The following is a 111,278-nucleotide window of genomic DNA, read 5'->3' on the forward strand; positions in this document are numbered from 1 at the left end:
CGGCTCGTCGCAATGGTCGGGACGCGGACCGCATTTGCACAGGTGCGCTCCGCATTGAGGGATAATCTCCCTCTGCTGACCAAGCTGCGCTGGTTGGCCGCGGCCCTGTTCGTCGGCGGAGCCGCCTGGGGGTCTACCCTGCTGCCGGTCATGGCGCATCCCACGCTTCACCCGGCCCGCCTGCTGGTCGGCGGCGGCACCCTGATCGGGATGAGCATCATCATCACCATGCTGTCGTCGGTCCCGCGCATGGCCTTGAGCTTTGCCGCCGGATTTCTCGGCGCCTTCGGGGGAGGCCTGTGGAGCGAAGGCGCCCATGACGCGCTGGAACTGACGGCGGGGATGGCGATCATCTTGCTGATCTTCATCGCCTATTCGCATGCCTCGACCTATGGCCAGACGCAATCCGCGCAACTGCTGGTCGAAAACCGCCGACTGGGCAAGGATCTCCGGGCATCGCTCGAGGGTGCCATGCACATGGCCGAACACGACGAATTGACCGGGCTTCTCAACCGCCGCGCATTCTTCTCCTACGCCGAGCTGACCGAATGGACGCCGCGCGTGGTGGCAATGATCGATATCGACCACTTCAAGGCGATCAACGACCGCTTCGGGCACGCGGTCGGCGATGCCGTGCTCGAACGCGTCGGACGCGCCATGCGCGACGTGCTTGAGCGGGACTTAGGCGATCAATCCCTCGCGGCACGGCTGGGAGGCGAGGAATTCGCCGTCATGATGCCCGATCGCTCCGACAGCGAAGCCCGCAAGACGATCGACGCGCTGCGCAAGGCGATTGCCGCGGTCGGCCCCGAACTGGAAGCCCCCGGCCTGGTCACGACTGCCTCGGCAGGGGTGGCCCGTCTCGATGCGGGGCAGACGCTCGACGAAGCGCTGCACCATGCCGATGCCGCGCTGTATCTGGCCAAGGCCAAGGGCCGCGACCGTACGGAATGGGCCGCGCCGCAAGAGCTTCCCGCGCGTCGGCCCGACAGGACCGGTTTGGTGCGGCGGAGACAACGGTAGCCCCGACGTAAATCGGATTCTCGGAGAGCCGAACTGCGCTAGGCCGCCAGCGCCGCCTTCAGGCTTTCGCGGATCGCCTTGAGCCGCGCGACGAGCTCGGCATCGACTGTCGGTACCGTGGCTTCCTGTGCCGCGGGTTGCGTATCGGGGGCGCCCTTCAGCGCCGCCTTGGCACCCTTCAGCGTATAGCCCTCGCGATTGACCAGACGGTCGATCCGCTCGATCAGCTCGATGTCTTCGGAGCGATAATAGCGCCGCCCGCCGCTGCGGGTGAGCGGCTTGAGCATCGGGAACTGCTGCTCCCAATAGCGCAGCACATGCGCCTTGATGCCGGTCGCCTTGGCGACTTCGCCAATGGTGCGCAGCGCGCCCTTGTCCTTGCCGTCGTCGAAAGTCGCCATGGCTCTCCTCAGCCGTTCGCGATGCGCTCTTTGAGCAATTGGCTCGCGCGGAAGGTCATCACGCGGCGCGGCGTGATCGGCACTTCTACCCCGGTCTTGGGATTGCGGCCGACGCGTTCCTTCTTGTCGCGCAGCACGAAGCTGCCGAAGCCCGAAATCTTGACGTTTTCGCCATCGGCCAGTGCGTCGCTCATCTTGTCGAGGATCGCCTCGACCATTTCGAGCGACTCGGCGCGCGACAGGCCCATCTTGCGATTGATTGTTTCGGCCAGGTCCGCCCTGGTCAGCGTGCCCACGGAGCGCATCATATCCATATTATCCTTCCCCCAGATACGACCCTGAGCGAATTGACGACCCGCTTGAAACCCTCACCGACAATAGAGCTATTTGCCTGATTTCGCAATGGCATGGCCCGGTTTTCGGGCAAATTCTACATCCGCGCGAGCGAGGCGCCCCAGGTGAAGCCGCCGCCCATCGCCTCGAACATGACGAGATCGCCCGGCTTGATCCGCCCGTCGCGCATGGCGGTGTCGAGCGCCAGCGGAACCGAGGCGGCGGAGGTATTGGCGTGCCGGTCGACAGTCACGACGACCTTCTCTGCCGGCAGGCCCAGCTTGCGCGCGGTGGCATCGAGGATCCGCGCATTGGCCTGGTGCGGCACCACCCAGTCGATCTCGGCGGCGCTCGTCCCGGTAGCCTCGAGCACCTCCTTCAGGACATCGGCGAGATTGACCACCGCGTGCCGGAACACCTCGCGGCCCTTCATCCGCAGATGGCCGACCGTGCCCGTGGTCGAAGGCCCGCCATCGACATAGAGCATGTCCTTGTGGCAGCCGTCGGCATGGAGCCGGCTGGCGAGGATGCCGGGGCCGTCTTCGGCGACGTCCTGCGCCTCGAGCACGACCGCCCCCGCGCCATCGCCGAACAGGACGCAGGTCGTGCGGTCGTCCCAATCGAGGATACGGCTGAAGGTTTCGGCGCCGATCACCAGCGCCTTTTGCGCCATCCCCGTACGCAGCAGTGAATCGGCGGTGGCGAGCGCGTAGAGGAAGCCCGAGCAGACCGCCTGGATATCGAAGGCGACCCCGCCGCCGCAGCCGAGCGCGGCCTGGACCTGCGTCGCGGTGGCGGGAAAGGTGTGATCGGGCGTAGCCGTGGCGAGCACGATCAGGCCGATTTCGGCCGCGTCGATCCCGGCCGCTTCAAGCGCCTTGCGCGAAGCCTCGATCGCGAGGCTCGAGGTCGTCTCGCCCTCACCTGCGATATAACGCTGGCGAATACCGGTCCGCTCGACGATCCATTCGTCGGTCGTGTCGACCCGCTGCGCCATCTCGGCATTGCTGACACAGGTCCTGGGCAGGGCCGAGCCGGTGCCGGTGATGACCGACCGGATCATTTGGCGGACAGACTCGCGGCGTCGACTTCGCCGAGGTCGCGTTTGATGCGGTTGGTAATGTCGTCCTCCAGCAGGCGGGCGGCCACTTCGACGGCATTGGCCACGCCCTTGGCATTGGCGCTGCCGTGGCTCTTCACCACGACGCCGTTGAGCCCAAGGAAGACCGCGCCATTGTGATTGTTGGGGTCGAGATGGTGCCTGAGCAGTTCGGTCGCCGGGCGCGATACGAGGAAACCGATCTTCGAACGGGTCGAACTGGTGAAGGCGCGGCGCAGCAGGTCGGTGACGAAGCGCGCCGTGCCCTCGATCGCCTTGAGCGCGATATTGCCGGAGAAGCCGTCGCACACCACCACGTCGCAATCGCCGCGGTTGATCTTGTCGGCTTCGACATAGCCTTTGAATTCCATCGCGAGGCCGGTCGTCGCACGGAGGATTTCGGCGGCCTGCTGGATGTCCTCGGTGCCCTTGGTTTCCTCGGTCCCGATGTTGAGCAGCCGTGTGCGCGGACGTTCGTTGCCCGTCACGATGCGCGAATAGGCGGCGCCCATGATGGCGAACTGGACGAGGTTGCGCGCATCGCATTCGCGGTTCGCACCGAGATCGAGCATGATCACGTCGTTGTCGCCGAGCGTCGGCAGCAGCGCGGCAAGCGCGGGCCGGTCGAGCCCGGGCATGGTCCTGAGCGCAAGCTTGCTCATTGCCATCAGCGCCCCGGTATTGCCGGCCGAAACGGCCGCGCCGGCCTCGCCCTGCTTCACCGCATTGACCGCCAGGCCCATGCTGGTGGTCTTGGCGCGGCGCAGCGCACGGCTCGGCAGTTCGTCACCGCCGACCACGTCTTCGCAATGCAGGATTTCCGAAGCCCCCGCCATGCCGGGATGGGATTCGAGCGCGGCCTTGATCCGCGTCTCGTCGCCCACCAGCAGGAACTTGAACTTGTCGTGTCGGCGCCGCGCCATCGCGGCACCGTCGATCATCACGCGCACGCCTTCATCGCCGCCCATCGCATCGACAGCGATACGCGGCAGGCTCATGCGACGACTCCGGCTTTGCTGACGGTCTTAGAGACCGACGGCGATGATTTCGCGACCGTTGTAGTGGCCGCAATGCGGGCACAGGTTGTGCGGACGCTTGAGTTCACCGCAGTTCGAGCACTCGTGATGCGCTTCGACCTTGAGCGAATCATGCGCACGGCGGTTGCCGCGACGGTGGGGCGATACTTTCCTCTTGGGGACGGCCATGGCGGCACCTGTTCCTCAAACAATTACAATCAATTTCGGTGGCCGCCCTAGGGGAAGGTCCGGCACGCCGCAAGAGCGCGTGAACCCGAATATCCCGACCGTGGCGGTGAAGGCGCGCGCTATAGCGAAATTCTCGGGGGATGCAAGCCGTGTCGCCCGCCAGGCGGGATTGCACGCCACGGGGCATCACCCTAGCACTGGAGGTGGGTTGCGATCGTGAAAAAGACAAGGGAGGGACGAGCATGGGCATTATCCTGCCGGTTACACTGACAGCGGCGGCCGCGGCGGCCATCATCAACCTGTGGCTGGCGGTCCGCGTCGGCCAGATGCGCGGCGCGACCAAGACCATCCACGGCGACGATGCCGGGGGCCCGCTGACCCGCCGCATGCGCGCGCAGCTGAACTTCGTCGAGAATACCGGCTTCGTACTCGTGTTGATCGCCGCCATCGAACTGTCGGGCAAAGGCGCGCCCTGGCTCGCCTGGGTGGCGGGCATCTACATGCTCGGGCGGGTGGCGCATGGCTTCGGCATGGACGCCGAAACCGGCACCAAGCCGCGCATGATCGGCACGCTGATCACCATGCTGACGCTGCTCGGGCTCGCGATCGTGGCGGTGCTGATCGTCCTCGGCGTGATGTAGGGAAGGTATTTGTTGCATGCGGGAAGCGCCTCCGCGCTTCCCTTGCGGCTGCACCGGCCCACTCCCCCACCCGGCCACCCATAGAATACCTTGCCGTGGGGGGCCGGGTGGGGAGTGGGATGGCCAGGCCGAGAGCTAACGACGGACGTCGTTGGCGCACGCCTCAAGACAACGCGTAGTCGCTCACGAAGGCGTTGGTCTTGCGCTCGTGCCCGAAGGTGCTGGTCGGGCCGTGGCCGGGGATGAAGGTGACGTCGTCGCCCAGCGGCCAGAGCTTCTGCGTGATCGCATCGATCAGGTCCTGATGATTGCCCATGGGGAAATCGGTGCGCCCGATGCTGCCCTGGAAGAGCACGTCGCCAACCACCGCGAACTTGCTCGGCCGGTGGAAGAAAACCACGTGACCGGGCGTGTGGCCGGGGCAATGGATGACCTCGAGCACCAGCTCACCCACGGTCACCGTGTCGCCGTCCTCGAGCCAGCGGTCGGGCTCGAACACCTGTCCGTTGACGCCGTATTTGCGCCCGTCCTCGTCGAGCCGGCTGATCCAGAAGCGGTCGGCCTCGTGCGGCCCCTCGATCGGCAGGCCCAGTTCCTTCGCCAGCACGCCGGCCTCGCCGCAATGGTCGATATGGCCGTGGGTAATGAGTATCTTCTCGAGCTCGACCCCGGTCTGGGCGACGGCGGCCTTGAGCTTGTCGAGATCGCCACCCGGATCGATCAGCGCGCCTTTCATGGTCTTGGTGCACCAGATCAGCGAACAGTTCTGCTGCAGCGGGGTAACGGGCACGATGCCGGCCTTCATCGGCGGCGGGGTGGGCGTTTCGGGGGTCTTTTCCATCGCCGGGGAAAATGGTCGGCTTCGTGATCGAAAACAAGCCGCATCTCGGGCAAGCTGCTATGCACACCGCAGAAGGAGCCGATCGATGAAGCATTTCGCAGCGATTCTCGCAGCCTCCCTGTCGCTGGTTGCATGCCAGACAAGCGGCGCGGCCGAACCGATCCCGGCGGCGAATCCGGTCGCAACAAGCGAGAGCGCGGCCCCGACCTATGTCACGGCGATCTGCGGCGAATGCCATGCGGTGCGCGCAAATTCGGTCTCGCCCAACCCGCAGGCGCCCAATTGGGTCGATATCGCCAACAGCCCGGGCCTGACGCGACAGACGCTGGTCACCTTCCTCTCCGACGCGCACAACTACCCGATGCAGATGGATGTCGACCTCGTCGATGAGGATATCGAGCTCATCGCCGACTACATGATGACGCTGCAGACCGACGACTACATCAGGCGGCCGGGCTAGATTCGCCCGCCTTTCCAGACAACGCGCCCGATCACCTCGACCTCTTCGCGCGCGAGGTCGATCGGGGCGTAGCTGTCGTTTGCGCTGACCAGCATGAGCCGGCCCGGCGCGCTGGCCTGGACCTGCTTGACGTGGAGCGCATCGCCGATGCGGACGACGTGGATGCCCTCGCCTGAGCGCTTGTTGCGGTCGACGAAGATCTCGTCGCCACTGCGCAGGACCGGCTCCATGCTGTCGCCCTCGACGCGGATGGCGGTGAGATCGGCACCCTCGAGCCCCATTTCGCGCAGCCAGCGGCGGCTGAAGCGGAAGGCGTCGAAGGAAATTTCCTCTGCCGAGAAGGCGCCCGGCCCCGCCGAAGCATCGAGCGGGAGGCGCGGCACGGCGATGAAATCGTCCGCAACGCGTGCGCGGACATGATCGGGATCGGCGCCCAGTTCGACCTCGCTCACGCCGAAGAATTCGGCCAGCTTGCGCCGGTCGGCCTCCTCCAGCTTGCGCGGGCTGCCCTTGCGGACGAATTGCTGCAAATAGCTGGGATTGCGCCCGAGCATGGCGGAGAGCGAAGCCAGGCTGGTCCGCCCCGCCTCGGCAAGCTCGACCAACCGGGCCCGATCGGACGTCATGGTATCGGCCATATGCTCCTCCTTCCCCTCACTGCGCCCGGTCTCGCAGTCGGTGGCGAAAGACAACGCATGAGGGAAATTTCCTATAGCATAGGATTTTTCCTAGACAAGTAGGATTTCGATTGGAACATATGCGGAACATATCCAGCGAATCGCCCATTCCGGCCATCATTTGGGGAGCCCGCCATGTTGATCCGCACAATCGAGTCATTCCTCCGCCAGCACGAAATGGCGGCGACCAAATTCGGCCGCCTCGCCGCGCACGACCCGCGCTTCGTGCTCGACCTGCGCCTTGGCCGCGAGCCGCGCGAGCGCACCGAGCAGCGCATCCGCGGCTTCATCGCCGGCTTCGAGGCCGCACGGGCCACCGGCCTCGCGCAGAAGGAGACCGCGCATGTCGGCTGAACCCGCCCCTCCCCGCGCCCGGCGCCCTCGCCGTACCGCTGCCGACCGCGTGCGCACGGCGCTGGCCGAGCTCCACGCGCACCACGGCAAGGTGCTGACGCATACCGAGAAGGCCTGGGCGAGCATCACCTTCGCCGGTACCCGCCATTGCCTTGCACTGCTCTTCGCGGGCGAAGAAGCGGTCGAAGTGGGCGAGGCCTTCGTCGCCGAGCTGCCCGAACACGAGTTCGCCATTCCCGGCCAGCTGGTCGCCGATGCAGGCGTGGTCGAGGTCGAGCATCGCCTGACCCCCGAACCGCGACTGGTGGTGCGTTGCGAATTGTTGCTGCTGGAAGAGGGGTGAGGCGACCTGTTCGAACGGACGCTTTTGGCGATCAAGTCACCGGGTGGGAAAGTCAGCTATTGGGGTGGTAAGCGGTCCCTTCACTTTTGCTGTGGCGCCACTCTGAGTTCCATCCCATCTCCTGGGGCTGACCACTCAGCATTCGCACTTAACGAATTCGCGAGTGAATGAATGACCCTAGTGCCCAAACCGGATTTCGACATGGCCCGCTCAGCATCCAACTTAGTCGCCTTGCCATTGTCACGGCATACAATCGACCACGAACCAGCATCGCCTTTTATAACCACGGTGATGGCCCCTTTCCCATCCTTCGAGCCGTGCTTTACACTATTAGACACAAATTCATTCACAATCAGGAGCAGAGCGTTCGCCAGTTGAGGTGTTGCCTCGAAAGCTTCAACTTTAATCGACAAGGTTGCAGCTTCAGGAATGAGGAATCGTAGGTCTGTCTGGACGCGTTCAAATAAAGATTTCAGGTCTATATGGCCACCGGCTTCCAGCTCGTGCAATTCAGCGTGAAGGGAAGCCAGAGATCGAATGCGCGTGCTTGCGTCATCGAGTTCCAGCCTTAGCGCTTCATGAGATGTTCGACGGGCTTTCATCGACAACATTGCGCCGATGGAGGCCAACGAGTTTTTTACACGATGATCCACCTCTCTTCGAAGCACGCGCTCATCTTCGAGAGCGATCCGCAGATTGAGTTCTCGCATTACGTGTTTCGATAGAACCATCAGAATCTTACGCTGGCGATCAGTGAGAGTTCGCGGTCTGTTGTCGAGCACACATAGAGTTCCCAAAGGTAAACCGTTCGCCCCCTTGAGAACCGCTCCTGCATAAAAACGAAATCCTGGCTCTGATGTGCACAGGGGGTTATCCGCCATCCGTTCATCTTGAAGCGTATCGGGTATCTCCACGAAATCGCCCTGAAGGATGACGTGACCACACAAGCTCGTTTCTATGGGAGTGGATCTAACGCCGAGGCCGACTTCGGCCTTGAACCATTGACGTCCCTCATCGATGAAGTTCACGACCGACACAGGGGTTTCGCAAATATCCGAGGCGATCTCGACCAGCTCGTCAAAATCCTTCTCCCGCTCGGTATCGAGAATCCCGTATCGTCGAAGCTCCCTGAGGCGCTCCTCTTCCTGAGGGTGAAGGCTTGGTTTCATTAGGCCGGTTTAGCAGGAAGGCTAACGTTGTGAACCTGCCCCGAATGTCTGCAATCGGGTCGGTAGCGGAATTACCGCTTTCAGGCAGCCAAAGCGCAAAACTGTCCTTACCGCCGCGCCTGATCAGGTTCGCCGGATCACCAGGTTCCTGATCTCGGTCATGTCCTCCATGGCGAAGCGGATGCCTTCGCGGCCGAGCCCGGAATTCTTCACCCCGCCATAGGGCATGCTGTCGACGCGGTAGCTGGGGATCTCGTTGACCATCAATCCGCCGACTTCGAGCCTGTCCCAGGCGTCGAGAACCTTGAACAGGTCACGGGTAAATATGCCCGCCTGGAGGCCGAATTCGCTGCGGTTGACCTCGAAAAGCGCCTCGTCCCAGTCGGAGAATTTCATCAGCACGGCGACCGGCCCAAAGACTTCCTCGTTGACCACCCTGGCCGACTTGTCGACACCTTCGAGCAGGGTCGCCTCCACGATCCGCCCATCGCGCGATCCGCCGCACAACAGCCTGCCTCCCCGATCGACGGCCTCGGCAATCCATGCCTCCACCCGCTCGGCCTCGGCGTCGTCGATCATCGGGCCGATGAAGGTCTCGCGGTCCTTAGGGTCACCCGATTTGAGCACCTTCGCCTTGGCCACCAGTTTGTCGCGGAAGGCCTCGTAGACCGCTTCGTGCACGACGATGCGCTGGACGCTGATGCAGCTCTGGCCCGATTGGTAGAATGCCCCGGTGATCACCCGGTCGACCGCATCGTCGAGATCGGCATCGTGGTCGATCACGACCGCGGCGTTGCCGCCCAGTTCCATGACCACCTTCTTCTTGCCTGCGCGAGCCTTCAGCGCCCAGCCCACCTCGTCCGATCCGGTGAAGCTGAGCAGCTTCAACCGCTCGTCGACCGTGAACAGGTCGGCCCCGTCGCGCGAAGCCGGAAGGATCGAGAAGGCGCCTTCGGGCAGCTCGGTTTCGGCCAGTGTCTCGCCGATAATGAGCGCGCCGAGCGGAGTCTTGCTGGCCGGCTTCAGCACGAAGGGGCAACCCACCGCGATCGCGGGTGCGATCTTGTGCGCCGCAAGGTTGAGCGGGAAGTTGAATGGCGAGATGAAGCTGCACGGCCCGATCGGATAACGCTTCCAGATCGCCTGATAGCCCCGCGCGCGTTCGGAAATGTCGAGCGGCATGGCCTCGCCATACATGCGCACCGATTCCTCCGCCGCGATGCGGAAGGTGTCGATCAGCCGAGTGACCTCGCCTTCGCTATCCTTGATCGGCTTGCCCGCCTCGACGCACAGCGCATAGGCGAGTTCGTCGAATCGCTCTTCGAAGCGCGCCACGCAGTGGTCGAGCACGGCCTTGCGCTCGTAGCTGGCGAGCTTCGCCATCGGCGCGGTAGCGCGCACCGCACCGGCGATCGCTTCGTCGATGATCGCCGGATCGGCCAGCGCGGTTCGAAAGGCGACCTCGCCGGTGTATTTATCGGTGACCTCGAGATCGGTATTCGGCTGCTGCGGCTTGCCCTTGAGGTAGAGCGGGTATGTATCCTTGAGAGTGGGCATGGCGTCTCCTGTTCATCGAGACGAACGGCCCGGTGGCGGATCGCGTTCCGTCAATATCCCGCGTCGAGATCCATCTGTGGCTGAACCGGCTCGCCGTTTTCCCAGCGTTCGAGATTCTCGACGAAACGGTCGGCGCTGCGCTGGAACATCTTGTTCTGCGCGCGGCCCGAAAGGTGCATGGTGACCTGCGCATTCTCGAGGTCCCACAGCGGATGGTCCTCGGGCAGCGGTTCGGGATCGGTGACGTCGAGCAGCGCCGCCTCGATTGTCTTCTCCTGCAGCGCCTCGACCAGCGCCTCCTGGTCGACCACATCGCCGCGCGCGATGTTCACCAGCACGCCGTTGGGGCGCATCTGCGCCAGCTCCAGCGCGCCGATCATGTGCCGCGTTTCGGGCGTCGAGGGGACGGCGAGGACAACCCAGTCGAAATCGCCCAGCTTGGCGCGCCATTCGCCCGGTTTGAGCGCGCCGTCTGCGCCCGAGCGACGCACGGGCACCACCTTCATGTCGAAGGCCTCGAGCCGCGTCTTGATGAGCGAGCCGATCGCACCCATGCCGAGCAGCAGCACGCGCTCGCCCGCCAGTTCGCGCTTGCCCGGGCTGTCGAGCAGCCATTCATGGCGATCCTGGGCGCGGACCACTTCGCGATAGCCCTTGGCATGCGCGAGCATCAGCATGACGACATATTCGGCGATGGTCAGGGCGTTGATCCCGACGCCATTGGTCACCGTGACGCCGCGTTGCTTGAGCAGGTCGAGCGGCATGAAATCGAGCCCGGCATAGATCGAATTCATCCACTTGAGACCGGTCGCGGCCCTGGCGATCTCGACCATCGGCTCCTTCTCGTTGAGGTCGAACCAGCCGATTTCCGCCTCCGGTGCGAACTCCAGCGCCTGATCCTTGCTCGCGAACCACAGCGGCTCGACCCATTCGGGCAGGCGCGGCTCCACCAGCGGACGGATCAGGGCGGACAGCAGGGCCTTGGTCATCGAGAAACTCCCCTCCCGCCTGCAGGAAGGCCCGGGGGTGGGCCCGTCCCCGACGGCTTCGTTCTAACCTTGCCCACCCCTCGCCCCTCCCGCAAGCGCGAGGGAGAGTGGCAGCCTATTTCGCGAACCGTTCCTTGCGGCGGCTGGCAATGTCGACGATCGCCTCGGCCACTTCGCTGGCATTGCGCAGCACGTGGCTCGGCGGGACCTGCATGATGTCGACCCTGTGGCGTTCCTGCCAGCGCTCGCGCACGCCATCTTCCTTGCGCCTGAAGGGATCGTCGTCGACCTCGATCGCAAGGTGCGCCTCGGCGCAATAAAGCGGGAGGACGAAGCCTTCGGCCTCGTGGTCGCGGACGAACATCAGACCCTGCGGCGCATGCTCGAGATGCTGCCAGAGGAGCGTCTGGGGATCGGCCTTGGTCACACCTTCCATTCCCAAGCCAGCGGGTCGCCGTCCATCACCTCGACGCCTTTTTCCCCAAGGCTGTCGCGGATCGCATCGCTGGTGGCGAAATCCTTCGCCGACCGCGCCTCTTTGCGGCGGAGCAGTTCGGCCTCGATTTCGTCCACGCTGACCTGTACGGCCTTGGGGCGGATGCGGAGATCGGTGCGGGTGAGGCCGAAGAGGTCGAGACCAAGGACGCGGTCCATCTCCTCGACCACCGCGCGCTTGACGCCCGCATCGACCTTCTTGACCGCAAGCGCCTCTTCGAGCGCGACCAGCGCAATCGGCGTGTTGAGATCGTCCGACATGGCCTCGGCGAACTTTTCACGCATGGGAGCGAACTTGGGATGTGCCGCGTCCGCCGCACTCGCATCCCGCAACCGCTCCACCGCCATCACGATCCGCTTGAGCCGCGTTAGTGCCGCGCCCAGCCCGTCCCAGCTGAATTCCAGCTCGCTGCGGTAATGCGCCTGGAGGCACATCATCCGGTAGGCGAGCGGGTGGTAGCCCTTGTCGACCAGCAGTTGCAGCCGCAGGAACTCGCCCGAGCTTTTCGACATCTTTCCTGAGCGTTCGACGAGGAAGTTGTTGTGCATCCAGATCTTCGCGCCCGAATGCGTCGCCTCATCGAGCCCGCCGCAGCCGCAGAAGGCCTGGTTCTGCGCGATCTCGTTGGGGTGGTGGATCTCGCGGTGATCGATCCCTCCGGTGTGGATGTCGAAGGGGAAGCCGAGCAGCTTCTCGCCCATCACCGAGCATTCGAGATGCCAGCCCGGTGCGCCCTTGCCCCAGGGGCTGTCCCATTCCATCTGCCGCGTCTCGCCCGCCGGGGTCTTGCGCCAGATGGCGAAATCGGCAGCATTGCGCTTGCCCTCGACCGTGTCGATGCGGCCCTCGCCCTCGTCGGTAACCGCGCGCGCGAGCCGGCCGTAATCCTCCACGGTCGAGACGTCGAAATAGAGCCCGCTATCGAGCTCGTAGCAGTGCTTGTCGGCGATGCTTTTCGCGAAGGCGATCATCTCATCGATGTAATCGGTGGCGACCGACCACTTGGCCGGCTCGCGGATGTTGAGCGCCTTCACATCGGCCCAGTAGGCTTGGGTATAGTGCTTTGCGATATCCCAGATCGACTGCGCCTTGGCCGCAGCCATCTTCTCCATCTTGTCCTCGCCCGCATCGCCGTCGTCGGTCAGGTGCCCGACGTCGGTGATGTTGATGATGTGGGTGAGGTCGTAGCCCTTCCAGCTCAGCGTCCGGCCGAGAATGTCGGCAAAGACATAGGCGCGCATATTGCCGATATGCGGGTAGTTGTAGACCGTCGGACCGCAGGTATAGACGCGCGCTTCGCCGGGATGGACAGGCTCGAAGGTCTCGAGCTGGCGGGTCAGCGAGTTGAACAGCTTCAGCGGCGTGTCGGTCATGCGGGGCGCAATGGCGACAGCAGGCGCGTGGGTCAATTCCCTCCCTCGTCATTGCGAGCGTAGCGAAGCAATCCAGAGCGGGTCGCGGGACGACTCTGGATTGCCGCGTCGCTTCGCTCCTCGCAATGACGGATGGTGAGAGGGGTTAGGACCACCCCTCCCAGCGCACGGATTCATCGAGGCTCGCGCGTTTCACCTCGAAATTGTTCACCGGAGCATCCGGATCGCGGTAGCCGATGGCGACGCCGCAGAAGAAGATATGGTCCTCGGGAATGTCGACCATTTCGCGGATCTGAGGGCTGTAGACCGCCCAGGCTTCCTGGAAACAGGTGTCGAGCCCTTCCTCGCGGCACAGCAGGCCGATGGTCTGGAGCCACATCCCGATATCGCTCCACTGCGGCGGGCCCATGTACTTGGGCGTGTGGACGAGCATCAGCACCGGCGCCCCGAAGGCGCGGAAATTGTTGGCGAACCACATCAGCCGCTTGCCCTTCTCCTCGCGGGAGATTTCGAGCGCGCCATACATATCCTCGCCCACCCCGCGGCGGCGCTGTTCGTAGGCCCCGTCGAGTTCGGGCGGATAGACGTGGTATTCGGGCGCAAACGCCTCGCGCCCCCTGGGTAGATCCTGCGCGACACGCGCGAACAGCTTTTGCATCGGATCTCCGGTGAGGACGATGCCGTGCCACGGCTGGGTGTTACCACCCGACGGACTGCGCTGCGCTTTGTCGAAGATACGGGTGAGCACCTCACGCTCGACCGGGCGGTCGGTGAAGGCGCGCACGGAACGGCGGCTGGCTACGGCTTCGGATACGTTCATTGTTACTCCCATTCGAACACGGTCGCGCCGCGTTCCTCCATGTCCCCAAGCGAACGGTAGAAGGCGATTGCTTGCGCGTCGTCACCTTCGGCTGCGACCCAGATCGGCCACAGGCCTTGCGCTTTCCCGTAGTCCTGCACGGTCCGCATCAAGCGCGTGGCGATCCCACGCCGACGAAAGCCTTCGCGTGTCTCGAGTTCATTGACGAACAGGTGCGGAAGCTTGTCGGGATGGAGGATACTCGTCGCGCTCACGAAACCCGTGATCTCCCCGTCGCAAAACGCCAGCCACAGGAACTCGCGATCACTCGCAAGGAAATTGCGCGTCTGTTCCGGAATGGGAGGATTGTCGAAAATCCCGCGCACTTCGGTCACCAGTGCGAAGTCATCGGGGCCGACCAGGCGGATTTCTATCGCCCCGTCCACCAACCTGTCATTCCACCTCGAACAGATCGGCCAGCTGTTCGATAATCGTCCCGCCGAGCTGCTCGACATCCATGATCGTCACAGAACGCTTGTAATAGCGGGTGACGTCATGGCCGATGCCGATGGCGGCGAGCTGGACGGGGGATTGTTTCTCGATCCAGTCGATCACCTTGCGCAGGTGCCCTTCGAGATAGCCCGCCTGGTTGACGCTCAGCGTGCTGTCGTCGACCGGTGCGCCGTCGCTGATCACCATCAGGATCCGGCGGTCCTCGGGTCGGCGGAGCAGGCGGTCGTGCGCCCACAGCAGCGCCTCGCCGTCGATGTTTTCCTTGAGCAGCCCTTCGCGCATCATCAGGCCGAGATTGCGCCGCGCGCGGCGCCAGGGCTCGTCGGCCTGCTTGTAGAGGATGTGCCGCAGGTCGTTGAGGCGGCCGGGATTGGCCGGGCGGCCATCGGCGAGCCACATCTCGCGGCTCTGCCCGCCCTTCCACGCACGCGTGGTGAAGCCGAGAATTTCTGTTTTCACCCCGCAACGCTCGAGCGTGCGCGCGAGGATGTCGGCACTGATCGCGGCAATGCTGATCGGCCGCCCGCGCATCGAGCCCGAATTGTCGATCAGCAGCGTGACCACCGTGTCCTTGAACTCGGTATCGCGCTCGATCTTGTAGCTCAGCGCATGGCCCGGGCTGACGACAACGCGGGTCAACCGCGCGGCATCGAGCAGCCCTTCTTCCTGGTCGAAATCCCAGCTGCGGTTCTGCTGCGCCATCAGGCGGCGCTGGAGCCTATTGGCGAGCCGCGTGACCACGCCCTGAAGCCCCGCCAGCTGGCTGTCGAGATAGGCACGGAGCCGGTCGAGCTCTTCATTGTCGCACAGCTCGGGCGCCTCGACGACCTCGTCGAACTTGGCGGTATAGGCCTTGTATTCGAAAGTCTCGGGCACGTCGGTCCAGGGGCGGTTCGGGCGGACAGGATGCATGCCCTCCTCGCCCTCGTCCGAAGGGTCGCCGTCGGCCATCTGCTGCTCGCCGTCGACCTCCTGGTCGGCATCGCCATCGGCTTCGCCGTCGGTGACCTCGCTGCGCGCGTCGGCGGCCTGCGGCTCGGCACCGCCCTCGTCCTCTTCGTCGCTGTCCTGGTCTTGGGGGCTCTCGCCCTCGTCTTCCTCACCCTCCTCGGCGTCGGTCGCTTCGGGATTGTCGGGCAAGGTCAGGTCGAGATGCCGCAGCATGTCGAGCGCCAGGTCCTGGAAAGCGCGCTGGTCGTCGAGCGCCTCGGCGAGCCCGTCCATGTCGGTGCCGATCTTGGCGAGGATGTCCTCGCGCACAAGCTCCACCCCGGCCTTCGCCCTGTCGGGAATCGCCTCGCCGGTCACCGCCTCGCGCAACATGAGCGAGAGCGCGGTGGCGAGCGGTACCTCGCTCGCCTCGTCGGCACGCACGATCGCATCCGACGCGGTGCGCAATTCCACCGCCGAGTTCAGATTGTCGCGAATACCGGCATAGCGGTTCGACCCGATCGCCTCGTAACGGACCTGTTCGATCGCATCGTAACAGGCGCGCGCGATCGGTTCGGGCGGCGCGCCCTTGGCGTGAAGCGTCTCGTTATGGTGCCGCAGTCGCAGCGCGAAGCTGTCGGCAAACCCCCGCGCCTCGGTCGCCTGTTCGCGCGGCAGGTTGCGCCCGGGCAGCGGGACGCGGAAATTCTTGCCGTTCTGCGCCGGCGCATCCGCGCTCCACGCCACCTCGACCTCGGGCTCGTGCGCCAGCGCCCGAGCCGCGCCGGTCAGCGCCTGTTTGAAGCGGTCGAGAGGAGTCTGCTCGGTCACTTAGGCGGTCGGAATGCTCTGGCCGGTGGTTTCCCAGTCCTTGAGGAAGCCCTCGATGCCCTTGTCGGTCAGGACATGCTTGAACAGGCCCTTGATGACCGCGGGCGGCATCGTGGCGACGTCGGCCCCGATGCGCGCGCTTTCGAGCACATGGACGGGGTTGCGCACGCTGGCGACGAGGATCTCGGTCGTGAAGGTCGGGTAGTTGTCATAGATTAGGCGGATATCGCGGATCAGCGCCATGCCGTCGAAACCATTGTCGTCGTGCCGACCGACGAAGGGCGAGACGAAGGTCGCCCCGGCCTTGGCGGCCAGCAGCGCCTGGTTGGCCGAGAAGCACAGCGTCACATTGACCATGGTGCCGTCCGAGGTGAGCTTCTTGCAGGTCTTCAGCCCGTCGATCGTCAGCGGCACCTTGATGCAGACATTGTCGGCGATCTTGCGCAGCGTTTCGGCCTCTTTCATCATCGTTTCATGGTCGAGCGCGACCACTTCGGCGCTCACCGGCCCGTCGACGATGCCGCAGATCTCTTTGGTCACTTCCATGAAGTCGCGGCCCGACTTGGCGATCAGCGAAGGGTTGGTGGTGACGCCGTCGAGCAGGCCGGTCTCGGCCAGCTCCCTGATGTCGGCGATGTCGGCAGTGTCGACGAAAAATTTCATGTGCGCGGGCTCCGGAGGATCTGTGCGATTCACCGGCAGCCTTAGCGATGCGACGGCGGTGCGGCTAGTACCCCCCGCCTGAGCCGAAGACGCCGATGATCAATGGATCGCGCGTCGCCTCGGGATTGCGACGGATCGCCGCTTCCTCGACGCCGATTTCGCGCCAGATCGTGTCGTCGATATTGGCTGCGAAGCGATTCGTGGCGCCGGCCACGTCGACCCCGGTCAGACCGCGCAGCAATTCGCCCACCAGCGGATCGCCGGCGACGCGCATGGCGCTGCCGAGTTCGGGGATCATCGCCTCGACCAGCGTACGGCCCATCGCCCCGCGCAGGAAGCCGGTCGCCGCGGTCGGGCCGCCGCGCACGAGATCGATGGCGTTCTGGATGCCGATCGTGCGCACCGCTTCGGTCACCAGTGGCGCGGCGCGCTCGGCCCCTTCATAGGCAATATCGCCGAAGGCGTTCTCCAGCCGGCTCTTGAACAGCGAAGAGGTGAGGATGCGGCTCAGCACATCGCCGCGCGTGCCGAGGAGATTGCCGAGCCCGAGCTGGGCGACCTGCTGGTCCCAGAAGCCGTCGCCCTGCAGCATGCGGGCGAAAGCGCGCTCGCTCGACAGGAACAGGATGCGCTGGACGGCATCGACCAGGCCGAAGCCGCCAAGGCTGGTGCAGCCGGGCAGCGCCAGCGCCGCTGTGCCGAGCGAAAGCCCGCCGATGAAGGCGCGACGGCCGGTGGGTCGTTCGAGAATTTGGGTCATATCGTCAGTCCTCTTGCTTCCCACCCTTGTTTCTCTTCGCTGGCGCCGCCCATATGGCCCGGCGATGAACCGCGTACGCTGCCTCGTCCTCAATGCCGCCCTCGGCCCCTTGGACTACAAGGTGCCCGAAGCAATGGCCGTCGATCCCGGCTCGGTCGTCGAATGCCCGCTGGGTCCGCGCACCGTGATCGGGATCGTCTGGGAGGCTGAACGACTGCCCGGCACCGAGGTTCCGGCGGAGAAGCTGCGCAACCTCAGGGGGATATTGCCGATCCCGCCGCTCTCCGCAGCGCTGCGCCGCCTGATCGAATGGACCGCCGACTATTACGTCGCCTCGCTCGCCAGCGTCGCCCGCATGGCGCTGTCCTCGGGCGGCGCGTTGAAGGGCCCGGCGACGATGACCGAATACCGCCTCACTGGCGGCCTGCCCGAGCGGATGACCCCGCAGCGCATGGCGGCGATCGAGGCGCTCGACGGCGAACAGGCCAATATTCGCGAGCTGGCAGGGATCGCCGGGGTCTCGGAAGGCGTGCTGCGCGGGCTCGTCAATCACGGCGTGCTCGAACCGGTCGAAGTCGATTGCGACCGCCCCTACGACCGCGCGCAGCCCGATTTCGCGCATGTCGACTTGAGTCCCGCGCAGGCCGAGGCGTCGGCGACCTTCGCGTCGGCAGTACGCGCGGCCGAGTTCGCGCCCTTTCTCCTCGACGGGGTCACCGGATCGGGCAAGACCGAGACCTATTTCGAGCCCGTCGCCGAGGCGCTGCGGATGGCCCGCCAGGTGCTCGTCCTGCTGCCCGAGATCGCGCTGACCGAAAACTTCCTCCACCGCTTCGAGGAGCGCTTCGGAGCGGCGCCCGTGCTGTGGCATTCCTCGCTCAAATCGACCGAGCGCCGCCGCGCCTATCGCGCGGTGTCGGACGGCAGCGCGCAAGTCGTCGTCGGCGCGCGTTCGGCGCTGTTCCTGCCCTTCGCAAGGCTCGGCCTGATCGTCGTCGACGAGGCGCACGAGACCAGCTTCAAGCAGGAAGACGGCGTGCGTTACAATGCGCGCGACGTCGCGGTGATGCGCGCGCATTTCGAAAAAGTGCCGGTGGTGCTCGCCAGCGCCACGCCCGCGCTCGAAAGCCTGCAGATGGCCGAGAGCGGGGTCTACACCAAGGTCGATTTGCCGAGCCGCTTCGGCGGGGCACAGCTGCCCGGCATCGACACGATCGACCTGACCGAGGAAAAGCCCCCGCACGGCATGTGGCTGGCGCAGCGGCTGGTCGACGGGATCGAGGAGCGGCTCGAGCGCGGCGAGCAGTCGCTGCTGTTCCTCAACCGGCGCGGTTATGCGCCGCTGACTTTATGCCGCAATTGCGGCTTCCGCTACCAGTGCCCCAATTGCAGCGCATGGCTGGTCGAGCACCGCTTTACCCGCCGCCTCGCGTGCCACCATTGCGGGCACGAGGCCCCCGCCCCGCAGGCCTGCACCGAATGCGGCGAGCCCGATTGTCTCGTTGCCTGCGGCCCGGGCGTCGAACGCATCGCCGACGAGGTTGCCGAGCGGCTGCCGCAGGCGCGGGTCTTCGTTGCGACCTCTGACACGCTCAATTCGCCCGGCCGCGCGGCGGAGTTCATCAGCGCGGTCGAGGCGCGCGAGATCGACGTCATCGTCGGCACACAGCTCGTCACCAAGGGGTTCCACTTCCCCGAGCTGACGCTGGTCGGCGTGGTCGACGCCGATCTCGGTCTCGAGGGCGGCGATCTGCGCGCGGGCGAGCGGACCTACCAGCAGGTAGCGCAGGTGGCCGGGCGCGCGGGGCGCGGCTCGAAGCCGGGCGAGGTGCTGATCCAGACACGCCATCCCGAAGCGCCGGTGATCGCCGCATTGGCCGCAGGCGACCGCGACGCCTTCTATTCCGCCGAAACCGAAATGCGCCGCGATGCGGGCGCCCCGCCCTTCGGTCGCTGGGCCGCAATCATCATCTCCTCCGAGGACGACGCCGAAGCGCGCGAGGCCGCCAACCGCCTCGGCGCCTTCCGCCCGCAAGTGGCCGAATGCGTCATCCTCGGTCCGGCGCCTGCTCCCATGGCGCTGCTCCGCAATCGCTACCGCTACCGCTTCCTCATCAATGCGCGGCGCAGCGTACAGTTGCAGGACGTTATCCGCGGCTGGCTCAGACAGGTCGACCACCCGCCCGGCGTGCGCATGGCTGTCGATATCGATCCCTACAGCTTCGTCTGATTGACATCGCCCGTATAGCGATAGACAAACCGGGCGGGATTATTGGATCTGTCTTTAACCGGGGTCGCTGCTCGTGAAAAAATACTTGGTCGCTCTTGCGGCAATCCTCTGCGCTGTCTGTGCAGCACCTGCCATTGCACAGGAAAGCTGGAAACGGGCGGACAGTGCGCATTTCACCGTCTACTCCGATGCGGACGAGGGTGTTCTGGTCGATTACACCAGACGGCTCGAAAAGTTCGACGGGCTGCTGCGCTTCTGGTTCGACAAGCCCACCCGCCCCGACGAGGCGAAGCTGACGGTCTATCTGCTCGATGATTCGCGCAATGTCGGCAAGCTGCTCGGCTCGCGCTATGTTGCCGGGTTCTACACGGCGAGCGCGGAAGCGACCTTCGCCGTCGCCCCGCGCGATCGGGGAGAGATGGACGGGCAGCACGTCCTGTTCCGCGAATATGCGCACCACTTCATGTATCGCCATTTCTCCGCGCCGGTCCCGGCATGGCTGCGCGAAGGCTTCGCCGAATTCCTCGGTACGGTCGAGTTCAGCGACGACGGGCGCTGGACCTATGGTGCGCTTGCCGAGCATCGCTCGCCGGAACTTCGCCGCAACAAGGACATCGAGATTCAGAAGCTGATGGGCTGGCCGCACAAGGATTCGCCCTACGTGATCTATGGCTTCTACGGCTGGTCATGGGCGCTCACCCACATGCTCTACATGGACGAGGATCGCGGCGCGCGGATCGGGCACTACCTCGATCGCCTCTCCGCCGGGGAAGAGACTCTGGAAGCGGCAGAAGCGGTCTTCGGCAATCTCGAACATCTGGAGCGACGGCTCGAACGCTATGTCACCAAGAAGATGGATTATGCCGTGTCGAGCGATCCCTTCGCATGGAGCGACGAGGTCTCGCTTGCGCCGGTCGACCCTGCACAGGTTCGCATGATCGAATACACCCTCCGGCGCCGTGGCGGGCATGATCGCGAGGATACGCGCGACGATTTGCTGGCCTATGCCGAAACCGGCCCGACCCCTGCCGAAGCCCTGGCCGAAGCGGCGATGAGCGAATTCGATATCGAGAGCTCCGAGCGCTGGAAGTACATGAAAAAGCACGATGATGCGATGGAAGCGCCATATTTCGTCAAGGCAGAGGCCCTGGCCGATCGCGCGCTTGCCCTCGACCCCGCCAATTACCGCGCCAATATCGTCAAAGGTCGCATCCTCTCACGCCGCCTGATGGAAAGCCGCGACACCGATGCGCAGGCGTGGAAGGTCGCCCGTCGGCACTTCCAGATCGCCAATCGCACCGATCCGACCAATGTCGAGGCGCTGTTCCGCTTCGCCCGCAGCTATGTCTACGAAGGCCGCGAGGGCGAGATGATGCACGACGCCTACATCGCCGCCTTCAAGAACGCGCCGCAGGTCACACAGTATCGGATCTGGCTGGCCTACGACTTCGCCCGCCTCGGCGATTTCGATACCGCACTTGGCCTTATACGCCCGCTCTCCTCCGACCCGCACTATCCCAAGCTGGGGCGCAAGGTCGTGGAGCGGATCGAGGCGATGCGCGAGAGCGGAGCGAAATTTCCCGAACTCGATTACGATGATGAGTACGATGGCGAGGACGAAGAGGACGACGCCTGAGGAAGTCGCTTCGTGTCAGTCCTGCTCGCTGTCGAACACGGCCCGCGCGTTCTCGACCTTGCCGATATTGGCGATCGCCCAGTTGCCCAGCCGCGCCACCGGGTCGCATAGCGACCGGCCGAGCGGGGTCAGTGCGTAGTCCACCCTTGGCGGCACGCTGGGCGTAACCGTGCGGCTGACGAGGCCGTCGCGCTCGAGCCCACGCAGCGTACGCGTCAGCATGCGCTGCGAAATGCCCGGAATGTCGCGGCGCAATTGGTTGAACCGCCGCGATCCGCCCTCCAGCGCCATCACCACGCGCACCGACCACTTGTCGCCGACGCGCGCGAGGATGTCGTTCACCGCGGCACATTGCGGCGCGTCGTGAACTTCGAGGGTTACACCGGTGTCCCTATCGGACGGCAAAGTGCCTTCTTGTGCGGGGCGGGTTGCGGTTTCCATATGGCCTCCAGGTTATCGACAGTAACTACGGAGTAGACTTCATGCAAATTCTTCGCATCGACAGCTCGACCACGGGCGATCAATCGATCACCCGCAAGCTGACCGACGAGTTGCTCACTCATTTCACTACAAAGTATCCCGATGCGAAGGTGGTGACGCGTGACCTTGTCGCCGAGCCGCTGGCGCATATCGACCCGATCACCACCAGCGCGATCCGCACGCCGCCCGAAACGCACGAGGAGGCGGTCGCCGCCGCCTATCCGGAGGAGCGCGCGGTGCTCGACGAGTTCCTTGCCAGCGACGTCGTGATCGTCGGCGCGCCGATGTACAATTTCTCGATCCCCAGCCAGCTCAAGGCGTGGATCGACCGGCTGGGTGTGCCCGGCGTGACCTTCAGATATTCGGCAGAAGGTCCCGAGGGCCTTGCAGGAGGGCGCAAGGTCGTGGTCGGCTCGGCGCGCGGCGGCGCATATTCGACTGACCAGATCGCCGAAAACCAGGAAAGCCTGCTGGCTACCTTCTTCGGTTTCATCGGCGTGGACGATCTCCACTTCGTCCGCGTCGAGAAGGCGGGCTTCGGCCCCGATGCTATCGCCGCGGGCATGGAAGCGGCGAAGCAGGAAATCGCCAGGCTGTAAGGCACCATTGCGCGGGCCGGGCATTGGAGACGCGATGCCCGGCCCCGTCCTCGTTCCCATCCTCGGCGACCAGTTGACCCGCACCCTCGCCAGCCTTCGCGGGCGGACCAAGGACGATACGATCGTCCTGATGATGGAGGTCTGGGACGAGGCGACCTACGTCAAACACCACAAGCAGAAGATCGTCCTCATCTTTTCCGCCATGCGCCACTTCGCGCAAGAATTGCGCGATGCGGGCTGGACGGTCGACTACGTCAAGCTCGACGACGAGGACAATGCGGGGAGCTTCACCGGCGAAGTCGCGCGCGCGATCGAGAAGCATGCCCCGCGCCTCGTCAGCGTGGTCGAGGCAGGCGAATGGCGCGTGCGCGAGGACATGGACCAGTGGGCGGACAAGTTTGCCTGCGAGGTCGAAATCCTGCGCGACGATCGCTTCATCTGTTCGCAGGCCGAATTCGACGAATGGGCGAAAGACCGCAAAGAACTCCGCATGGAGTTCTTCTACCGCGAGATGCGGCGCAGGACCGGCCTGCTGATGGACGGCGACAAGCCCGAAGGCGGCGAATGGAATTACGACAGCGAGAATCGCAAGCCGCCCAAGGAAGGCCTCGCCGCGCCCGAGCGACCGACGTTCGAACCGGATGCCATCACGAAGGATTGCATCGATCTCGTCGAGAATCGCTTCGGAGACCATTTCGGCTCGCTCGAGCAATTCCAATGGCCCGTCACCCGCGACGAGGCGGAAGAAGCCGCCGATGCCTTCTTCGCCGAACGCATCGAATGCTTCGGCCCCTATCAGGACGCCATGGTCGCGGGCGAGGACGATTTGTTTCACTCGATGCTCTCGACCAGCATCAACCTCGGCCTGCTCGACCCGCTCGACCTCTGCCGGCGCGCGGAACAAGCCTATAAGGACGGCAAGACACCGCTCAATTCGGTCGAGGGCTTCATCCGCCAAATCATCGGCTGGCGCGAATATGTGCGCGGCTTCTACTGGCACCAGATGCCGCATTTGCAGAAGGCGAATTCGCTCAACGCCCAGCGCGGCCTGCCCGAGTTCTACTGGACCGGCGAGTCCGACATGGCCTGCATGGCCGACTGCATCCGCTCGACTCGCGAGAACGCGCATGCGCATCACATCCAGCGGCTGATGGTGCTGGGCAATTTCGCGCTGCTGGCCGGGATCAGTCCGCGCGAGGTGCAAGACTGGTACCTCGTCGTCTATGCCGATGCCTATGAATGGGTCGAACTGCCCAATGTCGCGGCGATGATCCTTTATGCCGATGGCGGCAAGCTCGCCTCCAAGCCCTATGCGGCGAGCGGCAATTACATCAACAAGATGAGCAACTATTGCTCGAGCTGCACCTACTCGCCGAGCAAGAAAACCGGCGAAGGCGCCTGCCCCTTCAATCCGCTCTACTGGCATTTCATGCACCGCCACCGCGAGCGGCTCGAGAGCAACCCGCGCATCGGGCGCATCTACTCGACCTGGGACCGGATGGGCGAGGACCGCCAGCGGGACTATCTCGATAGCGCGCAGGCCTTTCTGGATTCGCTCGTGCCTGCCGACGAAGGATGGGCGCGCGACGGCTGAACCGGAAGAACGGTTCATCGCAACAGGCCCCCGCGCCACCCTTTTCTGCCACTATTTCGCCGCAATTGTTCATCCGCCCGACAGGTCCGGGCGAACACCCGACGCCGACCTGCGGCAATTCCGCCGCGTAGGCTCGTCACTTGGACAAGGGGGTTCTGACATCCGTCGACGTGCAACCGGCATGACCGGTGGCGCGGAGGGCGGCACTAGGGATTAGGAGTATGCAGATGAACAGTTTTTCCACCAGCGCTGCCGCGCTCGCCGCAATCGGCCTGCTGGCCGCACCGGCAACCGCCCAGGAACTCGCAGCGCAGTCGAGCTACGAAGTGCAGAGCAGCGACATCACCGTCACCGGCACCATGCCCGGCGACCTATCGGGCATGCCCGAAGGCCCGAGCGTCGAGGGTGTGATCTCGGCGCGCAAGGGCGATCTGATCCAGGTTACTACCACCGACGGTGCACGCACCGTGGTCGCGATCAGCCCGGCGACCGAAATTCGTAGCAGCGGCGGCTTCCTCGGCCTCGACAAGGACAAGCTGGGGCAGCAGGATCTGCTCAACGGCCTGCCGGTCGAGGTAGACACCGTGCAATGGGCCGACCGCGGCCTGATCGCGACCAAGGTCGCGCTCAAGAGCAAGGACCTCAAGACCGCGCGGATGATCCACACCGGCACCGACCAGCGCTTCACCGCCAATGAGGCGGCGACCGAGGCGCTGCGCGGCCGCGTCGCCAATATCGACGAATACAACGTCAAGGGCACGACCAACGTCTATTTCGACACTGCGAAGTACAACCTTTCGCAGGAAGCCCGCTACGAACTGTGCCAGACCGCGCAGCAGGCACAGGCGACCGACAACGCGCTGTTGCTGGTTGTCGGCTACACCGATTCGGTCGGCGATTACGAATACAATCAGGAGCTGAGCGAGAAACGCGCCGCGCGCGTGGTGAACTTCCTCCAGCAGGAATGCGGCTGGAAGCCCTATCGCATGATGGTCCCTACCGGCATGGCCGAAGCCGACCCGGCAGCGGACAACACCACCGAGCAGGGCAAGGCGCAGAACCGCCGCGTGGCGGTCAACATCCTCGTCAGCAAGAGCGTCGACGGGATGGACAGCCAGCTCTAACCGCACCTGCGGCTACCAGAACGGCGGGGCGGGCGGCGATGGTCGCCCGTCCCGCTTGTATTTGGAGCCGGTGCGAGAGCTAGGCAGACATGACCTGGGGAGTATCCCCGGGTTCGTCCATCATGAGATCTTCCATGCTGCTGATGACCGCCGTTCCGCGATCCTGCTCTTTCGCCGAATAGAGCGCGGCGTCGGCACAGCGAAGGACATCCGAAAGGGCGAAACCCTTGTCGTCGAACCAGGCAATGCCGATCGTCCCCGACATCTGGCAGACCCTGCCATCGAGGCGAACGGGCTGTTTCAAGAGCGCGAGCAAGGTCCGCGATGTTGCCCCGATTTCATCGAGCAGCCCGTCATCTTCGATAAGCATGACGAACTCGTCCCCGCCGAGGCGCGCCGCAAAACTGTCCTGAAACGTCGGGTGCTTCAACCGGTCGGCCACAACTTCGAGGGCGCGATCGCCGGCCGCGTGTCCTTGCGAATCGTTGAGTTCCTTGAAGTGATCGAGATCGATCAGGACACAGGCGAAGCGAGTGGGTTTGACGCCGCGCCGCGCCAGCCCCCTGCTCTCGTAATACATCTTGAGGTGGCGCCGGTTGGGCAGCCCCGTCAGCTCGTCGGTCGTTGCCACCCGGCGCAGCTTCTGTTCGAGAAGGTAACGCTCGGAGATGTCCTGAAAGACGCCGATCAACGCCACGATCTTGCCGTTTTTCATTTCGGCCTGACCGAGCGCTCTCACGCGCTTGGGCGTTCCGCATTCGGAAATGAAGTCCAGTTCGAGATCGTAGGGGGTGCCGACCGTGCTGGCCTGCTGCACCGCCTGCGCGATCAGCGTGGCCGAAGCATCGGGGTAGTAGGTGAGCGCCTTTTCGACGTCGACGTGATCGCTGACCGGCATCTCGTGAATCGCGAAGACCTGGGGCGACCAGTAGACCTGCCCGGTATCGCAATCGAGCCGCCAGAAGCCGGTCTTGGTCATCTCTTCCACTCGCCCGATAAGCGACGCAATCGGCACCGTCAGGGCGGGGCTAGGACCGTCTCCGGCATCGGGAACGGGCGGTCCCAGCGCCCAATTCTTGATCGAGGACAGGAAGCGACGAAGCATGCTCCTTCGTCGCAAAGTACGGTTAATTTAATGTTAGCCCCTTGCTTCCCGCACCCGGGCCGCGCGGCCGGGACCGGTCATTCCACGCCTTCGCGCTTGAGCAATTCGCGTTTGATGTCGAGCCCATAGGCGTATCCGCCGAGATCGCCACCGGTGCGGATCACGCGGTGGCACGGGATCAGGACCGCGACATTGTTGCGAGCATTCGCGCTGCCCGCGGCGCGCACCGCCTTGGGATTGCCTGCCGCCGCGGCGATTTCGGCATAGGTGCGCGTCTCGCCCGGGGGAATTGCGCGCAGTGCCTTCCAGCAGGCCTCCTGGAAGGCGGTGCCCTTCACGTCCAATGGGATATGCGCGAAGTCGCCGGGCGCTTCGACGCTGGCGACGACCTCGGCGAGCAGTTTCTCGAACTCGGCCCCGCCCTCGACCAGTTCGGCCTTGGGAAAGCGGCGCGCGAGTTCGCTCGCATCCTCGTTGAACGACAGGCGGCAGACGCCCTTGTCGGTCGCGGCGACGAGCATCGCACCCATGCTGGTTTCGACCACAGCCCAGTGGATCGTCACCCCCGCTCCGCCATTCGCCCAGGCACTCGCCGTCATCCCCAACCGTCCTTTCGTGTTTTCATAGAAGCGCGAGGCCGAGCCGTAGCCCGCCTCGTAGATCGCACCCGTTACATCGCTACCGCCCGACAGCGCGTCGCGTGCTCGCTCTTCGCGCAGCGCGCGGGCATAGGCGGCGGGCGAGAGGCCGATGGCGCGTTTGAACACGCGCTGGAAATGCGTCGGCGAATAGCCGGTGAGCTGCGCCAGAGCGGCAAGCGATGGCGCATCCTCGGCCTGGCGGATTTCATCCAGCGCGGCGAGCACTGCCGCCTCGTCGCGACCTACATCGTCGGGCAGGCAGCGCTTGCAGGCGCGCAAGCCGACCGCGCGCGCCGCCGCGCCATCGGCGAAGAAGCGGACATTGCCGCGCGCCGGGTGCCGTGCCGCGCAGGAGGGGCGACAATAGATGCCGGTGGTCAGCACGCCGGTGACGAAGCGCCCGTCAAACGCGCGGTCGCGCCGCAGCACGGCGGCCCAGGCAGTGTCATCGGTCAGCATCACGATTGCCTCCATAGCGCAAGATGGGACCATTTGCGCCAGTCCCCCGACCCGCGCATCCCGCGTCTTGCGATCAAAGCCAATGATCGTCACAAGGCCTCGCGATGGTTCGCTTCCTCGCACGCATCGCCGCCCTCCTCGCCCTGCTCGCGCCCGCGATCGCGCATGCGGAACCAGCCGATATCGACGCTGCCGCGCGCGGTGTGGTGCGCGTGGTGATCATCGGCGAGGAGAATGACGAGCTGATCCCGATCAGCCATGGCACCGGCTTCGCGGTGGCAGGCGACAAGGTCGTGACCAATGCCCACGTCCTGCGCGACGCGCTGCGCGATTCCGAGCTCAAGATCGGCATCATCCCCAGCGGCGGCGGCGAGGCGGTCTATGGCCAGCCGCTGGCGATCAGCCCGCGCAACGACCTCGCGCTGATCCGCATCACCGGCAGCCTGCGCCTGCCTCCTCTGGCGCTCGCCGGCGGGCCGCCGCCCGACAGCGGCGAGGTGACCAGCGTCGGCTATCCGATGAATGTCGACCGCGCGCAGGGCCTCGGCCTGAGCGACATCTTCCGCAGCCAGCCGCCGGTGAAGAGCCCCGGCTTCATCTCGGGCGCGCGCCCGAGCCGCCAGTTCGACACCATTCTCCACACCGCGCCCATCGCGCGCGGCAATTCGGGCGGCCCGCTGCTCGACCCCTGCGGACGCGTGCTCGGGGTCAACAGCTTCGGCGCCGACAATGACGGGGGCGATGCCGAATTCTTCTTCGCCGTATCGAACCGCGAACTGATCCCCTTCCTCCGAGCTAACGGCGTCGAACCGCGCGTCAACAATTCGACCTGCCGCTCGATGGCCGATCTCGACGCCGCCGAGCGCGAGCGGCTGCAACGCGAACAGATGGCCGCGCGCGCCGACCTCGCCGAACGCGCCGAGGCGCAGCGGGTCAAACGCGATCGCGCGCAGCTCGAGGCCGAACAGGGCGTGATCCGCGACCGCGAGGATCGCCTGTTCCTCGCCTTCGTCCTGCTGCTGGTCGCCTTCGGCCTCGGCCAGTGGGCGCTCGCGTTGTGGAAGGCCGAGCCGCGCGACGAGACGCGGCTGCGGATCGTCGGCGGTGCGAGCGCGGTACTCGTGCTGGCGGCGCTGGCGGCCTATCTCACCCGCCCCGGCCTCGACGAAATCGACCGCCGCGTCGCTGCAGCAATGCAGGACGGCAAGCCAGGCGGCAAGGACGACGAAACCGCCTCGGCCCCCGGCGAGCTGGCGCTGCTGTGCCGTCTGGTGCCCGAGCGAAGCCGGGTGACCAACGCGGATGTGAAGGATCTCGAGTTCGACTGGCAGTCCGGCGGCTGCGTCAACGAGCGCACGCAATACGGGTTTGCCGGGGGCAGCTGGAGCCGCGTGTTCGTGCCCAATTCGGAAGACGCCGTCGCGGTCAACAGCTTCGATCCTGACCGCCGCATCTTCCGTATCGAGCGCTACCTCCTTCCACGCGACGCGATGAACGAAGCGCGCAAGGCACGGGCGAAGTACGATGCGCCCCAATGCGGCACCGAAGACGCCGCCGCCAAGCTAGGCGAAATGCAGGCCGAAGTGCTCGGCAAGCTCCCCAGCCAGGCGAACGAGCGGCTGGTCTACGAATGCAGCGCGCGGGCAGGTGGCGACTGATCGAACAGGCACTCGTCTTCGCTTGGAACGTGCTCAGCCTGACGGTGGCGTTCGAGTTGGAAAACTTCGTCGGCGTTTTGCGCTAGGATAAGGTGAGTTGGCACTGGGCCCAGCCCGCCTTCGCGCTGTTCATCCTGTTCAGCATCATCGCCTTTTTGGTGAGGCGGGGCATCGCGACCCAACCGCTCTATCAGCTTCGCCGAGTTCATGCCGGTGCTGTTGCAGCTGGTCAGGCTGGTCCTGATGACCGCCGTACAAGTGCCCGTCGAGATCGGCGAGGACGGGGTCGGCTTGGCCGATCGCTATCAACTCAACTGGCGCTGCCAGTGGCAGCTGGCGAGCATCTATTTTTGGTCGATCCATATCACGTCATCACGACCACCGACACGACCGGCGCCATGCCCCTGCGCGCCGGGCCGCTTGAGAAACTCAGACCCGCATTATCTATTGGCAGATATCAGCGAGTGAATCAGTGCGAACTTGAAGATCTTTCGCGTCTGCCTCTGGCGAATAGTAGAATAGGCCACCAAGCTAAATAGATTTAATGTAGCGAACGCGGCTGCCGAGCTCCAATTACACAGACTAATTTGAATCACTACCAATATCAGGAAAGCGACAAATAAGGATCGAAAGAATTTCTGCTGCGCCTCGAGCTTATCTATTTCAGTGACTGCAGTGGGGCATTTCAACCTTAGATAGTGCCACCAGAACGATTTCAAACGGAATGGCGCGGTTAACTTGTTGTGATAGGGCTTTTTGAGCTGCTCAGCAGTCTCTTCCAGCGCCTGGTATCGCTTAATCTTGGCATCGTCTTTTTCTTGCCAGTCTTTCCGCAACTGCGCGATAAATCGTTTGATGCTCACATTCGTGTCGGGAAGCCAATCGACCAGCGATCCGATCCCAGACAGGAACACACCCACGGCATATGCCGCGAAAGCAAACAAGATCGCCTGGGCGGTGGTATCCGCAGGCCAAAAGGGCAACACACCCTGCAACTTTTCAAGGTCAGGGTCGCCTTCTTCAACTCCAATCAGGCCTAGTAAAAAATCGACGACCTCCGCGGGCATCAAGACCAGAAAGAATGCTCCGGGAATCAGGAACGAGAACAGCTCCTGCAATCCGAACATCAAGTCGGTTGGCTTGATCGAGGCCCTCCGCGTCGCCATTACGCCGCCAGCGGTTCGCCGGTCAGCGTGATCCGGTGCATCTCGCGGGCGTGGCCCTGATAGTCGTTCATCGCATAGTGCCAGGTCGTGCGGTTGTCCCAGATCGCCACCGCCCCCGGTTCCCATGCCACCCGGCAGGTGTTGTCGGCCGCGGTCGCCGCGGCGTAGAGCTGCTGGAGCAACGGCAGGCTTTCTTCGCGACTGCGCCCGACGATGTTCACGGTGAAGGCGCTGTTGACGTACAGCAGCCGGCGCCCGGTCTGCGGGTGGCGGATCACCACCGGGTGCGTCGCTCCGGTCTTGAGCCCCTGACCGCGCAGGTCGCCGCCCATGTCGGTCTTGGCATAGAGCCCGCCATCCTCATAGATATGATCGGCAGTGTGGTACGCCTCGAGCCCTTCGATTTCGGCCTTGAGATCCTCGGGCAGCGCGTCATAGGCCGCGCCCATATGCGCCCATAGCGTGTCCCCGCCCGACGGCGGCAACGTGCGAGCGACGAGGATCGAACCCATCGCCGGGACCTGGTCGTAGGAATGGTCGGTGTGCCACCCACCACCGATATTGGTGGTCTGGTCGGCGCGCTTGCGAACTACGGCGATCTCGGGATGCTCGTCGGTCAGCGGGAAATAGTTGTTGATGTCGATCCCGCCCCAGCGCCGGGCGAAGGCGATATGCGCCTCCGGAGTGAAGTCGTCTTGCCCGCGAAACAATGCGACCCCGTGGGTGTAGATCGCCTGCCTGATCGCATCGAGCGTGTCGCCCTCGGCCCGTGCGAGGCTTACGCCTTTGATCTCGACCCCGCATTTCGGAGCCAGCGGCACCATCTCCATCGCCTCTCTCCCGCGCGAATGGTTGCTTTGTGCCACGCATTCTACGCGCGCCGCGCGACGAGTCCAGATTCACCGCCCGGAGTCGGCTTGCCATTGCGGGGGCGCTTTGCTAGGCGCGCGCCGACCTTGCCGGGGCGACTCCTGTCCGCCCGCATCCGGCTTGGATCGCACAGACTTTTCTTCCGGACCCGAGAGGACCTCAAGCGCGTGGATATTTCCGCCGGTATTCAGGCTAGCCTGGCAGGGCGTTACGCTTCGGCCCTGTTCGATCTCGCTAGCGACAACGGAACCGTAACCGCGATCGAATCGGACCTCGATAAGCTCGAGGCCGCGCTCGCCGAATCGCCCGAGCTCGCCGCTGTCACCACCAATCCCAAGGTCACCCGCGCCGACGCCGAAAAGGCGTTGTGGGGCGTTTCGGCCATCCTCGGCCTGTCCGAGCTGGCGCAGAACTTCCTCGGCGTGCTGGCGCAGAACCGCCGCCTCTCGCAGCTGCCGCAGGTGATCCGCGCCTTCCGCGCGATCGCCGCCGCCCAGCGCGGCGAGGTCACCGCCGAAGTGACCAGCGCCCACGCCCTCACCGATGCCCAGCTCGATGCCCTCAAGGCCAAGCTGACCGCCCGCGAGGGCCGCACCGTAAAGCTTTCCACGAAGGTCGACCCTGACTTGCTCGGGGGCCTCGTCGTCACCATCGGATCGAAGCGCATCGACGCCTCGATCCGCACCCGTCTCAATTCGCTCTCCCAGGCCATGAAGGCTTAAAGGACTTTACTCATGGATATCCGCGCCGCAGAAATCTCGAAGGTCATCAAGGACCAGATCGCCAATTTCGGCAGTGAAGCCGAAGTCAGCGAAGTCGGTACCGTGCTGTCGGTCGGTGACGGCATCGCCCGCATCCACGGCCTCGACAAGGTCCAGGCCGGCGAAATGATCGAATTCGCCAACGGCGTTCAGGGCATGGCGCTGAACCTCGAAAACGACAACGTCGGCGCGGTTATCTTCGGCTCGGACGCCGAGATCAAGGAAGGCGACAGCGTCAAGCGCACCCAGACCATCGTCGACGTCCCCGTCGGCAAGGGCCTGCTCGGCCGCGTGGTCGACGCGCTCGGCAACCCGATCGACGGCAAGGGCCCGATCGAATCGACCGAACGTCGCCTGGTCGAGCAGAAGGCTCCCGGCATCATCCCGCGCGAATCGGTCAGCGAACCGGTGCAGTCGGGCCTCAAGGCCATCGACGCCCTCGTTCCCGTCGGCCGCGGCCAGCGCGAACTGATCATCGGCGACCGCCAGACGGGCAAGTCGGCCGTTGCGATCGACACCTTCATCAACCAGAAGGAAGTCAATGCCAGCGACGACGAAGGCAAGAAGCTCTACTGCATCTACGTCGCCGTCGGCCAGAAGCGCTCGACCGTCGCGCAGATCGTCAAGCAGCTCGAAGAAAACGGCGCGATGGAATACACCATCGTCGTCGCCGCGACCGCGTCGGAGCCGGCTCCGCTGCAGTATCTCGCGCCCTACACCGGCGCCGCGATGGGCGAATTCTTCCGCGACAACGGCATGCACGCCGTGATCGTCTACGACGACCTTTCGAAGCAGGCCGTGGCCTACCGCCAGATGTCGCTGCTGCTCCGCCGTCCTCCGGGTCGTGAAGCCTATCCGGGCGACGTGTTCTACCTCCACAGCCGCCTGCTCGAACGTGCGGCGAAGATGAACAAGTCGGAAGGCGGCGGTTCGCTGACCGCGCTGCCGATCATCGAAACGCAGGCAGGCGACGTGTCGGCCTACATCCCGAGCAACGTGATCTCGATCACCGACGGCCAGATCTTCCTCGAAACCGACCTGTTCTACCAGGGCATCCGCCCGGCGATTAACGTCGGTCTCTCGGTTTCGCGTGTCGGCGGCGCCGCGCAGACCAAGGCTATGAAGAAGGTTTCGGGCTCGATGAAGCTCGACCTCGCGCAGTATCGCGAAATGGCTGCCTTCGCGCAGTTCGGCTCGGACCTCGACGCCGCGACGCAGAAGCTGCTCAACCGCGGTGCGCGCCTGACCGAGCTGCTCAAGCAGCCGCAGTTCAGCCCGATGCCGTTCGAAGAGCAGACTGTGTCGATCTTCGCCGGCACCAATGGCTATATCGACGAGGTCCCCGTCGACCGCGTGACCGACTACGAAGCCCAGATGCTGAGCTTCATGCGGTCGGAACATGCCGACGTGCTGGAAGAGATCCGCACCACCGGCAAGTTTGAAGACGACACCAAAAACAAGGTCGTCGACGCGCTCAAGACCTTCGCCAAGCAGTTCGCCTGAGCCTTAGAGACACGAAGATAGGGAGCCGAAATGGCTAGCCTCAAGGAACTCAAGGGCCGGATCAACTCGGTCAAGTCGACCCAGAAGATCACCAAGGCCAAGCAGATGGTCGCAGCGGCCAAGCTGCGCCGTGCGCAGGCCGCGGCCGAAGCTGCGCGTCCCTATGCCGAAAGGCTGTCGGGCGTCATGGCTTCGCTCGCCGGCAAGGTCAGCGGCGACAGCGCACCCAAGCTGCTCGCTGGCACCGGCGCCAACCAGCGTCACCTGCTGGTGGTGGTAAACACCGACAAGGGTCTGTGCGGCGGTCTCAACTCGAACATCGTCAAGGCCGCCAAGATCAAGGCCCGCGCTTTGATCGCCGAAGGCAAGGACGTCAGCTTCTACCTCGTCGGCAAGAAGGGCCGCGCCCCGATCAAGCGCGACTATGCCGACCGGATCGAGAAGTGGTTCGACACTTCCGCCGTGCGTCAGCCCGGCTTCGAGGAAGCCGAGGCCATCGCCGATGAACTGATCGAACGCTTCGAGAAGGGCGAATTCGACGTCGCCCACCTCGTCTATCCGATCTTCAAGTCGGCGCTGGCGCAGGATCCGACCGTCGACCAGCTGATCCCCGTCCCCTCGCCCGCCAAGGGTGACGGCGCCGTTGCCGCGACCGGCGGCGATGCCGTGGTCGAATACGAGCCGGGCGAAGAGGAAATCCTCGAGGAACTGCTGCCGCGCTATGTCCGCACGCAGCTGTTCGGCGCGCTGCTCGAACGCGAGGCCTCCGAACAGGGTGCCTCGATGACCGCGATGGACAACGCCACGCGCAATGCTGGCGACCTCATCAACAAGCTGACCATCCAGTACAACCGCAGCCGCCAGGCCGCGATCACCACCGAGCTGATCGAAATCATTGCCGGTGCGGAAGCACTCTAAGGATCATCACGTGAAGAACTTCGCCCTCCTCCTGCCCCTCGCCCTGCTCGCCGCTTGCGGCGAGGAACCCGCTGCCCAGACCGCACCCGAAGAGGTTGCGACGCCCGAGCCGGTGACCACCCTGCCCGCGCCCGATGAAACGGCCTTCAAGGCAGCCTTCGCCGAAAGCTGCGAAGGCGCAGAACCCGTGAGCGTCGCCATGTGCAAGCGCGCCATGGGTGCCAACACCGTCAGCTGCGAATTCGGTCTCGGCGAAGACGAGTACATGCGCCACAAGGCGACGCTCGCTGCCAAGGAAGACAAGAGCGGCTGGGAACTCGCAGACGCCGCCACCATTTGCGCCGAACACGGCGCCCACCACAAAGCCTCCTGAGCCAGTAGGATAGACACATCATGGCCACCGCACCCAAGCTTAACCAGAGCCCCAACGGCACCATCAGCCAGGTCATCGGCGCCGTCGTCGACGTGCAGTTCGAAGGCGAACTGCCTGCCATCCTGACCGCGCTCGAAACCAAGAACGGCGACAACACGCTGGTCCTCGAAGTCGCGCAGCACCTCGGTGAAAACACCGTGCGTACCATTGCGATGGACGGCACCGACGGCCTCGTCCGCGGCCAGGAAGTCGTCAACACCGGCGCGCAGATCTCGGTCCCCGTCGGCCCCAAGACGCTCGGCCGCATCATGAACGTCGTCGGCGAACCGATCGACGAACGCGGCCCGATCGGTGCCGAACAGACTTCGCCGATCCACGCCGAGGCTCCGCTCTTCATCGACCAGTCGACCGAAGCGGCCATCCTCGTCACCGGCATCAAGGTCATCGACCTTCTCGCGCCTTACGCCAAGGGCGGCAAGATCGGCCTGTTCGGCGGCGCCGGCGTGGGCAAGACCGTGCTGATCCAGGAACTGATCAACAACATCGCCAAGGGTCACGGTGGTGTCTCGGTCTTCGCCGGTGTCGGTGAGCGTACCCGCGAGGGCAACGACCTCTACCACGAATTCCTCGACGCCGGCGTTATCGCCAAGGACGCCGACGGCAATGCGACCTCGGACGGTTCGAAGGTGGCACTCGTCTTCGGCCAGATGAACGAACCCCCGGGCGCCCGTGCCCGCGTCGCCCTGTCGGGCCTGACCATGGCGGAATATTTCCGCGACGTCGAAGGCCAGGACGTGCTGTTCTTCGTCGACAACATCTTCCGCTTCACCCAGGCGGGTTCGGAAGTGTCGGCGCTGCTCGGCCGTATTCCTTCCGCCGTGGGCTACCAGCCGACCCTGTCGACCGACATGGGCAATTTGCAGGAACGCATCACCTCGACCACCAAGGGCTCGATCACCTCGGTCCAGGCCATCTACGTTCCCGCCGACGACCTTACCGACCCGGCCCCGGCAACCTCGTTCGCCCACTTGGACGCGACGACCACGCTGAGCCGCGCGATTTCGGAGCTGGGCATCTACCCGGCCGTCGACCCGCTCGACTCGACCAGCCGCGTTCTCGAACCGCGTGTCGTCGGCCAGGAGCACTACGAGACCGCTCGTAAGGTTCAGGAAACGCTGCAGAAGTACAAGAGCCTGCAGGACATCATCGCCATTCTCGGCATGGACGAACTGTCGGAAGAAGATAAGCTGACCGTGGCTCGCGCCCGCAAGATCCAGCGCTTCCTCAGCCAGCCGTTCCACGTCGCCGAGGTGTTCACCAACATCCCGGGCGTGTTCGTCCAGCTCGAAGACACCATCAAGTCGTTCAAGGCTGTCGTCGACGGCGAATACGACCACCTGCCCGAAGCTGCTTTCTACATGGTCGGCGGTATCGACCAGGCGGTCGAGAAGGCCAAGAAGCTGGCCGAGGAATCGTAAGCACATGGCCCTCCACTTCGAACTCGTCACGCCGGCCAAGCTGGTCCGCTCCGAAGACGTCCACATGGTCGTCGTTCCCGGTGCGGAAGGCGAATTCGGCGTGCTCGAGGGCCATGCGCCCTTCATGTCGACGATCCGCGACGGCGCGGTGCAGGTCTTCAAGACCGAAGGCGGCGCCCCCGAGACCATCGAGGTCCGCGGCGGCTTTGCCGAAGTCGGCGACAAGGGGCTGACGGTCCTCGCGGAACACGTCGAAGGCTGATCGCTTCCGACTCACCGGACATTCGAAGGGCGGCCCTGCGGGGCCGCCCTTTTCGTATGTGTGCAGGAAAGCGTGAACAGCCGCGCCGCCCGGCTTGGCAATCCGGTCGCGCTCGCGGCACAACCACCGGCATGAGCTCGCAAGGCAACCCCGGCCGCTGCTGGACGCGGTCCGACCTGTGGGTCGGCGCGGTGCTGCTGGTCGCGGTGCTGGTAGTGCGCGCACCCTGGATCGGCGATCCCAACGCCGATATCGACGAACAGCTCTATTCGCTGATCGGCAATGGCATGCTCCACGGCGAGCTGCCCTTTGTCGATCTGTGGGACCGCAAGCCCTTCGGCCTCTTCGCGCTGTTCGCCCTGGCCCATGCCGTGGGTGGGCCTAGTCCCGCCGCCTATCAAGTCCTCGCCGGTCTCTTCACGCTCGCCGGTGCGGCGATGACCTATGTCCTCGCCCGCTCGCTCGTCGACCGGATCACCGCGACGGGCGCCGGGCTGCTCTACGTCATGCTCATGTCGACCTATGGCAGCCACTCGGGCCAGACCGAGGCGTTCCACGTGCCGTTGATGTTGGCGATGGCGCTGCTGGTGCGCGATCCGGCGCATCCGCACGCGGTCCGGCGGGCGCTTGTGGCGATGCTGGTCGGCGGGCTCGCGCTGCAGGTCAAATATACCGTCCTGCCGCAATGCCTGTTCTTCGGCCTGTGGGCGCTGTGGTGGCAGCGCCGCCAGGGCGCAGACTGGCCACGGCTCGCGCGCCTTGCGCTCACTTTCGCGATGCTCGGCCTGCTGCCGACAGCAGCCGTAGGCGCCTTCTATGCCGCGATCGGCGAATGGGATGCCTTCGTCTTCGCCAATTTCACCTCCTTCTTCGACCGGCTCCCCGCCGCCGTCGGACGTTTCAGTCCCGACCAGCGCGTGTTCCTGCTCCCCCTGGTGGTGCTGCTTGTGCTCGGCACATACGCGGCCGCGCGGATGAACCCGCCGCGCGACCGGCGAACCTACGGTTTCGTCGTCCTGTGGCTGCTGGCCTCGGCGGCCACGGTCTATCTCCCCGCCACGGTCTATCGCTATTACTACGCCGCGCTGGTGCCGGCAGTCGTGCTATTTGCGCTGCCGCTGATCGACCGCAAGGGACCGGCGCGCTTCGTGCCATTGGGGCTGGTTCTCGCCGGAGCCGCGGCAGTCCTGTTCCTCCCGCGGCAATATGCGCAATCGCAAACGCAACGGGCCGCAATCGCCCGGCTCGCCGCTACAATCGCCCTGCATGTCGACGAACGCCACTGCCTGTGGATATTCGACGGACCCACCGCGCTCTATCGTATGACGAACAGCTGCCTGCCGACGCGTTACATCTATCCCGATCACCTCAACAACGCGTTGGAACGCGATTCTCTCGGCATCGCACAGGAAGCCGAGATTGCGAGGATTCTTGCCGCGCGCCCGCCGGTAATCGTCACCGCCGATACCGCGCTGACGTCCCAGAATCCGCGCGCGAAGCGGCTGGTGGCCCGGGCCATCGCCGAGCATTATCGCCCGCTCGCACAGGCACGCCTGCACGAGCGCGAGATCCGGGCATGGCAGCGCATCGATTGAGCGGGAGGCGGTTGCCATCGCGCCTCCGCCAAGCCAAGCAGGTGGAACTGCGAATTCTTCCGGAGAGATGCCCTTGAAACTCGTATCCGCGCTGGCCATTGCCGCTGCCATGACGCTCGCAAATGCAACGCCCGCCGCCGCGCAGGACGGCCTCCCCGGCCCTGCCGAAGATAGCTACATCTGGCTCGAGGAGGCGCGCAGCGACAGAGCGCTCGACTGGGTCCGTGCCGAAAACGAGCGCACGATGAAACTGCTCGCGGGCGATCCCCGTTTCGAGACGATCAAGGCCGAAGCGCTGGCGATCTACGATAGCGAAGACCGCATCCCCTATGTCTCGATCCGTCCCGACGGGCTGTACAATTTCTGGCAGGACAAGGCGAACCCGCGCGGGCTGCTGCGCCGGACTACGCTCGAAAGCTATCGCAGCGACGATCCGCAGTGGGAAACGGTGCTCGACGTCGACGCTCTGGCCGAGGCCGAGGGACGCGAGTGGGTCTACAAGGGTTCGACCTGCCTGCCGCCCGAGGAACGCCTGTGCATGATCGCGCTGAGCGACGGGGGCGAGGACGCCACCGTGCTGCGCGAATTCGACATGGCTACGAAAAGCTTCGTCGAAGGCGGCTTCGTGCTCGACCACAAGAGCCAGGGCGGGATCGAGTGGATCGATGCCGATACCATGCTGGTCAGCCGCGACTTCGGCGACGGTACGCTGACCGAGAGCCAGTATCCGCGCACCAGCCGGATCTGGAAGCGTGGGACAGCTATCGATGAGGCGCAGGAAATCTGGCGCGGAGAAGAAGCCGACGTCTGGTCTTCCGCGGCGCTTCTGCGCGATCATACCGGCGAGGTCCACGGCACCTACGCCTTCCGCGCGACGAGCTTCCACGAGACCGAATATTATTGGCAGAAAGACGGAGAGTGGGTCCGTCTCGACATGCCGCTCAAAGCTTCGCTCTACGGAATGATCGACGGCCAGTTGCTGTTCTCGACCGATGTCGACTGGCAGACGCAGGGGACCACCTTCCCGGCCGATGCGCTGGTCTCTGTCGATCTCGAAGCGTTCAAGGCCGATCCCAACGGGGCCGAAAAGACACTGGTCTGGGCGCCCGAGGACAAGCAGACCAAGCAGGGCGCAGCCAATACCGCCGAGAGCCTCTATGTCAGCCTGCTCGACAATGTCCGCGGGCGCGTCCTCAAGTTCGACCATGTCGACGGCAAGTGGGTCTCGAAGGAGATCGATCTGCCCGACAATGCCACCGTCGGCGTCCAGGCGGCGTCGGATTTCTCGGACGAGGTGATGTACTCGGTCACCGACTTCCTGACTCCCTCGACGCTCTATTACTCGGATGGCAGCGCCACCCCCGAGGTGATCAAGACTTCGCCGAGCTATTTCGATGCGTCGGGCATGGAGGTCGAGCAATTCGAAGCGACCAGCGCCGACGGCACCAAGGTTCCCTACTTCCTCGTCAAGCCCAAGGGCATGGCGATGGACGGGACCAGCCCGACCCTGCTGACCGGCTATGGCGGCTTCCAGGTCCCGCGCCTGCCCTCCTATCTCGGTTCGATCGGCAAGATCTGGCTCGAACGCGGCGGCGCATACATCCTTGGCAACATGCGCGGAGGTGGCGAGTTCGGCCCCGGCTGGCACCAGAGCGCCATCCGCGAGAATAAGCAGCGTACCTGGGACGATTTCATCGCCATTGCCGAAGATGCGATCGCGCGGGGCATCACCAGCCCCGAGCATCTCGGCATCCAGGGCGGTTCGCAGGGCGGCCTGCTGGTCGGCACAGCCTTCACCCAGCGGCCCGAGCTGTTCAACGGCGCGATCGTCCAGATCCCGCTCTTCGACATGCTGCGCTACCCGCTGATCGGCCGCGGCGCCTCGTGGACCGGCGAATATGGCGATCCGCGCATTCCCGAACAGCGCGCCTGGATCGAACCCTATTCGCCCTACCAGAAGCTGCTCGAAGGCAAGGACTACCCATCGCCCTTCTTCTGGGCCTCGACCGCCGACGACCGCACGCATCCCGCGCATGCGCGCAAGGGCGCCGCGCGGGTCAAGGAACTGGGGCAGGACTATTTCTATTTCGAGGACACGACCGGCGGCCATTCGGGCGGGGTCGACAACGAACAGCGCGCCAAAATCCAGGCGCTGCAGATGATCTACCTGCTCCAGCGCCTGGCCGACTGATCAGCGGGGCCTGCGCGTCGGTGCGTGGAAATCGGGGGGCTTGTCGGCCACCCATTCCACGAACCGCGCCAGCGCCTCCTCCTCGAGCAGCGCCGCGCGATCGGCGCCGATGCGCATCAGCTGCGCATTGGTGAAATTGGCATGGATCGCGCGGTGGCAGATCGGATGCACAGGCACCGTCGCGCGCCCTTTCTTCGCCTTGGGCACGGGGTGATGCTGCTGCACCTTGCGCCCCAGCGGGCGCTCGCACAGCCAGCAGCTATTCGGGGGGCTTGTTGGGATCGGCGCGGCCGGTCTCCCAGGTGAACAATTCGTCGGCGGTCGGATAATATGCCTCGGCCGCAGCATATTGGATCGGCATCGCCTCCGGATCCTCGCAGGCTTGCAGGCCAATCATCTTCTCGCCATCGAGCACGATTACGCCGTCGCTGAAGACGGGATCTTTGGGTTCGCCGGCCTTGAAGTTCGTGCGCACCATGCGGCTGAAGACGACATAGCGGATCGCCCCCTTGGTGAAGGCGATTTGCGCCTCCCCACCACCCGAATAGGGCGTAGAGGCCCAGATACCGCCGTCGAGCACGAGTTCCGGCGTAGCCTTGCCGAAACGGTATTGCCCGCCACGATCTTCGCTGGCGCAAACTGCGATTCGTTTCCCGCTCTTGACGCGGCAGCTGAAGATTTCCTCTTCCTCGGCCGTGCAGGCGACCGAGGAGGATTCTGGAACGGCGTCGGCGGATATCTCAATAGCGGTCGAACTTACCGGACCGCCCGACGCATCCTGTCCCAATCGGACTTCCCCGCGGTCGGCCTCGCCCGCGCATCCCGCGAGAAGCAGAGCCGAGGCGAGGACCGCCCTCACTTCTTCGTCGCCGCCTTCTTCTTCTTCATCGTGTCGTGGAAGCGGTCGGCCCAGCCGGGTTTGACCACCTGTTCGCCGCGCACCATGCGCAGATCGCCGTCACCGACGTCGCGGCTGACCGCGCTGCCCGCCGCGACGATCGCATCGGCGCCGATGGTGACGGGCGCGATCAGAGCGCTGTTCGAGCCGATGAAGGCGCGTTCGCCGATCACGGTCTTGTACTTGAAATAGCCATCGTAATTGCAGGTAATCGTGCCCGCGCCGATATTGGCGCCGGCGCCGACCTCGGCGTCGCCGAGATAGGTCAGGTGGCTCGCCTTTGCCCCCTCGCCCAGAGTGGCCTTCTTCATCTCGACGAAATTGCCGACGAAGGCGCCCTTCTCCATCACCGCGCCGGGGCGCAGGCGGGCATAGGGTCCCACCGAGCAATCCTCGCCCACGCTGGCACCTTCGAGATGGCTGAAAGCGCGGATGCGCGCGCCGCGCGCGACGCTGACGCCGGGTCCGAAAACGACATGCGGTTCAACCGTCACATCTTCGGCAAGCTGGGTGTCCCAGCTAAAGAAGACGGTTTCCGGCGCGGTCAGCGTGACGCCGCCCTCCATCGCTTCCTCGCGCTTCAACTCCTGCCACTGCGCCTCGGCTTGGGCGAGTTCGGCGCGACTGTTGATGCCGGCAACTTCGCGCGGGTCCGTTTCTACCGCCACGACTCGCGCGCCTTCGGCGATCGCATTGGTGGCAACATCGGGCAGATAGTACTCGCCTTGTGCATTGTCGTTGCCGACGGATTTGAGCAGGCGCCAGAGATCGTCGCTACGCGCGATCAGTACGCCCGCATTGCACAGATTGCAGGCGCGTTCTTCCTCGGTCGCATCCTTGTGCTCGACCATCTTGACGACGCTGCCATCCTCCGACGTGATGATCCGGCCGTAGGCGAGCGTATCGGCGGGCCGGAAGCCGAGCACGGCGACCTTGGCCGTATCATCCAGCGCATCGACCATGCGCTGCACGGTCCGGGCGCGCACCATCGGCGCATCTCCGAAACAGACCATGACCAGCCCCTTGAAGTCGCGCAGCGCCGCTTCGGCCTGCAGCGCGGCATGCGCCGTGCCCAGTTGCGGTTCCTGGAGAGCGACCGAGACATTGCGTCCTGCCAGCGCGTCACGCAGCTGTTCGTGCCTATCGCCTGCGACCACTACAGTGTGAGCGGGGTCGAGCACCTCGAGGCTGTCGAGCAAGTGATCGAGCATCGGCCGCCCCGCAATCGGGTGGAGGACCTTGTGCAGCGTGCTCTTCATGCGGGTGCCCTTGCCCGCGGCGAGGATGACGGCGGCGAATTTGCGATCTTTGCTCATGGCCTAGCGCATTGCCACCATTCGCTTGCAGTTTGAAGGCGCATCCTGCACCGACCGCGCATGACTGCCCTGCCCTTCGCCATAATCGGCTTCGATCTCGACGGCACGCTGCTCGAAACCCACCGCGACCTCGGCGCTGCCGTGAACCACGCGCTCGACCTCGGCGGCTTCGATGCGGTCCCGGCGGATCATGCCAGCGACCTGATCGGCGGCGGGGCCAAGATCATGCTGAAGCAGGCGGTGGACCGGCAAGGGGGGCTGCCAGAGGACGAATTCCGCAGGCTCTACAAGGCGATGCTTGCCTATTACGCGGAGAACAATGCGGTCCACACCCAGCCCTATCCCCATGCCCGCGAGGTGCTTGCGGCACTGGGCGAGCGCGACATCGCCATGGCGGTGGTGACCAACAAGTTCGAAAGCTTCGCCCGCCAGATCCTCGAGGCGCTCGGCCTCGCCGACCATTTCATCGCCATTATCGGCGGCGATACGATGGGCAAGGGGCGCGCCAAGCCCGCGCCGGACCCGATCTTCGAAGCGATCAGGCGCGGCGGAGGGGGCAACCTCGCCTTTGTCGGCGACAGCTCCTATGACGTCAGGGCGGCACGTGCCGCAGAGGTCCCGGTAATCGGCGCACGCTACGGCTATTGTGACATGCCGCGCGGCGAACTCGGTGCCGATGCGGAAATCGATTCGCTCGCCGAACTGATACCCGCGCTCGCCCGGCTCGGCTGAACGCCCCGCCGCTACGGAATGGCGGCGCGCCGTACCGCCTGTTGCAAGTGCGAAGGGAACGTGCCACCTCCCCGCGCAGATTGACCTTTACGTAAACGATAAAGCAGGAGCAGCCCCATGAGCATCGACTTCAAGGACAAGGTAGCCATCGTCACTGGCGCCGGCGGCGGTCTGGGCCGCGAATACGCGCTCGAACTCGCGCGCCGCGGCGCCAAGGTCGTCGTCAACGATCTCGGCGGGGCACGCGACGGCACCGGCCATTCGGACATGGCGTTGCAGGTAGTCGAGGAAATTGAGAAGGCCGGCGGCGAAGCGATGTCGAACGGCGGGTCGGTCACCGAATTCGAACAGATGGAAAAAATGGTCGCCGACGCCAAGCAGAAGTGGGGCGGCGTACACATCGTCATCAACAATGCCGGCGTGCTGCGCGACAAGACCTTTGCCAAGATGACGATGCAGGATTTCGAATTCGTCGTCGACGTCCACCTCAACGGTTCGGCCAACGTCACCAAGGCCGTGTGGGAAACCATGCGCGAGCAGGCTTATGGCCGCGTGCTGATGACCGCATCCTCGACCGGCCTGTTCGGCAATTTCGGCCAGGCGAACTACGGTGCCGCCAAGCTCGGCCTCGCGGGCCTCACCAAGACGCTCCAGCTCGAGGGCGCGAAATACAACATCAAGGTCAACACGATCAGCCCGGTTGCGGGCACACGCATGACCGAAGACCTCTTCCCCGAAGAAGCCTTCAAGCTGTTCGACCCGGTGAACGTGGTCCCCGCCGCGCTGTTCCTGGTCAGCGAAGACGCGCCGACCAATGCCATCGTCGGCGCGGGCGCCGGCGGCTTCCACTCGGCCTGGACCGTCATGAACGATGCCGTCTGGCTGAAGGACGAAGACCGCACGGTCGAAGGCTTCGCCGCCAATTGGGACAAGATCAGCGAGTTTTCGAACCTCAAGGCCCCGCAGTCGGGTAGCGAGCAATCGGGCGCAATCCTGACCGCAATGCAGAAGGTCACCGGCACCGGCCCGAGCAGCGCAAGCGGCTGATCCGGCCAACCGCTTGACCGAGAGGGGCTCGTGCTACGGCACGGGCCCCTTTCTCAATGGTGCTACTGGTCGATCGCCTTCAGCAGTCGCCGCTCCACCGGCGCGATCACGCCGGGCAGTTCGTGGGCGCGCTTGAGAACCTGGCCGTGTTCGCCCAGCAGAATCCACATGCCCTGCTTGTTGCGCTGCGCGGGGCGCTTCTCGATCCGCGCCTGCGGCCGTTCAGCAGCGCGGCGAAAGGCGGAAAAGGCCGCGAAGTCCCTGGTGAAATCCATCGCGTAGTCGCGCCACTGCCCGGCCGCGACCATGCGGCCATAGAGGTCGAGAATACGCGTCAGCTCCTCGCGGCTGAACCCGACCTGCAAGGGCTTGCGACCGGGAAAGGCGACGACCGTATCGCCGAGGTAGCTCATCAATCGCCGGTACCGCTGCGCGGGGCGGGCTCGCGCTCGGCGCGCAGCGCGTCGACTTCGGCGCGCAACGCTTTCAATTCGGTCTCTAGCTTTTCGACGCAGTCGCGGCTCGGCGCGCAAGGATCGTCGCACGGCGTGCCGTAGGGGATGAATTCCTTGAGCCATTGTTCGGCGGGCACCAGCGTGCTGCGCGCCTTTAGGCCGACCATGGTGGCGCCCTCGGGCACTTCGTCGGTGACCACGGCATTGGCGCCAATGCGCGCACGGCGGCCGACGGTGATCGGCCCGATGACCTGGGCCCCCGAACCGATGATGACCTCGTCCTCGATCGTCGGATGGCGCTTGCCCGCCTTGCCGTTGGTGGGGTTGGTGCCGCCAAGCGTGACGCATTGGTAGATCGTCACATTGTCGCCGATTTCGGCGGTTTCGCCGATCACCGAAAAGCCGTGATCGATGAAGAAATTCTTACCGATCTTCGCGCCTGGATGGATGTCGATCGCGGTTACCATCCGGCTCCAGTGGTTGACCAGCCGAGCGAGGAAAAACAGCTCGGCCTCGAACAGCCAATGCGCGATACGGTGGTAGAACAGCGCCCAGACACCCGGGTAGGTCAGCACCTCCCAGCGGCTCCGCGGGGCCGGGTCGCGTGTCTTCACGCTGTCGAGATAGGCGAGAAGCCGTTCGAACATTGGCGCTATTCTCCCACTCGCGGGCGGTTAAATCAAGCGACCCTGTTCGGGCCCCTGCACCGCCTCCAGCGCGTCGCGCCATACAGATAGGGTCGGCGCGACCTGCCGTTCAAGGCTCAGCCGGTCGATTTCGGCGACGATATTCTCGATCGCGGCATAGCTGCGCTCCATTCGCGGCACGAGATAGGCGGGTGCGCCCTCGCCCAGCGCCAGACCGCGCTGGGCCGCATGCGAGAGCATCAGCTCGCTCGCCAGCGCATCGTCCGGGGGTCCGATTTCCAGCTGCAGCGCGGCCCCCATGCGGCTGCGCAGATCGGGCAGCGTGATGTCCCAGCTTTCGCCATCGACTACCAGCAGAAGCGGGAAGCCGTCTTCCTGCGCGCGGTTCCAGCGGTGGAAGATCTCAGTCTCTTCCAAGCTTTCCACTCCGTCGATCACGCCGCCTGCATGCCGGCTGGCGAACCAGCGGGCAAAGAGCGACTTGCCCGAGCGCGGCGGCCCGTGGAGTATGGCGGTACGAAAGGGCCAGGCTTCGGGCGCGGCCAGTGCTTCGGCAACCGCGCGGTTGCCTGTCCCGAGAATGATGCTCGTCGGCTGGCCCGATGTGGCGGGAATCAGCGGGAGAGCGATCTGCGAGCTCATCGCCGGCGCTTCAGCGGCTGATGGCGAGCGCGTTGCTGCCCTGGGTGACCTTGAAGCCGCGCGCACGCAACGCCTCGGCCAACTGGCCGATCGAGCCCGCATAGCTCACCGTCATCACCGATGTTCCGCCGATCGCCGTGCTGCGCACACCCGTGCTGCGCACGCCGGGAGTGCCCCTGACCGAAGCGATCGCCCCGTCGAATGCGGCCGCGTCGGGCGTGGCTACCTGAACGGTGTAGAGCGCGACGGAGCCTTCGGGCGGCGGCGTGCGGATCGGGGCGGCGGTGATCGCATCGCCGCTTTCGGCGGTAGGCTGCGAGGCGACTGCGGCTGCCTGGTCGCGCACGCGCATCGCCCGGCCGAGTTCGAGCAGGCGCTGGAGCGCCGGGCTCAGTTCTGGCGTGCCGATGTTGAGTGTCGGATCGGGCCGCAGCTTGCCGTCGGCAAGCGCCAATTCGAAGATCCGGTCGAAGCGGACGACCGCGCGGTCGAGCATCGCGGGCAGTTCGGCGGGTGAGGCGGCGGTCATGTCGAACCCGTCGAGATATACATTGTCGGGTCCGTAGCGGGCAGTGAAGGTCCCTTCGATCGGGCCTCCGGGATAGGTGTAACGCAATTGCGCGACTGCCACGAGGACGTCAGCCGCACCGAACTGGTCGAGCGCATTGCGCCACCAGGTGCGGCTGCGGCGCCCGGTCTGGCCGTAGGTCAGCAACAGCGAATCGCCCCCCGCACCGCTCGGCCGGACGTAATCGATGCGGCTCTGCCCCGCCTGGTACTCGGCCCAGGCGCGTTGCCACGCATTGCGCTGCTCATAGACCATCTGCGTCCCCGCAGAGACCGTGACCGGAAGCAGCAACATCGGCGCAGAGCGCGTCGCCTCGCTCTCGCTGCCGAGGTAGCGCGACGCGCGCTGGCGATCGAAGACGACGCCGAGCGTGGCGATATAGCGCTTGGGACCCAGTTGTTCGCGCTCGATTACGATCGCCGAGACCAGCCCCTCGATCTGCGAATCGCTCAGCTTGGGCCCCTCGAGCGTCTCCCACGCCTTGCGCTGGGCCTCGATCCACGCCTTTTCGCGCGCTTCCGACCCGGTTGCGGCGCGGACGTCGACCTCGATACCCGAAACCTGAATATCGCTGGTCGAGGCGACCGCGGCGATCCCACGCTCGCCTCCGACTTGCGCCCACACAGCGACACCGAGCGCGCACAGTGCGGCAAGCAGCAGCGCCAGCAGGGCGGGACGACGAAAGGCGGGCTGAAGGGAGATGGCGTGGCTCATGGGGAAAACAGGGCGCCTTTTGCCGAAAGGCAACTGGAAATCCAAGCGCGAAAGCGTAAGGCGGGGGTCATGAGTGACAAACCGCACAATTCCGCGCCATCCTACACCTACGAACAGGCGGGTGTTTCGATCGAAGCGGGCAATGCGCTGGTCAAGGCGATCGGTCCGCTGGTGAAAGCCACCATGCGCCCGGGTGCCGATGGCGAGATCGGCGGATTCGGCGGATTCTTCGATCCCAAGGCCGCAGGCTACAAGGACCCGCTGCTGGTCGCGGGCAATGACGGCGTAGGCACCAAGCTCAAGCTCGCGATCGACAGCGACAGGCACGACACGGTCGGCGTCGACCTCGTCGCCATGTGCGTCAACGACCTGATCGTCCAGGGTGCCGAGCCGCTGTTCTTCCTCGACTATTTCGCCACCGGCAAGCTCGAGAACGGCGTTGCCGAACGCGTCATCGCGGGCATTGCCGAGGGTTGCAGGCAAGCCGGCTGCGCGTTGATCGGCGGCGAAACCGCCGAAATGCCCGGCATGTATGCAGCAGGCGACTATGACCTTGCCGGCTTCTGCGTCGGCGCGGTCGAACGCGGCGAGCAACTGACCGGAGAGCGCGTCGCTCCCGGCCATGTCCTCCTCGGCCTGGCCAGCTCGGGCGTCCACTCGAACGGCTATTCGCTGGTGCGCAGGCTGGCGGCAGACAAGGGCTGGAAGCTCGATCGTCCCGCGCTGTTCGATCGCGACCGGCTGCTGATCGATGCACTGATCGAACCGACGCGGATCTATGTGAAGAGCCTGCTTCCCGTTGTGCGCGACGGGCTGGTCGATGCGCTGGCGCATATCACCGGCGGCGGGTTGCTTGAGAACATCCCGCGGGTGCTGCCCGCAGGCGCGCATGCCGAAGTCGATGCCGATGGCTGGGACCAGCCCGGACTGATGGCTTTCCTCCAGGCGCAGGGCAACATCGAGCCCGCGGAGATGGCGCGGACCTTCAACTGCGGCGTCGGCATGGTCCTGGCGGTCGAGCCTGCCAAGGCCGAGCTGGTGCGCAGCCGCCTCGAAGACGCGGGCGAGACCGTCCTCGCGGTCGGCCGCATCGTCGAAGGCGCCAAGGGCTGCACAGTCCGCGGGTCCGCAGGGACCTGGGCAGCGCGCGAGGACTGGTCGGCGACGCATAATGCCTGACCTGGCGTCCGGCAGGGCGAAGGTTGCGGTCTTCGTTTCGGGCAAGGGCACCAACATGGCCGCGCTGCTCTATGCCAGCCGGCTCCCCGGTGCGGCCTACGAGATCGTGCTGGTCGCCGCCAACGACCCTGAAGCAGAGGCGCTTACGCTCGCCAAGGCCGAGGGCGTCGCAACTTTCGCGCTGGCGCACAAGGGCATGACCCGCGCTGATCACGACGCGGCGATGGAACGGGCGGCCACGGACGCAGGCGCGCAATATATCGTGCTCGCAGGCTACATGCGCATCCTCACGCCCGCCTTCGTCTCGCGCTGGGCGGGGCGGATGCTCAACATCCATCCCTCGCTGCTGCCCGAATATCCCGGACTGGATACACATGCGCGCGCGATCGCCGCAGGCGACAGCCATGCCGGAGCGACAGTCCACCTTGTCACCGAAGAGCTCGATGCCGGCGAGACGCTAGGGCAGGTCAAGGTCGCCATCTGGCCCACCGACACACCCGAAAAGCTCGCCAACCGGGTGCGCGTGGCCGAACACCAGCTCTATCCGCGCGTGCTGTCGGAGTATGTTTCGCGCGGCAACGATCCACAGTGGCTGCTCGAACGCGTGCGCGAGCTGGCGCTGGCGCTACCCCAAACGCACGAGCGCGAGAGCCACGGCTCGGCGGGCTTCCGTGTCGGCACGGAAAAATCGGGCAAGTTTTTCGCCTATTTCTCCGATCAGCACCACGGCACGCCGCATATCTCGCTGCTGGTCAAATGCAGCAGCATGGACGAACTCGAAGGCCTCGTCGAAGCGCAGCCGCAGGCCTACCACAAGCCCGCCTATTACGGTGCGAGCGGGTGGATCGGCGTGATCCTCAACCGCCCCGGCGTCGACTGGGACGATGTTGCCGACTGGCTCGAGCGCAGTTGGCGCCGGGTGGCCCCCAGGAACATCGCCAAATTGCTCGACGCCGCGGACGCGTTCTGAGGCGATGGCGATACCGCCCCGCCCCCACCCGCTGACCCGCGCCAGGGCAGCCGAATGGGCGGACCGCGCAGTGCAGGCCTTGTGGGACAAGGGGGTGACTCCCAAGCCCCCGCTCGAACCCGACTACCTGTGGCAGGTCGGCAGCCGCGGGTTCGAAGAGCAAGACGAATCATCGCTGCGCGACGCGGCGGAGATCGCCGATTTCCGCGAACGGCTCGACCAGCTGTGCGCCGCCCTGCGCGACGAGGCGGGGCTCAATGCGCTCGGCCACACGATGGCCTATGGCCAGCTGACTTCGGCAATCCGCAAGCGCCACGCGCTCGGCCGGACTTGGCGCAACGACCCCTCGCTGGCGGGGACCGCAATCGCCCCGCCGATCATCGTGCTCGGCCAGATGCGCGCGGGCACCACGCGGATGCATCGCCTGCTCGCTGCCGACCCCCGCCACAGCGGCACGCGTTTCTGCAACAGCCACGATCCCGTGCCCGCGCGCCCCGACCTGCGTCCACTGAAAGCGGGCGCGGCGCTCGCGATCGCGCGCCGTCTCAACCCCTGGCTCGACACATTGCACCCTTTCGGCGCGACACGGATCGATGAGGAGATCGGCTGGCTGGCGGGCGCGTTCTCGCCCGCGACCTTCGAGGCGCAATGGCACGTGCCCGGCTTCGTCGGCTGGAGCGAAGCCCGCGAAGCAGATCCCGTATATACCGAGTTCGCGCGCATCCTGCGCACCGATGCTGCAACCATGGGCGATAGACACCGACCGCGCGTGCTCAAGTGCCCGCAGTTCGCCGAGGACCTGCCCGCACTGCTCGCCCAATTTCCCGATGCGCGGCTGGTGGTCACGCTGCGCAACCCGGCAGAGGTACTGGAAAGCTCGGTCTCGCTCGTCGCGAGCCAGATGGCCTTCCAGAGCGATCATACCGACCTACGCCGAATCGAAGCCGAGTGGCAGCGCAAGCTGGCGCTGCGTGAAGCGCGGCTCGAAGATGCGCTGAAGGAATTTCGAGGCCCGGTCGCCCGGGTCGAATTCGACGATCTTGGAGCGGACTGGAGGGCGGAAATCGCCCGGACCTACGATGCGCTGGGGCTCGAGCTGACCGATGCGGCGCTGCAAGCGATGGCCCGGGAGCAGAGACATTCGCGCGATGGTGCCCACCGCCGGCATCGCGCGCAACTGGCGGGCTTTGCCGAAGCCTAGACAGGCAAAAGGCCCCTCCGCCCGGTGGGCGACGGGGCCTTCGTTTGTCAGAAGATGCGACCGATCAGCCGACGATTTCGTCTTCGTCGAAGAAGAAGTCGATCTCTATCTTGGCGTTTTCGTCGCTGTCCGAACCGTGAACCGAATTGGCTTCGATCGACTCGGCGAAAGCCTTGCGGATCGTACCTTCGGCGGCGTCGGCCGGGTTGGTCGCGCCCATCACTTCACGGTTGCGCTTCACCGCGTCTTCACCTTCGAGCACCTGCACGACGACCGGACCCGAGATCATGAAATCGACCAGTTCGCCGAAGAAGGGGCGTTCCTTGTGGACCGCGTAGAAGCCTTCGGCCTGTTCCTTGGTCATCTGGATGCGCTTCGAAGCGACGACGCGCAGGCCGGCTTCTTCCAGCATCTTGGTGACGGCGCCGGTCAGGTTGCGACGCGTGGCGTCGGGCTTGATGATCGAAAAGGTGCGGGTGACCGCCATGGTGATGTTCCTTGCGTAACGATTTTATGGGGAGAGGCTTCTCGCGCGCGCCCCTAGCGCCGCGCGCGCGCGCGGGCAAGATTCATTCGAGACCGCGACCGACCGACAATTGCGCCTGGGTCACTTCGTCCTTGCGCGTGGCAGTGAAGGAAAAGCTCGTCCCGTCTGCGCTCTCGCCGCCGATCATCGTCATCGGCCCGCTCTGCAGGGACGTGCCGACCTCGATCCCCGCCGCTTCGGCCTGCGTACGATAGAAGCGTGCGATGGCCGCGGGCAATGCCTCGCTCTCGAAATTGAGCAAGACCAGCAGGCCGTCGGCCTGTTCGACGCGCGTGTTGTTGGTCACCTTCGCGCCCGGATAGAGCGAAAAGCCCGCGGGGAGCGCAACGGGCACCTTCTCGCCCGAGCGCAGCGTGGTGGTAGTCCCGTCGTCATCGGTGTGGCGCGCACGGGTTTCGCCCGTCTCGCTGTCGATGGCGTAGGAGCCACGCGGCGCGTCTTCGGCGCCCGTGCCCTCCTGCGTGACGGGCGAATCCTCGCTGCTACATCCAGCGAGGGCAACCGCGGCGGTGGCGAAGGCGGCGAGACGGGTGAAATCGGTCAGGCGGTGCATGCCAGATCGACCCACGAGCCGCCGGGTGGTTCCCTCAAGCGCCTTCGCGCCAGGCACCGCCCTCATCCTGCTTGTGGATGCGGTTGTCGACCCCGTCGTCCTTGGCGAAGCGACGCCAGAGGTCGGCCGCGCCCTCGCGCTGCGCCGCATCGAACAGCAACAGGACGCGGTCGAAGCCGAGTGCCTCCTCGCGCCATGCGCCATCGGCGATCAGCGCCATGCGCGCCTCGTTGGGCGCGGCGCAACTTTCCGAGAGCAGGATCGGCTGGCGCGCCTCGTGCGGGCCGCCCGCCATCCCGTTGGCGAGGAAGGCCGCCCCGCCCTGTTCCCACAGGATTTTCGCCAGATGGTCGCGCTGGCCGGCATCGCCGCTGACCACCAGCAGCCGCTCGCCCGCCTGCAGGACCTTGCGCGCAAGCTTGGCGACGGTCACGTCGACCGGGTCGCGGCTGAGCTGGTAGAAGTCGACGCGGGTGGTCATCGTTGCAGTCCCGGTGCGGCGCGGCTCGAGGACGAGGTCACCCGACGCCCCTATTTCTCCAGCGAATCGCGCACGAAGCGATCGACCAGGCGAACGCCGTAACCGGTCGCGCCTTTGCCCCAGGTACGACCCGGCTTGTCCGCCCAGACCATGCCGGCGATATCGACATGCGCCCAGGGCGTTCCGTCGGCGATGAAGCGCTGGAGGAACTGCGCCGCAGTGATCGAGCCCGCGCCCTTGCCACCGATGTTCTTCATGTCGGCGATCGGCGAGTCGATCAGCTTGTCGTAGGCCGGGCCGATCGGCATGCGCCAGTTGCGGTCGCCGGTGGTCTCGCCTGCCTCGTGGAGGTCCTTGGCGAGTTGGTCGTCATTCGAGAAGACGCCGGCGTATTCATTGCCCAGCGCGATGATCATCGCGCCGGTCAGCGTAGCGAAATCGACGATCCGCGCGGGCTTGAATTCGACCTGCGTCCAGTGCAGCGCATCGGCCAGCACCAGCCGGCCTTCGGCGTCGGTGTTGAGCACCTCGATCGTCTGCCCGCTCATGCTGGTGACCACATCGCCGGGGCGCTGCGCCTTGCCGTCGGGCATGTTTTCGACGAGGCCGACCACACCGACGACATTGACCTTGGCCTTGCGCGAGACAAGCGTCAGCATGGCTCCCGCCACGGCGCCCGCGCCGCCCATGTCCCACTTCATGTCTTCCATGCCGGGCCCGGGCTTGATCGAGATCCCACCGGTGTCGAAGGTCACCCCCTTGCCCACCAGCGCGGTCGGCGCATCGGTATCCGCGCCACCGTCCCAGCGGATCGCGAGAAGGCGCGACTCCCTGTCGGAACCGAGCCCGACGCCGAGCAGCGAGCCCATGCCGAGCTGCTCCATCTGCGCCTCGTCGAGCACGATCAGCTCCGCCCCGGTGCCGGCGAAGCGCTCCTCGCAGCGCGCGACGAAGCTTTCCGGGTAGAGAATGTTCGCCGGCTCGGTGACCAGCTCGCGGGTGAATTCGACGCCCGTGGCGACATGCGCCATATCGGCCCAGGCGGCTTCGGCACCATCGGGAGCATTGAGCACGGTGACGTTTGCGAGCGTCACCTTCTGCTCTTCCTTCATCTTGGTGCGATAGCGGTCGTAGCGCCAGTTGCGCAGGCGCAGCCCGAGCAGCACGCTGGCTGTTTCCTCGGCTGTAAGGGCGCTGCCCGCCAGGTCGAGCGCCAGATCGGTTTCGCCGCTCGCCTGATACTTCGCCGCGAGCGCGGCACCGGCCTTCTCGCAATTGGCAAGCCGGGCTTCGTCGTTCTTGTCGCCAAGACCGGCAACGGCAAGGCGCAGCACCTCGCCATCGCGTTCGGCAAATCCCTCGAAGACCTGCCCGGCAGTGCCCTTGAACCGCGCAGCCGCCATCCCGTCGACCAGCGGTTTTTCAAGGCCAGCGGGAACCTTGCCCTTGTCGGTGACTTGCGCAACAAGGCGCGCAACCTGCGGGCGGGACTGGCTGAACTGAATGTGCATGGATACTCCGGAATCGATTTCTGGAAGAGACGGCGCGGTTCGCGCGCGCCCCACGAGGATGGCGATTGCGATTAGGCGTGGCCGGTGCGATAGGCAAGCCATGCTCCCGCCCGCCGATCGCGCCCCGCCCGCCTGCCGGGAGGTCCTTCACACAGTTACCCTGACCGCGTCGGCGCTCGCCCTGTTCGCCGCCGCGCCGCTGGCCGCGCAGGAAGCCGCCGACGACGTCGGTACCGTGCTCGACCCCAGCGGGCAGCCGGGCGATTCGCAGCCCGATCCGCAAACGCCGACGGTCGATAGCGCCGAGGGCGTAGACCAGCTTCTGGGCATCCCCGATCCCAATGCCGGGCTCGGTGCGCCGCCCCCGCCCACCGGCGACGACGGGATCGATGCCGAGGGCAATCGCGAAATCGCCTTCGAGGCCGATATCCTCGAATACCGGTCCGAAAGCGATGTCGTTACCGCGAGGGGCAATGTAGTGCTGCGCAGCGGCGACCGCTCTCTACGCGCCGATACGGTCAGCTGGAACGAAAGGACCGGCGAGATCGTCGCCGAGGGCCGGGTCCGCTTCGTCGACGAAAACGGCAACCAGCTGTTTTCCGAACGTATCGAGCTGACCGACAAGTTCGAAGCCGGGGCGATGGACAACCTGCTGCTGGCACTGCGCCAGGGCGGGCGGCTGGCAGCCAATCGCGGCGTGCGCGAAAGCGACGGCACCGTCGCCCTCGAACAGGCCGCCTACAGCGGCTGCGCAGTGGTGGATCCCGATGGCTGCCCGCGCGAGCCGAGCTGGCGGATCACGGCCGAGCGCGTCGTCTACCATCCCGATCAGCAACGGATCAGGTTCACCGGCGCCTTTCTCGAGCTGTTCGGCGCGCGCATCCTCCCGCTGCCGGGGCTGACAGTGCGGACCGATGGCGGCGCGGTCTCGGGCTTCCTCGTACCCGACCTGCGTTTCTCCGAGAGCAACGGGGTCGAAGTCTCGGGCAGCTACTACATTCGCTTCGCCGACAATCGCGACCTGACGCTGACCACGCATGTCTATACCGATGCGGCGCCGATGGTGGCCGCGCAGTGGCGTCATCTGACCGAGAGCGGCGCCTATCAGATCACCGGCTATGCAACGCATTCGCAGCGCATCTCCACCTTTACCGGGGTCGCCGACAGTGCGGAGGAATTCCGCGGCTATGTCTTCGCCAACGGCAGGTTCCAGCTTTCGCCCGACTGGAGCTTGAGCGGTTCGCTTCGTCGCGCGACCGACCGGACCTTCTTGCGGCGCTACGACATCAGTCGCGACGACCGGCTGCGCTCGAGGCTGGAACTCGAACGAATCGGCAAGAACACCTATTTCTCGCTCGCCGGCTGGGCGACGCAGACCCTGCGGCTCGACCAGCCGCAGGGCGAGGTGCCGATCGCGCTTCCCGTGCTCGATGCGCGCTGGCGCCCCGACACGCCGGTGCTCGGCGGGCAGCTCGAACTGCAGGGCAATACGCTCTCCATTGCACGCAAGGACGGGCAGGATACGCAGCGCGCCTTCGCCCGGGCGCAGTGGGATCTCAGCCGCGTCACCGGCCTCGGCCAGGTTGTGACGCTGACCGGCATGGTACGCGGCGACGTCTATCATTCGGACGAAAACTTCCTCACCGCCACCGCCAGCTACCGCGGCAATCCGGGGTGGGAATTCCGCGGCGTGGCACTGGGCGCGCTCGACGTGCAATGGCCTTTCGTCGGCAATGCCCTGGGCGGCACGGTGGTCTGGACGCCGCGGGTCCAGCTCGTCGCCACACCCCCGCTCAAGAATCTCGCGATCCCCAACGAGGACGCGCGGGCGATCGACCTCGAGGATTCGAACCTCTTCGCGCTCAACCGTTTCCCCGGCTACGACCGAGTCGAGGACGGCGCGCGCGTCACCTACGGCTTCGACTGGTCGCTGCGCATCCCCGACTGGGAAATCAAGACCAATATCGGCCAGTCCTATCGCCTCGACAGCGACCGCGACATTTTCCCGGTCGGTACCGGCCTGTCCGAACGCTTTTCCGACTTCGTCGGGCGCACCGAGGTCCGCTACAAGAACTACCTGCGGCTGACCCACCGCTTCCGGCTCGACAAGGACAATCTGGCGATCCGCCGCAACGAGATCGACGCCACGGTCGGGTCCAACAAGACCTATGCGGAACTCGGCTATGTCCGTCTCAACCGCGACATCACCCAGGTCGAGGACCTGCAGGACCGCGAGGAATTGCGCGGCGCGGTACGCGTGGCATTCGCCCATTACTGGTCGGTGTTCGGCTCGGGCGTGTTCAACCTCACCGATCGTAACGAGGATCCGACGTTGATGTCGGACGGATTCGATCCGATCCGCACACGCCTCGGCGTTGCCTATCAGGACGACTGCCTCGAACTCGGCCTGACCTGGCGGCGCGATTATATTACGGCAGGCGACGCGCAGCGGGGCGACACCTTCCAGGTCTATTTCAGCTTGAGAAATCTGGGATTCCGCTAGGCCGCGCTTATTGGCACCTCGGCCCAAACACGCTATCCGGCGCCCGAATATCATCTCCGGTTAAGCCGCAAGGCCGCATGGGTTGCGGCATATCCGGGCATTCTTGCGATGCCGCAACACAGGTTCGACACGTGACTGCACAGACGATTTCCCGACTGCTTTCGATAGCCGCCGCAGCCGGCCTTGCCGCCGCGCCCGTGGCCGGACAGGCCCAGCAGGCCATGGCACAGGGCGACCTGCTCGGCCTGCCGAGCGATCTCAGCATGCTCAAGGATACCGATCCCAACCGCCGCGTCGCGACCGCGGTGGTCAATGGCTTCGTCATCACGGAGACCGATATCGACCAGCGCGTTGCATTGCTGCTCGCGGCGAACAAGCGTCCGGTAAGCGATGAGGAAATGGTTCGCGTGCGCATGCAGGTGCTGCGCAACCTGATAGACGAGACGCTGCAGATCCAGGCTGCTATCGCGCAGGAACTCGATGTGTCGCAGGCAGAAGTCGACCAGACCTACGCGCGCGTAGCGGCGCAGAACTTCGGCCAGGACCCGGCGAAGATGGACGCCTATCTGCGCTCGATCGGCTCCTCTCCCGAAGCGCTCAAGCGCCAGATTACCGGCGAACTCGCCTGGAACCGGCTGCTGCGCCGCAATATCGCGCCTTTCGTCAACGTCTCGGCCGAAGAGGTCAACGAGATGATCGACCGGCTCGAGGCCGCACGCGGGACCGAGGAATACCGGCTTGGCGAGATCTTCCTCTCGGCCACGCCCGAGACCGAGTCAGCGGTCGAAGCCAACGCCAACAAGATCGTCGAGCAGCTGCGACAGGGTGGCAGTTTCGTCGCCTATGCGCGGCAATTCTCCCAGGCGTCGACCGCTGCTGTAGGCGGTGATCTCGGCTGGATTCAGCTGCCGCAGCTCAAGAACGCCCAACTCGAAGCGGTCGCACGCGAGATGAGCCCCGGTCAATTGGTCGGCCCGGTTCGTATTCCGGGCGGCTTTTCGATCCTCTACCTGATCGACAAGCGACAGGTGCTGATGGCCGATCCGCGCGATGCCATGCTGAGTCTCAAGCAGATCCAGATCAGCTTCGACCCGGGCATGTCGCAGGAAGCCGCACAGCAGCGCGTGTCGGCCTTCACCCAGGGGGTCGAGGCCATCCGCGGCTGCGGCGATGCGGAAAATGCCGCCGCCCGGCTCGGTGCAACCGTGGTCACCAACGACCAGATCCGCGTGCGCGCCCTGCCCGAAGCCTTGCAGAACATCATCCTCCAGCTCCAGGTCGGCCAGTCGACCCCGCCGTTCGGCTCGTTCGAGGAAGGCGTGCGCGTGCTGATGCTGTGCGGTCGTGACGATCCCAAGGTTGCTGCTGCACCGAATTTCGACCAGATCATGAGCCAGCTCGAAGATGATCGGATCGAAAAGCGCGCCCAGCGTTATCTGCGCGACCTGCGCAACGACGCCTTCATCGAGTACAACTGACGACGATGCGCCTGCCCCTCGCCGTTTCGCTGGGCGATCCGGCGGGGATCGGGCCCGAAATCATTGCCGAAAGTTGGGTGCGCCGCCGCGAACACGGCCTCGCACCCTATTTCGTGGTCGGCGGTGCAGGCGTGCTCGCGGCGGCGGCGGAGTCCCGCGGCATCGACTGCCCGATTGTCCGGATCGACGAAGCGCAGGAAGCGGCGGAGCGGTTCGACGAGGGCCTGCCGGTGATCGGCGTCGACGACTGCGGTTACATGCCCGGCGTGCCCGACGAGGAAGGCGCCGCGCTGGCGCTCGGCTCGCTGGCCGAAGCCACGCGGCACGCCTTGCTCGGGACGAGCGCCGGGGTGGTTACCGCGCCGATCGCCAAGGCGCAGCTGGCCAAGGTCGGGTTCGAATTCCCCGGCCAGACCGAATTCCTTGCCGAGGCCTGCGGCCTGCCCGCCGATGCGGCGGTGATGATGCTCGCCGGGCCCAGCCTGCGCGCGGTCCCGGTGACAGTCCACTGCGCGCTGGCCGATGTTCCGGGTCTGCTCGATCGCGACAGGATTGCAGCCAAGGCCCGCGTGGTCGCACAAGCGCTCGCCAGCGACTTCGGCGTAGGCGAACCGCGCCTCGCGGTCTGCGGCCTCAACCCCCACGCGGGCGAAGGCGGCAAGTTCGGTTCGGAGGAGCGCGAGATCATCGAACCCGCGATAGACCTCCTGCGTAGCGAGGGAATTGCGGCGACGGGACCGCACCCGGCAGATGCCCTGTTCACCCCGCGCGCGCGGCAGACTTACGACGCAGCGCTGGCGATGTATCACGACCAGGCACTGGTCCCGCTGAAGGCGCTCGATTTCGACGAGGGCGTCAATGTCACGCTCGGCCTGCCCATCGTGCGCACCAGCCCCGATCACGGCACTGCCTTCGACATCGCCGGCCGGCGACTGGCCGATCCGGGCGCGATGATCGCTGCGCTGAAGATGGCGGGCGCAATCGCCGCGCGACGGGCCAAGCATGGCTGACCTTCCGCCCCTGCGCGAAGTCATTGCGCGGCACGGCCTGAGCGCATCGAAGGCGCTGGGGCAGAATTTCCTGTTCGACGAACAGCTGCTCGACCGGATCGCCGCGATTCCGGGCGACCTGGCTGGCAAGGCGGTACTCGAGGTCGGTCCGGGCCCCGGCGGCCTGACCCGCGCGCTGCTGCGCGCCGGCGCCCGCGTCACCGCGATCGAGATGGATCGCCGCTGCCTCCCCGCGCTTGCCGAACTGGGCGAGGCCTTTCCCGGCCAGCTGCGCGTCATCGAGGGCGATGCGCTCAAACTCGACCATGGCGAGCTGATGGGCGGCGAGCCCTTCGCCGTGCTCTCCAACCTGCCCTACAACGTCGGCACCGCGCTGTTCGTGCGCTGGCTCGGGGGAGAGGCATGGCCGCCGCAATGGACCAGCCTTACGCTGATGTTCCAGCTCGAGGTGGCGCAGCGCATCGTAGCGCCGCCGGGCAGCTCGGCCTACGGGCGGCTCGCCGTCCTGGCGCAGTGGCGCAGCGCAGCGAAGCTGGCGATGAAAGTGCACCGCAGTGCCTTCACCCCGCCGCCAAAGGTGATGAGCGCTATCGTCCATGTCGCGCCGGATGCCATGCCCGCTGGCGTATCGGCACGCGTGCTCGAACGGCTGACCGAGGCCGCCTTCGGCCAGCGTCGCAAGATGCTGCGCCAGAGCCTCAAGGGCTTTCCCGGCGCAGTCGCGGCGCTCGAAACGGCCGGAATCGATCCGCAACGGCGCGCCGAAACCGTGAGCGTTGCCGAATTCGTGGAGATCGCGCGCACCTTGTCGGAATAGCCATTGCGATGGCTCGGGAATCCGGACCGTTCGTCGTGTCGCTAGCCGTAGCGTCGCCCTGACACTTCGCTGCTGCTTTGCTCTTTGCCTGCCAGGCAAGGCAGAATTTGGGCCAATGGCAAGGGACGACACAGGTGATAGCCCTGGGCATTGGCCGCATCGAGCTTGGCGAGCTCGTCTAGCTCTTCCTGGTTCTCTACCCCTTCGGCGACGATCGACGAATTGGCGACCTTGGCAAACTCGACCATCGCCCGGACGAACGCCGAACGCGACGGTTGCCTGTGCAGGTCGCGGACGATCGAAATGTCGAGCTTGATGAAATCTGGCCCCAGATCGAGGATATGGCGCATGCTCGAATAGCCCGCCCCGACATCATCGATCGCCAGCCGGGCGCGCTTGCCGAGCGTCTCGAGGGCGGCCTTGAGCGCCTCATAGTCCTCGACCGCTTCGTGTTCGGTCAGTTCGATGACGATCCGGTTCTTGTCGGTATCCTGCAGAACCTCCAGCAACTTGCCCGATAGGAGCGTTTCGAGCGAGACATTGACCGACAGATAGACGTCTTCGGGAAGAAGGGCGAGCCCTTCGACCGCGCGCCTGATCGTCGCCAGTTCCAGCTCGACCGTGCATCCCACTTCGTCGGCTTCGTCGAACCACGCGCTCGGGGGGCGCGTGCCGGCATCGGGAAACCGCGTAAGCGCTTCGACACCGATCGCCCGCCCCTCGGAAATGCTGAAGATCGGCTGGTAGACGACGTTGAAGGCCCCTCGTTCGATCGTGCTCGATATCCTGGCGCACAAAGCCTCGTGATGCGCCTCGCTCTTGCGCTTGCGCTCGATGAGATCGGCAGCCAGCCGCGCGCCCATGCGCAGCACCTCGAGATTGCGCCGGTTGATCGAGCGATCGGGCCTGGTGGAGAAGCACCCCATGGCCCCGAACAGCGTCCCGTCGCCCAGTGTCACCGGCACGCATAGGTGCGCACCGATGCCATACTTCTCCACCAGCGTGAGATCCCCGATCGAGGGAACCTCGGCTGCGTCCCTGATAAGCTCGGGCAACCGCCCTTCGACGACCTGGAAACAGACCGAATCGCTCAAGGAAACCGATTCGCCGACAGCGATCTCGGGCGCTGCCGCCGATCTGCTGACGAACCGGAAAACACGCCGGTCGCCGCGAAATTCGGCAAGATAGGCGACGTCCATCGCCAGATGGTCTCTCAGGCCGTCCAGCATTCCCTGGAGAATGCCGCAAGGACCCGACTGCGCATCGTCCCCTTTCAGACGAAGCAATTCGGCGACTGCGACGTGGCCTTTGCGATATGCCAATGTAACAACCCTACTCAATACAGCCCATTGAGTTAAGCATACCGCCTATCAAAACCCCGCCATCAACACAAGAAATGCTCCCCCGGCGAATTTTTAAACTAGAAAATCATATTTCTGTGCGTGGTCACCAAAAAGCGATGAACCTTTACAATTTTCCGACCCCAAATGAACGCTACCATTATACCCGCAATGGCCGGGAAATATCCCGGATGACTTTCATTTCGATACTTATTCGAAACCCTTTTTCTTGCCCCGCCAGGCATGGAGCAACGGTTCGGTATAGCCGCTCGGCTGTTCGACACCCTTGAAGATCAGGTCTCTTGCCGCGCTGAAAGCGGCACCGCCCTCGTTCTCGAGCAGCGGCTCGTAGAATGGATCGCCCGCGTTCTGTTCATCCACCTTTGCGGCCATGCGCCGCAGGCTGTCCATCACCTGCTCCTCGGTGATCACGCCGTGGACCAGCCAGTTGGCGATGTGCTGGCTCGAAATGCGCAGCGTCGCGCGGTCTTCCATCAGGCCGACATCATCGATGTCGGGCACTTTCGAACAGCCCACGCCCTGATCGATCCAGCGCACCACATAACCCAGCAGGCCCTGGCAGTTATTGTCGAGTTCCTCGCGGATTTCGTCTTCGGACCAGTTGGTGCCGTCGGCGAGCGGGATGGTGAGCAGTTCGTCGAGCCCCGGCACCTCGCCCAGGCCCTTCTGGATCTCGAACACATCCTCGCGGTGATAGTGGATCGCGTGGAGCGTCGCCGCGGTCGGGCTCGGAACCCAGGCGGTATTGGCCCCGGCGCGCAGGTGGCCGATCTTTTCGATCATCATCCGGCCCATCAAATCGGGCGCGGCCCACATGCCCTTGCCGATCTGCGCGCGGCCCGAGAGGCCGTGGCGCAGGCCGATCCCCACGTTGCGCGCCTCGTAGGCCTTGAGCCAGGCCGCGTTCTTCATTGCGCCCTTGCGCATCATCGGCCCGGCGCGCATCGAGGTATGGATTTCGTCGCCCGTGCGGTCGAGGAAGCCGGTGTTGATGAAGACGATCCGGTCCTTCACTGCATGGACGCACGCGGCAAGGTTCGCACTGGTGCGCCGCTCCTCGTCCATAACGCCGACCTTGATCGTCTGGCGCGGCAGGCCGAGCAGGTCTTCCACCGCATCGAAGACATCGTTGGTGAAGGCGCATTCCTCGGGCCCGTGCATCTTGGGCTTCACGATGTAGATGCTGCCGCAGCGCGAATTGCCGTATTTGCCGAGGCCAGCCACGTCGTGCGCGCCGATGGCCGAAGTCACGACGGCATCGAGAAGGCCCTCGGGGATGTCCTTGCCGTTCCAGCGCATCGCCGGATTGGTCATGAGGTGCCCGACATTGCGCACAAACATCAGGCTGCGCCCCGGCAGCGTGTGCTCGACGCCTTCCGCGTCGGTGAACGTCTTGTCGCCGGCCAGCTTGCGGGTCAGCGTCTCGCCGCCCTTCTCGAAGCTTTCCTGAAGGTCGCCGCGAATGACACCCAGCCAGTTGGTATAGGCGAGCAGCTTGTCCTCGGCATCGACCGCCGCGACCGAATCCTCGCAATCGGCGATCGTCGTCAATGCGGATTCGAGAATGATGTCGGCGATGTTGGCCGGATCGGTCGCTCCCACCGGGTGCTTCGCATCGAACACCACCTCGATATGCAGCCCGTTGTGCCGGAAAAAGCACGAGCCCTCGTTCCAGCCGACGCATTGCGCCGGATCGGCGAGCGGAATGCCCTTGTCCATCACATCGGCAAGATCGGCCCATTTCCGGCCATCCGCCAGCGGGACCGCGTCGTCCATGAAGCGCTTCGCCTCGGCCACCACCGCCGCGCCGCGTTCCTCGTCATAGCCGCCCGGACGGGCAGGCGGCGCGTCGAGCGCGTCGGTTCCGTAGAGCGCGTCGTAGAGGCTGCCCCAGCGCGCATTGGCGGCGTTGAGCAGGAACCGCGCATTGAGGATCGGAACCACCAGCTGCGGACCCGCCATGGTGGCGATCTCGGGATCGACGTTCTCGGTGCCGATCGTAAAGGCTTCGGGCTCGGGAACGAGATAGCCGATCTCGCGCAGGAAGGCCTGGTACTCGCGCTGGTCGATCGGTGTGGCCTTGTGTGCGTCGTGCCAGGCGTCGATCTTGGCCTGCAGCTCCTCGCGCTTCTGCAGCAGAGCGGCATTGCGCGGGACGAAGCGGGCCAGCAGATCCGCGAACCCCTGCCAGAACGCATCGACATCGCGGCGCAGCGGGCCGAGCACCTCGGCCTCGATGAATCGGGCAAGCTGGGGATCGGTCTCGATCCCGGCGCGCGTCACATATTCGGTCATGGAACTCCTCGGATTGTGCAATCGTAGCAATGTCGAACCCGGGGAGGAGCACCGCGGTCTATGCCGCCAGCGGTTGATCAATGCAAGGCGCGGGGTGGACTTGGCACCACGCAGGCTTAAGGACGTTGCACATGAAACCGGATAGCGCCCCGCAAGCCCTGCTCGATGCGATCGATGCCGACACCATGCTGTCGCAAGTGCAGGACTGGGCTGCGATCAATACGGGCACATCCAACATCGCCGGGCTCGACGCGATGGCGGGCGTTCTCGCCGACGCCTTCAGCGTGCTGCCGGGCGAGGTCGAGCTGATCGAACCGGCGAAGGTCACCGCGATCTCCGCGGAAGGGCGCGAGTTCGAGAAGCCGCACGGCAAGCATATGGTCCTGCGCGTCCGGCCCAATGCCGAGCGCCGCTTCGTCCTCACCGGGCACATGGATACCGTCTTCCCTGCCGATCACCCGTTCCAGGAGGTCGGCTGGCTCGATGGGGAGACCATCAATGGCCCGGGCACCGCCGACATGAAGGGCGGACTCAACGTCATCCTCCATGCACTCAAGACCTTCGAGACGACCGAAGGCTCGGAGCGCGTCGGCTACGACGTGATGATCAATTCGGACGAAGAAACCGGCAGTCTCGCGAGCCGAGGGCTGATCGAGGAACTGGCGCGGGGAAAATATGCGGCGCTGACCTACGAACCCAGCGCGCTGCCCGATGGCACGCTGGCGCATGCGCGCGGCGGCACCGGCAACTATTCGATCACCCTCAACGGTCGGTCGGCCCATGCCGGCCGCAATCCGCACGAGGGGCGCAATGCCATCGTCGCCGCCAGCGACCTGGTCCTGCGCATCAAGGCGCTCGAAGCCGAGGACATCACCGTCAATCCGGCGAAGATCGAGGGCGGCAGCGCCAACAACGTCGTGCCCGATCTCGCCGTGCTGCGCTTCAATATCCGCCCCAAATCGACCGAAGCGATGGATCGCTTCGACGGCGAACTCGATGCAATCCTGCGCCTTATCGAAGCCGAACACGAAGTCGGCATCCATCGCCACGGCGGCGTCACCCGCCCGCCCAAACCGGTCGATGCGAAGGCGCAGGCGCTGTTCGACCTCGTCAAGGCCTGCGGCGCCGAACTTGGCCAGACCATCGGCTGGAAGCCCACCGGCGGCGTCTGCGACGGCAACAATATCGCCGCCACCGGGGTGCCCGTGGTCGACACGATGGGCGTGCGCGGCGGGGCCATCCACTCACCGGACGAATTCATGATCGTCCCTTCGCTCAGGGAGCGTGCCGCCTTGAGCGCGCTGGTTCTCGCGAAGCTTTCCACCGGAGACCATTTGTGACTTTTCGTCTGCGCGCCGCGCATATCGAGGACCTCGAACACCTTTATGAAATGGCGAAACTGACCGGTGGGGGCTTCACCAACCTTCCCGCCGACCGGGCCGCTCTGACCAAGAAGCTCGAACGTGCCGACGAGGCCTTCTCGCGCACTTACGACGAACTCGGCGACGACCAGTTCACCCTCGTGCTCGAGAACACCGAAACCGGTCAGGTGCGCGGGACGTGCCAGCTGTTCAGCCAGGTGGGGCAGGAATGGCCCTTCTACAGCTATCGCCTCAACACGCTGACGCAGCACAGCCGCGAGCTCGATCGCACAGTGCGCGCGGAATTGCTCAGCCTGGTGACCGATCTCGAAGGCTGTTCCGAAGTCGGCGGGCTGTTTCTTCATCCGGGCGAGCGCGCCGGCGGGCTAGGCCTGCTGCTGGCGCGTAGCCGCTATCTCTTCGTCGCCATGCACCGGGCGCGCTTCGCCGACCGGATCCTTGCCGAACTGCGCGGCGTGATCGACGACCGCGGCGGATCGCCCTTCTGGGACGGCGTGGCGGGCCGTTTCTTCGGCATGACCTTCCAGGAAGCCGATTATTTCAACGCCATCAACGGCAACCAGTTCATCGCCGATTTGATGCCCAAGCACCCGGTCTATGTCGCCATGCTCGGCGAAGAGGCGAAGAAGGTCATCGGCGTACCCCACCCCAGCGGGCGCGCCGCAATGCGGATGCTCGAGAACGAGGGTTTTTCCTTCGAAGGCTATGTCGACATTTTCGATGGCGGCCCGACGATGACCGCGCGCACCGACCAGGTGCGCAGCATCAGCCACTCCGCACCGGGCAAAGTGACCGCGACCGATCTCGACATCGGCGAACGCGCGCTGGTCGCCACTGGAACGCTGGGCACCTTCCGCAGCGCCTATGGCATGCGCGAGATCGCCGCCGACGGCAGCGTGGCGATCGATGCGCTATGCGCCGAAACGCTGGGCGTCGGCGAAGGCGACGAAGTCTGGAGTGTGGCACGATGAGCCGACTGGTCGAGATCAATTTCGACGGCATCGTCGGCCCGAGCCACAATTACGCAGGCCTCAGCCTCGGCAATATCGCCAGCGCCAGCCACGGGGGCGATCCCTCCTTCCCGCGCGCGGCAGCGCTGCAGGGCCTGGCAAAGATGCGCGGCAATATGGAACGCGGGCTGGCGCAGGGCTTCCTGTTGCCGCTGCCACGACCGAATGCGGGACTGCTCGAGCGGCTCGCGGTCGATGCCGGAAGCGATCGCGCACTGCTTGCGGCGGCGTGGTCGGCCAGCTCGATGTGGACCGCAAATGCCGCCACGGTCAGCCCTGCGCCCGACACCGCCGACGGCCGCTGCCACCTGACGCCTGCCAATCTCGTCACCATGCTCCACCGCGCGCAGGAATGGCCCGACACGCAGGCGCAACTCAAGATTGCCTTCGGGGACGAGCGGCATTTCAAGGTTCACGACGCCGTCCCGCCCAGCTTCGGCGACGAGGGTGCGGCCAACCACATGCGGCTGACCGAGAGCCACGACGCGCCCGGGGTGGAGGTCTTCGTCTATGGCCGGCCGGGCGGCCGCTTCCCCGCACGCCAGCACGAACAGGCGAGCCGCGCGGTCGCCCGGTTGCACGGGCTCGATCCCCAGCGCTGCGTCTTCATCGAGCAAAGCCCTGTCGCGATCGAGGCAGGCGCCTTTCACAACGATGTGGTCGCAGTGGCCAACGAGACCGTCCTCTTTGCCCACGAACAGGCCTTCGCCGATCGCGAAGATGCCTATGAAGCGCTGCTCGCGGCCTTCCCCAAACTCCATGCGATCGAAGTCCCGGCCAGCGCGGTCAGCCTCGAGGAGGCGATCCGGACCTATCTCTTCAATGCGCAGCTGGTGAGCCAGCCCGATGGCGGCATGGCACTGGTGGTGCCGGGCGAATGCTGGGAGAGCGAAAGCGTGCGCGGATGGTGCGAGGAGATGCTCGCCACCAATGGCCCGATCCGCGAGGTCATTCCGGTCGACGTGCGCCAGTCGATGGCGAATGGCGGGGGGCCTGCATGCCTGCGCCTGCGAGTGGTGGCGGACCCGGCCACGGTCGATGCGCGCTTCCTCCTCGACGAAGCGAAGGCGCAGCGGATCGAGGCGGTCATCGCCGAAATGTGGCCCGAGCGAATCGATCCTGCGGATATCGGCACCGAGCGCCTTGCGCATTCGGTTGTCGAGGCCCGCGAAGCGCTGCTCTCGGTGCTCTCGCTCGGCGAGCTCGCCTGAGCCGCTCGACCGGGAGTTAACGACCTTTACCGGCGCGTCGGGGCATTTTACAGTCACCGTCTCGTTAACTATCGTACATGGCAGTTTTCCGTGGCTGGCACGGGAATTGCTTGGACGGGTTAACCAAGGGAGACCAACACAAAGTGCTCAGGAAAGTGGCGCGACTGTTCGTGATCAAGACGCGCGTGGAAGCGTATCTGATCATCTTCGCCCTTGCCCTGGGCGCGATGACGCGTGGTGCGCATTACACGCTGCAATATCCCGGCGTGGGCGGCTACCTGCTGTTCGCCGCGACCGGCGGCGCTGTCTTCCTCGGCGGGGCGAAAATCCTCGACGCGCTGCGTTACGAGCGCGAAGCGCGAAACCCTGCAAATGCCACCCCTCCCGAGGGATCGTGAAACGAGCGGTCAGGCCCCGAGGAATCGCTGTGTCTGACTAATCGAATTCACGAGGCCGTGTACCACAATCAGCGGTCAGATATTGCGCTTGCCGAACCAGATAGGACGGCAGCGGACCGACGACTTCATGCACGTATCACTGGTGGATAGAGGTGGGGTTTCTGTTGCTAGCTACCCCCGTCTCTCTTGAGCGGGGCGAGGACCGTCGCGCCTTGGCGACTATGGTTTTCTCAAGCTGGCGAAGGTGGGGCGGTTCTGTTGCTAGGCCCGCCCCGGGCCCCCGGAATCCGCTTCTGTTGCCCGGTGGGTCCAACCGCGCTTTAGCTTTGTAAGATCAGGGCGTTAGCCCATCAGATTACGCAGCGAGAGCGAGTGCTTCGTTATCGTTGGCACTTGTGTGTTGTGAACAGTTTTACGGGGTACTCAGCCCGGGCGAAAACACTGTCTTTCAGCACACGTCGATCCTGGTTCGGCCCCGTCAAAATCCGCGACGATTCGCGGGTTATGGTGGAGCCGCCGGGTACTGCCCCCGGGTCCGTTGTACCTATTGCACAGCGCAATTTATCGCCATAGCCGGCCGAAACCGGCGAAGCCCTATATAGGCGCTCGACGATTAATGTGAAGTGAGCGCGGGTTCATGGCCGGGCGCAGGCCTGGCCACCCGAATCGCCGCTAGCCCATCGGGCCTTTCTCGGGCGCATAATCGGGGCGCGCGGCGCGCAGTTCGTCGCGAATATCCTTGAGCAGGTCGATCTCGCTCGGCCCCGAGGGAGCCGCTTCCTTCTTCTCCTCGAACTCCGCCATCACCTTCTTGGCGTAGCGCACGAGCAGGAAGACGATGAAGGCCAGGATCAGGAAGTTGATCACCGCGGTGAGAAAGCTGCCATAACCGATCATCGCCGCACCGGCTTCCTGCAAGGCGGCGTAATCGTCCAGCGGCCCGTCATAGCCCTCGGGCACGTCGAGCAGGATGAAATAGCGCGAGAAATCCGCCCCGCCGAAGACCGCGCCGACAATCGGCATGATGATCTCGTCGGTCAACGATTTGACGATCGCGCTGAAGGCCGCCCCGATGATCACCGCTACGGCCAGATCCATCACATTGCCCTTGGCGATGAAGGCCCTGAAATCTTTCAACACGTGCAAATCCCCTTAACCCTGCATTGGCGCGCATTTCTGCCATGGCGCTTGAAAGGTCACAAGCACGCGTTAATCTTGAATGGTCGCTGTGGTGTGCTATTGACGCAAGACACGTTCACCATTTGAGGGATTTTCCATGAACCGCCTCGCTGCCTTTCGTACCTCCGTTCTCGCGGCCGCCGCGCTCGTGCTCTCGGCCTGCGGGATCAATTCGGTCCCCGCGGCCGAGGAGAACGCCAAGGCCAAGTGGGCCGATGTGGAGGCGGCGTTCCAGGAACGCGCCAATCTGGTCCCCAATCTCGAGCAGATCGTGATGAGTTCGGCCGAGCAGGAACGCGCGACGCTCGAGGCGGTGGTCCAGGCGCGCGCCTCGGCGACGCGTCCCGAGATCAGGCTAGATGGCGACGATCTGAGCGATCCCGCCAAGATGGAGCAGTACCAGCAGGCGCAGAACACCTTCGGCGGCGCCCTGTCGCGGCTGATGGCCAATGTCGAGGCCTATCCCGAGCTCAAGAGCCAGGAGAACTTCGGCCGCTTCATGACCCAGATCGAAGGACAGGAGAACCGCATCCGCGTGGCGATTCGCGACTACAACGAGGCGGTGCGCCAATATAACACCACCATCCGCACCTTCCCCGACACGATCGGCGCCAACATCATCCACGGGGCCAAGCCGATGGTCCCCTACGAAGCCGTGACCGAGGGTGCGGAAGTCGCTCCGACGCTGAACATGCGCGCGGATAGCGACACCGCGAACTGAACGGCTTAGGCAGTGCGCCTACTTACCCGCCTGGTCCTCCCGCTGGCGGCGGTGCTCGGCTTCGCCCAGCCCGCCGCCGCGCAAGACTTCCCCGAGCGCGGGACTGCACCGGTGGTCGATGCGGCGAATATCATCGACGCTGCGACCGAGGCCGCGCTGACCGAGAAGCTCGACGCTTTCGAGAAGCGCAACCAACGGCAGTTCGTGATCGCGACCATCCCCGACCTGCAGGGCTACGACATTGCCGATTACGGCTATCGCCTGGGGCGCGAATGGGCTTTGGGCGATGCCGAGCGCAATGACGGCATCATCCTCATCGTCGCTCCGAACGAGCGCAAGATGCGGGTCGAGGTCGGCTATGGCCTCGAACACGTGATCCCCGACGGGCTGGCCTTCGAATATGTCGAAGGCATGAAGCCCTATTTCCGCGAGGGCGACTATTCGGGCGGGATCGCCTGGGGAGCGGACCAGATCATCGCGCAGCTCGAACTGCCGCCCGAAGAGGCCGCCGAGGTCGCGCAGCAGGCGAGCGAGCGGCGCGAGAGCAAGGGCGGTTTCCCGATTGGTGCGCTGGTCTGGTTCGGCTTCATCTTCTTTTTCTTCATCCTCCCGATGCTGAGCGGGCGCGGCCGCCGGCGGCGCTATCGCCGCGGGCCCTGGGGCAATGCCGCGCGCGACATCATCCTGTGGGAAGCCGGCAAGGCGATCGCGCGCGGCCTGTCCGACCATGACGGCGGCGGTTGGGGTGGCGGTGGCGGCTTCGGTGGCGGCGGCGGCTTTTCGGGCGGCGGCGGAAGTTTCGGCGGCGGCGGCGCCTCGGGAGGTTGGTGATGGGCTATCTGAATGAAGCGCAGCACGCGGTGGTCTCGCAGGCCGTGGCCGAGGCCGAACTGACGACCTCGGGCGAAATCGTGACCGTGCTGGCCGATCGCAGCGACGGCTATAGCGACGTCGTGCTCGTCTGGGCGGTGGCGATTGCGTTTTCGGCCATGAGCCTGTTCGCGCTGTTCCCCCAACCCTTCATGGACCTGTGGGATTCGCTGGTCGGCGGGTGGATGCACCAATGGACCACCGGCCAGCTTGCCAGCATGACCATCGCGCTGGGACTTGTCGCCTTCACACTCGGCTGGCTGCTGTTCAGCTGGACACCGCTGCGCTTTGCGATGGTACCCGGCCCGCTCAAGACTGCGCGCGTCCACGACCATGCCATTCGGCACTTCAAGGTGGGCGCGGAACGCCGTACGCATGGCCGCACCGGCGTGCTGCTTTATCTCTCGATGCGCGAACACCGCGCCGAGATCGTCGCCGACGAGCCCATCGCAGAAAAGGTCCCTGCCGAAGTCTGGGGCGAGGCGATGGCGGATATGCTCGCCGAGATCCGCGAAGGCCGGATCGCCGAGGGCCTCGCCGCGGGTGTGCGCGATGTCGGCAAGGTGCTGTCCGAGCATTTCCCGCGCGCGGAGGACGACCAGAACGAGCTGCCCGACCGACTGATCGAGGTCTGACCATGCCCGTCCCCGATCACGATGCGGACGAGCGGATCGTCTGGCAGGGCAAGTACATCACCGCCAAGAAGCGTGGCCGCTGGGAATATGTCGGTCGCCCCCGCAATATCCGCGCTGCGGTGATCCTGGCAGTCGACGAACATGACCATGTCCTGCTGGTCGAGCAGTTTCGCGTTCCGTTGGGCAAGCCGTGCCTCGAACTCCCCGCCGGGCTGATCGGCGACGAAGGCCAATCCGACCGCGAGGACCCGCTCGCCGCCGCGGGACGCGAGCTCGAGGAGGAAACCGGCTATCGTGCCGGCGTGCTCGAAGACATGGGTTGCTTCTGGTCCTCGCCCGGCATGGTCAGCGAAAGCTTTACGCTGGTCCGTGCACGCGAACTGACCCGGGTCGGCGACGGCGGCGGCGTCGGTGGCGAGAACATCACCGTCCACCGTGTGCCCCTGCCCGACATCGCCAGCTTTATCGCCGCCAAGCGCGCCGATGGTTGCGGGATCGACGTGCGCATGCTCTTGCTGCTCGGACAGGGAATTCTGGCAGGAGAGTAGATGATGGCAGGACGGTGTGCGGGCAAGCTCGCTCTGGTGACGGGCGCGGCGCAGGGTCTGGGGCGCGCGCATGCAATGCGGCTGGCCGAAGAGGGCGCGCGCGTACTGTGCACCGATATCAATGGCGAAGGCGCGGCGGAAACCGCGGCACTGGTCAACGGCCGGCTGGGTGACGGCACCGCCGCCTCGATCCAGCACGACGTCACCGATCCGCAGGCCTGGGAAGCCGCGGTCGATGCCGCGCGCGAGCAGATCGGCGGGCTCAACGTTCTGGTGAACAATGCCGGAATCGGCGTCGGCGGCAATATCGAGACCTGCACGTTCGACGATTGGAAGCGCTGCTTTTCGGTCAATGTCGATTCGATTTTTCACGGCTGCCAGAAGGCGCTGCCGCTGATGCGCGAACATGCGCCGGGATCGATCGTCAATATCTCAAGCATCGCGGGGCTGATCGCAAGCGACACCATGCCCGCCTACAATTCGTCCAAGGCGGCGGTGTGGATGCTGTCGAAGTCGATCGCGCTGCATTGCGCCAAGAAGAACATGCAAATCCGCTGCAACTCGGTCCACCCGACCTTCGTCGACACGCCGATCCTCGACGGGACGGCGCGCAATCACAATCTCGACAAGGACGTGCTGATGGACAAGCTGGCGCGGCAGATCCCGCTCAAGTTCGTGGGCGAGCCGAACGATATCGCCAATGCGGTGGTCTATCTCGCCAGCGACGAAAGCCGCTTCATGACCGGGGCCGAGCTCAAGCTCGACGGCGGCATTTCGGCGATGTGATTTTCAGGAGGATAGAATCGAGAGAGGGGCCTCGCGGCCCCTCCCGGTCTTCTCTGATTGAGCCACGGCCGGCACGAAAACCGGGACGGTTGGCGCAGGGCCGTGGTCAGTCTGCGATCAGTGCGATCGCGAGGTAGATCAGGATGAAGCTGCCGAAACCGAGCAGCGCTCCTGCGACGAAGCCCAGGCGGACCCAGGTGGCGTCGATGCCGAAGTAGCGGGCGATGCCGGAGCAGACCCCCATCAGCTTGCCGTTGTTGCGATCGAGCCTGAAGCTGCGAACGGGACGGACGGCGTGATCGTCTTCGCGGAATTTGAGCTGGCTCATGCGATCAGTCCATTGGGCGATGCGGGGACGATGGCCGCGGCGAAGAAGACCGCCGAGATCACCAGCGAGAAGGCTGCTGCGAAGAGCTTGCTGCCGTTTTCAGAACTAAACATGTTTCCTTTCCTTTGCGACTATTCGAGTGCGGGGTCAGCCGATCAGGCGATGAGGCCGGCGGGGCTGGCGGGGACGATGGCAGCAGCCATGAACATGGCCGAGACGCCGAGGGCGAAGACGGCGGCGAGGGCACGGTTGCTGGCATATTCGAAGACAGACATTGGGTAACTCCTTGATCCTTGGTTCGTTTTGCCCGGACCATCCGGGTCGCCCAATACTTTGCAACCGCCGTGCCAAATTTGAAAAACCGCGGAAATCCGCGCTTTTCGGCTGAACCGGCCCACACCCGCATGTTCAGCAATCCGAAAGGTTGGGAATTTTTACCAATTATTAGATTTGCGCCTTTCGAGTAGCCCTACGCCACCGTGCGCGCTATCGCGCGAGCCGATCCATGGCGCTCGACCGCATCTCCCTCACCGGCTTCCGCAATCACGCCGCGAGCGATCTCGCGGACACGGCGCGCTTCAACCTGCTGGTGGGCGAAAACGGCGCGGGCAAGACCAATGTCCTCGAGGCCCTTTCACTGCTTGCCCCCGGGCGCGGCTTGCGCCGGGCGGCCTTGGCCGAAATGGTCCGGAGCGGCAGCCAGGCCGGCTTCGGCGTGGGCGCCAGCCTTGCGCAGGACGGCGAGCCGGTCCGCCTCGCTACCTATTCGGAAAGCGCCAATCCGGGCCGTCGCCGTGTGCGCATCAATGGCGCAGAGGCGAGCGCGACCTCGCTGGGCGAATGGCTCGCAGTGACCTGGCTGACCCCGGCGATGGATGGCCTCTTTACCGGCCCCGCCGGCGATCGGCGCCGCTATATGGACCGGCTGGCGCTGGCGCTGGACCCGCAGCACGCCAGCCACGCCGCGCGCTACGAGGCCGCGCTGCGCGAACGCAATCGCCTGCTCGCCGACTTGCGCGAGCCCGAAAGCGGCTGGCTCGATGCGATCGAGGCGCAGATGGTCCAGCATGGTACGGCGCTGATGCGGGGCCGTGCCAAGCTCGTCGAAACTCTCGCCGTGCGCCTTGCGGAAATGCCCGCCGAGCCATTCGCCCGCCCTGCCCTCACCTACGATCCGGGCGCCCCCGACCATGCCGATGGCCTGTCGCAAGCGCTGTTCGACAATCGCAAGCGTGACCGCGCCGCGCAACGCACGCTGGCGGGCCCGCACCGCGACGAACTCGACGTGGTCCACGCCGCCAAGCGCGTGCCTGCGGCGCAAAGCTCCACCGGCGAACAGAAGGCCATGCTGGTGGCAATGACGCTCGCGCACGCCGGAATTGCGGCGCAAGGCCGTGCGGGGCTGCTCCTGCTCGACGAGGTCGCCGCGCATCTCGACCCCGTGCGCCGTGCGGCCCTGTTCGAGCAATTGCGCGGCAGCGGTGCCCAGGTGTGGATGACCGGGACCGAGCTTGCCCCCTTCGAGAGCATTGCCGGCGAGGCGGCCGTGTGGCGCGTCAGCGGCGGGACGGTAGTACGCGCCTAACCCTTCTTCGGCAGGGCCGCCTCGACATCGTCCAGCGTATCCGCGACCAGAGCGTCGACTCCCTTCGTCGTCGGATGGATCTTGTCGTCCTGGAACAGCGACGGATCCTGATAGATCGCTTCGAGCCAGAACGGGATGATCGCCGCGCCATAACGCTGTGCCATTGCACCATAGATGGCATCGAATTCCTGCTGGTACTCGGGCCCGTAATTGGGAGGCGCGCGCATGCCCATCAGCAACACCGGGATGTCGCGCCGCTTCAGTTCCTCGAGCATGGCCTCGAAATTGGCGCGCGTCGCCGCGGGCGGAATGGCGCGCAGCATGTCGTTGCCGCCCAGTTCGAGCATCACGAGGTCGGGCTTTTCCTCCTGCGCATCGAGCGTGAATGCGAGGCGCTGCGCCCCCGCCCCGCTGGTTTCTCCCGAAATCCCGGCATTGGTGATCACGGCATTGATGCCCTGCTCGCGCAGCGCCGCCTCGAGTTTCGCCGGATAGCTGTGTTCGCGCCCGATGCCATAGCCGGCGAAAAGGCTGTCGCCGAAGGCGAGAATACGGCGCTCGGGCCCCTCGACCGCGATCGAAGCGACAGCCGGGCTGTCCGTTCGCGCCGCGTCGGGAGCAGGCGCCGTATCAGCCGAACTGCCGCAGGCGGCCAGCGCGCCGGCGAAGATCAATATCGACAAATGCCGCAAGAGCATCGGCGAGTATCCTTGTGCATGGTTGAGCCGCATGCCATCGCAGGGTGGTGACTACATCTCAAGCCGCGATTTCCGCCCGCAACCTCACCCTCACCCTCGGCAGCCGCGAGGCGCCGGTCGACATTCTGCGCGGGATAGATCTCGACATCGCGCGCGGTTCCACCGTCGCGTTGCTCGGACCATCGGGCTCGGGCAAGAGCTCGCTCATGGCGGTACTCTCGGGGCTCGAACGGGCCAGCGGCGGCACGCTGCAGGTCGCCGGAGAGGACTTCGCCGCGATGGACGAAGATGCGCTGGCGCACGCGCGGCGCGGGCGGATCGGGATCGTGCTGCAGGCCTTCCACCTCCTTCCGACCATGACCGCGCTCGAGAACGTGGCGACGCCGATGGAACTGGCGGGTGAGGCCGATGCGCAGGCGCGGGCAAAGGCGGAACTCGAAGCCGTCGGCCTCGGTCACCGCCTCGACCATTATCCGCAGCAGCTTTCCGGCGGCGAGCACCAGCGCGGCGCCATCGCGCGCGCGAGCGCGCCGCGCCCCGACCTGCTCTGTGCCGACGAACCGACCGGCAATCTCGATGCCGCCACCGGCCACGAGATCGTCGAACTGCTGTTCGCCCGCCGTGCGGAGACACAGGCCACCCTGCTGGTCATCACCCACGATCCCGAGCTGGCCGAGCATTGCGAGCGTGTGTTGCAACTCGCCGATGGCCGCATCGCCAGCGACAGCGCCGCATGAGCTGGGCGACCGCCTGGCGCATCGCGCGGCGCGACCTCAACGCGCGCTTTCGCGGCCTGCGCCTGTTGCTGGTCTGCCTGTTCCTCGGCACCGGCGCGCTCGCCGCGATCGGTTCGCTGACCGCCGCGATCGAGCGCGAGATCGAATCCAATGGCCGCGAATATCTCGGCGGCGATCTGCAGGTCGAACTGTGGCAGCGCGGATTGAACGAGGAAGAGCGCGCCGCACTCGAGGAACTCGGCGAAGTGTCTGCCGGCACGCGCATGCAGGCGATGGCGCGCTACGGCGACCAGGCCGCGCCGATCGAGCTCAAGGCAGTCGATACCGCCTATCCGCTCTATGGCAAACTGACTCTGGAAGACGGGCGTTCGGTCGGCCCGCCGGGGCGCGGCGAGGCGTGGTTGTCGCAAGGCGCGGCCGACCGGCTTGGAGTCGCGCCAGGCGACCGGATCATCATCGGCACCGAAACCCTGAGCGTCGGCGGAATCGTGGCGAACGAGCCCGACCGGCTGAGCGAAGGCTTCCAGCTCGGCCCGACCGTGATCGTGGCGGAAGACCTCCCGGTCCGTGCCGGGCTGATCGCGCCCGGATCGATGTATCAATCGAAAACCCGGGTGCGGTTCTCCGGCAATCGCGACATCCGCGAGACCCGCAATGCGCTGGAGGACCAATTCCCCGCCCAGGGCTTCGACATCGACACTGCCGAGCGCGCGGCGCCGGGAACCGACCGCTTCGTCGACCGGCTGAGCGAATTTCTCACCCTCGTCGGCCTCGCTGCGCTGGTGATCGCGGGGATCGGCATCGGTGGAGGGGTGACCTCCTATCTCGATGCGCGCCGGCAAGGCATCGCCACACTCAAGATCCTTGGCGCATCGAGCCGCGACATCGCGCGCATCTATGCCCTGCAGATCGTCGCTGCCTCGCTGGTGGGCAGCATTGCCGGAATTGCCGTCGGAGTGGCCCTGGTGCCGCTGCTGGCGAGGGCGCTGGAGGGCTTGCTGCCCGTTTCCAGCGGCCTCATCATCGATCCCGGCGCGATCCTGCTAGCGCTGGCCTACGGCTTGCTCGTGGCCCTGGTCTTCGCCGCCCCCCCGCTCCTTCGCGCGCGCCACTTCCCCGCCATGGCGCTGATGCGCGCGCGCGTCGCTCCGCTGGCGCGCGATCCGCAGGCGCTGCTGGTTGTCGGCGGGGGTCTCGCAGCAATCGTCGTGCTCGCGCTGGTGACGGCTGAGAACCCGGTCCTGTCGGGCGGGTTTCTTGCCGGAGCAGCCGCCATCCTCGGCCTGCTCGCGCTGCTCGGCCTCGGCATCCGCAAGCTCGCCGGCGCCTTGCCTCGTCCCAAGAGCCCGGTCGCGCGCAATGCTCTCGCCAATCTCCATCGCCCCGGTTCCGCGACCGGCGCGCTGGTCACCGCGCTGGGATTCGGCCTCGCCGCCTTCGTCCTGCTGGCCGCGGTGCAGAGCGCGATCGACGGAAATATCGAACGGCGCGTGCCCGAACGCGCGCCCGACTATTTCGTCCTCGACATCCCGCGCGACCGGGTCACCGAATTCGAAACTCTGGTGAAGGAGATCGACCCCGAGGCCACTTACCGCACCGTGCCTGCGCTGCGCGGGTCGGTGCTTGCGTTCGGACCCGAAGGCGCGATGACGCGGACCGCCGATGTCGAGAAAATTCCCGATGGCGCCTGGGCGCTGCGCGGCGAGCGTGGGCTGACCTATGCCGACCGCGTCCCGCCGGGCAACGAATTGACCGCGGGGAACTGGTGGGGCCCCTTCTATGCGGGCGAGCCCCTTGTTTCGGTCGATGAGGAGTTCGCCGAAGCCGCCGGACTGAAGATCGGCGACATGATCACCTTCGGCGTTCTCGGTGTCGAACGTACCGCACGGATCGCCAACCTGCGCCGGATCGATTGGGAGAGTATGGGCTTCAACTATGTCTTCGTGCTGAGCCCCAACGCCTTGCAGGACGCTCCCCACAACCTCGCCGCGACTATCGAACTGGGCGATGGGACACCAACCGGCCCGCTGCTGCGGGCGCTCGTGGCGGCCTTTCCCTCGACTTCGGTGATCGAAGTCGGCGGGGTGCTCGAACAGGCGCGCGCGATTCTCGAACAGGTTGGCCTCGCCACGCTTGCGGCCGCCAGCGTGGCGGTGCTGGCAGGGCTCGCGGTCCTGCTGGGCGCCATTGCCGCGGCGCGCGCCGCGCGGACCTACGACACCGTTGTGCTGCGCGTGTTGGGGGCGGACCGTCGGCAGATCCTCGCGATGCAGCTTGTCGAATATTGCGCGCTGGCCGGTGCGCTGGCGCTGGTCGCGCTCGGCATCGGCAGCGTGGCTGCCTGGCTGGTGGTCACCCAGCTGTTCGAATTCGACTGGCTGCCCGACTGGGGCGAGGTGCTGGCCGTCCTATCCCTCGGCATCGCGATCGTCCTGTCCTTCGCGCTGGGCGCCTCGTTGCCGCTGCTCAGAGCGAAGCCCGCACAGGCGCTGCGCGCGCTTTAGGCTTTACGCCCCACACGCAAATGCAGCCGGGGAAGAAAACGCCCCCGGATGGAGCCCGAGGGCACGTGTCCTGCATCTTCGGCGCCCATCCGGCGATAGAAGGGGACAGCACAGGGATCGGCAGCGATTGTCATGATGGTGCCACCGCGGGATGCGACCGTGACCACAGCCCATTCGAACAGGGTGCGGCCCAAACCTCGGCCCATTGCGGCAGGCTCGACGAAGAGTTTCTCCAGTTCCCACCGTTCGCGCTCGCCCGATATTTGGGCCACGGCACGTAACGATCCGCTCACCCACAGCCCGACGGACAGATCTTCCTCGATATCACGCGGCGTAAAGACCAGCTCGCTGCGGCACGCTTCCATGAACTTCGCATCGTAACCCCAATGCGCCTTCGACCGCAGGCACAGGGCACTGGCCTCGTCCAGATCGATCGCCTTCAGAGGTCGGATGAAAGCGTGCATGACGCAATTCTCGCCGGTTCGTTTGCCTAAGGCAAAAGAAAAGGGGAGCCGAAGCTCCCCTTCCCCATTCGTGCTGTTCGCGCTCGATCAGAAGCGCATACGTGCCGCCACGCCGTAAGTGCGCGGCTGGTTCGGATAGCCCGAAACCGCCCGGCCCTGCGCTACCGCCGGGAAGACCGTGGTGATGTAGCGATCGTCGAGCAGGTTGCGGCCCCACACGCTCAGTTCCAGCCCCATGTCGAAGGCATAGGTAAGCGAGGCGTTGAGGTTGTTGACCTCGCGGGTATAGGCCCGCGCCGCATCGCGGGCGGGACCGAAGTCACGCGCGCCGGTGGCGGGATCGACGACGATGTAGTTGGTCAGGCCGTTCGTGACCTGCACCGGCGACTGGTAGGAGAAGTCGCCGCGCAGGATGATGCGGTCGCCGCGGGAGTTGATCTCCTTGTCGTATTGCGCGCCGAACACCGCCGACAGCTCGGGCACGCCGGCGACCGGTTCGCCCGTCAGATCGCCGACCGGCGAGTTGGGGAAACTGTCGTACTTCGCGTCGAGATAGGTCATGCCAAGGCTTAGCGTCAGCTCGTCACTGGCATAGAACTGGCCGTCGAATTCGACCCCGAAGGTTTCCTGCTTTCCTGCATTCGACAGGATGAACGAAGTCCCGGTGAAGGTGTTCGCCTGGAAATCCTCGATCGACTGCTGGAAGAAGGTCAGGTTCGCCGCGGCGCGACTCCAGTTGCCCTTGATCCCCACTTCGATCACTTCCGAATTCTCGGCGTTGGCGAAACGGGTGCCCGGGCGCAGGTTGGTGACCGCGAGGCCTTGGGACTGCAGCGCGGCGAAGTCCGCCGGAAGCGGGCGGCTGTCGCGCGACAGGTTGAAGCTCGGTGCCTTGTAGCCGGTCGCCCAGCTTGCATAGACATTGAGCGTCGGCGTCACTTCGTAGGCGAGACGGACGTTCCAGCTCCAGTCGTCATCGTCGGTAGCGCAATCTTCCACCGCGTTCGGGCAGTTCTGCATCGGCGGCAGGAACTGGAACGGGGTCAGCGCCAGCAGCGGGTTGACCGCCGGATTGGTATCGTTGGCATCGGCAAAGGCTTGCGCCTGCGGCTGGACCCCCGCCTGGATGGCGGCGAAGCCTGCCGGGCTCACGCCGGCAAAGGCTGCGATTTCGGCCTGCGTGGCCAGCGGACCCGCGCAGAAGCCTGCCGGGGCAGCGAGGCAAACCTGCTGCGCCACGCCCTGCTGGAATGCCTGCGCGAAGATCGCGCGATTGCCCGAGGCGACCAGATCGATGTTCGAGAACACGTCGGTGCTCACCGAATTGGTCACGATCTGCTTCTTGTCCTTGGTGTAGTTGGCACCGAGCGTGAGGACGAGCCGGTCGGTGATCTCGAAATCGACATTGCCGAAGATCGAGAACGCCTCGTTGTCCTGGACGATGTTGTTGAAGAAGCCTTGGCCATTGGCGAAGAACTGGCCGGTATAATCGGTGCCGTTGAGCGCCGACAGCGTGGCTTCGAGCGTGTTGACATTCTGCGTGCCGCCGGTCGCGCCGCGCAGCAGCAGGTCGGCGTAGGGGCGGAAGGCCGGGCCGAAGACGATGCTGTCCGAGGTATCGACGCGCTCGTCGAAGTAATAGCCCCCGACCAGGAAGTTGAACGGACCGTCGAAGTCCGAGGCGAACCGCAGTTCCTGCGTGAAGGTGTCGATGTCGGCATCGCCGATATTGGCGCCCGTAACCGCCGGGAGGCTGGTGAAGTCGACGTCCTGATCGGCCGCAAGATGCGTTTCGCGATAGGCGGTGATCGACGTCATCGTGATCGGGCCGAACTCGTAGTCGACCTGGCCCGAGATGCCGTAGTTTTCGATCCGGTTGATCGGGTCGACGTCGGTATAGATCACGTCGCCGTCGGGATTGTTGCGGAAGTCGTTGACCTGGCCGCCAAGCAGCTGGATCGCCCCGAGCTCGGCCGAGGGCGCGACATTGAGCACCCCGCAGCAGCGTTCCTTGATCTTGTCGTAATCGCCGATCACGCGCACGCGCAGCGGGCCGCCATCGTCGAACAGCAGCTGGCCGCGGGTGAACCAGCGGTTGCGGTCGTTGATGTCTTCGCCATTGGCGCCATTGGTCAGGAAGCCATCGCGCTTGTTGATCCCGCCGCCGACGCTGAACGCAACCGAGTCGCTGATCGGTCCGGTGACGAAGCCCTTGGCAACCATGGCGTCGTAATTGCCGTAGCTCGCCTCGACCATGCCGCCAAAGTCGAACTGCGGTTCCTTGGTGACGATCGAGATCACGCCGGCGCTGGCGTTCTTGCCGAACAGAGTCGACTGCGGACCGCGCAGAACCTCGACGCGCTGGATATCGGGAAGGTCGGAAATCTGCGAAATCGCACGGCTGCGATAGACGCCGTCGACGAACATCGCGACCGACGGTTCGAGGCCGATGTTGTTGCCATCGGTGCCGAAGCCGCGGATCGAATAGCTGGTGGCGAAGGCGCTCTGGTTCTGGCTGACGCGGAGCGAGGGGACCACGGTGGCGAGGTCGGCCACGTCGCGGATCTGCGCGCGCTCGATCGTCTCGGCGCTGGTCACGCTGACCGCGACCGGGGTTTCCTGCAGCGTCTGTTCGCGCTTGGTCGCGGTGACCACGATCACGTTGTTGTTGGCGGGTGCCGCGGTCGTATCCTCGGCATCGGTGTCGGCATCCTGCGCCTGCGCGGCGGCGGGCAGCACCAGCGCAGCGGCGCCGGCAAGCAGGGCGGTACGAACGGTCGCGTTGCGGCCGAAAGTATTGAATTTCATGAAAGGTCCTCTTCTCTCAAGACGTCTTTTCGGTCTGCTGCGCAGTCCCCAAAACACGCAGGCGGCCCGCGCGTTACCAGACTCCCAAGGCCTCTCAAGGGTTTAGCCGACGAGTGTCGCACCTCTCCCGACGTGTGTGCCTTTCGCGTTACACCGCAGCACCTTGCCGCATTGCAGCATCTAAGCTAGGGGCGCGCCCGAAACGCGTCGGGCCCTTCATGCGTTGACGCTACGACACCCTAATCGAAAGCAATTTCTCATGTCCCGCGACCTTCGCAACGTGGCGATCATCGCCCACGTCGACCACGGCAAGACCACTCTCGTCGACCAGCTCTTCCGCCAGTCGGGCACCTTCCGCGAGAACCAGCGCGTGGAAGAACGCGCGATGGATTCGAACGACCTGGAAAAGGAACGCGGGATCACCATCCTCGCCAAATGCACCAGTGTCGAATGGAACGGCACGCGGATCAACATCGTCGACACCCCTGGCCACGCCGACTTTGGCGCCGAGGTCGAACGCATCCTGAGCATGGTCGACGGCGTGATCCTGTTGGTCGATTCGGCCGAAGGTCCGATGCCGCAGACCAAGTTCGTCACCGGCAAGGCGCTCGGCCTCGGCCTGCGCCCGATTGTCGTGGTCAACAAGATCGACCGCGGCGACGCGCGCCCGCAGGCCGTGCTCGACGAGGTTTTCGACCTTTTCGCCTCGCTCGACGCGAATGACGACCAGCTCGACTTCCCTTCGCTGTGGGCGTCGGGCCGCGACGGCTACGCCAGTGACGACGAACACGCGCGCGAAGGCAATCTCGAACCGCTGTTCAAGCTGATCGTCGACCACGTCCCCGCGCCGGGCCTCGACACCGAAGCGCCGTTCAGCTTCCTCGCCACGCTGCTCGACCGCGACAATTTCATGGGCCGCGTTCTCACCGGACGCGTCCAGTCGGGCAAGATCGACGTCAACGACCCGATCCACGCGCTCGACGCCAACGGCAATGTCATCGAAGTCGGCCGCGCGACCAAGCTGCTGTCGTTCGACGGCCTCGACCGCGTGCCGGTCGACAGCGCACAGGCCGGCGACATCATCGCGCTGGCGGGCCTCGAAAAGGCGACCGTCTCGAACACTATCGCCGATCCTTCGGTGAAGACCCCGATCGAGGCGCAGCCGATCGACCCGCCGACGCTGGCGATGCAGTTCTCGGTCAACGACAGTCCCCTGGCCGGCCGCGAGGGCAGCAAGGTCACCAGCCGCATGATCCGCGACCGTCTCTATCGCGAGGCCGAAACCAATGTCGCCATCCGGATTACCGAGAGCGAGGACAAGGACAGCTTCGAGGTCGCCGGCCGCGGCGAACTGCAGCTCGGCGTGCTTATCGAAACGATGCGCCGCGAAGGTTTCGAGCTCGGCATCAGCCGTCCGCGGGTGCTGTTCCGCGAAGAGAACGGCCAGCGCATGGAGCCTTTCGAGACGGTCGTTATCGACGTCGACGACGAGCACTCGGGCACCGTCGTCGAGAAGATGCAGCGCCGCAAGGCCGAGCTGACCGAGATGCGTCCCTCGGGCCAGGGCAAGACCCGCATCACCTTCTCCGCCCCCAGCCGCGGCCTGATCGGCTATCACGGCGAATTCCTGTCCGACACGCGCGGCACGGGCATCATGAACCGCCTGTTCGAGAAGTACGACACCTATCGCGGGCCGATCGAAGGCCGCCAGAACGGCGTGCTCATCTCGATGGTCCCGGGTGAAGCCGTCCCCTATGCGCTCAACGCTCTGGAGGAGCGCGGCGAACTGTTCATCCGCGGCGGCGCGAAGATCTACGAAGGCATGATCATCGGCGAAAACGCCAAGCCCGACGATCTCGAAGTCAACCCGATGAAGTCGAAGCAGCTGACGAACTTCCGTTCGACCGGCAAGGATGACGCGATCCGCCTGACCCCGCCGCGCGTGATGACGCTCGAACAGGCGATCGCCTATATCGACGATGACGAAATGGTCGAGGTGACGCCCGAAAGCATCCGCCTGCGCAAGGCGATCCTCGACCCGCACGAGCGCAAGCGGGCGAAGCGCGCGGCGCAAGCGTAAGGCTTTGGTTCCGGACATGAAAAAGGGCGGCCCGTCATACGGACCGCCCTTTTCTTGTCTCGGCTTGCGGCCGGTCAGAAGCGGAAGTTGATCCCCGCGCGGATCGACTGGACCTTCAGATCGTCGGCCGGCTTGATATTGGTCCCGCCCGAGCGGAGCAGGAAAGGATTGGTGGCCGGCGCGGTGCCCTGGCCGACGGCGACGTAATAATCGTCGTCCTCATAGCGGGTCACCAGATACTCGACGTTGAACGAAAGGTTGTCGGTTATGTAGAGTTCGCCGCCGGCACCCAGCTGCGTCCCGAACACCCATTTGTCTGCATTCATCGGAGTGAAGCTGTTGGCGGTGTTGGTGGTGGCGAAGCCGTGCTTCATCTTGCCATAGGTCGCACCGCCGGTGGCATAGATCAGGCCGCGCCCACTGCCCGGCGAGACGCCCAGCCGGCCACGCAGAGCCACCGAATAGTCGACCTCGCGCGAGATCGAATAGGATGCCGGCGTCGTGCTGAAACCGGTAGAATAGTCGACGGCGTTCGGTTTCGAAGCCTCGAGGACGAGCCCGGCGACCGCCGGCCCGTCGACACGGACGTCGTAACCGATCTTGGCCTGATAGCCGAGACCGGTATCGTCATCGCCGCAAGCCGCAGAGGCGGGCGTACCGATGGGACGGCCGTTGCACAGCCCGGGCGAGAAGGCATTGGCACCGGTGATCGTACGAACCCGGTTGTCGTAATTGCCATCCTGGTCGGTATCGAAAACGATGCTGTCTGCCAGACTGTCGTCGACGGTTTCGGCGCTGATCGAGCCGCCGACGTAAAAGCCGGTGAAGAAGTCCGGATCGGCATCCTGCGCGGCGGCTGGCGAAGCGAAGCCTACCGCGATCGCCGCGGTGGCCAGTAGTGTCGAATTTTTCATGGAATACCTGTTGCTTGCGTGAACCCTGTTGCCCCTAGAGACGCCCAAGCCATCATCTCGTTCCAAGTATCCGTACAGCTTTTCCGCGGCGATGCAAAGTTGCAACATATGCTGAACGCCGGCTTGATCTCTGCGGGTTGCAGGAGACTTCCCGATACCGGCAAAGACCCCACGCTATTCACTGTGTGTTCGCGGTCTATTCTATGGTGTAATTCGTCGATCGGGGCCCCCGGCTGCCGCGGTAGCCAAGCCCGGTTACGTTTGTTACGAGTGCGCGCATGCAGACCGGAACCCTGATCTCGCTCGCCCTCTATTTCGTCCTCATGATTGCTATCGGCCTGTGGGCCTGGAAGCGCTCGACCGACACCAGCGAGGGCTATCTCCTCGCCGGCCGCAACCTTCATCCGGCGGTCGCAGCGCTTTCGGCAGGCGCTTCGGACATGAGCGGCTGGCTGCTGCTCGGCCTGCCCGGCGCGCTCTATGCGAGCGGGCTGGTCGAAGCCTGGATCGGCATTGGCCTGTTCATCGGCGCGCTGGCCAACTGGTTCATCGTTGCGCCACGGCTGCGCTCGCAGACCGAAAGCTACGGCAACTCGCTGACGATTCCCGAATTCCTCGCGAACCGCTTCCCCGACAAGGCAGTTGCGCTGCGCGTCATCTCGGCGCTGATCGTGGTGGTGTTCTTCTCGGTCTACACAGCAGCCGGCCTCGTGGGCGGCGGCAAGCTGTTCGAAACCAGCTTCGCGGGCCTGTTCGGCGATATGGGCGTAAGCGACTACACGCTCGGCATCTGGCTGACCGCGCTCGTGGTCCTGGCCTACACCATGGTCGGCGGTTTCCTCGCGGTGAGCCTGACCGACTTCGTCCAGGGCTGCATCATGGTCGTCGCGCTGGTGCTGATGCCGCTGGTGGTCATGTTCGGCGCGGGCGGCGAAGCGGGCGGATCGCTGAGCGATGTTCCGGTCGAAGGCTTTCTCGACCTCACGCACGGATTGACGCTGCTGGGCTTCATCAGCGCGGTGACCTGGGGCCTGGGCTATTTCGGACAGCCGCACATCATCGTCCGCTTCATGGCGATCGACACGGTCGAGAAGGTCAAGACCGCGCGCAACATCGGGATGAGCTGGATGGGTGTCGCGCTGATCGGTTCGATCGGCATCGGCATCGCCGGCCGCGCCTATGTCGAACGCAACGGCATCGCGATCGAGGATCCCGAGACGATCTTCATCGTCCTCGCCAACCTGCTGTTCCATCCACTGGTGACCGGTTTCCTGCTGGCGGCGCTGCTCGCTGCGATCATGTCGACCATCAGCTCGCAGCTGCTCGTCGCCTCGAGTTCGCTCACCGAGGATTTCTACAAGCTGTTCCTGCGCAAGAATGCCGGCGAGCGCGAAAGCGTGAATGTCGGTCGTATCTGCGTGGCGCTGGTAGCCTTTGCCGCGATCGTCATCGCAGGCGATCCCGACAGCAAGGTCCTTGGCCTCGTCGCCAATGCCTGGGCAGGGTTCGGCGCGGCCTTCGGCCCGCTCGTCATCCTCTCTCTGACCTGGGACCGGATGACCGGCGCGGGCGCGGTCGCAGGCCTGATAACGGGCGCGGGCGTGGTTATCGCGTGGATCGCGCTTGGCTGGAATTCGGCGCTGCCCGGAATGGAACAGGGTCTCTACGAAATCGTCCCCGGCTTCATCGCCGCCTGGCTCGCCATCTGGCTGGTCAGCAAGGCAACCGCCGGATCGACCGCGCACCCCTTGCCAGCCTGACCGGGCTTCGCCACACCGTCTCCGACACGGGGAGACGATGATGCGCATATTTCTCGCGGGCATAGCCGCACTGGCCCTCACGACCATGCCTGCGGGCGCGGAGGAGAGGTCCGCCCTGCCGCCGGTGGAACAACAGATCGGCGCCGGTGGCCGACCGGTGGGCGCGAACTGGAGCCGCAGCCCGGTAATCGCCCAACACGGCATGGCCGCCACCGCGCATCCGCTGGCGACGCAGGTTGCACTCGACGTGCTCAAGGATGGCGGCAGCGCGGTCGATGCGGCGATCGCCGCCAATGCGGCGCTCGGACTGATGGAGCCGACCGGCAACGGCATCGGGGGCGACCTCTTCGCGATCATCTACGACCCCAAGACACGGCAGCTCCACGGCATCAACGGATCGGGCCGCAGCCCCAAAGGGCAGACGCTCGCCCAGCTCAAGGCCAGGCTCGACGACCGCGACGCCCTACCCCCCTTCGGCGCGTTGCCTGTGACCATCCCGGGCACGGTCGATGCCTGGTTCGCCATGCATGCGAAGTTCGGCCGGCGCAGCATGGCCGACAATCTCGCCCCCGCCGTGAGCTATGCCCGCGAAGGCCACCCGATCGCACCGGTCATCGGCATGTATCTCGCGGCCAATCTCGAACGCTTCGAGGAGCACAGCGCCGATTTCGATTTCTCCAATGCGCGCAAGGTCTGGTTCGCCGATGGCGGGCCGCCCGAGGCGGGAGAGATCTTCACCAACCCCGACCTCGCCAACACGCTCGAAACGATCGGCCGCGAGGGGCGCGATGCCTTTTACGACGGCACGCTGACCCAAGGCATGGTCGCTTATCTGCAGGAACAGGGCAGCGCCTTCACGCGTGCGGATTTCGCCGACCACCACAGCGCATGGGTCGAGCCCGTCTGCGTTGCCTACAGGAAGGGTTACGAACTGTGCGAGTTGCCGCCCAACAGCCAGGGCTTCGCCGCACTGCAAATGGTCAACATCCTCAAGAACATCGATCTCTCGCAATGGGAGCGCGGCAGCCCCGATGCGATGCACTACATGGTCGAGGCCAAGCGCCTCGCCTATGCCGATGTCGCGCGTTTCTATGCCGATTCCGACTTCGCCAGCTTCCCGCAGGACCTGCTCACCGACGCATATGGTGCGGAACGGTTCGAGCTGATCGATCCGGCCAGGGCGACGCCCGAGTTCGGCCCCGGGGAGCCCAAGCTCGAGGGCGAAGGCGATACCACCTACCTGACCGTGGTCGATGGCGACGGCATGATGGTCAGCCTGATCCAGTCCAATTATCGCGGAATGGGGAGCGGTCTCGTCGCGCCGGGCACGGGATTCATGTTCCAGGACCGCGGCGAACTCTACAGCCTCGATCCCGCTCACCCCAACGCCTATGCCCCTGGCAAGCGCCCCTTCCACACGATCATCCCCGCCTTCGTGAAGAAGGACGGCAAGCCCTATATGACGCTGGGCCTGATGGGCGGGGGCATGCAGCCGCAGGGCCATGTGCAGGTGCTGGTAAACCTGGTCGACTACGGGATGAACCTGCAGGAAGCGGGCGACGCTGCGCGTTTCAACCACGATGGTGGGCGCCAGCCGACCGAGGCCCTGACCGGCCCTGCCGCCGATCCGCTCGGCACGCTCTACGTCGAACCGGGCATACCGGCGGAAACGGTCGAGCGGCTTCGCGCGATGGGGCACACGGTCGAGGTGGTCGACAACGGCATCATGTTCGGGGGCTACCAGGCGATCGCGCGCGATCCCGAAACGGGCGTGCTGACCGGCGCGACCGAAATGCGCAAGGATGGCCAGGCAGCGGGATATTGAGCGCAAGCGATCAGGGAGAGCGGAGATGGCGAAGGTAACCGGCCTCGGCGGAGTGTTCTACGTGGTCGAGGACCCGGCAGCGACGCGGGAATGGTATCGCGACGTGCTGGGCATCGAGGGCGAGTACGGCCCGCAGCTCGATTGGGCCGAGGAGACGGGCGACAAGCCCTACTCGCTGATCAGCCACTTCAAGGACGATGAATACATCAAGCCCGGCACGGGTGGCTTCATGATCAACCTGCGGGTCGACGATTGCGACGGAATGGTTGCGCAATTGAGGGACAAGGGCATCGAAGTGCTCGGCCATGTCGATGAAGGTTACGGCAAATTCGCCTGGATCCTCGATCCCGACGGGGTGAAGATCGAGCTTTGGGAGCAGCTCCAGGCTCCCTGATCGCGGTTCGCCGTTAGCGATAAATTAACGATGGTTCGCGCAATGTGCGGGCCATGCGCTCGCATCCCGCCATTGCTCTCCCTCTCCTCCTGATCGTGGCGGGATGCGGCGCAATACCTCAATCGCAGCCTAGTGGCCGGATCGCGCGCGAAGCGGCAGCCCCCGCAGTCAGCCTCGCGCGCCCCGAAGCACGCCAGTGCCAGGCCGAACTCGGCCAGAGCGGGTCGCTCTTCGCGCCGCTACCCGACAAATTCTACGGTGCCGGTTGCTCGACCACCAACAGCGTCAAGCTCGACGGGGTCGGCGGCGACCGCAACCAGTTCACCGTGACCAATCTGGGCGTGGTCGCCTGCCCGCTTGCGAACAGTTTCGCCGGCTGGGCGCGCTATGGCGTCGATCGCGCCGCGCAGCAGATCCTCGGCAGTCCGCTGGTACGGATCGAAACCATGGGAAGCTATGCCTGCCGCGATGTCGCGGGAACCGGGCGGCTGAGCGCGCATGCGCGCGCCGAGGCGATCGATGTCGCCGCATTCGTGCTGGCCGACGGACGCCGGATCTCGGTCAAGTCTGGGTGGAATGCTGGGCAGGACGAGCGCGAGTTCCTGCGCGTCATCCACACCAGCGCGTGCAAGCGTTTCGGAACCGTCCTCGGACCCGATTATAACCGCGCCCACCAGGACCATTTCCATCTCGAATACGGCAAGGGTTCCTACTGCCGCTGAGCGCTGTCGCGCACGTAGTCGGGGGTCAGTCCCGGTCGAGTTCCGCCAGCAAGGCCCGCACCGCCTCATGCGTCAGGACGAATCCCATGTGCGAGCAGCGCAACGCCACCGCGCGGTCGCGTTCGCCGGGCTTGCCGCAGGCGGCACGCGGGTGGACGACCCCGTCCTTCGGGCTCCAGAAGGCAACCGTCTCGACCGGCGGCTTTTCATGCAGCACGGTATCGATTTCGGGTTCGTCGACGCGATGGCCGGCAATCGCCTGATAGGCACGCCAGCCATTGTTCGCGCGCGGACTGCCCGAAAAGGGCGAGCCCATCGTCACGACCTTGGCGACTTTGTCGGGATGCGCCTTGGCGAGTTCGCGCGCCATCACCCCGCCCAGGCTCCACCCGACCAAATGAATCGGTTCGCCCGTCCGGCGGTGAAGGTCTACCAATCGCTTTTCGACCATGCGGAAGCGCGCTTCGGTGGCGCCGAGATTGTATCCGAGGCCCCATTTCTTCGCGGTATGCCCTGCCGCCTCGAGCTTGCGCGCCATCCACCGCATGCGGATGGGGTGCGCGCCGAAGCCGGGCAATAACATCACCGACTTTGGATGGGTCGCTCGCGCGATTTCGAGCGGGGCGCCGACCAACCGCCGGACCGGCTCGAGCGGCCACAGGAATTCACGCAACATGAGCTGCCAGCGCGGCCCGCGCGCGTCGTCGGGGCAAGGCTCAGCCGCCAGCGCCCAACGGCGCGCCAGTTCCTCGCGGTCGATGAACGGCGTGTCTCTGAACGGTAATGTTGCCATCACCGTGTAATAATGCGGCAGCCACGGGTTGGCTCCCGAATTAATCTTCGGTCGTCTAAGCGTCGCAGTCGCCGATGCGTTCCTGCGAGCTCTTCATCGTCATGGTCATGCTCTGCCCGTTAGGGGCCTTGGCATCGACCGTCATGGTCATTTGCGAAGCGGTTTCGCTGCCCGTCCCGGTCATGGTCATGCGCGCCGCGCCCTGCCCATCGGCATTGCAATTCATGATTGCGTCGATCCGGCCGCCCTCGGCATCGAATTTCTCGAAGGTGCAGTCGCCATCGTCTTCGCGCGCCTGCCGCGCCATTTCCTCGAAGCCCTTGTCGGCCTCTTCCTTGGTCAGGCAGTATTCGTGCGTCTGCGGCCCCCGGTCGAACATGCCGCTCATCATGTCCTGCACCTGCTTGGGCGCGCCCGGCATTTCCATGTTCACGAATTCGACCGTGGCGCGATACTTGCCCGGTTGCGGCCGGACCATGTCCTTGGACTTGGCGGCGGCTTCCTGCATCGAAATCTCGCCATCGCCGTCTGCATCGGCGCTGGTACCGCCCCCGCAAGCGGCGAGGGTCAGGCTGGCGGCGGCGATCGCGATACGGCGCATGGGTGGTCTCCCGGTCTGAGGCGGCAAGGCTAGCAGCCGCACCGCGAGAGGCAAGCACCGTTGCGCCCTGCCCCGCCGTTCCCCATATGTGCGCGCATGAGCGAACTCGTCATCCGAAGGGGGCTGGAAGAGCCGGATACCACCGGCGAGTTCGTCCCCCACAAGCCCGCGCGCCCCGAAAAATCGATGCCGGGCAAGAAGTTCAAGCTGGTCAGCGACTACACCCCCAGCGGCGACCAGCCGACCGCGATCGCCGAGCTGACCGGTGCGGCGAGAGATGGCGAGCAGACGCAGGTGCTGCTCGGCGTGACCGGTTCGGGCAAAACCTTTACCATGGCCAAGGTGATCGAGGAACTGCAGCGCCCGGCGCTGATCCTTGCGCCGAACAAGATCCTCGCCGCGCAGCTCTATGGCGAATTCAAGAGCTTCTTCCCCGAGAATGCGGTCGAGTATTTCGTCAGCTATTACGACTATTACCAGCCCGAAGCCTATGTGCCCCGGTCCGACACATACATCGAGAAGGAAAGCTCGGTGAATGAGGCGATCGACCGGATGCGCCACTCGGCCACGCGCGCGCTGCTCGAACGTGACGACGTGATCATCGTTGCTTCGGTGTCCTGCCTCTACGGTATCGGATCGGTCGAAACCTATTCGGCAATGATCTTCGACATCAAGACCGGCGAGACGGTCGACCAGCGCGAGCTGATCCGCAAGCTCGTCGCCCTGCAGTACAAGCGCAACGACGCCGCCTTCGCGCGCGGCAATTTCCGTGTCCGCGGCGACAATCTCGAGATCTTCCCCAGCCACTATGAAGACATGGCCTGGCGGATCAGCTTCTTCGGCGACGAGATCGAGGAAATCAGCGAGTTCGACCCGCTCACCGGCAAGAAGGGCGTCATCCTCGACAAGGTCCGCGTCTACGCCAATTCGCACTACGTGACCCCCGGTCCGACGATGAAACAGGCGAGCGAGGCGATCAAGTTCGAGCTGCAGGAACGGCTCAAGGAATTGCACGAGGAAGGCCGGCTGCTCGAAGCGCAGCGCTTGGAGCAACGCACCAATTTCGACCTCGAGATGATTGCCGCCACCGGCTCCTGCGCGGGAATCGAGAATTACAGCCGCTTCCTCACCGGGCGCCTGCCTGGCGAGCCGCCGCCCACGCTGTTCGAATACCTCCCCGAAAACGCGCTGCTCTTCGTCGACGAAAGCCACCAGACGGTGCCGCAGATCGGCGCGATGGCGCGCGGCGACCATCGCCGCAAGATCACGCTCGCCGAATATGGATTCCGCCTGCCCTCGTGTATCGACAACCGCCCACTGCGCTTCAACGAATGGGACGCGATGCGCCCGCAGACATTCTGCGTCTCGGCCACGCCGGGCACATGGGAGATGGAACAGACCGGCGGCGTTTTCGCCGAACAGGTCATCCGCCCCACTGGCCTGATCGACCCGCCGGTCGAGATCAAGCCGGTCGAGGACCAGGTCCAGGACTGCATCGAGGAATGCAAGAAGACCGCGCAGATGGGCTACCGCACGCTCGTCACCACGCTCACCAAGCGCATGGCCGAAGACCTGACCGAGTTCATGCACGAGGCGGGCGTCAAGGTCCGCTACATGCACTCCGATGTCGAGACGCTCGAACGTATCGAGCTGATCCGCGACCTGCGCCTTGGCGTCTATGACGTTTTGGTCGGCATCAACCTGCTGCGCGAAGGCCTCGACATTCCCGAATGCGGGCTCGTCTGCATCCTCGATGCCGACAAGGAAGGCTTCCTGCGTTCGGAAACCAGCCTCATCCAGACCATCGGCCGCGCCGCGCGCAATGTCGATGGCCGCGTCATCCTCTATGCCGACCGCGTGACCGGCAGCATGGAACGCGCGATGGCGGAGACCGAACGCCGCCGCGAAAAGCAGCGAGAATACAACGAAAAACATGGCATCACGCCGCAGACGATCAAGCGTCAGATCGCCGATATCGTCGCCGACACCGCCAGCCGGGACGGCGTCACCGTCGATACGGGCGACGACGAGCGCAACAACCTCGTCGGCCACAACTTGCGCGCCTATATCGAGGACTTGGAAAAGAGAATGCGTGCCGCCGCCGCCGATCTCGAATTCGAGGAGGCCGGCCGTCTGCGCGACGAGATCCGCCGGCTCGAAAACGACGAGCTCGGCCTCGGCGAAGGCGAGAAAAAGGCCCCCAAGGTCGGTCGCAGCGATGCAGGCCGTCCCGGCACGCGCAAGACGCGCTATGGGAAGACGCGCTACAAGCGGATGGGCGGCAAGCCCTGACCGTGACGTTCGTCGAGCGGCAACGCCGCTTGTCCAGCGGCCATTGAATTGCCCGCTTCGTGGCGCAGGATAGCTTCCTTTCGGGGAGAACCATCATGCGCACCATCCGTCTGGCGCTGGCCGCCGCCATCGCGTTTTCCGGCCCTACGCTCGCGCCGAGCATGGCGTCGGCAGCAGAGCCTGCACTTTACGCCGCCGCGCTTGCCGCGTCCGACCGCCCCGCCGAGGCGCGCGAACTCGACGAAAGCCGCAAGCCTGCCGAAGTGCTCGCCTTCCTCGGCCTCGAACCCGGTATGACTGCTGCAGATCTGCTCACCGGTACCGGCTACTGGGCCGAGATCATGGCCCATGTCGTCGGACCCGAGGGCAAGGTCGTCGCCTACCAGCCGAGCCAGTTCTATACCGACGAGGACAGCAAGACCGCGTGGAGCGCGCTGGAGGAGCGGGCGCCCGAAGTGAGCGAATCGCGCTATCCCTTCGACGCTTTCGCCCCGCCCGCCGAATCGCTCGATTTCGCGCTCATCAACCTGTCCTACCACGACATCTACTGGACCTCGGAACGGTTCAAGATCCCCACCACCGATCCGGCGGCCTATGTCGCCGCGCTCTATGCGGGAATGAAGCCGGGCGGCGTGGTCGGGGTGATCGACCATGTCGGTGAAGGCAGCGACACGCGCGCGCTGGTCGATGCGCTCCACCGTATCGATCCGGCGGTGGTCCGCGCCGATTTCGAGCGCGCGGGCTTCGTGCTCGAGGACACCAGCGATCTTCTCGCCAATCCCGAGGACGACCACACCAAGCTGGTCTTCGATCCCGCGATCCGGGGCAAGACCGACCGCTTCCTGTTCAAGTTCGTCAAGCCGCGTTGACGCGCACCGCCGCGGCCGACATGGTCGGGCAAACAAGGGGTAATCCATGATCCATCGCTCTCTCGCCGCGCTGGCTGCCGGCGCCATGCTCGTCGTCGCGCCCGCCCAGGCGCAGGACAAGGCCGGGGCCGACACACCTGCTGCCGTCACCGACTACAAGGCCAACTCGGCGTCGAAGCGCTTCACCGGGAACTTCGGGGGGCGGAGCGTCACCTACACGACGACCGTCGCCGAGCAGGTGCTCAAGGACGACAAGGGCGCGCCCCGGGCGGCGATCGTCACCACCGCCTATGTCGCCGAGCCGCGCGATCCCCGGCGCCCGGTGACCTTCCTCTTCAACGGTGGGCCGGGCTCGGCTTCGCTGTGGCTGCAGATGGGCGCCTTCGGGCCCAAGCGCGTCGCCATCCCCTCCGATGCGAAAGATGACGGCGGCCCGCCTTACCCGATCCTCGACAACCCGGACTCGCTACTCGACGTCACCGACCTCGTCTTCATCGATCCGGTCGGCACCGGCTGGAGCCACGCGATCGGCGATACCGATCCCAAGGAGTTTTGGGGCGTCACCAAGGACGCCCAGTCGGTCGCGCAGGTGATCCGCCAGTGGCTGAGCGAGAACGGCCGCTGGAACAGCCCCAAGTACCTTGGCGGCGAAAGCTATGGAACCACGCGCAGCGCGGCGGTCGTGAACGAGCTCGAGGGCGGCTATAACGACGTCGCTCTGAACGGCGTCATCCTGATCTCGACCGTACTCGATTTCGCCGCGGGGGCGGAGACCGAGGGCGCCGAGCTGGGCTATATCACCACCCTGCCCTCCTTCGCCGCGACCGCGCTCTATCACGGCAAGGCCAGTGCGCCCTCGGTCGAGCAGTTCGTCGAGGAAGCCCGGCAATTCGCTATCGGCCCCTATGCCGCCTTCCTGCTCAAGGGGCAGAAGGCGAGCGCCGCGGAACGCGCGTCTGTCCGCCGCGAACTCGCCCGCTTCACGGGCCTCGGCGAAACCTTCCTCGAAAACGCCGATCTGCGGGTGACCTCCGGCCGGTTCTACAAGGAATTGCTGCGCGACCGCGGGCTGACCGTGGGCCGGCTCGACAGCCGCTATACCGGGCGGGACTACGACAATGCGGGCGAATATCCCGACAACGATCCCAGCTTCTACGGCATCGACGGCGGCTACACCGCCGCGGTCAACGCCTATTTGCGCGACACGGTGGGCTACGACACCGACCGGCAATACGTTACCATCGGCGGCGTGCGCGACTGGGACTGGAACATCCGCGGCGGGCGCGACACCAATGCCTATCTCAACGTCACTCCCTATCTCGCCAAGGCGCTGCGCGAAAATTCGGCCATGCGCATCTTCGTCGGCCAGGGCTGGTACGATTTCGCGACCCCCTTCTTTGCCGCCGAATATGCGCTCAGCCGGACGGGGATCCCGCAGGACCGCGTTGCCTTCCACTATTACGACGCGGGCCACATGATGTATGTCCGCGACGAGGATCGGGCGAAACTGTCACGCGATATCCGCGCCTTCATCCGCAGCCGCTGAGGATAGACGGCGCGCCACGCTTGCACCGGCGCACGCCTGTGCCATAGCGCGGACGATGCGTCGCACCCTAGCCCTCGCCCCGCTCGCCCTGCTCGCGGCCTGCAAGCCCCCGGCCTCGGACGACTATGTCGAACGGACGCGGATCGAAACGCCGGTCGAGGGTCCGTCCGAACCGATCGACTCGCCCGACACCGAAGGGGCGATCTGGGCTCCGGCCGAGCGGGATACGCGGTTACTCTACGGCAAACCGGGCGAACGCCCGCTCTTCGCGCTCGAATGCCTGAGCGACGGCATGGGCCCGGAAATGGGCTATACCCGCTTCGCCAAGGCCGATCCGCATGCGCAGGCAATCCTCGCGCTGATCGGCAACGGCCATGTATCGCGGCTCAAGATCGATGCTGCACAGGTCGGCGATGCGTGGCGCTGGGAGGGTACTGTTCCGGCATCCGATCCGCGGCTCGATGTCCTCACCGGCGCACGCGAGGTCGAGGCTACGGTGCCCGGTGCGGGCAGCGTGATCCTCAATCCGAGCAGCCTGCCCGGCGAGCTGGTCGAACGCTGCCGTGCGCTGGACGAACCGCTCAGCGAGGAGGTACTGCCGCCCGAGCCTTCTCCACCAGCAGATCCGGCGTAAGCACCTGCGGCAGTTGCTCGGCTTCGCCGCCGGGCGCATACCACAGGTAGAGCGGCACACCCGCAGCCCCCTGCTGCGTGAGCATGCGGCTGATTTCCTCGTCGGGCTGCGTCCAGTCGCCGCGCATCGCGACGACGCCCGCTTTGTCGAAGGCCGCGCGCGTCGCCTCGCGCTCGATTGCGACGCTTTCGTTGACCTTGCAGGTAACGCACCAGTCTGCGGTGAACCAGACGAACACCGGGCGGCCCGCAGCGCGTGCCTCGGCCAGCGCAGCCTCGCTATAGTCGATCGGATCGAGCAGGCTCTCGACCGTTGCGGCCTGTGCCTCGGGCCGCGGCAGCAGCGTCAGGCCAAGGCCAAGTACCGCAAGCAGGCCGACGAAGACCACCGGCGCCCCTGTCCGGCCCCGACGCTGCAACAGCCCCGCCAGGGCCAGTCCCGCCACCGCCAGCCCGGCCAGCACGAGGATCAGTGCGAGATAGTCCCAGCCGCCGATCCGCCAAACGAGCCAGCCCAGCGCCAGTGCGGTGAGTCCCATCGGCAGCGCCATCCAGCGGCGGAAACGCTCCATCCAGGCACCCGGCTTCGGCAAGCGGCGGCGGATCGCGGGGACGAAGCCGACCAGCAGGAAGGGCAATGCGAGGCCCAGCCCCAGCGCGACAAAGACCAGCAGGCCGTGCAGCGGCTCGATCACCAGCGCCGCGCCGAGCGCCAGCGCCATGAAAGGCCCGGTGCAGGGTGTCGCGACGAAGGCCGCGAGCAGGCCGGTCGAGAAGGAGCCGCCGCGCGAGGGCGCCCCGCCCGAAATCGCCAGGCCCGGAACCTCGAACAGGCCGAGAAAATTCGCGGTGATCGCCAGCGCCAAAAGGAACAGGCCCACCACCACGGCAGGCTCCTGCAGCTGGAAGGCCCAGCCGATTTGCTGGCCCGCCGCGCGCAGCAGCAGGATCGTCGCGCCAAGCGCCGCGCAGGCGACCACCACGCCAGCAGTATAGGCCAGCGCATCGCGCCGCGCGGCGCGTTCCTCGCCCCCGGCCTTGGCCAGCGCGAGCGCCTTCAAGCTGAGGATCGGGAAAACGCAGGGCATTACATTGAGCAGCAAGCCGCCGGCGAGTGCGGCGAGCAGCAGCTGCCATAGCGCGGGCTCCGCCCCGCCGCCGCCGACCGGCCTGGCGCCTTCGAGCGGAATCTCGCCCGGAGCGGCGGCAAAGCGTACCCCGCGTCCCTGGCCGAGATCGAGGATGCCCGTAATCGCCGCGGGCCGTGGCGCCGCATCGGGCTCGGCGCCGGGGGGCATGGCTACGCGCTCTATTGGTACTTCGGCGATCAGCCAGTTGTCCTTGCGCAGGAAGGCCTGCCTGCCGTTGTAGAGTGGACGATCGCCCCGCCCCAATTCGCCGGTGCCGAGGAAGAGGTGGAGATCGCCCAGCGATGTGGCTGCGGGAAGCGGTATGGCGATCCGCAACCTTTGCGGGGTGAATGCGAAACGCGCGGGGCTGTCGAGCTGCGGCACGATCTTCGCCCGCCAGTTGCCGAAACGCGGATCGGCCTCCGCGCGCGCGGGATCGAGCGTAAGCTGCGCCTGCTGGGGCACGCAGATCGTGTCGGTGCAGGCAAGGTAGCGCGCCGTCAGCTTCAACGGCGCGACATTCGCCACCGCCGCCCCGCTGGGCACGGCGATCGGCACCAGCACCGCATATTCGCCTTCGTAGACGTGGTTCATCAGCCCGCCGACGACGAGCCGGTGCGGCAGCGGATAGAGCGGTTCCCCCGCAGTCCACCCCTCGGGCATCTCCCAATCGAGCTGCATGCCAAGCCCCGCATCGCCGGGGTTCGACCAGTATCCGTGCCATTCCTGCGAGACCGGAGTGAAATGGAGCGCGACCATCCAAGTCTCGCCCGGCTGCGGCGCGCTTTCGGCGACCAGTTCCGCGGGCATACGATCGCTGCCCGGGCCCTGCGCCGCTAGGGGCACCGCCATCGGCCCGGCGACGGCCAGTGCCAGCAGCAGAAACAGCGCGGCGACCCGCTCCAATATCCTTGCCTCGATCACGCAGGCCGCTCTAGGGACAGACCCCATGACAGACAAGCGAGACCTGCTGATCCTGGGCGGCGGCCTGGTGGGCATGACCCTGGCACTGGCCGCGGCGAAAAAGGGCTTTTCGAGCCATGTGGTCGACCGCGCCGATCCCGCCAGCCTGACCGCGGAAGGCTTCGACGGGCGCGCCTCGGCGATTTCGACTGCGAGTTGGCGGCTGTTTCGCCATATCGGGCTCGAGGACGTGCTCGAACCGCATGGCTGCGACATTGCCGCCATCGCGGTACTCGACCAGATGAAGCCCGGTCGGCTCGATTTCCGGCCCGAACCGCACGAAGGCACGCTGGGGCGCATGTTCGCCAACCGCCAGCTGCGCCTCGCGCTGCACGAGGCGGCGGCCGCGCAGCCGCTGATCGCCTGGCACGCGCCGGTAGAAGTCGTTTCGCGCGAGCGCGGCGAATTCGGCGTTTCCGCAACGCTAGGCGATGGCCGTGTGCTCGAAGCCGCGCTGATGGTCGGTGCCGAGGGTCGCGGCTCGCCCAGCCGCGAGGAAGCCGGCTTCAAGATGGCGAGCTGGGACTACAGCCACCGCGCGATGATCGTCGGGCTCGATCACACCAAGCCGCACGAAAACGTGGCGTGGGAGATCTTCTATCCCGACGGTCCCTTCGCACTGCTGCCGATGCTCGACGGCCCCGAGGGCCAGCATCGCAGCGCGCTGGTCTGGACGGTCGACGAAAAGGACGCCGCGGGCGTGCTCAAGCTGTCCGAGCGCGCCTTCCTCGCCGAGGTCTACAAGCGCATGGGCGACCTGCTCGGCGAGCTCTCGCTCAACAGCAAGGTATCCTCCTTCCCGCTGACCTTCCAGCATACCGCGAAGATCGTCGAGCAGCGCCTCGCGCTGGTCGGCGACAGCGCGCATGGCATGCATCCGATCGCGGGCCAGGGGCTCAATTTGGGCCTGCGCGACGTCGGCGCGCTGGTCGAAGTGCTCGACGAAGCGGCGCGGCTCGGGCTCGATCTCGGCGACGCGCAGGTTCTGGCCAGATACGAGAAGTGGCGCGCGCTCGATTCGCTCATGGTGATGGGCGCGACCGACAGCCTTACGCGGATCTTCGGCCTGCGCGGCAAGACCGCCAGCGCGGTGCGCCGCTTCGGCATGGCCGGAATCCAGCGCTCGGGCTGGCTCAAGCGCTTTTTCATGGACGAGGCGCGCGGCATCTCGGGCGATTTGCCCGAATTGCTCAAGGCCTAGCGGTCAGTTCTCTTCGGCGGGGCTCGGTTGCGCGATGCGGTTGCCCGCCCCGTCGCGCAGGCGGCGGGGTTCGAGCACGGCGGCGGTCTCGATTAAATCGAGCGCGCGTTGCAGCGCCGCATAGCGTTCCGCGTCGCGGATCCAGCCCTTGGCCTGCTCGGCACCCGGCAGATTGCGCACTTCGGCAATCGCCGCCTCGGTCCGCCCGCTTTCGAGGAACAGCCGCGCGCGATCCAGCCGGCGCTGCGGCTGTGGCGAAGGCGCGCTTTCACGCCGAATCACGAACAATTGCGCGAGTTCCTCGCCCAAGCGCTCGAAGCCGCTTCGCTCGCTCTGCTTGGCGAGCTGCGGCGAAAGCCCCTCGAGCCGCGCAATGAGCTGGTCGAGTGTGATCGGGTCGCGACTGGTGCGGATGATCGTATCGACCGCATTGGGCATGGCATCGCCGAACCGCAGTCGCAGCTGGTCGGCAAGATAGCCCAGCTCGGCCCCCTTTTCGAGCGCGCGGCGCGTGGCGAAGGCGATCAGCAATCCCTCGGCGCGCGCAGCATTGCCTGCTGCAGCTTGCGCCTGCAGGTCGAGCCGGGCGAGGCGCTGTTCGGCTGCCGCCAGCCGCTGGTCGAGCCCGCCCTGCTGCTCGGCCACGCGTTCGACCGCCTTCTGCGCCGCCTGGCTCGCCGTGGCGCTGGGAGTGGGCGAAGGATCCGCGGAGGCGGGACTGGCAAGACCCTGCTGCTCGGGTGCAGGGCTCGCGTCGGTCGGCGCTGCGCGATCGATCATGGTGTAGACCGCGTATCCGACGACCGCGCCCCCGAGGAGGAAGCTGGCAAGCACGGCGACCAGGACCGGCCGTGCCGACGGTCCCTTGCGCCGAGTGCTGGGTGTTGTGTTCATCAAAATCCGTTCCGCGACCCCGTCGGTCCCTCTCGCGGGAACCCTTCTATCCATGCCCGCCCGTCTGGCACAAGCCTTGCGCCAAAGCCAGTAGCTCGCTGTCCCCCGGTGCTTCGGCGGTGTGGACCGATCCCCAACCCTCGCCCGCCAGCTCGGCGACGCGCGGGCCGATCGTCGCGAGGTCGATCCGCGTCCGGTCGAGATCGTGACGGTCGCATTCGACCTTGAAGCGTTCGGCCGCCGCGCCCGAATGGAGCGCCACCACCCCGCCCTGGCGAAGCAAGGCGATATCCTTCTCGGCCAGGCTTTCGGGCACCGCGCGGTAAAGGATGCGCGTGTCGATCGCGATCCCATCGGGAACGCGCAGCGTGACCCGGTCCTCGCCCGCCAGCCGCAGCAGCCGCACTTCGCGCCCGGCGAGATCGTCGAGCAGGTTCTGCAACCCCCCGCGCCCGGTCCGCCCGACGAGAAAGCCCGCCCCGCGTGCCGCGTCGGCGGTCGCCTCGCCCACCGCGTGAACGGGCAGTTTGGTGAGCGTCCCGAGCGACTTGCCGCCATGGCGGAAGGCATTGGCGCTGCCGACCAGCAGGCCGTCATAAGTCTCTGCCTGGGGCACCCGCCATTCGACCGGTTCGATCGTGAACAGCGGCCGCCCGTGAACCTCCAGCCCCATGTCGCGTGCCATCTGCGCGCTGACCGACCACCCCGGCTCGGGCCGGAGGAGGAACAGCGGCTTCATGCGGATTGTCCGAAATGCGCGGCGACGGCGGGCGGAGCCCGGTCGAGCAGGCGGCGTGCGAGATCGAGCGGGCCACCGTCGTCGCCCGCCGCGAAGTCCGCGCTCTCGGCGATCCGGATCTTGCCGTCGGGGCTGAAGATCGCCGCTCTCAGCGAGATGTTGTCTCCGGTACTGCGCGACAATGCCGCGATCGGGCTGTGGCACGATCCGCCCAGCCCTTCGAGCAGGCGGCGTTCGGCGGCAATCTCGGCATGGCTTGCGGCATGATCGATCGCGATCAGCAGGTCGCGCACCCGCGCATCCCCGCTCCGGCATTCGATCCCGATCGCCGCCTGCGCGGGCGCGGGGAGCCATTCTTCCGGATCGAGCCGCACGCCGGCCGCGTCCTCGCCCAGCCGGTCGAGCCCGGCAGCGGCAAGGAAGGTTGCATCGGCCTCGCCCGCGGCAAGCTTCGCCATCCGCGTAGCGACATTGCCGCGAATGCCGACCACGGTGAGATCGGGTCTAAGGTGGAGCAATTGCGCCGCGCGGCGCGGAGCGCTGGTGCCGACGCGCGCACCGGCGGGAATTTCCGCGACCGAGGCGGCGCCGAGCAGCCGGTCGGCCTTGTCGGCGCGCGGCAGGATCGCAGCGATCGCGATCGCTTGCGGTCGCAACGTCTCGACATCCTTCATCGAATGCACCGCCGCGTCGATCCGCCCGTCGACCAGCCACTGGTCGAGCTCGCGCGTCCACAGCGCCTTACCGCCGATTTCGGCCAGCGGCCGATCCTGCACCTTGTCGCCGCTGGCGACCACGGGGACCAGTTCGACCGCCGATTCGTCCCAACCATGCGCCGCGCACAGGCGCGCACGGGCCTCGTGCGCTTGCGCCATGGCGAGCGGGGAGCGGCGGGTTCCGAGGCGGAGAATGGGCTGGGTCGGCATAGGGTGCGCTTGCCCTAGCGAGCCATGCCGCTAAGGGGAAGCGGGATGGCACTGGTTCTCGGCATAGAAAGCTCCTGCGACGAAACCGCGGTCGCGCTGGTCGACAGCGACCGGCGGATCGTCGCGCAGCGCATCGCCTCGCAGGACGAAGACCATGCGCCTTTCGGCGGCGTGGTGCCCGAAATCGCCGCACGCGCGCATGCCGAGAGGCTCGCTCCGATGATCGCCGGCGTGCTCGAGGATGCCGCTGTCGGGTTGGCGGATTGCGATGCGATCGCCGCCACCGCCGGGCCCGGCCTGATCGGCGGTGTGATGGTCGGGCTGGTCAGCGCCAAGGCGCTGGCGATGGCTACCGACACGCCGCTGATCGCCATCAACCACTTGGAAGGCCATGCGCTGAGCCCGCGCCTCGCCGATCCGAGCATCGCCTTCCCCTACGCGCTGCTGCTGGTTTCGGGCGGGCATTGCCAGATCCTCCGCGTCGACGGCGTGGGGCAATATCGCCGCCTCGCCACGACCATAGACGATGCGCTGGGCGAGGCCTTCGACAAGACTGCCAAGATCCTCGGCCTCGGCTTTCCCGGCGGCCCCGCGGTCGAACGCACGGCGCTAGAAGGCGATGCCAGTGCCGTGCCCCTGCCCCGCCCGATGGTCGGCAGCGGGGAGCCGCATCTCTCCTTCGCCGGCCTCAAGAGCGCGGTGCTGCGCGCGCATGAGAGCGGCCGCTATGCGGTCGCCGACATTGCCGCGAGCTTCCAGCAGGCCGCAGTCGATTGTGTAACCGACCGGTTGCGTATCGCGCTCGCCGATATGGACGATGTCGATACGCTGGTGGTCGCCGGCGGCGTTGCGGCCAACAAGGGAGTGCGCACCGCGCTCGAGCAGCTTGCTGCAGGCCACGCGATGCGCTTCGCCGCGCCGCCGCCCAGGCTGTGCACCGACAATGCCGCGATGATCGCCTGGGCGGGGATCGAACGGCTCGGCCAGAACGACCCGCTCGATATATCGGCACGCCCGCGCTGGCCGCTCGATCCCGAGGCCGAACCAGTGCGCGGCGCAGGAGTGAAGGCATGACCCATCGACAAGCTCAGGCTGACCGGGTCGGGGTACTCGGAGCCGGTGCCTGGGGCACGGCACTTGCACAGATGCTCGCAAGCGACGGCCGCGAAGTGCTTATCTGGGCGCGCGAGGAACAACTGGTCGAGGAAATCAATTCCGCCCACACCAATTCGCTGTTCCTGCCCTCCGCCAAGCTGGCCGAAACTATCCGTGCGACCGGCGACCTCGCCGCAATGGGCGCAATCGACACGCTGCTCGTCGTCACGCCTGCGCAGCACATGGGCAGCGTTTTGGCCGCCATGCCCTCGCACCCGCGCGACCTGGTGCTGTGCTCGAAGGGGATCGAGGCAGGCAGCGGGCGGCTGATGAACCATGTCGCCAGCGATACCGCGGCCGGAAGCGCCATCGCCGTCCTCTCGGGCCCGACTTTCGCGCATGAGGTCGCGGCCGGCCTCCCGACTGCGGTGACGCTCGCCTGCGCCGGCGGCGAGGACCAGTGGGATCGGATCGCCCCGGTGATCGCCCGCCAGGCCTTTCGCCCCTATTATTCGGACGACGTCACCGGCGCGGAGATCGGCGGCTCGGTCAAGAACGTGCTCGCCATCGCCTGCGGCGTGGTCGACGGGCTCGGCCTCGGGCAGAACGCCCGCGCCGCGCTGATCGCCCGCGGCTATGCCGAGATGCTGCGCTTCGGCGAGGCGCTGGGCGCGCGCGCCGAAACGCTCGCGGGCCTGTGCGGCCTCGGCGACCTTGTGCTCACCTGTTCGTCTACATCGAGCCGCAACTTCTCGCTCGGCAAGGCGCTTGGCGAGGGCGCAAGGGCCGATGCGCTGATGGCCGATCGCCGTACCGTGGCCGAGGGTGCGCACACCGCGCCCGTGCTGGTCGAACTCGCCGCGCGCCACGGTATTGCCATGCCGATCGTCACCGCCGTCTACGGCCTGCTCAAGGGCGACGAACCGCGCAAGGTCGTCTCCGACCTCCTCGCACGGCCGCTGCGCGCCGAACAGGAAACCGCCGGGTGAGCGACCACAAACCCGACGAAGACCTGTCCGCGCTGGCCAAGGGCGGACGGCAGAACTTTTTCGGCTTCATCCTGCGGCTTGTCGCGCGGCTGCCCTTTCTGTTCATCGCGGGTCGGCTCTACGGTCCCGATGCGCTGGGCCGCTTCGCCTCGGCGCTGGTGGTGGTCGAACTGGTCGCGCTGGTCTGTGCCATGGGCGAAAAGCGCGGGCTGGCGCAGCGACTGGCCGAGGACGACGAGGCGCATCCGGCAAACCTGGTCTACGACGGCATGCTGCTCGCCTTGCTGTTCTCGCTCGTCGCGGCTGCTTTTTTCTGGCTCGTGCCCGCCCCGCTGTTCCCGAGCGGCGAGTTCACCGCGCTCGACCGCTTCATCGTGCTCGCCATCCCCGGCTATGCGCTGACCGAGATCGTCCTCGCCGCCCAGGCCTATAAATACGACATCGCCACCACCGTACGCGCCCGCGCGGTGGTCGAACCGTGGACCATCTCGATTATGGCGGGCGTGTTCTATCTTCTTCCGGCGACTTCGGATTCGGGGCTGTCGATGGCCTATCTCGCCTCGATCTATGCCGGGTTGGCGACCGGGTTGTGGTCGTTCTTCCGCAGCTACGGCCCCCCACGGGGCTGGCGCCCCCACCCGGTCTACATGAGCCGCATGACTGTGCGCGCGCTGCCGCTGGCCACTGCCGACGCCATCGAATGGGGCACCCGCCGGCTCGACATCTTCATCCTCGGCCTCTTCGCAGCGCCGAGCGCGGTCGGGGTCTATTACATCGCCCAGCAGGTCGCGAGCCTGCCGCAGAAGCTCAAGACCAGCTTCGAACCGATCCTCGGCCCCGTCATTACCAAGAACCTCAAAACGAAGAATTACGAAGCGATCGCCAGGCAGGTCTGCCAGGTCGGCTTCTGGATCGTCGCCATGCAGGCAGGAATCGCGCTGGCGCTGGGTGTACCGGGCGAAGCGGTGATGGGGCTCGTCGGCCCCGAATTCGTCGGTGGCACCGGCGCGCTCGCCTTCCTGCTCGCGGCGGAGGTGGTCGCTGCCACGGCGGTCGTTTCGGAAGCGGTGCTGATCTATGTCGCGCGGGTAAAGAACCTGTGGATCTCGTTCGGCACCATCGCGCTCCAGGGCGTGCTCACGGTGGTGCTGATCGAGGCCATGGTCGCGGGCGGCTATGGCGAGCCCTACAAGGCCGCCGCCGCCGCCATCGCGCTGATGCTGGCGCTGGGTACCGCGAGCCTGGTCAAGGCCATGCTGTTGTCGAAATTCCTCGGCCAGAGCATCAATACCTTCCGTTGGCCGCTGGTCTGGGCGGTGGCCCCGGCGGTGGTGGTCGGCTGGCTGGCAACGCAATTGCCCGAATGGGCCGAACTGGTCGTCGGCGTGCCCGCAATCCTGGCGGTTTACGGCTTCGTCATCTGGACGCGCGGCTTCGGGCCCGAGGACCGCGTGCTGTTCCGCCGCAATCTCGACAAGGACGAAGCCCCGGCAGGGTGACCTCGAAACGTCGGCGCGCGCGTTCAGTCGGCATTCACGCTGCGGTGATGTAACCCTGTATCACCGAAGTTCGGGGAGGACTGCCAATGCGTTACACCCAGATGCTGGGCGCCTGCGCGCTTGCCGCGCTGATCGCGGGATGCGCCACGCCGTCCGGCGGAGACGAGATCGTCCTGACCGGCTCGAAAGCCGAAGCCGCCGATAATGGGCGCGCGCCGCCCCCTCCACCGCCCCCTATGTCGGCCCCGCAGGCAATCTCGATCACGGGCTCGCGGATTGCCGCCACCGAAGCGGGCGATGCGACAAGCGCGGCGTCCGTTGCCGGCGCGAGCTACCGCTATTTCCCGCCGGTCTTCGTGCCCAGCCCGCCCAGCCGCGACCGGTATGACGGTGAAGAGGTGTCCCCGGTCAGGCTGGTCGCCGACGAGCCGGTTTCGACCTTTTCGGTCGATGTCGATACCGGCGCCTATGCCAATGCACGGCGCTTCATTTCCGAGGGGCAGCTGCCACCCAAGAGAGCGGTCCGGACCGAGGAGTTCATCAACTACTTCCGCTACGACTACCCCCGCCCCGACAGCCCGGCACAGCCCTTCACGGTCAACACCGACGTCGCAGCAAGCCCGTGGAATGCCGATGCCCGGCTGCTGCGGATCGGGCTATCGGGCTACGACATGCCGGCGCAGGAACGGCCGCCGGCCAATCTGGTCTTCCTGCTCGACGTCTCCGGCTCGATGGCGAGCGCCGACAAGCTGCCGCTGGTGAAGACCGCGATGCGCCAGCTGGCCGGCCAGCTCTCCGCCCGGGACCGCGTCGCGATCGTCGTCTATGCCGGGGCGGCGGGGCTGGTGCTCGAACCCACCAGCGACGAGCGCAAGATCAGGGATGCGCTCGACAAGCTCGAGGCGGGCGGCTCGACCGCGGGCGGCGCGGGGATCGAGCTCGCCTATCGCGTGGCCGAGGTCGGCCGCATCGAAGGCGGCATCAATCGCGTAATCCTCGCCACCGACGGCGATTTCAACGTCGGCACATCGGATCGCGATGCGCTGGTCGAGCTGATCGAAAAGAAGCGCGAAAGCGGCGTGTCGCTCTCGGTGCTCGGCTTCGGGCGCGGCAATCTCAACGATGCGATGATGGAGCAGGTCGCCGATGCCGGGAACGGCAATTATTCCTACATCGACAGCGCGCTCGAGGCGCGCAAGGTGCTCGGCGACGAAATGGGCGCAACGCTCTTCACCATCGCGAAGGATGTGAAAATCCAGGTCGAATTCAACCCCGCCGTGGTCGGCCAGTATCGCCTGCTCGGCTATGAGAACCGCGCGCTGCGCGAGGAGGATTTCGACAATGATGCGGTCGATGCCGGCGATATCGGCGCCGGCCACCAGGTGACCGCGATCTACGAGATCGTTCCGGCTGGCGCGAAGGGATGGATCGCGGTGCGCCGCTACGAGGACGAGCCCGATGCGCGCGCCCGCGACCTCGCGGCCGAGGCAGCCTTCGTCAAGCTGCGCTACAAGCGTCCCGATGGCGAGACCTCGCAATTGCTGAGCCATGTCGTGCCCGCCTCGGCGCTGCGGAATGCAATGGCACCGCGCGGAGACTTCGCCTTCGCCGCCGCGGTCGCGGCCTTCGGCCAGAAATTGCGTGGCGATGCCCTGCTGGAGAGTTACTCCTATCCGCAGATCGCCGCTCTGGCCGGTCCGCAGCGCGACTTCTGGCGGCAGCAGTTCCTCGAACTGGTGAAGACCGCCGATACACTCGAATAGGCCGCTTGGCAGGCGGGGCGGTTGGTGGCTAAAGCCAGCGCCATGCCGATCCGTCCCGCAATTGCCATCCCGGTCGGAGCCCTGCTGACGGGCGCGAGCGCCTATCTGCTGGCCGAGCCGTGGGCGCCGCACTTCATCGACCGGCTCGGTTCCCAGGCCGAACAGGCGATCGCCGGAGCCGGAGGCAACGGCGTCACCGCGCGTTTCGCGAATGGCGTGGGATCGCCCTCGCGCCATCCGTTGCTTTCGGGAGGCGAGAAGCTCGACGAGGACACCCGTGCGAAAGTGGCGCGCGCGGTCGCATCGATTCCCGGCGTCGGCGGGGTAACCTGGGCCGACGGCACGGCGCGCGCCGAAAGCGACGAGCCCGTCTACCAGCCGCTGCATTGCCAGGAGGATGTCGAAGGGCTGCTGCGCACGCGCTCGATCCGCTTCGAGGAAGCGAGCAGCGCGCTGCTGCCCGCCAGCCGGATGTTGCTCGACGAGGTGGCCGACGCGCTCCGCCCCTGCCTCGGTTCGATCATCGCGATTACCGGCCATACCGACAACCAGGGCACCGAACCGGGCAATCTCGCGCTCAGCATGGAGCGCGCACGCGTGGTGCGCGAGGCGCTGGTCCGCCGCGGCATCCCGCGCGACGGATTGCGTGCCAGCGGGGTCGGATCGAGCCAGCCTGTCGAGGGCCTATCGCCCAGCGACCCCGCCAATCGCCGTATCGAATTTTCGGTCATCCGCACCGAACCGCTTCGCCCGACCCCGGTCGATACGCCGGGAGCACGCTGATGCCATTGTGGTTCGAACTCGCCGCGCTGATGGTCGCCGCCTATGGCGCCGGGCTCGGCATCGGCTGGGCCCTGTGGGGCCGCAAGGAACAGGAAGAGGATTAATCCGTGAACGAATTGCTGCAGACCTACTGGCCCCTGATCGTCGCCGCGCTGCTCGTCGGCATCGCCATCGCCTGGTACGTGTTTCACGCCTCGCGCCGGACGCGCATCACCGGGACCAGCCGCGACGTGCTCGACGAAGGCGCCGCGCCGGCGGAACGCAACAAGGCGCTGATCGACAGCGCGCCCGCAGCCACGCCGATGGAACCGCCAGCAGGCGTCGCGCCCACTGCACCGTCCCCCGCGGGCGACGACCTGACGCGGATCAAGGGCCTCGGTCCGAAATTGGCTGCCACGCTCCGCGGCCTGGGGGTTACCAGCTTCGCCCAGATCGCCGGATGGGACGATGGCGAGATCGACCGGATCGACGCCGAGCTCGGCCGTTTCCAGGGCCGCATTCGCCGCGACGACTGGGTCGGGCAGGCGAAGCTGCTGGCGCAGGGCGACGAGAGCGGGTTTGCCGAACGCTACGGAAAGCTGTCCTGACGCGGGAACAAAGCCTCTCCAGCGACATTAAGTTCCATTGGGTCGGTATGCGAGGAGAGCGAAGATGGGTCAGCAATTGCGCGTACTCGTCGCCGAAGATGAACTCATCGTCGGCTACGACCTGTGCGATACGGTCGCCGAAGCAGGTTACGACGTCGAAGGGCCGTTCGAGAACCTATCCTCGGCGATGCTGGCCTACCAGAAGGCCAAGCCGGACATCGCTATTCTCGACGTCGAACTGGGCGACGGCATCGTCTACCCGCTGGCCGAACAGATGATCGCCGAAGACGTGAAGGTCATCTTCCATTCGGGCAAGCTGACTCCGGTCGAAGTGGCGCAGCGCTTTCCCGACGCACAGGCGCTCCACAAGCCCTGCCCTCCCGCGGCCGTCATCGATACGATCCAGCGCGCCGCAACGCACGGCTGAGCCCCTGAGCCACGGGCGCTGCGCAGGAGCGATGTTCGGCGCCGGTCAATCGTACCGCCGGGCCCCTTCCGGGCGATCCGCGGTCCGGCAATCGGCCTTGTCGGCGCCCCGCTTAGATCTATCGCGAGTGTACATAGGACCCGTCGCTCGCACTGCGCGCTCTTCCCGCCTGCGCGGGTCTTGCCCCGCGCCCTCAACCCTGCCACTGGCACCTGTGAAACAGAGGAGACCACATGGCCGGTATGGTGCCCTTCGCCTGGGATGATCCCTTCAACCTCGACGACCAGTTGACCGAGGACGAGCGGATGATCCGCGACGCCGCCCACGCCTTCGCGCAGGGTGAGCTGCAACCGCGGGTGATCGAGAACTTCAGCAAGGAAGTCGACGATCCCGAACTGTTCCCGATGATGGGTGAAGCCGGCCTGCTGGGCGCCACCGTGCCCGAGGAATATGGCGGCGCCGGTGCCAGCTATGTCGCTTACGGTCTGATCGCGCGCGAAATCGAACGGGTCGATTCCGGCTATCGTTCGATGGCCAGCGTCCAGTCGAGCCTCGTGATGTACCCGATCCATGCCTATGGCTCGGAGGATCAGCGCAAAAAGTATCTCCCCGGCCTCGCCAGCGGCCAGCTGATCGGCTGTTTCGGCCTGACCGAACCCGACGCGGGCAGCGACCCGGCAGGTATGAAAACGACTGCAAAGAAGGTCGACGGCGGCTACGTCATTTCCGGTTCCAAGACCTGGATCTCGAACTCGCCCTTCGCCGACGTCTTCGTCGTCTGGGCGAAGAGCGAGGCGCATGGCGGCGGGATCCGAGGCTTCGTGCTCGAGAAGGGCATGAAGGGCCTTTCGGCGCCCAAGATCGAAGGCAAGCTGTCCTTGCGCGCTTCGACCACCGGCATGATCGTGATGGACGAGGTCGAGGTCGGCGAAGATGCGCTGTTGCCCGAAGTGCAGGGCCTGAAGGGCCCCTTCGGCTGCCTCAACCGCGCACGTTACGGCATCAGCTGGGGTGCGATGGGCGCCGCCGAATTCTGCATGCATGCCGCGCGGCAATACGGCCTCGACCGGCACCAATTCGGCGTGCCGCTGGCATCGAAGCAACTCTACCAACTGAAACTCGCGGACATGATGACCGACATCGCTCTCGGACTTCAGTCGTCCCTGCGCGTCGGTCGCCTGATGGACGAGGGCAAGTTCGCCCCCGAGATGATCAGCATCGTCAAGCGCAACAATGTCGGCAAGGCGCTCGATATCGCCCGCAAGGCCCGCGACATGCACGGCGGCAACGGCATTTCGGAAGAATATCAGGTCATCCGGCACATGGTGAACCTCGAGACGGTCAACACCTATGAAGGCACGCATGACGTCCATGCGCTGATCCTCGGCCGCGCGGTGACGGGGATTGCCGCATTCTGATGGTGCTGCGGTCTGCCGGACTGTCCTACAGGGCGGCCATGTGCCACAGCAGCGCCATGCCGTTCGGTTTCGCCTTTTCATTTGCCGGGAGTGCGCCCCGTGTCCGGCGGGCAGGTTTTTTGCGATTGGACCGTGTAACAGGCGGTCCATGTCGTGAACTGCCTCTCGGCAAATCCTACAGGATCGGAGAACCGGAATGATCCGTCTTCATGGCTATTATCGCAGCTCGACCAGCTACCGCCTGCGCATCGCGCTGGAGCTGAAGCGGCTCGAATACGAGTATGTCCCGGTCAACCTGCTCAAGAGCGAGCAGAAAGACGAGGCTTTCACCAGCCGCAACCCCTTCGGTTCGGTTCCGTTGCTCGAAGTCGACGGCAAGGACTACGTGCAGTCGATGGCGCAGATCGAGTGGCTCGACGAAGCCTATCCCGACCACCCGCTGCTGCCTGCCGACACCGGCGATCGCTACGTGGCGCGCGAACTTGCCTATGCCATCGCGACCGAGCTGCACGCGCCGCTCAACCTGCCGGTGCTCAAGTATCTCGCCAATGAGTACGGCAAGTCGCAGGACGAAATCGGCATGTGGTATCGCCATTGGCTCGCCCGGACGCTCGACCCGCTCGAGGCGCGGCTGGCGCAGCTCGGCACGGGCGATTTCCTGTTCGACAAGCCCGGCTTCTTCGAAGTCTGCCTGCTGCCGCAGGTCTATAACGCGCGGCGGTTCGGTTTCGAATTTGCCGACAAACCGCATACCACCCGGATCGAGGCCGCATGCCTCGCGCTGCCCGAATTCCAGCGTGCGCATCCGGACAACCAACCCGACAATCCCGAGAGGACCTGACCCATGAAGCTCGCAACACTCAAGGACGGCACCCGCGACGGCAAGCTCGTCGTCGTCTCCAAGGACCTCACCCGCTATTGCGCCGCCGACAATATCGCGCCGACGCTGCAGGCCGCGCTCGACAATTGGGACGAGATCGCGCCGAAGCTCGAGGCGCTCTATACCGATGTCGAGCACCAGGCCGTGCCGTGCGAGCGGTTCCACGAGCGCGAGGCGCATTCGCCGCTGCCCCGCGCCTACCAGTGGGCCGACGGTTCGGCCTACATCAACCACGTCGAGCTGGTTCGCAAGGCGCGCGGCGCCGAGGTGCCCGAGAGCTTCTACCACGACCCGCTGATGTATCAGGGCGGCAGCGACAATTTCCTCGCCCCGCGCGACGATATCCCCCTCAAGGACACCAAGTGGGGCTGCGACATGGAAGGCGAGATCGCGGTTATCACCGACGACGTGCCGATGGGCGTATCGAAGGAAGACGCGGCGGATCACATCAAGCTGATCATGCTGGTCAACGACGTGTCGCTGCGCGGTCTGATCCCGGGCGAGCTGGCGAAGGGCTTCGGCTTCTTCCAGTCGAAACCCGCAAGCGCCTTCAGCCCCGTTGCCGTCACACCCGACGAACTGGGCGATGCATGGCAGGGCAGCGTTATCCACCTGCCGCTGATGGTCGATTACAATGGCGAGCCCTTCGGCCGTGCCAATGCCGGG

At 65.5% G+C, this 111,278-nt stretch carries 109 protein-coding genes, 1 other RNA gene and 1 pseudogene (2 of these 111 only partly in view); 62 read left to right on the top strand and 49 right to left on the bottom strand.

The window, feature by feature from the left end:
- Positions 1 to 1,023, top strand: partial view of a GGDEF domain-containing protein gene (locus ACEQZ0_RS00575; protein WP_370187206.1) — the 3' portion only. 198 nt of this gene lie to the left of the window's left edge; the window shows 1,023 of its 1,221 coding nt (coding positions 199–1,221); the start codon falls outside the window, past its left edge; the stop codon is at positions 1,021 to 1,023.
- Between the two features lie 38 nt (positions 1,024 to 1,061).
- Here ACEQZ0_RS00575 and ACEQZ0_RS00580 read toward each other — a convergent pair whose 3' ends face one another.
- The 5 genes from ACEQZ0_RS00580 to rpmF all read right to left on the bottom strand — a co-directional run bounded on the left by ACEQZ0_RS00580 (position 1,062) and on the right by rpmF (position 4,061).
- On the bottom strand, positions 1,062 to 1,424 hold the full coding sequence (locus ACEQZ0_RS00580; RefSeq protein ID WP_370187209.1) for a MerR family transcriptional regulator: 363 nt from the start codon (positions 1,422 to 1,424) through the stop codon (positions 1,062 to 1,064).
- Between the two features lie 8 nt (positions 1,425 to 1,432).
- Positions 1,433 to 1,732, bottom strand: coding sequence for an integration host factor subunit alpha (locus tag ACEQZ0_RS00585; protein WP_370187212.1), 300 nt, complete (start codon positions 1,730 to 1,732; stop codon positions 1,433 to 1,435).
- A gap of 122 nt (positions 1,733 to 1,854) precedes the next feature.
- Complete coding sequence (locus ACEQZ0_RS00590) at positions 1,855 to 2,820, bottom strand: beta-ketoacyl-ACP synthase III (RefSeq protein ID WP_370187216.1); 966 nt, start codon at positions 2,818 to 2,820, stop codon at positions 1,855 to 1,857.
- Positions 2,817 to 3,854, bottom strand: a complete 1,038-nt coding sequence (plsX, locus tag ACEQZ0_RS00595) for a phosphate acyltransferase PlsX (protein ID WP_370187219.1) — start codon at positions 3,852 to 3,854, stop codon at positions 2,817 to 2,819. Before plsX ends, ACEQZ0_RS00590 begins: the two co-directional genes overlap by 4 nt.
- Positions 3,855 to 3,881: 27 nt before the next feature.
- Positions 3,882 to 4,061: a 50S ribosomal protein L32 gene (gene rpmF / locus ACEQZ0_RS00600; protein WP_200980932.1), complete on the bottom strand. Its 180-nt coding sequence runs from the start codon at positions 4,059 to 4,061 to the stop codon at positions 3,882 to 3,884.
- A 242-nt stretch (positions 4,062 to 4,303) separates the two neighbouring features.
- Between rpmF and ACEQZ0_RS00605 the strand changes: the two genes are divergently transcribed.
- Positions 4,304 to 4,702 carry an MAPEG family protein gene (locus ACEQZ0_RS00605; protein ID WP_221600379.1) on the top strand — a complete coding sequence of 133 codons (399 nt, stop codon included), beginning with the start codon at positions 4,304 to 4,306 and terminating at the stop codon, positions 4,700 to 4,702.
- A gap of 163 nt (positions 4,703 to 4,865) precedes the next feature.
- Here ACEQZ0_RS00605 and ACEQZ0_RS00610 read toward each other — a convergent pair whose 3' ends face one another.
- Complete coding sequence (locus tag ACEQZ0_RS00610) at positions 4,866 to 5,507, bottom strand: MBL fold metallo-hydrolase (RefSeq protein WP_370187846.1); 642 nt, start codon at positions 5,505 to 5,507, stop codon at positions 4,866 to 4,868.
- Between the two features lie 121 nt (positions 5,508 to 5,628).
- Between ACEQZ0_RS00610 and ACEQZ0_RS00615 the strand changes: the two genes are divergently transcribed.
- A complete protein-coding gene (locus tag ACEQZ0_RS00615; RefSeq protein ID WP_370187222.1) occupies positions 5,629 to 6,003 on the top strand; it encodes a hypothetical protein in 375 nt (124 codons plus the stop codon).
- Here ACEQZ0_RS00615 and ACEQZ0_RS00620 read toward each other — a convergent pair.
- Positions 6,000 to 6,641, bottom strand: a complete 642-nt coding sequence (locus ACEQZ0_RS00620; RefSeq protein ID WP_370187225.1) for a helix-turn-helix transcriptional regulator — start codon at positions 6,639 to 6,641, stop codon at positions 6,000 to 6,002. The two genes, ACEQZ0_RS00615 and ACEQZ0_RS00620, sit on opposite strands and share 4 nt — an antisense overlap.
- A 174-nt stretch (positions 6,642 to 6,815) precedes the next feature.
- Here ACEQZ0_RS00620 and ACEQZ0_RS00625 point away from each other — a divergent pair, with 174 nt between their 5' ends.
- Both ACEQZ0_RS00625 and ACEQZ0_RS00630 read left to right on the top strand, forming a co-directional pair.
- Complete coding sequence (locus ACEQZ0_RS00625) at positions 6,816 to 7,034, top strand: hypothetical protein (protein WP_370187228.1); 219 nt, start codon at positions 6,816 to 6,818, stop codon at positions 7,032 to 7,034.
- Complete coding sequence (locus ACEQZ0_RS00630; RefSeq protein WP_370187231.1) at positions 7,024 to 7,377, top strand: hypothetical protein; 354 nt, start codon at positions 7,024 to 7,026, stop codon at positions 7,375 to 7,377. Before ACEQZ0_RS00625 ends, ACEQZ0_RS00630 begins: the two co-directional genes overlap by 11 nt.
- 80 nt (positions 7,378 to 7,457) lie before the next feature.
- Here ACEQZ0_RS00630 and ACEQZ0_RS00635 read toward each other — a convergent pair whose 3' ends face one another.
- The 10 genes from ACEQZ0_RS00635 to ACEQZ0_RS00680 form a co-directional block, all read right to left on the bottom strand.
- Positions 7,458 to 8,546: a histidine kinase dimerization/phosphoacceptor domain -containing protein gene (locus ACEQZ0_RS00635; protein WP_370187234.1), complete on the bottom strand. Its 1,089-nt coding sequence runs from the start codon at positions 8,544 to 8,546 to the stop codon at positions 7,458 to 7,460.
- A 123-nt stretch (positions 8,547 to 8,669) separates the two neighbouring features.
- Positions 8,670 to 10,103, bottom strand: coding sequence for an aldehyde dehydrogenase family protein (locus ACEQZ0_RS00640; protein WP_370187237.1), 1,434 nt, complete (start codon positions 10,101 to 10,103; stop codon positions 8,670 to 8,672).
- Positions 10,104 to 10,153: 50 nt separating this feature from the next.
- Complete coding sequence (locus ACEQZ0_RS00645) at positions 10,154 to 11,092, bottom strand: D-2-hydroxyacid dehydrogenase (RefSeq protein ID WP_370187240.1); 939 nt, start codon at positions 11,090 to 11,092, stop codon at positions 10,154 to 10,156.
- 115 nt (positions 11,093 to 11,207) lie between these two features.
- Positions 11,208 to 11,519: a DUF559 domain-containing protein gene (locus ACEQZ0_RS00650; protein ID WP_370187243.1), complete on the bottom strand. Its 312-nt coding sequence runs from the start codon at positions 11,517 to 11,519 to the stop codon at positions 11,208 to 11,210.
- The gene (gene cysS, locus ACEQZ0_RS00655; RefSeq protein ID WP_370187245.1) at positions 11,516 to 12,961 is read right to left on the bottom strand and encodes a cysteine--tRNA ligase; all 1,446 of its coding nucleotides are present in this window, start codon (positions 12,959 to 12,961) and stop codon (positions 11,516 to 11,518) included. Before cysS ends, ACEQZ0_RS00650 begins: the two co-directional genes overlap by 4 nt.
- A 145-nt stretch (positions 12,962 to 13,106) precedes the next feature.
- On the bottom strand, positions 13,107 to 13,781 hold the full coding sequence (locus tag ACEQZ0_RS00660) for a nitroreductase (RefSeq protein ID WP_370187249.1): 675 nt from the start codon (positions 13,779 to 13,781) through the stop codon (positions 13,107 to 13,109).
- Between the two features lie 2 nt (positions 13,782 to 13,783).
- Complete coding sequence (locus tag ACEQZ0_RS00665) at positions 13,784 to 14,206, bottom strand: GNAT family N-acetyltransferase (protein ID WP_370187252.1); 423 nt, start codon at positions 14,204 to 14,206, stop codon at positions 13,784 to 13,786.
- A gap of 7 nt (positions 14,207 to 14,213) precedes the next feature.
- Complete coding sequence (gene cobT, locus ACEQZ0_RS00670; protein ID WP_370187255.1) at positions 14,214 to 16,034, bottom strand: cobaltochelatase subunit CobT; 1,821 nt, start codon at positions 16,032 to 16,034, stop codon at positions 14,214 to 14,216.
- Entirely contained in the window at positions 16,035 to 16,697 is a 663-nt protein-coding gene (gene fsa / locus ACEQZ0_RS00675; protein ID WP_370187258.1) for a fructose-6-phosphate aldolase, read from the bottom strand.
- A 64-nt stretch (positions 16,698 to 16,761) separates the two neighbouring features.
- On the bottom strand, positions 16,762 to 17,457 hold the full coding sequence (locus ACEQZ0_RS00680) for a DUF4197 domain-containing protein (RefSeq protein WP_370187262.1): 696 nt from the start codon (positions 17,455 to 17,457) through the stop codon (positions 16,762 to 16,764).
- 64 nt (positions 17,458 to 17,521) lie between these two features.
- Here ACEQZ0_RS00680 and ACEQZ0_RS00685 point away from each other — a divergent pair, with 64 nt between their 5' ends.
- The gene (locus tag ACEQZ0_RS00685) at positions 17,522 to 19,687 is read left to right on the top strand and encodes a primosomal protein N' (RefSeq protein ID WP_370187265.1); all 2,166 of its coding nucleotides are present in this window, start codon (positions 17,522 to 17,524) and stop codon (positions 19,685 to 19,687) included.
- Between the two features lie 73 nt (positions 19,688 to 19,760).
- Positions 19,761 to 21,323: a hypothetical protein gene (locus tag ACEQZ0_RS00690; RefSeq protein ID WP_370187268.1), complete on the top strand. Its 1,563-nt coding sequence runs from the start codon at positions 19,761 to 19,763 to the stop codon at positions 21,321 to 21,323.
- 15 nt (positions 21,324 to 21,338) lie between these two features.
- Here ACEQZ0_RS00690 and ACEQZ0_RS00695 read toward each other — a convergent pair whose 3' ends face one another.
- The gene (locus ACEQZ0_RS00695; protein ID WP_370187271.1) at positions 21,339 to 21,764 is read right to left on the bottom strand and encodes a winged helix-turn-helix transcriptional regulator; all 426 of its coding nucleotides are present in this window, start codon (positions 21,762 to 21,764) and stop codon (positions 21,339 to 21,341) included.
- A gap of 41 nt (positions 21,765 to 21,805) precedes the next feature.
- Here ACEQZ0_RS00695 and ACEQZ0_RS00700 point away from each other — a divergent pair, with 41 nt between their 5' ends.
- The 3 genes from ACEQZ0_RS00700 to ACEQZ0_RS00710 all read left to right on the top strand — a co-directional run bounded on the left by ACEQZ0_RS00700 (position 21,806) and on the right by ACEQZ0_RS00710 (position 25,120).
- On the top strand, positions 21,806 to 22,402 hold the full coding sequence (locus tag ACEQZ0_RS00700) for an FMN-dependent NADH-azoreductase (protein WP_370187275.1): 597 nt from the start codon (positions 21,806 to 21,808) through the stop codon (positions 22,400 to 22,402).
- A 34-nt stretch (positions 22,403 to 22,436) separates the two neighbouring features.
- Positions 22,437 to 23,996, top strand: coding sequence for a cryptochrome/photolyase family protein (locus tag ACEQZ0_RS00705; RefSeq protein ID WP_370187278.1), 1,560 nt, complete (start codon positions 22,437 to 22,439; stop codon positions 23,994 to 23,996).
- Between the two features lie 227 nt (positions 23,997 to 24,223).
- Positions 24,224 to 25,120 (top strand): OmpA family protein, encoded by an 897-nt coding sequence (locus ACEQZ0_RS00710; protein ID WP_370187280.1) that lies wholly within the window; start codon positions 24,224 to 24,226, stop codon positions 25,118 to 25,120.
- A gap of 79 nt (positions 25,121 to 25,199) precedes the next feature.
- Here ACEQZ0_RS00710 and ACEQZ0_RS00715 read toward each other — a convergent pair whose 3' ends face one another.
- On the bottom strand, positions 25,200 to 26,225 hold the full coding sequence (locus tag ACEQZ0_RS00715; protein ID WP_370187283.1) for a diguanylate cyclase domain-containing protein: 1,026 nt from the start codon (positions 26,223 to 26,225) through the stop codon (positions 25,200 to 25,202).
- A 77-nt stretch (positions 26,226 to 26,302) separates the two neighbouring features.
- Positions 26,303 to 27,325: a bifunctional transcriptional activator/DNA repair enzyme AdaA gene (locus ACEQZ0_RS00720; RefSeq protein ID WP_370187848.1), complete on the bottom strand. Its 1,023-nt coding sequence runs from the start codon at positions 27,323 to 27,325 to the stop codon at positions 26,303 to 26,305.
- A 104-nt stretch (positions 27,326 to 27,429) separates the two neighbouring features.
- Here ACEQZ0_RS00720 and ACEQZ0_RS00725 point away from each other — a divergent pair, with 104 nt between their 5' ends.
- The gene (locus tag ACEQZ0_RS00725; protein ID WP_370187286.1) at positions 27,430 to 28,983 is read left to right on the top strand and encodes a serine protease; all 1,554 of its coding nucleotides are present in this window, start codon (positions 27,430 to 27,432) and stop codon (positions 28,981 to 28,983) included.
- 207 nt (positions 28,984 to 29,190) lie between these two features.
- On the top strand, positions 29,191 to 29,451 hold the full coding sequence (locus ACEQZ0_RS00730) for a hypothetical protein (RefSeq protein ID WP_370187288.1): 261 nt from the start codon (positions 29,191 to 29,193) through the stop codon (positions 29,449 to 29,451).
- Here ACEQZ0_RS00730 and ACEQZ0_RS00735 read toward each other — a convergent pair.
- Positions 29,424 to 30,110 carry a hypothetical protein gene (locus ACEQZ0_RS00735; protein WP_370187290.1) on the bottom strand — a complete coding sequence of 229 codons (687 nt, stop codon included), beginning with the start codon at positions 30,108 to 30,110 and terminating at the stop codon, positions 29,424 to 29,426. The genes ACEQZ0_RS00730 and ACEQZ0_RS00735 overlap by 28 nt on opposite strands.
- A 38-nt stretch (positions 30,111 to 30,148) precedes the next feature.
- Positions 30,149 to 30,979, bottom strand: a complete 831-nt coding sequence (locus tag ACEQZ0_RS00740) for a TauD/TfdA dioxygenase family protein (protein ID WP_370187294.1) — start codon at positions 30,977 to 30,979, stop codon at positions 30,149 to 30,151.
- Between the two features lie 207 nt (positions 30,980 to 31,186).
- On the opposite strand from ACEQZ0_RS00740, the gene ACEQZ0_RS00745 reads away from it, so the two are divergent.
- From ACEQZ0_RS00745 to ACEQZ0_RS00780, 8 genes are all read left to right on the top strand, one after another.
- A complete protein-coding gene (locus ACEQZ0_RS00745) occupies positions 31,187 to 31,741 on the top strand; it encodes a F0F1 ATP synthase subunit delta (protein ID WP_370187296.1) in 555 nt (184 codons plus the stop codon).
- Between the two features lie 12 nt (positions 31,742 to 31,753).
- The gene (gene atpA / locus ACEQZ0_RS00750) at positions 31,754 to 33,283 is read left to right on the top strand and encodes a F0F1 ATP synthase subunit alpha (protein WP_370187299.1); all 1,530 of its coding nucleotides are present in this window, start codon (positions 31,754 to 31,756) and stop codon (positions 33,281 to 33,283) included.
- Between the two features lie 30 nt (positions 33,284 to 33,313).
- Positions 33,314 to 34,201, top strand: coding sequence for a F0F1 ATP synthase subunit gamma (locus ACEQZ0_RS00755; RefSeq protein ID WP_370187302.1), 888 nt, complete (start codon positions 33,314 to 33,316; stop codon positions 34,199 to 34,201).
- Positions 34,202 to 34,211: 10 nt separating this feature from the next.
- Positions 34,212 to 34,574: a hypothetical protein gene (locus tag ACEQZ0_RS00760; RefSeq protein ID WP_370187305.1), complete on the top strand. Its 363-nt coding sequence runs from the start codon at positions 34,212 to 34,214 to the stop codon at positions 34,572 to 34,574.
- 20 nt (positions 34,575 to 34,594) lie between these two features.
- Positions 34,595 to 36,052 carry a F0F1 ATP synthase subunit beta gene (atpD, locus tag ACEQZ0_RS00765; protein ID WP_370187308.1) on the top strand — a complete coding sequence of 486 codons (1,458 nt, stop codon included), beginning with the start codon at positions 34,595 to 34,597 and terminating at the stop codon, positions 36,050 to 36,052.
- 4 nt (positions 36,053 to 36,056) lie between these two features.
- Positions 36,057 to 36,314, top strand: coding sequence for an ATP synthase F1 subunit epsilon (locus ACEQZ0_RS00770; protein WP_370187311.1), 258 nt, complete (start codon positions 36,057 to 36,059; stop codon positions 36,312 to 36,314).
- Between the two features lie 131 nt (positions 36,315 to 36,445).
- Positions 36,446 to 37,909, top strand: coding sequence for an ArnT family glycosyltransferase (locus tag ACEQZ0_RS00775; RefSeq protein ID WP_370187315.1), 1,464 nt, complete (start codon positions 36,446 to 36,448; stop codon positions 37,907 to 37,909).
- Positions 37,910 to 37,976: 67 nt separating this feature from the next.
- Positions 37,977 to 40,100 (top strand): prolyl oligopeptidase family protein, encoded by a 2,124-nt coding sequence (locus ACEQZ0_RS00780; RefSeq protein ID WP_370221111.1) that lies wholly within the window; start codon positions 37,977 to 37,979, stop codon positions 40,098 to 40,100.
- On the opposite strand, the gene ACEQZ0_RS00785 is transcribed toward ACEQZ0_RS00780, so the two are convergent.
- Genes ACEQZ0_RS00785 through glmU form a run of 3 tightly spaced genes read right to left on the bottom strand, consistent with a single transcriptional unit; the run spans position 40,101 to position 42,314 of the window.
- Complete coding sequence (locus ACEQZ0_RS00785) at positions 40,101 to 40,382, bottom strand: HNH endonuclease (protein ID WP_370187850.1); 282 nt, start codon at positions 40,380 to 40,382, stop codon at positions 40,101 to 40,103.
- The gene (locus tag ACEQZ0_RS00790) at positions 40,360 to 40,959 is read right to left on the bottom strand and encodes a hypothetical protein (RefSeq protein WP_370187321.1); all 600 of its coding nucleotides are present in this window, start codon (positions 40,957 to 40,959) and stop codon (positions 40,360 to 40,362) included. Before ACEQZ0_RS00790 ends, ACEQZ0_RS00785 begins: the two co-directional genes overlap by 23 nt.
- Positions 40,956 to 42,314 carry a bifunctional UDP-N-acetylglucosamine diphosphorylase/glucosamine-1-phosphate N-acetyltransferase GlmU gene (gene glmU / locus ACEQZ0_RS00795; RefSeq protein WP_370187325.1) on the bottom strand — a complete coding sequence of 453 codons (1,359 nt, stop codon included), beginning with the start codon at positions 42,312 to 42,314 and terminating at the stop codon, positions 40,956 to 40,958. The genes ACEQZ0_RS00790 and glmU overlap by 4 nt, the downstream gene beginning before the upstream one ends.
- A 60-nt stretch (positions 42,315 to 42,374) precedes the next feature.
- On the opposite strand from glmU, the gene ACEQZ0_RS00800 reads away from it, so the two are divergent.
- Both ACEQZ0_RS00800 and ACEQZ0_RS00805 read left to right on the top strand, forming a co-directional pair.
- Complete coding sequence (locus tag ACEQZ0_RS00800; RefSeq protein WP_370187327.1) at positions 42,375 to 43,046, top strand: HAD-IA family hydrolase; 672 nt, start codon at positions 42,375 to 42,377, stop codon at positions 43,044 to 43,046.
- Positions 43,047 to 43,163: 117 nt separating this feature from the next.
- Positions 43,164 to 44,093, top strand: coding sequence for an SDR family NAD(P)-dependent oxidoreductase (locus ACEQZ0_RS00805; RefSeq protein WP_370187330.1), 930 nt, complete (start codon positions 43,164 to 43,166; stop codon positions 44,091 to 44,093).
- Between the two features lie 62 nt (positions 44,094 to 44,155).
- Here ACEQZ0_RS00805 and ACEQZ0_RS00810 read toward each other — a convergent pair whose 3' ends face one another.
- Genes ACEQZ0_RS00810 through ACEQZ0_RS00825 form a run of 4 tightly spaced genes read right to left on the bottom strand, consistent with a single transcriptional unit; the run spans position 44,156 to position 47,119 of the window.
- Complete coding sequence (locus ACEQZ0_RS00810; protein ID WP_370187334.1) at positions 44,156 to 44,506, bottom strand: DUF2794 domain-containing protein; 351 nt, start codon at positions 44,504 to 44,506, stop codon at positions 44,156 to 44,158.
- Complete coding sequence (epsC, locus tag ACEQZ0_RS00815) at positions 44,506 to 45,195, bottom strand: serine O-acetyltransferase EpsC (RefSeq protein WP_370187336.1); 690 nt, start codon at positions 45,193 to 45,195, stop codon at positions 44,506 to 44,508. The genes ACEQZ0_RS00810 and epsC overlap by 1 nt, the downstream gene beginning before the upstream one ends.
- Positions 45,196 to 45,222: 27 nt before the next feature.
- Positions 45,223 to 45,837, bottom strand: a complete 615-nt coding sequence (locus ACEQZ0_RS00820; RefSeq protein ID WP_370187338.1) for an ATPase — start codon at positions 45,835 to 45,837, stop codon at positions 45,223 to 45,225.
- A 10-nt stretch (positions 45,838 to 45,847) separates the two neighbouring features.
- A complete protein-coding gene (locus ACEQZ0_RS00825; protein ID WP_370187341.1) occupies positions 45,848 to 47,119 on the bottom strand; it encodes a heavy-metal-associated domain-containing protein in 1,272 nt (423 codons plus the stop codon).
- 69 nt (positions 47,120 to 47,188) lie between these two features.
- Between ACEQZ0_RS00825 and purM the strand changes: the two genes are divergently transcribed.
- Genes purM through ACEQZ0_RS00840 form a run of 3 tightly spaced genes read left to right on the top strand, consistent with a single transcriptional unit; the run spans position 47,189 to position 50,469 of the window.
- On the top strand, positions 47,189 to 48,298 hold the full coding sequence (gene purM, locus ACEQZ0_RS00830) for a phosphoribosylformylglycinamidine cyclo-ligase (protein ID WP_370187343.1): 1,110 nt from the start codon (positions 47,189 to 47,191) through the stop codon (positions 48,296 to 48,298).
- Positions 48,291 to 49,268 carry a phosphoribosylglycinamide formyltransferase gene (purN, locus tag ACEQZ0_RS00835; RefSeq protein WP_370187345.1) on the top strand — a complete coding sequence of 326 codons (978 nt, stop codon included), beginning with the start codon at positions 48,291 to 48,293 and terminating at the stop codon, positions 49,266 to 49,268. The genes purM and purN overlap by 8 nt, the downstream gene beginning before the upstream one ends.
- 4 nt (positions 49,269 to 49,272) lie before the next feature.
- A complete protein-coding gene (locus ACEQZ0_RS00840) occupies positions 49,273 to 50,469 on the top strand; it encodes a sulfotransferase (RefSeq protein ID WP_370187348.1) in 1,197 nt (398 codons plus the stop codon).
- Positions 50,470 to 50,533: 64 nt separating this feature from the next.
- On the opposite strand, the gene ndk is transcribed toward ACEQZ0_RS00840, so the two are convergent.
- The 4 genes from ndk to ACEQZ0_RS00860 form a co-directional block, all read right to left on the bottom strand.
- A complete protein-coding gene (gene ndk, locus ACEQZ0_RS00845; protein ID WP_370187350.1) occupies positions 50,534 to 50,956 on the bottom strand; it encodes a nucleoside-diphosphate kinase in 423 nt (140 codons plus the stop codon).
- Between the two features lie 82 nt (positions 50,957 to 51,038).
- Positions 51,039 to 51,569 (bottom strand): hypothetical protein, encoded by a 531-nt coding sequence (locus ACEQZ0_RS00850; protein ID WP_370187352.1) that lies wholly within the window; start codon positions 51,567 to 51,569, stop codon positions 51,039 to 51,041.
- 34 nt (positions 51,570 to 51,603) lie between these two features.
- Positions 51,604 to 52,050 (bottom strand): DNA polymerase III subunit chi, encoded by a 447-nt coding sequence (locus ACEQZ0_RS00855; RefSeq protein WP_370187355.1) that lies wholly within the window; start codon positions 52,048 to 52,050, stop codon positions 51,604 to 51,606.
- 50 nt (positions 52,051 to 52,100) lie between these two features.
- Entirely contained in the window at positions 52,101 to 53,561 is a 1,461-nt protein-coding gene (locus ACEQZ0_RS00860) for a leucyl aminopeptidase (protein WP_370187357.1), read from the bottom strand.
- A 100-nt stretch (positions 53,562 to 53,661) separates the two neighbouring features.
- On the opposite strand from ACEQZ0_RS00860, the gene ACEQZ0_RS00865 reads away from it, so the two are divergent.
- From ACEQZ0_RS00865 to rsmA, 5 genes and pseudogenes are all read left to right on the top strand, one after another.
- Positions 53,662 to 56,064 carry an LPS-assembly protein LptD gene (locus ACEQZ0_RS00865; protein WP_370187359.1) on the top strand — a complete coding sequence of 801 codons (2,403 nt, stop codon included), beginning with the start codon at positions 53,662 to 53,664 and terminating at the stop codon, positions 56,062 to 56,064.
- Positions 56,065 to 56,327: 263 nt separating this feature from the next.
- A pseudogene (locus tag ACEQZ0_RS00870) lies at positions 56,328 to 57,026 on the top strand (SurA N-terminal domain-containing protein); the annotation flags it as partial.
- Positions 57,027 to 57,226: 200 nt separating this feature from the next.
- Positions 57,227 to 57,412 carry an EspF repeat-containing protein gene (locus ACEQZ0_RS00875; RefSeq protein ID WP_370187852.1) on the top strand — a complete coding sequence of 62 codons (186 nt, stop codon included), beginning with the start codon at positions 57,227 to 57,229 and terminating at the stop codon, positions 57,410 to 57,412.
- Positions 57,413 to 57,547: 135 nt separating this feature from the next.
- Positions 57,548 to 58,552 carry a 4-hydroxythreonine-4-phosphate dehydrogenase PdxA gene (pdxA, locus tag ACEQZ0_RS00880; RefSeq protein ID WP_370187361.1) on the top strand — a complete coding sequence of 335 codons (1,005 nt, stop codon included), beginning with the start codon at positions 57,548 to 57,550 and terminating at the stop codon, positions 58,550 to 58,552.
- Positions 58,545 to 59,369 carry a 16S rRNA (adenine(1518)-N(6)/adenine(1519)-N(6))-dimethyltransferase RsmA gene (rsmA, locus tag ACEQZ0_RS00885; protein WP_370187363.1) on the top strand — a complete coding sequence of 275 codons (825 nt, stop codon included), beginning with the start codon at positions 58,545 to 58,547 and terminating at the stop codon, positions 59,367 to 59,369. Before pdxA ends, rsmA begins: the two co-directional genes overlap by 8 nt.
- A gap of 41 nt (positions 59,370 to 59,410) precedes the next feature.
- Here rsmA and ACEQZ0_RS00890 read toward each other — a convergent pair whose 3' ends face one another.
- Together ACEQZ0_RS00890 and ACEQZ0_RS00895 are read right to left on the bottom strand one after the other, a co-directional pair.
- Positions 59,411 to 60,655, bottom strand: coding sequence for an EAL domain-containing protein (locus ACEQZ0_RS00890; RefSeq protein ID WP_370187365.1), 1,245 nt, complete (start codon positions 60,653 to 60,655; stop codon positions 59,411 to 59,413).
- Between the two features lie 264 nt (positions 60,656 to 60,919).
- Positions 60,920 to 63,025 carry a malate synthase G gene (locus ACEQZ0_RS00895; RefSeq protein WP_370187367.1) on the bottom strand — a complete coding sequence of 702 codons (2,106 nt, stop codon included), beginning with the start codon at positions 63,023 to 63,025 and terminating at the stop codon, positions 60,920 to 60,922.
- A 131-nt stretch (positions 63,026 to 63,156) separates the two neighbouring features.
- Here ACEQZ0_RS00895 and ACEQZ0_RS00900 point away from each other — a divergent pair, with 131 nt between their 5' ends.
- The 4 genes from ACEQZ0_RS00900 (at position 63,157) to ACEQZ0_RS00915 (ending at position 67,026) form a co-directional block, all read left to right on the top strand.
- Positions 63,157 to 64,365, top strand: coding sequence for a hydrolase (locus ACEQZ0_RS00900; protein ID WP_370187370.1), 1,209 nt, complete (start codon positions 63,157 to 63,159; stop codon positions 64,363 to 64,365).
- On the top strand, positions 64,362 to 65,378 hold the full coding sequence (locus ACEQZ0_RS00905) for an arginine N-succinyltransferase (protein ID WP_370187372.1): 1,017 nt from the start codon (positions 64,362 to 64,364) through the stop codon (positions 65,376 to 65,378). The genes ACEQZ0_RS00900 and ACEQZ0_RS00905 overlap by 4 nt, the downstream gene beginning before the upstream one ends.
- Complete coding sequence (locus ACEQZ0_RS00910; RefSeq protein WP_370187374.1) at positions 65,375 to 66,628, top strand: N-succinylarginine dihydrolase; 1,254 nt, start codon at positions 65,375 to 65,377, stop codon at positions 66,626 to 66,628. Before ACEQZ0_RS00905 ends, ACEQZ0_RS00910 begins: the two co-directional genes overlap by 4 nt.
- Positions 66,629 to 66,771: 143 nt before the next feature.
- Complete coding sequence (locus ACEQZ0_RS00915) at positions 66,772 to 67,026, top strand: hypothetical protein (protein WP_370187377.1); 255 nt, start codon at positions 66,772 to 66,774, stop codon at positions 67,024 to 67,026.
- Positions 67,027 to 67,307: 281 nt separating this feature from the next.
- Here ACEQZ0_RS00915 and ssrA read toward each other — a convergent pair.
- Positions 67,308 to 67,653: a transfer-messenger RNA gene (gene ssrA / locus ACEQZ0_RS00920) on the bottom strand.
- 45 nt (positions 67,654 to 67,698) lie between these two features.
- On the bottom strand, positions 67,699 to 68,166 hold the full coding sequence (gene mscL, locus ACEQZ0_RS00925) for a large conductance mechanosensitive channel protein MscL (protein WP_370187380.1): 468 nt from the start codon (positions 68,164 to 68,166) through the stop codon (positions 67,699 to 67,701).
- A 136-nt stretch (positions 68,167 to 68,302) separates the two neighbouring features.
- Here mscL and ACEQZ0_RS00930 point away from each other — a divergent pair, with 136 nt between their 5' ends.
- Genes ACEQZ0_RS00930 through ACEQZ0_RS00950 form a run of 5 tightly spaced genes read left to right on the top strand, consistent with a single transcriptional unit; the run spans position 68,303 to position 71,765 of the window.
- On the top strand, positions 68,303 to 68,926 hold the full coding sequence (locus ACEQZ0_RS00930; protein ID WP_370187382.1) for a LemA family protein: 624 nt from the start codon (positions 68,303 to 68,305) through the stop codon (positions 68,924 to 68,926).
- Positions 68,927 to 68,938: 12 nt separating this feature from the next.
- Positions 68,939 to 69,757, top strand: coding sequence for a YgcG family protein (locus ACEQZ0_RS00935; protein WP_370187385.1), 819 nt, complete (start codon positions 68,939 to 68,941; stop codon positions 69,755 to 69,757).
- Entirely contained in the window at positions 69,757 to 70,431 is a 675-nt protein-coding gene (locus tag ACEQZ0_RS00940) for a TPM domain-containing protein (RefSeq protein ID WP_370187388.1), read from the top strand. The genes ACEQZ0_RS00935 and ACEQZ0_RS00940 overlap by 1 nt, the downstream gene beginning before the upstream one ends.
- Positions 70,432 to 70,433: 2 nt before the next feature.
- Positions 70,434 to 70,979, top strand: a complete 546-nt coding sequence (locus ACEQZ0_RS00945) for an NUDIX hydrolase (RefSeq protein ID WP_370187390.1) — start codon at positions 70,434 to 70,436, stop codon at positions 70,977 to 70,979.
- A 3-nt stretch (positions 70,980 to 70,982) separates the two neighbouring features.
- Positions 70,983 to 71,765 (top strand): SDR family oxidoreductase, encoded by a 783-nt coding sequence (locus tag ACEQZ0_RS00950; protein ID WP_370187854.1) that lies wholly within the window; start codon positions 70,983 to 70,985, stop codon positions 71,763 to 71,765.
- A 106-nt stretch (positions 71,766 to 71,871) separates the two neighbouring features.
- Here ACEQZ0_RS00950 and ACEQZ0_RS00955 read toward each other — a convergent pair whose 3' ends face one another.
- Complete coding sequence (locus ACEQZ0_RS00955) at positions 71,872 to 72,093, bottom strand: PspC domain-containing protein (RefSeq protein ID WP_370187394.1); 222 nt, start codon at positions 72,091 to 72,093, stop codon at positions 71,872 to 71,874.
- A 155-nt stretch (positions 72,094 to 72,248) separates the two neighbouring features.
- Positions 72,249 to 72,368, bottom strand: a complete 120-nt coding sequence (locus ACEQZ0_RS00960) for a recombination protein F (protein ID WP_370187396.1) — start codon at positions 72,366 to 72,368, stop codon at positions 72,249 to 72,251.
- A 230-nt stretch (positions 72,369 to 72,598) separates the two neighbouring features.
- On the opposite strand from ACEQZ0_RS00960, the gene recF reads away from it, so the two are divergent.
- On the top strand, positions 72,599 to 73,678 hold the full coding sequence (gene recF / locus ACEQZ0_RS00965) for a DNA replication/repair protein RecF (protein WP_370187397.1): 1,080 nt from the start codon (positions 72,599 to 72,601) through the stop codon (positions 73,676 to 73,678).
- On the opposite strand, the gene ACEQZ0_RS00970 is transcribed toward recF, so the two are convergent.
- A complete protein-coding gene (locus ACEQZ0_RS00970; RefSeq protein WP_370187400.1) occupies positions 73,675 to 74,376 on the bottom strand; it encodes an arylesterase in 702 nt (233 codons plus the stop codon). The genes recF and ACEQZ0_RS00970 overlap by 4 nt on opposite strands.
- 47 nt (positions 74,377 to 74,423) lie before the next feature.
- Here ACEQZ0_RS00970 and ACEQZ0_RS00975 point away from each other — a divergent pair, with 47 nt between their 5' ends.
- Positions 74,424 to 75,113, top strand: a complete 690-nt coding sequence (locus ACEQZ0_RS00975) for an ABC transporter ATP-binding protein (RefSeq protein WP_370187402.1) — start codon at positions 74,424 to 74,426, stop codon at positions 75,111 to 75,113.
- On the top strand, positions 75,110 to 77,617 hold the full coding sequence (locus ACEQZ0_RS00980; RefSeq protein ID WP_370187404.1) for an ABC transporter permease: 2,508 nt from the start codon (positions 75,110 to 75,112) through the stop codon (positions 77,615 to 77,617). Before ACEQZ0_RS00975 ends, ACEQZ0_RS00980 begins: the two co-directional genes overlap by 4 nt.
- Here ACEQZ0_RS00980 and ACEQZ0_RS00985 read toward each other — a convergent pair.
- Both ACEQZ0_RS00985 and ACEQZ0_RS00990 read right to left on the bottom strand, forming a co-directional pair.
- Positions 77,614 to 78,081, bottom strand: a complete 468-nt coding sequence (locus tag ACEQZ0_RS00985; RefSeq protein ID WP_370187407.1) for a GNAT family N-acetyltransferase — start codon at positions 78,079 to 78,081, stop codon at positions 77,614 to 77,616. The two genes, ACEQZ0_RS00980 and ACEQZ0_RS00985, sit on opposite strands and share 4 nt — an antisense overlap.
- An 87-nt stretch (positions 78,082 to 78,168) precedes the next feature.
- Positions 78,169 to 80,889 (bottom strand): TonB-dependent receptor, encoded by a 2,721-nt coding sequence (locus tag ACEQZ0_RS00990; RefSeq protein WP_370187409.1) that lies wholly within the window; start codon positions 80,887 to 80,889, stop codon positions 78,169 to 78,171.
- Positions 80,890 to 81,148: 259 nt separating this feature from the next.
- Here ACEQZ0_RS00990 and typA point away from each other — a divergent pair, with 259 nt between their 5' ends.
- Positions 81,149 to 82,969: a translational GTPase TypA gene (typA, locus tag ACEQZ0_RS00995; protein ID WP_370187412.1), complete on the top strand. Its 1,821-nt coding sequence runs from the start codon at positions 81,149 to 81,151 to the stop codon at positions 82,967 to 82,969.
- Positions 82,970 to 83,043: 74 nt separating this feature from the next.
- Here the strand turns inward: typA and ACEQZ0_RS01000 are convergent, their stop codons facing one another.
- Positions 83,044 to 83,883 (bottom strand): outer membrane protein, encoded by an 840-nt coding sequence (locus ACEQZ0_RS01000; protein WP_370187415.1) that lies wholly within the window; start codon positions 83,881 to 83,883, stop codon positions 83,044 to 83,046.
- 278 nt (positions 83,884 to 84,161) lie between these two features.
- Between ACEQZ0_RS01000 and putP the strand changes: the two genes are divergently transcribed.
- Genes putP through ACEQZ0_RS01020 form a run of 4 tightly spaced genes read left to right on the top strand, consistent with a single transcriptional unit; the run spans position 84,162 to position 88,584 of the window.
- On the top strand, positions 84,162 to 85,643 hold the full coding sequence (gene putP / locus ACEQZ0_RS01005; protein WP_370187418.1) for a sodium/proline symporter PutP: 1,482 nt from the start codon (positions 84,162 to 84,164) through the stop codon (positions 85,641 to 85,643).
- A gap of 40 nt (positions 85,644 to 85,683) precedes the next feature.
- Positions 85,684 to 87,468, top strand: a complete 1,785-nt coding sequence (gene ggt, locus ACEQZ0_RS01010) for a gamma-glutamyltransferase (protein ID WP_372529829.1) — start codon at positions 85,684 to 85,686, stop codon at positions 87,466 to 87,468.
- 25 nt (positions 87,469 to 87,493) lie between these two features.
- Positions 87,494 to 87,862, top strand: coding sequence for a VOC family protein (locus tag ACEQZ0_RS01015; protein WP_370187423.1), 369 nt, complete (start codon positions 87,494 to 87,496; stop codon positions 87,860 to 87,862).
- Between the two features lie 53 nt (positions 87,863 to 87,915).
- Positions 87,916 to 88,584, top strand: a complete 669-nt coding sequence (locus ACEQZ0_RS01020; RefSeq protein ID WP_370187426.1) for an extensin family protein — start codon at positions 87,916 to 87,918, stop codon at positions 88,582 to 88,584.
- A 25-nt stretch (positions 88,585 to 88,609) separates the two neighbouring features.
- Here ACEQZ0_RS01020 and ACEQZ0_RS01025 read toward each other — a convergent pair whose 3' ends face one another.
- Together ACEQZ0_RS01025 and ACEQZ0_RS01030 are read right to left on the bottom strand one after the other, a co-directional pair.
- The gene (locus ACEQZ0_RS01025; protein ID WP_370187429.1) at positions 88,610 to 89,377 is read right to left on the bottom strand and encodes an esterase/lipase family protein; all 768 of its coding nucleotides are present in this window, start codon (positions 89,375 to 89,377) and stop codon (positions 88,610 to 88,612) included.
- A 55-nt stretch (positions 89,378 to 89,432) separates the two neighbouring features.
- Entirely contained in the window at positions 89,433 to 89,978 is a 546-nt protein-coding gene (locus tag ACEQZ0_RS01030) for a DUF3617 domain-containing protein (protein ID WP_370187432.1), read from the bottom strand.
- Between the two features lie 96 nt (positions 89,979 to 90,074).
- On the opposite strand from ACEQZ0_RS01030, the gene uvrB reads away from it, so the two are divergent.
- From uvrB to ACEQZ0_RS01050, 4 genes are all read left to right on the top strand, one after another.
- Positions 90,075 to 92,270, top strand: coding sequence for an excinuclease ABC subunit UvrB (gene uvrB / locus ACEQZ0_RS01035; RefSeq protein WP_370187436.1), 2,196 nt, complete (start codon positions 90,075 to 90,077; stop codon positions 92,268 to 92,270).
- A 95-nt stretch (positions 92,271 to 92,365) separates the two neighbouring features.
- A complete protein-coding gene (locus tag ACEQZ0_RS01040; RefSeq protein ID WP_370187439.1) occupies positions 92,366 to 93,139 on the top strand; it encodes a class I SAM-dependent methyltransferase in 774 nt (257 codons plus the stop codon).
- Between the two features lie 46 nt (positions 93,140 to 93,185).
- Complete coding sequence (locus ACEQZ0_RS01045) at positions 93,186 to 94,685, top strand: S10 family peptidase (protein WP_370187442.1); 1,500 nt, start codon at positions 93,186 to 93,188, stop codon at positions 94,683 to 94,685.
- Positions 94,686 to 94,740: 55 nt separating this feature from the next.
- Positions 94,741 to 95,319 (top strand): hypothetical protein, encoded by a 579-nt coding sequence (locus ACEQZ0_RS01050; RefSeq protein WP_370187445.1) that lies wholly within the window; start codon positions 94,741 to 94,743, stop codon positions 95,317 to 95,319.
- Here the strand turns inward: ACEQZ0_RS01050 and ACEQZ0_RS01055 are convergent.
- Complete coding sequence (locus ACEQZ0_RS01055) at positions 95,267 to 97,372, bottom strand: protein-disulfide reductase DsbD family protein (RefSeq protein WP_370187448.1); 2,106 nt, start codon at positions 97,370 to 97,372, stop codon at positions 95,267 to 95,269. The genes ACEQZ0_RS01050 and ACEQZ0_RS01055 overlap by 53 nt on opposite strands.
- A gap of 25 nt (positions 97,373 to 97,397) precedes the next feature.
- Between ACEQZ0_RS01055 and ACEQZ0_RS01060 the strand changes: the two genes are divergently transcribed.
- On the top strand, positions 97,398 to 98,612 hold the full coding sequence (locus ACEQZ0_RS01060) for an FAD-dependent monooxygenase (protein WP_370187451.1): 1,215 nt from the start codon (positions 97,398 to 97,400) through the stop codon (positions 98,610 to 98,612).
- A 3-nt stretch (positions 98,613 to 98,615) separates the two neighbouring features.
- Here ACEQZ0_RS01060 and ACEQZ0_RS01065 read toward each other — a convergent pair whose 3' ends face one another.
- Genes ACEQZ0_RS01065 through hemC form a run of 3 tightly spaced genes read right to left on the bottom strand, consistent with a single transcriptional unit; the run spans position 98,616 to position 101,171 of the window.
- Entirely contained in the window at positions 98,616 to 99,506 is an 891-nt protein-coding gene (locus ACEQZ0_RS01065) for a hypothetical protein (RefSeq protein ID WP_370187454.1), read from the bottom strand.
- Positions 99,507 to 99,552: 46 nt separating this feature from the next.
- Positions 99,553 to 100,245: a uroporphyrinogen-III synthase gene (locus ACEQZ0_RS01070; RefSeq protein ID WP_370187457.1), complete on the bottom strand. Its 693-nt coding sequence runs from the start codon at positions 100,243 to 100,245 to the stop codon at positions 99,553 to 99,555.
- Positions 100,242 to 101,171 carry a hydroxymethylbilane synthase gene (gene hemC / locus ACEQZ0_RS01075; protein ID WP_370187460.1) on the bottom strand — a complete coding sequence of 310 codons (930 nt, stop codon included), beginning with the start codon at positions 101,169 to 101,171 and terminating at the stop codon, positions 100,242 to 100,244. The genes ACEQZ0_RS01070 and hemC overlap by 4 nt, the downstream gene beginning before the upstream one ends.
- A gap of 45 nt (positions 101,172 to 101,216) precedes the next feature.
- Between hemC and tsaD the strand changes: the two genes are divergently transcribed.
- The 10 genes from tsaD to ACEQZ0_RS01125 form a co-directional block, all read left to right on the top strand.
- Positions 101,217 to 102,245 (top strand): tRNA (adenosine(37)-N6)-threonylcarbamoyltransferase complex transferase subunit TsaD, encoded by a 1,029-nt coding sequence (gene tsaD / locus ACEQZ0_RS01080; RefSeq protein ID WP_370187464.1) that lies wholly within the window; start codon positions 101,217 to 101,219, stop codon positions 102,243 to 102,245.
- Positions 102,242 to 103,255, top strand: a complete 1,014-nt coding sequence (locus tag ACEQZ0_RS01085; RefSeq protein ID WP_370187467.1) for an NAD(P)H-dependent glycerol-3-phosphate dehydrogenase — start codon at positions 102,242 to 102,244, stop codon at positions 103,253 to 103,255. Before tsaD ends, ACEQZ0_RS01085 begins: the two co-directional genes overlap by 4 nt.
- On the top strand, positions 103,252 to 104,754 hold the full coding sequence (locus ACEQZ0_RS01090; protein ID WP_370187471.1) for a lipopolysaccharide biosynthesis protein: 1,503 nt from the start codon (positions 103,252 to 103,254) through the stop codon (positions 104,752 to 104,754). The genes ACEQZ0_RS01085 and ACEQZ0_RS01090 overlap by 4 nt, the downstream gene beginning before the upstream one ends.
- Positions 104,755 to 104,840: 86 nt before the next feature.
- Positions 104,841 to 106,517, top strand: coding sequence for a von Willebrand factor type A domain-containing protein (locus ACEQZ0_RS01095; protein ID WP_370187473.1), 1,677 nt, complete (start codon positions 104,841 to 104,843; stop codon positions 106,515 to 106,517).
- A 42-nt stretch (positions 106,518 to 106,559) separates the two neighbouring features.
- On the top strand, positions 106,560 to 107,300 hold the full coding sequence (locus ACEQZ0_RS01100; RefSeq protein ID WP_370187476.1) for an OmpA family protein: 741 nt from the start codon (positions 106,560 to 106,562) through the stop codon (positions 107,298 to 107,300).
- Positions 107,301 to 107,407: 107 nt separating this feature from the next.
- Entirely contained in the window at positions 107,408 to 107,887 is a 480-nt protein-coding gene (locus ACEQZ0_RS01105) for a hypothetical protein (protein ID WP_370187480.1), read from the top strand.
- Between the two features lie 64 nt (positions 107,888 to 107,951).
- The gene (locus tag ACEQZ0_RS01110; protein ID WP_370187482.1) at positions 107,952 to 108,314 is read left to right on the top strand and encodes a response regulator; all 363 of its coding nucleotides are present in this window, start codon (positions 107,952 to 107,954) and stop codon (positions 108,312 to 108,314) included.
- Between the two features lie 242 nt (positions 108,315 to 108,556).
- A complete protein-coding gene (locus ACEQZ0_RS01115; RefSeq protein WP_370187855.1) occupies positions 108,557 to 109,732 on the top strand; it encodes an acyl-CoA dehydrogenase in 1,176 nt (391 codons plus the stop codon).
- A gap of 199 nt (positions 109,733 to 109,931) precedes the next feature.
- On the top strand, positions 109,932 to 110,573 hold the full coding sequence (gene maiA, locus ACEQZ0_RS01120; protein ID WP_370187857.1) for a maleylacetoacetate isomerase: 642 nt from the start codon (positions 109,932 to 109,934) through the stop codon (positions 110,571 to 110,573).
- A 3-nt stretch (positions 110,574 to 110,576) separates the two neighbouring features.
- Positions 110,577 to 111,278 carry the 5' portion of a fumarylacetoacetate hydrolase family protein gene (locus ACEQZ0_RS01125; RefSeq protein WP_370187484.1) on the top strand. Its footprint extends 309 nt past the window's final position, so only the first 702 of its 1,011 coding nucleotides appear in the window; its start codon is at positions 110,577 to 110,579; the stop codon falls past the right edge of the window.

The organism is Qipengyuania sp. (assembly GCF_964227205.1).
Lineage (GTDB): Bacteria > Pseudomonadota > Alphaproteobacteria > Sphingomonadales > Sphingomonadaceae > Qipengyuania.

Bases quoted from the DNA above. Each gene is read 5' to 3' on its own strand.
- hemC (WP_370187460.1), bottom strand. From the start codon at position 101,171: ATGCCGACCCAGCCCATTCTCCGCCTCGGAACCCGCCGCTCCCCGCTC.
- ACEQZ0_RS00860 (WP_370187357.1), bottom strand. From the start codon at position 53,561: ATGCACATTCAGTTCAGCCAGTCCCGCCCGCAGGTTGCGCGCCTTGTT.
- rpmF (WP_200980932.1), bottom strand. From the start codon at position 4,061: ATGGCCGTCCCCAAGAGGAAAGTATCGCCCCACCGTCGCGGCAACCGC.
- ACEQZ0_RS00755 (WP_370187302.1), top strand. From the start codon at position 33,314: ATGGCTAGCCTCAAGGAACTCAAGGGCCGGATCAACTCGGTCAAGTCG.
- ACEQZ0_RS00590 (WP_370187216.1), bottom strand. From the start codon at position 2,820: ATGATCCGGTCGGTCATCACCGGCACCGGCTCGGCCCTGCCCAGGACC.
- ACEQZ0_RS00770 (WP_370187311.1), top strand. From the start codon at position 36,057: ATGGCCCTCCACTTCGAACTCGTCACGCCGGCCAAGCTGGTCCGCTCC.
- ACEQZ0_RS00685 (WP_370187265.1), top strand. From the start codon at position 17,522: ATGAACCGCGTACGCTGCCTCGTCCTCAATGCCGCCCTCGGCCCCTTG.
- ACEQZ0_RS00705 (WP_370187278.1), top strand. From the start codon at position 22,437: ATGCCCGGCCCCGTCCTCGTTCCCATCCTCGGCGACCAGTTGACCCGC.
- ACEQZ0_RS00625 (WP_370187228.1), top strand. From the start codon at position 6,816: ATGTTGATCCGCACAATCGAGTCATTCCTCCGCCAGCACGAAATGGCG.
- ACEQZ0_RS00910 (WP_370187374.1), top strand. From the start codon at position 65,375: ATGAGCCGACTGGTCGAGATCAATTTCGACGGCATCGTCGGCCCGAGC.
- tsaD (WP_370187464.1), top strand. From the start codon at position 101,217: ATGGCACTGGTTCTCGGCATAGAAAGCTCCTGCGACGAAACCGCGGTC.
- uvrB (WP_370187436.1), top strand. From the start codon at position 90,075: ATGAGCGAACTCGTCATCCGAAGGGGGCTGGAAGAGCCGGATACCACC.
- rsmA (WP_370187363.1), top strand. From the start codon at position 58,545: ATGGCTGACCTTCCGCCCCTGCGCGAAGTCATTGCGCGGCACGGCCTG.
- ACEQZ0_RS01015 (WP_370187423.1), top strand. From the start codon at position 87,494: ATGGCGAAGGTAACCGGCCTCGGCGGAGTGTTCTACGTGGTCGAGGAC.
- ACEQZ0_RS00820 (WP_370187338.1), bottom strand. From the start codon at position 45,837: ATGAGCTCGCAGATCGCTCTCCCGCTGATTCCCGCCACATCGGGCCAG.
- ACEQZ0_RS01000 (WP_370187415.1), bottom strand. From the start codon at position 83,883: ATGAAAAATTCGACACTACTGGCCACCGCGGCGATCGCGGTAGGCTTC.
- putP (WP_370187418.1), top strand. From the start codon at position 84,162: ATGCAGACCGGAACCCTGATCTCGCTCGCCCTCTATTTCGTCCTCATG.
- ACEQZ0_RS01030 (WP_370187432.1), bottom strand. From the start codon at position 89,978: ATGCGCCGTATCGCGATCGCCGCCGCCAGCCTGACCCTCGCCGCTTGC.
- ACEQZ0_RS01020 (WP_370187426.1), top strand. From the start codon at position 87,916: ATGCGCTCGCATCCCGCCATTGCTCTCCCTCTCCTCCTGATCGTGGCG.
- ACEQZ0_RS00805 (WP_370187330.1), top strand. From the start codon at position 43,164: ATGAGCATCGACTTCAAGGACAAGGTAGCCATCGTCACTGGCGCCGGC.
- ACEQZ0_RS00660 (WP_370187249.1), bottom strand. From the start codon at position 13,781: ATGAACGTATCCGAAGCCGTAGCCAGCCGCCGTTCCGTGCGCGCCTTC.
- ACEQZ0_RS00585 (WP_370187212.1), bottom strand. From the start codon at position 1,732: ATGATGCGCTCCGTGGGCACGCTGACCAGGGCGGACCTGGCCGAAACA.
- ACEQZ0_RS00720 (WP_370187848.1), bottom strand. From the start codon at position 27,325: ATGCTGACCGATGACACTGCCTGGGCCGCCGTGCTGCGGCGCGACCGC.
- ACEQZ0_RS01050 (WP_370187445.1), top strand. From the start codon at position 94,741: ATGCGTCGCACCCTAGCCCTCGCCCCGCTCGCCCTGCTCGCGGCCTGC.
- ACEQZ0_RS00640 (WP_370187237.1), bottom strand. From the start codon at position 10,103: ATGCCCACTCTCAAGGATACATACCCGCTCTACCTCAAGGGCAAGCCG.
- ACEQZ0_RS01060 (WP_370187451.1), top strand. From the start codon at position 97,398: ATGACAGACAAGCGAGACCTGCTGATCCTGGGCGGCGGCCTGGTGGGC.
- ndk (WP_370187350.1), bottom strand. From the start codon at position 50,956: ATGGCGGTCACCCGCACCTTTTCGATCATCAAGCCCGACGCCACGCGT.
- typA (WP_370187412.1), top strand. From the start codon at position 81,149: ATGTCCCGCGACCTTCGCAACGTGGCGATCATCGCCCACGTCGACCAC.
- ACEQZ0_RS00580 (WP_370187209.1), bottom strand. From the start codon at position 1,424: ATGGCGACTTTCGACGACGGCAAGGACAAGGGCGCGCTGCGCACCATT.
- ACEQZ0_RS00955 (WP_370187394.1), bottom strand. From the start codon at position 72,093: ATGAGCCAGCTCAAATTCCGCGAAGACGATCACGCCGTCCGTCCCGTT.
- ACEQZ0_RS00900 (WP_370187370.1), top strand. From the start codon at position 63,157: ATGAAACCGGATAGCGCCCCGCAAGCCCTGCTCGATGCGATCGATGCC.
- ACEQZ0_RS00940 (WP_370187388.1), top strand. From the start codon at position 69,757: ATGGGCTATCTGAATGAAGCGCAGCACGCGGTGGTCTCGCAGGCCGTG.
- atpD (WP_370187308.1), top strand. From the start codon at position 34,595: ATGGCCACCGCACCCAAGCTTAACCAGAGCCCCAACGGCACCATCAGC.
- ACEQZ0_RS01045 (WP_370187442.1), top strand. From the start codon at position 93,186: ATGATCCATCGCTCTCTCGCCGCGCTGGCTGCCGGCGCCATGCTCGTC.
- ACEQZ0_RS01100 (WP_370187476.1), top strand. From the start codon at position 106,560: ATGCCGATCCGTCCCGCAATTGCCATCCCGGTCGGAGCCCTGCTGACG.
- ACEQZ0_RS00895 (WP_370187367.1), bottom strand. From the start codon at position 63,025: ATGACCGAATATGTGACGCGCGCCGGGATCGAGACCGATCCCCAGCTT.
- ACEQZ0_RS00960 (WP_370187396.1), bottom strand. From the start codon at position 72,368: ATGTCTGTCTTCGAATATGCCAGCAACCGTGCCCTCGCCGCCGTCTTC.
- ACEQZ0_RS00610 (WP_370187846.1), bottom strand. From the start codon at position 5,507: ATGAAGGCCGGCATCGTGCCCGTTACCCCGCTGCAGCAGAACTGTTCG.
- cysS (WP_370187245.1), bottom strand. From the start codon at position 12,961: ATGACCGACACGCCGCTGAAGCTGTTCAACTCGCTGACCCGCCAGCTC.
- ACEQZ0_RS00715 (WP_370187283.1), bottom strand. From the start codon at position 26,225: ATGCTTCGTCGCTTCCTGTCCTCGATCAAGAATTGGGCGCTGGGACCG.
- ACEQZ0_RS00605 (WP_221600379.1), top strand. From the start codon at position 4,304: ATGGGCATTATCCTGCCGGTTACACTGACAGCGGCGGCCGCGGCGGCC.
- ACEQZ0_RS01025 (WP_370187429.1), bottom strand. From the start codon at position 89,377: ATGGCAACATTACCGTTCAGAGACACGCCGTTCATCGACCGCGAGGAA.
- ACEQZ0_RS00840 (WP_370187348.1), top strand. From the start codon at position 49,273: ATGGCGATACCGCCCCGCCCCCACCCGCTGACCCGCGCCAGGGCAGCC.
- ACEQZ0_RS00620 (WP_370187225.1), bottom strand. From the start codon at position 6,641: ATGGCCGATACCATGACGTCCGATCGGGCCCGGTTGGTCGAGCTTGCC.
- ACEQZ0_RS00700 (WP_370187275.1), top strand. From the start codon at position 21,806: ATGCAAATTCTTCGCATCGACAGCTCGACCACGGGCGATCAATCGATC.
- ACEQZ0_RS00825 (WP_370187341.1), bottom strand. From the start codon at position 47,119: ATGAGCCACGCCATCTCCCTTCAGCCCGCCTTTCGTCGTCCCGCCCTG.
- ACEQZ0_RS00680 (WP_370187262.1), bottom strand. From the start codon at position 17,457: ATGACCCAAATTCTCGAACGACCCACCGGCCGTCGCGCCTTCATCGGC.
- ACEQZ0_RS00775 (WP_370187315.1), top strand. From the start codon at position 36,446: ATGAGCTCGCAAGGCAACCCCGGCCGCTGCTGGACGCGGTCCGACCTG.
- fsa (WP_370187258.1), bottom strand. From the start codon at position 16,697: ATGAAATTTTTCGTCGACACTGCCGACATCGCCGACATCAGGGAGCTG.
- ACEQZ0_RS00740 (WP_370187294.1), bottom strand. From the start codon at position 30,979: ATGGAGATGGTGCCGCTGGCTCCGAAATGCGGGGTCGAGATCAAAGGC.
- pdxA (WP_370187361.1), top strand. From the start codon at position 57,548: ATGCGCCTGCCCCTCGCCGTTTCGCTGGGCGATCCGGCGGGGATCGGG.
- ACEQZ0_RS00990 (WP_370187409.1), bottom strand. From the start codon at position 80,889: ATGAAATTCAATACTTTCGGCCGCAACGCGACCGTTCGTACCGCCCTG.
- ggt (WP_372529829.1), top strand. From the start codon at position 85,684: ATGCGCATATTTCTCGCGGGCATAGCCGCACTGGCCCTCACGACCATG.
- ACEQZ0_RS00800 (WP_370187327.1), top strand. From the start codon at position 42,375: ATGACTGCCCTGCCCTTCGCCATAATCGGCTTCGATCTCGACGGCACG.
- epsC (WP_370187336.1), bottom strand. From the start codon at position 45,195: ATGTTCGAACGGCTTCTCGCCTATCTCGACAGCGTGAAGACACGCGAC.
- ACEQZ0_RS01065 (WP_370187454.1), bottom strand. From the start codon at position 99,506: ATGAACACAACACCCAGCACTCGGCGCAAGGGACCGTCGGCACGGCCG.
- ACEQZ0_RS00850 (WP_370187352.1), bottom strand. From the start codon at position 51,569: ATGCACCGCCTGACCGATTTCACCCGTCTCGCCGCCTTCGCCACCGCC.
- ACEQZ0_RS00930 (WP_370187382.1), top strand. From the start codon at position 68,303: ATGAACCGCCTCGCTGCCTTTCGTACCTCCGTTCTCGCGGCCGCCGCG.
- purM (WP_370187343.1), top strand. From the start codon at position 47,189: ATGAGTGACAAACCGCACAATTCCGCGCCATCCTACACCTACGAACAG.
- purN (WP_370187345.1), top strand. From the start codon at position 48,291: ATGCCTGACCTGGCGTCCGGCAGGGCGAAGGTTGCGGTCTTCGTTTCG.
- ACEQZ0_RS00985 (WP_370187407.1), bottom strand. From the start codon at position 78,081: ATGCACGCTTTCATCCGACCTCTGAAGGCGATCGATCTGGACGAGGCC.
- ACEQZ0_RS00730 (WP_370187288.1), top strand. From the start codon at position 29,191: ATGCCGGTGCTGTTGCAGCTGGTCAGGCTGGTCCTGATGACCGCCGTA.
- ACEQZ0_RS00970 (WP_370187400.1), bottom strand. From the start codon at position 74,376: ATGCTCTTGCGGCATTTGTCGATATTGATCTTCGCCGGCGCGCTGGCC.
- plsX (WP_370187219.1), bottom strand. From the start codon at position 3,854: ATGAGCCTGCCGCGTATCGCTGTCGATGCGATGGGCGGCGATGAAGGC.
- ACEQZ0_RS00615 (WP_370187222.1), top strand. From the start codon at position 5,629: ATGAAGCATTTCGCAGCGATTCTCGCAGCCTCCCTGTCGCTGGTTGCA.
- ACEQZ0_RS00945 (WP_370187390.1), top strand. From the start codon at position 70,434: ATGCCCGTCCCCGATCACGATGCGGACGAGCGGATCGTCTGGCAGGGC.
- ACEQZ0_RS00865 (WP_370187359.1), top strand. From the start codon at position 53,662: ATGCTCCCGCCCGCCGATCGCGCCCCGCCCGCCTGCCGGGAGGTCCTT.
- ACEQZ0_RS01040 (WP_370187439.1), top strand. From the start codon at position 92,366: ATGCGCACCATCCGTCTGGCGCTGGCCGCCGCCATCGCGTTTTCCGGC.
- ACEQZ0_RS00735 (WP_370187290.1), bottom strand. From the start codon at position 30,110: ATGTTCGGATTGCAGGAGCTGTTCTCGTTCCTGATTCCCGGAGCATTC.
- ACEQZ0_RS00695 (WP_370187271.1), bottom strand. From the start codon at position 21,764: ATGGAAACCGCAACCCGCCCCGCACAAGAAGGCACTTTGCCGTCCGAT.
- ACEQZ0_RS01115 (WP_370187855.1), top strand. From the start codon at position 108,557: ATGGTGCCCTTCGCCTGGGATGATCCCTTCAACCTCGACGACCAGTTG.
- ACEQZ0_RS00710 (WP_370187280.1), top strand. From the start codon at position 24,224: ATGAACAGTTTTTCCACCAGCGCTGCCGCGCTCGCCGCAATCGGCCTG.
- recF (WP_370187397.1), top strand. From the start codon at position 72,599: ATGGCGCTCGACCGCATCTCCCTCACCGGCTTCCGCAATCACGCCGCG.
- ACEQZ0_RS00780 (WP_370221111.1), top strand. From the start codon at position 37,977: ATGCCCTTGAAACTCGTATCCGCGCTGGCCATTGCCGCTGCCATGACG.
- ACEQZ0_RS00950 (WP_370187854.1), top strand. From the start codon at position 70,983: ATGGCAGGACGGTGTGCGGGCAAGCTCGCTCTGGTGACGGGCGCGGCG.
- ACEQZ0_RS00980 (WP_370187404.1), top strand. From the start codon at position 75,110: ATGAGCTGGGCGACCGCCTGGCGCATCGCGCGGCGCGACCTCAACGCG.
- ACEQZ0_RS00635 (WP_370187234.1), bottom strand. From the start codon at position 8,546: ATGAAACCAAGCCTTCACCCTCAGGAAGAGGAGCGCCTCAGGGAGCTT.
- ACEQZ0_RS00855 (WP_370187355.1), bottom strand. From the start codon at position 52,050: ATGACCACCCGCGTCGACTTCTACCAGCTCAGCCGCGACCCGGTCGAC.
- ACEQZ0_RS00645 (WP_370187240.1), bottom strand. From the start codon at position 11,092: ATGACCAAGGCCCTGCTGTCCGCCCTGATCCGTCCGCTGGTGGAGCCG.
- ACEQZ0_RS00810 (WP_370187334.1), bottom strand. From the start codon at position 44,506: ATGAGCTACCTCGGCGATACGGTCGTCGCCTTTCCCGGTCGCAAGCCC.
- ACEQZ0_RS01095 (WP_370187473.1), top strand. From the start codon at position 104,841: ATGCGTTACACCCAGATGCTGGGCGCCTGCGCGCTTGCCGCGCTGATC.
- ACEQZ0_RS01070 (WP_370187457.1), bottom strand. From the start codon at position 100,245: ATGAAGCCGCTGTTCCTCCTCCGGCCCGAGCCGGGGTGGTCGGTCAGC.
- atpA (WP_370187299.1), top strand. From the start codon at position 31,754: ATGGATATCCGCGCCGCAGAAATCTCGAAGGTCATCAAGGACCAGATC.
- ACEQZ0_RS00725 (WP_370187286.1), top strand. From the start codon at position 27,430: ATGGTTCGCTTCCTCGCACGCATCGCCGCCCTCCTCGCCCTGCTCGCG.
- ACEQZ0_RS01110 (WP_370187482.1), top strand. From the start codon at position 107,952: ATGGGTCAGCAATTGCGCGTACTCGTCGCCGAAGATGAACTCATCGTC.
- glmU (WP_370187325.1), bottom strand. From the start codon at position 42,314: ATGAGCAAAGATCGCAAATTCGCCGCCGTCATCCTCGCCGCGGGCAAG.
- ACEQZ0_RS00630 (WP_370187231.1), top strand. From the start codon at position 7,024: ATGTCGGCTGAACCCGCCCCTCCCCGCGCCCGGCGCCCTCGCCGTACC.
- ACEQZ0_RS01085 (WP_370187467.1), top strand. From the start codon at position 102,242: ATGACCCATCGACAAGCTCAGGCTGACCGGGTCGGGGTACTCGGAGCC.